The sequence below is a fragment of the Pseudomonas sp. LPB0260 genome (assembly GCF_013388395.1).
In genome coordinates, this window is record NZ_CP058247.1 from 6047595 (window position 1) to 6157405 (window position 109811).

Consider the following 109811-nt stretch of genomic DNA (forward strand, 5'->3'; position numbering starts at 1 on the left):
AGCATTGCCGAGGTGGCCATTGCCGCCGGCTTCCGCAACCCCTCGCACTTCTCCCGGCTGTTTCACCAGCGAATCGGGGTCACCCCGTCCGAATACCGGATGAGCCCGCCCGATGGTCGCCTCCTTCCAGAAGACGCATAGCGTTACGCAATCAAAGTAAAGTCAGACTTTAGTCTGAAGCCCATACTTGCACCCGACAGTAGTCGACCGCCTCGCGGGCTTCTGCTGTCGCTCCTGCCTTTCCGGTGTAGAGAGGCGGAGCAACTTTTTGGCTATGTCTGCTGTGGGAGGAAGCGAACCCGAAGGCTGGGGCTTTGCGGAGAGAAGGAGGACACCATGTTCACTCACTGGTTGAAAATCTACTCGGTGCCACTGGCCCTGGGAATCGCCGGCGCAGGGCTGTATGCCGGCGCGGCAAATGCAGGCACCTGCGAACTGGCCGACGCCAATCGGGATACCGGTTGGATGCTGACCTTCGATGACGCTCAGGTGAGCAATTGTGTATTCACCGGCAATGCCGGCACCGGGCGCAACAAGGGCACCCTCGACCTGACCCTCAACATCGCCAGCGCCAAGCCGATCGACATCGGTTTCGTCCAGGAGGTGGCGCCTGCCGAGGACAGCTTCGGCCTGCGCATCACCTGGAACCTGACCGTCAACAACAACTATCAGGTGCTGCGTGGCATTCGCGGACGGGCGTTCGATAACACGGAAAAACTCGACGACGACGAGAACGAGTTTGTCGAGAATGCACACCCAGGCTTCGCCCACTTCCACAACGACGGCACGTTCAACCCCGGACCCTTCGTAGGGGCCGAGGATTGCGACTGCGAGTCGGACCGTGATTTCAAGATCAAGGGCGAAGATCATGGCGTGTTCTCGCTCGGCACCGGTACCGTCACCGGGATCGGCGTGCACCAGATCCAGGAGCAGGGCCGCGTGCGCAGCTTCTCGGTTAGCGTCGAGCCACTGGAAGCCGAGGTGAAATAGCGGGCCACCGGCCAGGCGGCGCGCTCCTCGGCCACCAGGCCATGCCAGGAGGACAAGTGCGCTGGGGCGCATGATCGAATAGTCCCGCAATGCTGCTGGTCACGCAGCTTGCGGGATACTTGTCTGGCCGTCGCGACGGCTTCGCGGGGCTTCAGGCCAGTTTCATCACCAGCATGCCGAACAGGATCAGCCCGCAGGCCAGCAGGCGGATCGCGGGCAGGCTTTCCTTGAGCCACAAGCTGCCGATCAGCAGGGCGAACAGCACGCTGGATTCGCGCAGCGCCGAGACCAGCGCCACCGGCGCCTGGGTCATCGCCCAGATGACGATGCTGTAGGCCGCCAGCGACAGCGCGCCGCCGGCCAGGCCGCCTTTCCAGTGCGGCCCCAGGCGCAGGAACGCCCGCGGCCCACGGGTTGCCGCGACCACCAGGGCCATGACCACGCCACTGACCGTGAACAGCCACATCGAGTAGGACAGGGCGTCCTGGTTGTGGCGCGCGCCGACTGCGTCGGACAGGGTGTAGCCGGCGATGAAGCAGGCGGTCATCAGCGCGCTGAACAGCATGGGCGCATTCAACGCGGCCGCCCGCTGGCTGCCGCGCAGGGCCATCAGCCAGATGCCGGCGACCAGCGTCAGCAAGCCGAGCCACTGCCCGGCCGGCAGGCTGTCGGCCAGCAGGGTGACCGACAGCAGGGCGACGAGCAGCGTCGAGCTGCCGCGGGAGATCGGGTAGACCTGGCCCAGGTCGCCATATTGGTAGGCGCGGGCGAGAAAGCTGTTGTAGCCGATATGCAGCAGGGCGGAGAGGGCGATCCACGGCCAGGCCGCGGCCTGGGGAAAGGCCACGAAGGGCAGGGCGCAGAGGGCCACCGCGCCGGCGGCGATCTGGATCAGGCAGGCGGTGAGAAAACGATCGAGGCCGATCTTGAGCAGGGCGTTCCAGCCGGCATGCAGGGCGGCGGCGGCCATCACGGCGAGAAATACGGAGGTTTCCAAGCGGCTTCTTCCTTGTACCAGTGGCGCCCTGCAACGTGGCAATACTGCCACAGGCGCCGGGTATCGGTCGTCCTTCTGTGTCGGGTCGGAAGGCGCGGAATAGAGCGATGGCTGTGGCGGCCGGGGGCCGTGAGGGCGTGGCTCCATGCTAGGCTTGCGCCGCGGCCTGCCTGTGGCCGGATTTGCGAGCCCCTGCGATGTCTACCTCCCCTGTCAGCGCGCACCTGCAGCGCGGTACCGGCGCCTATCGGCGCGCCACCCTGGCGCTGTTCTGCGCCGGCTTCGCCACCTTCGCCATGCTCTATTGCGTGCAGCCGCTGCTGCCACAACTGGCCGCCGAGTTCTCGGTGTCGGCCGCGGCCAGCAGCCTGGCCCTGTCCCTGGCGACCCTGAGCCTGGCGCTGTGCCTGCTGGTGTCCGGCGCCCTGGCCGAGAGCTGGGGGCGCAAGCCGGTGATGGCCGCCGCCCTGGCCCTGGCCAGCGTGCTGGGGCTCGGCTGTGCCCTGGTCGAAAGCTGGGACTACCTGTTGCTGTTGCGGGCGCTGCTCGGCCTGGCCCTGAGCGGCCTGCCGGCGCTGGCCATGGCCTATGTCGGCGAGGAGTTCGACCCGGCGGCACTGCCCGCGGCGATGGGCCTGTATATCGGCGGCACGGCGCTCGGCGGCCTGCTCGGCCGCCTGCTCGCCGGCGTGCTCAGCGACCTCGGTGGCTGGCACCTGGCCCTCGGCGGCATCGCCGGGCTGGGGCTGCTGGCCCTGGCGCTGTTCCTCTGGCTGCTGCCGCCCTCCCGGCATTTCCAGGCCCAGCCGCTGTCGCTGCGCGGACTGCTCGGCAACTTCGCCAAGCACCTGGGCAACGCCGAGCTGCGCAGCCTGTTCCTGCTCGCCTTCCTGCTGATGGGCGGCTTCGTCGCGCTGTTCAACTACATCGGCTTTCGCCTGGCCCGGGCGCCGTTCAACCTGTCGCCGAGCGCCATCGGCCTGCTGTTCAGCGTCTACCTGCTGGGGATCTTCAGCGCCGGCTGGGCCGGTCGGCTGGTGCCGCGCTTCGGTGCGCGCCGGGTGCTGCAGGGCGGCATCGGCATCATGCTGCTCGGCGTGGCACTGTGCGCCACGCCCTGGCTGGGGGTGGTGGTGAGCGGCCTGGCGCTGTTCACCCTGGGCTTCTTCGCCGCCCATGCGGTGGCCAGCGGCCAGGTCGGCCAACGCGCCCAGGGCGCCAAGGCCCAGGCCTCGGCGCTGTACCTGTGCGCCTACTACCTGGGCTCCAGCCTGGTCGGCTATGTCGGCGGCTACGTCTGGCAGCACGGCGGCTGGCTGCCCCTGCTGGCGGTGCTGACGAGCCTGTTCCTGCTGGCCGCCTGGGGCGCGCGGCGCCTGTGACGGGCCGCGTCGGCGGCTAGTGTTCCTGGGCCCGGTAGGCGCCGGGGGTCAGTCCGGTCCACTTCTTGAACGCGCGGTGAAACGCCGAGGGCTCGGAAAAACCCAGCTGCTCGGCGATCGCCTGGATCGACAGCTCGTCGCGGCCCAGCTGGTAGATCGCCAGGTCGCAGCGCAGCTGGTCCTTCAATTCCTGGAAGCTCGAGCCTTCCTCGCGCAGGTGGCGGCGCAGGGTTGGCGGGCTCAGGTGCAGTTGGCGGGCGATGCCGTCCAGGTCCGGCCAATGCCGGCAGTCGCGGCCGAGCAGGCGGCGGATCTGGCCGGTCAGGCTGTCGCCGCCGTCGGGGCGCGCCAGCAGGTCGGCCGGCGAGCGCTCGAGGAAGTGCTTGAGCGTGCGTTCGTCCTGCAGCAGCGGCATCGTCAGGTAGCGGGCGTGGAACAGCAGGCAGCTGGCGTCGGCGTCGAAGCGCCGGGGGCCGGGGAACAGCAAGGCATATTCGCCGGCGTGGGCCGGTGCGGCATAGGCGAAACGGCTCTGCTCCAGGCGGATGCGCTGGCCGATCAGCCAGCTGCCGAGGCGGTGCCAGATCACCAGCAGGCTCTCCAGCAGGAAATGGTCCGGGTCCCACAGGCTGGCGTCGTCCACGCTCAGGCGCGCCCAGTCGCCCTCGCGCTCGAGGCGGATGCGCGGCGCCTCGGGGAACAGCCCGTAGAACAGCGCGCCGCGGCTCAGGGCCTTGTCCAGGGTGCGGCAGTGGATGATCGCGTGGCACATCATGGCGAAGGTGCCGCGCCTGCTGCGCAGGCGCGCCAGGCCCAGGTACTCGTCGTCGAGTCGCTCCCAGAGCAGCTGCATCAAGCGGGCGAACTGCTCGGGAGCGATGCGCGCGCGCGGCTCGTCGAGCAGTGCCGGCTGGATGCCCGCCTGGCGCAGCAGCGCGGCGCCGTCCAGGCCCTGGCGCACGCCACCGCGCAGGGCGGCGCGGACGAAGTGGCTGGCGATGGTGCGTTCGCGCATGGGCAGGCTCCTGTTCAGGCCGCCGATGGTAGGCAGGCTGACCGCGGCAGGACAAGCCGGGCGAGCGAATGGGTCAATCGAGGCCGAGCGCCTGGGTCATTGAGCCGCCTGCCGGCGTTGCCTACTCTGCAGGGCTACTGGCCCGGGATATGGGCGCGTTCGCGCCGGCCCGGCCCCTGCACTGTCGCCACCGGCACCGCCCAGTCCGGCCGCTGATCCGAGGAGCTGAAATGAACGGCCCGCTGTCCTCCCTGAAAATTCTCGATTTCTCCACCCTGCTGCCGGGGCCGTTCGCCACCCTGTTGCTCGCCGACATGGGCGCCGAGGTGTTGCGCGTCGAGTCGCCCAGCCGCATGGACCTGGTGCGTGTGCTGCCGCCCCACGATGGCGGCGTCTCGGCCAGCCACGCCTATATCAATCGCAACAAGCGCAGCATTGCCCTGGACCTCAAGCGCGCCGAGGCGGTGGACATGGTCAAGCAGCTGGTGGGCGAGTACGACATCGTCCTCGAGCAGTTCCGCCCCGGGGTGATGGACAAGCTGGGGGTCGGCTATGCGGCGCTCAAGGCGATCAACCCGCGGCTGATCTACGTGTCGATCACCGGCTATGGCCAGACCGGGCCCTACAAGGACCGAGCCGGCCACGACATCAACTACCTGGCCCTGGCCGGCCTCGCCAGCTATAGCGGCCGGCGCGACAGCGGTCCGCTGCCCCTGGGCGTGCAACTGGCGGATATCGCCGGCGGCTCGTTGCACGGGGTGATGGGCCTGCTGGCGGCGGTGATCCAGCGCCAGGTCACGGGGCAGGGGCAGCAGGTCGACGTGAGCATGACCGACTGCGCCTTCAGCCTGCACGGCATGGCCGGGGCCGGCTACCTGGCCGCCGGCGTCGAGCCGCAGATGGAAAGCCAGGTGCTCAATGGCGGCAGCTTCTACGATTACTACCGCACCCGCGATGGGCGCTGGCTGTCGGTCGGCAGCCTGGAACCGCAGTTCATGCAGCGATTCTGCGCGGTCATCGGCCGCCCCGAACTGGCCGGGCGTGGGCTGTCGGCCGATCCCGCCGAGCAGCGAGCGCTCAAGCGCGAGATCGAAGCCGAGATCGCCAGGCGTGACTTCGCCGAATGGAACCGGCTGTTCGCTGCCGAGGATGCCTGCGTCGAGCCGATGCTGAACCTCTCCGAGGCCGTCGAGCATCCCCAGCTCAAGGCCCGTCAGCTGATCACCGAGGTGCCGCGCGACGATGCGCCGGCGCAGAAGCAGATCGCCTGCCCGATCAAGTTCTCCGGCGGACTGCCCGCACCGCGGCACATCGGCGCCGCGCTCGGCGCGCACACCGATCAGGTGCTGAGCGAACTGGGCTATGCGCCGGAACGGATCGCCGAACTCAGGGCCAGCAAGGTCATCGCCTGAGGTTTTTGCGAGCGAAGCCGCCACGGCGCGCGCACGCCGAACGGCTCCTCCAGCTGGCCGCCACGGGCCGAAAGTGGCCGCTGCGGCCCTGCACTATACTTTTGCAGGCGCTGCCCCCGGCAGTGCCGACGCGGGCTTGCGCCGTTGGGGGATAGGCCGAGATTGATTGCAGGCCGCTGTTGCTCAGTGCGGCCCGGGCCTTGCCCGGTGCCAACGCAGACAGGATGAAAAGACAATGGCAATTGCAATTATCTTGATTCTAATCGTCGTCGCGTCGGTGCTGTTCCACCTGCTCAGCCCCTGGCACCTGACCCCCGCGGTGTCCAACTGGGGGTCGATAGACACCACGCTGCTGATCACCCTGGTAATCACCGGAATCTTCTTTGTCGCCGTGACCCTGTTCATGGCGGTGGCGCTCATCCGCTTCCGTCATCGCGAGGGCCGGCGGGCGGCCTATGAACCGGAAAACAAGAAGCTCGAGTGGTGGCTGATCGGCGTCACCAGCGTCGGCATCGTCGGCATGCTGACCCCGGGGCTGGTGGTTTACGACGACTTCGTCAGGGTGCCCGAGGAGGCTCATGAGCTGGAGGTGGTCGCCCAGCAGTGGCAGTGGGCATTTCGTTTTCCCGGTGCCGACGGCCAGCTGGGCAAGTCGGACGTCAAGCATATCGACGCCGGCAACCCCCTCGGGATCGACCCCGGCGACCCGGCCGGGCAGGACGATGTACTGGTCAAGAGCAACGAAGTGCGCCTGCCTCTCGGCCGCCCGGTCAAGGTGCTGCTGCGTTCCAAGGACGTGCTGCACAATTTCTATATCCCGCAGATTCGCAGCAAGATGGACATGGTTCCGGGCATGGTCTCCTACTTCTGGTTCACCCCGACCCAGACCGGCAAGTACGAGGTGCTCTGCGCCGAATACTGTGGCGTTGGCCACTACAACATGCGCGGCTTCCTGCGCGTCGAGCCACCGGCGGCGTTCGAGCAATGGCTCGCCGCCCAGCCGACCTTCGCCCAGTCCCTGGCTACGGCGGCCAGGCCGGGCCGGGACGACCTGCTGGAGCAGGGCCGTATCCTCGCCCAGAGCCATGGTTGCCTGGCCTGCCACAGCCTGGATGGCAGCGCCAGCCTCGGGCCAGGCTGGCTGGGGCTGTATGGCAAGACCGAGACCCTGGCCGACGGCAGCAGCGTCGTCGTCGATGAGGCCTATTTGAAGGAGTCGATCATCGACCCCAAGGCCAGGATGGTGCAGGGCTATCCGCCGGTGATGGTCGCCTATGCGTTTGCCAAGGACGAACTGGACGCCCTGGTCGCGTTGATCAAGTCGCTGAGCGGTGTGCCGGCCGCCGAACCCACGGGGGACGATGGCGCGGCAGGGGGTACGGTCCGCCACGGGCGCCAGGTGGCCGAGTCCCTCGGCTGCCTGGCGTGCCACAGCCTCGACGGCAGCCCAAGCGTCGGGCCGGGCTGGCAGGGGCTGTATGGCAAGACCGAGACCCTGGCCGACGGCACCCAGGTGCGGGTCGATGAGGCCTACCTAAAAGAGTCTATCCTTAACCCCAACAGCCAGGTCGTCAGAGGCTACGCGCCGATGATGCCGGCCTATGCCCCGAGCGACGAGGAGTTGCAGGCGCTGATCGCCCTGATCGGCTCCCTGACGGACAGCGATGCTGATGCCGGCAAGGTGGAGTCGGGAGAGTAGCCCCGGGCGCTCCCCCCGAACTTCACAGGAGGGTGATTCGATGGCCTATGCGGAGCAAGCCGAGACAGCGCTGCTTCACGAGCCGAAAAGCTTCCTGACCCGCTACATCTGGAGCCAGGACCACAAGGTCATCGCCATTCAATATGCGCTGACGGCGATCTTCGTCGGCCTCATCGCCCTGGTGCTGTCCGGCCTGATGCGCATGCAGATCGGCTTCCCCGGCAGCCTCGAATTCATGGACGCCAGCGCCTATTACCAGGCCATGACCATGCACGGCATGATCATGGTCATCTATCTGCTCACCGCGCTGTTTCTCGGCGGTTTCGGCAACTACCTGATCCCGCTGATGGTCGGCGCCCGGGACATGGTATTCCCCTACGTCAACATGCTCAGCTACTGGTTCTACCTGCTCTCGGTGATCGTCCTGCTGGCCAGTTTCTTCGTCCCGGGCGGCCCCAGCGGCGCCGGCTGGACCCTCTATCCGCCCCAGGCCATCACCGCGGGTTCGCCGGGCACCGAGTGGGGTATCGTGCTGATGCTGGTGTCCCTGGCGATCTTCATCGTCGCCGCCACCATGGGTGGCCTCAACTACGTGACCACGGTGCTGCAGGCGCGCACCCACGGCATGACCCTGATGCGCATGCCGCTGTCGGTGTGGGGCATCTTCATGGCCTCGATCCTCGCCTTGCTGGCGTTCCCGGCCCTGTTCGTCAGCGCGGTGATGATGCTGTTCGACAAGTTGCTGGGCACCAGCTTCTTCATGCCGGCGATTGTCTCCCTGGGCCAGGCGCTGGATCACCAGGGCGGCAGCCCGATCCTGTTCCAGCACCTGTTCTGGTTCTTCGGCCACCCGGAGGTGTACATCGTCGCGCTGCCGGCCTTCGGCCTGGTTTCCGACCTGATCAGCACCCATGCGCGCAAGAACATCTTCGGCTACCGCATGATGGTCTGGGCCATCGTGGCGATCGGCGTGCTCAGTTTCGTGGTCTGGGCGCACCACATGTACGTCAGCGGCATGAACCCCTACTTCGGCTTCTTCTTCGCCACCACCACCCTGATCATCGCCGTGCCCACCGCGCTGAAGGTCTACAACTGGGTACTGACCCTGTGGCGTGGCGACATTCACCTGACCGTGCCCATGCTGTTCGCCCTGGCGTTCATCGTCACCTTCGTGGTCGGTGGCCTGACCGGCTTGTTCCTTGGCAACGTGATCGTCGACATCCCCCTGTCGGACACCTATTTCGTGGTCGCCCACTTCCACATGGTCATGGGGGTCGCGCCCATCCTGGTGGTGTTCGGCGCCATCTATCACTGGTACCCGAAAATCACCGGGCGCCTGCTCGAGGACCGCCTGGGCAAGCTGCATTTCTGGATCACCTTCCTCGGCACCTATGCCATCTACTTCCCCATGCACTACCTGGGCTTCCTGGGCATGCCGCGGCGCTACTACGCCTACGAGAACTACGAGTTCATTCCGCAATCGGCCCAGGACCTCAATGCCTTCATCACGGTGGCCGCGCTGACCGTCGGCGTGGCCCAGCTGTTGTTCCTGTTCAACCTGGCCTGGAGCCTGTTCAAGGGCAAGCCGGCCGGGGCCAACCCCTGGGGCGCCACCAGCCTGGAGTGGCTGACCCCGGACACGCCGCCGCGACACGGCAACTGGGGCGCCAGGCTGCCGGTGGTGCACCGCTGGGCCTATGACTACAGCATGCCGGGCGTCGAGCAGGACTTCGTGCCGCAGACGGTGTCGGATGAGGAACTCAAGCAGTGGTGCCAGCGTGACGGCGCCGACCGGCAGGAGGGCGCCAGGCCATGAGCGGGCTGCTGTTGCGCGACGCGACCGGAGGCGACCCGGGCGGCAGCTGGGGCCACGTGCCGCGCCAGTTGCCGGGCGTCGACGAGGCCCGGGCACGCACGGCCCGGGTCGGCCTGCGCCTGTTCCTGGCGGTGGTCAGCTCGCTGTTCCTGTTGTTCCTGATCGCCTTTATCGTCCGTTCGCAAGTGCCCGACTGGCAGCCCCTGACCGAGCCGCTGGCGCCCTTGGCCCAGCCCTGGCAGCTGTGGCTGAACTCGGCCTTTCTGCTCGCCGCCAGCATCGCCTTGCAATGGGCGCGGGTGGCGATCAGGCGCGGGCAACCGGCGGCGACGAGCCTGGGTTTCGGGCTGGGCGGGCTATTCGCCCTGGCCTTCCTGATTGGCCAACTGTGGGTCTGGCAGCAGTTCGCCGCCTGGGGCTATGGCGTGGCGGGCAACCCGGCCAACAGCTTCTTCTTCCTGCTGACCGGACTGCATGGCCTGCACCTGCTGGGCGGGCTGGTCGCCTGGGGGCGAACCCTGGGCAAAATGCTGCGCCGAGCGCCGGCCAGGCAGCTGCAGAGCAGTGTGGAGTTGTGCGCCATCTATTGGCACTACCTGCTGGGCCTCTGGCTGCTGCTGTTCGCCCTGCTGACCAGCACGCCGGCAACCTATCAAGCCATCGCTGCGTTCTGCGGTTTGAGGTGATGCCATGGCCATCCAGTCGCACCCGTCAGGTGAACCCCGTGGATCAACGCTGAAGCCCGCCGAGGGTTCGGCGCCGGGTTGGCCGGGTATCGTCGATGACTGGGCCTCGGACAAGGATGCGTTCAAGCAGGTGTCCTGGGGCAAGGCGATGATGTGGATCTTCCTGCTCAGCGATACCTTCGTGTTCACCTGCTTCCTCACCGGCTACATGTCGGTGCGCATCAGTGCCACCGAGCCCTGGCCGCACGCCAGCGAGGTGTTCGCCCTGACCATAGCCGGTGCCGAGATCCCGCTGATCCTGATCGCCATCATGACCTTCGTTCTGATCACCAGCAGCGGCACCATGGCCATGGCGGTGAACTTCGCCTACCGGCGCGACCGCGCCAAGACCGCCGCGCTGATGCTGGTCACCGCGGCCCTCGGGCTGACCTTCGTCGGTATGCAGGCCTTCGAGTGGAGCAAGCTGATCAGCGAGGGCGTCAGACCCTGGGGCAACCCCATGGGCGCCGCACAGTTCGGCGCAAGTTTCTTCATGATCACCGGTTTTCACGGTCTGCACGTGTCGATCGGGGTGATCTACCTCAGCATCGTGGCGCTGAAGGTGCTGCGCGGAGACTACGAGCGCTCCGGCAACTACCAGATCGTCGAGATCGCCGGGCTCTACTGGCACTTCGTCGACCTGGTGTGGGTGTTTATCTTTGCATTCTTCTATCTATGGTGACCTTCTAGAGGAGCCCGGGCGATGGCACATGCACAGGGCCAGCAACATCCGATCGGCCTGTATTTGAAGATATGGGGGCTGCTGTTCGTCCTCAGTACGCTGTCCTACCTGGTCGACTACTTCCATTTCGTCGGCTACCTGCGCTGGTCGCTGATCATCATCTTCATGCTGCTCAAGGCGGGACTGATCGTGGCGATCTTCATGCACATGGCCTGGGAGCGGCTGGCGATGGTCTACGCCATATTGGTGCCGCCGCTGTGCCTGCTGGTGCTGGTCGGGCTGATGGCCGCCGAGGCGGACTACATCTTTCTGAGTCGGGAATTGTTCTTCGGCCACTGACGCGCCTCCAAGGTGACCGCGTGGGTCACCCAGGGAAGGCTGGCGGCGGGCAGGCTAGATGGTGCGCTTGAACTGGTGCCACTTCTGCTGCCAGGCGACTATCCAGTGTGGCGAAGCGGCGCCGGTGCCGGCATCGACCAAGGACGGATGATGCTGGATGACGCGATCCAGAATCGACTCCTGCTCCGGCTCGACATCGACGAAGAACACGTGTTTGCCTTCCTTGAGCTTCTGCCGGAAGCCGCGGAAGTGGGCGTTCGGCACCTGGATGCCGAAGAAGCCGCCTTCCCAGGTGCAGAAGCCGAACAGCACGATGGCCAGGAAGATGAAGGGAACCCAGCCGGCCGCGGACTCGGTCCAGCCCAGCAGGTAGGCACCGCCGAGTACCACGGCGGCCAGCACCGCACCGATCGCCGCGCCGATTTCACCGGAGTGCACCACGTCCTGCTTCATGAAGGAGGGCACCTCGTGCAGCTGGTGATGCTCCACGTCGGCGTCCTTCTCGCTGAGTACATGGATCTGTTCGGTACTGATGCCGCTGGCTTCCAGCTCGTTTTCAACGGTTTCAAGATCGTCGAGATCGTCACTGATGTAATAGTGTCGATTCATGACACACCTCCCATCTAGTGTTTGCCCCAGATCCCCGCCATCTAGAAGCCGATAGGTGAAAAATCGCAGTGGGTGCTCGCCGCCGTGGAACCGGTTGCGCATCTGCTGCAGTCGACCAAAAGTATAGCACCGCAGACTCGGCGCCCCTGCCGCCCCCAGCCGCCGGGGCAGGCCCGGCCATCGTCGCCCCTGCTTGTGGCTCTCGGGCCGGAAATTGCGCGGTTGCGGCTGGTCGTGGTTGCCGGCTGCGCAGTTGGCTGGACCGGACCGATCTGCCACGGCGAGGCGGCCAGGGGCCGCTAAACTTGCCTGAGGTGCAAATCTTTGGAGGTCAGCCAATTCATGCCAGCCAAGTTCAGCGCCATGCGCGCCGATATCGCCACCCTGTCTGTGGACGCCATAGTCAATGCCGCGAACAGCGCCTTGGCTGGAGGAGGCGGCGTCGACGGTGCCATTCACCGTGCCGCCGGACCGGAGTTGTCGCAGGCCTGCCGGCAGCTGGGGGGCTGTCCGACCGGAGAAGCCAGGCTTACCCCGGGCTTCAATCTGCCGGCCAGGTACGTCATCCACACCGTCGGCCCGGTCTGGAACGGCGGCGAGCGGGGCGAACCGGAACTGCTGGCGGCCTGCTACCGCAACTCGCTGGCGCTGGCGGCCAGCCATGAGGTGCGCAGAATCGCCTTTCCCAGCATCGGTACGGGGGTCTACGGCTATCCGGTCGACCTGGCGGCGCGTACCGCCGTCGACACGGTGCGGGAGACGGTGCGGGAGCTCCCCTCGATCGAGGAAGTGATCTTCTGCTGCTTTTCGGCCGGCGACCTGCAGGTCTACCGGCGCCTGCTCGGCTAGCCTGTCGCTCGGCTTCAGGAGTCGGGCACGAGCCGCGGATTCACTCCAGGCGTCGCTCGCCGGTGAAGCTCAGGGTGGCCTTGCAGCGCCGGCAGTAGTAGCGACGCCCCTTGGCGACCAGGCTGTGGCGCTGCGAGGAAAACGGGAACTCGCCCTGGGGGCAGCTGCAGCGGTAGATGAAGCGACTGACCCGGCTGCGCTGCACTTCGTAGCTGTGGCAGCGATTCGGTGGCAGTTGGTAAACGCCGCGCATGATCAGCTGCCACTCCTCGCCATGGGCTCTGATAGTGGCGCCGAACAGCTGGTGGGCGATCAGGTGGGCCACTTCATGGGCCACGGTCTGGCGCAGGAAGTCCTCCTGATTCTCACGGTACAGCTGCGGATTGAAACGCAGCTTGTTCTCCGTCAGGTGGGCGACGCCGGCCTTCTGCCCGCGCAGCTTGAAACTCACCTCGGGGCGCCTGAAGGAACGCTTGAAGAAGTTTTCGGCCTGCAGGTAGCAGTCCTCGACGCGGGCATGGAGACGTTCGGGCATGGTGGTGGTTTCTCGACTGTGCCGGGCGATTATGCCCAAGCATGGCGCTTGCGGCAGCCCGGAAACGACGAAACCACCCGCAGGTGGTTTCGTCTTGTTGCCGTGATCAGCCCTTAGCTGGTGTACACCGGGCCCACGCCGAAGCCCCAGAGAATCACCGAGCAGGCGATCATCGCCACCAGCACCACCAGCCCCACCGCCAGTACCGAGCTGGAGAACATGAACCCCTCGTCCTTGGGGATGTTCATGAAGGTCGGTATGCCCACGTAGAGCAGGTAGACGGTGTAGCAGATGGCGACCGTACCCACGGTCATGGCCAGCCACAGGTGCGGGTAGAGTGCCGCCAGACCGCCGACGAACAGCGGAGTGGCGGTGTACGCGGCGAATACCACGCACTGCGTCAGGCTCGGACTGGCGTCGTAGGTCCGTGCCATCCAGTGGATGAAGGCGCCCATCACCGCGACGCCGGCGAGCATTGCCAGGTAAGACATGATGGTCATTTGCAACGCGCTGGCTTCGGTCAGCATCACCGGGGCTCGGTCGCCGATCGACCAGCCGACCTGGGTGGTGCCGATATACGCGGAGATCGCGGGGATCGCTGCGAGAACCAGGATGTGGGTGAGATACATGTGGCTGATGGTTTCTTCCTCGCCACGGATTTCTTGCCATTCTTGGTCAGGATGGGTGAAGAGCCCCCAAACATGGTGGATCATGCCAAACACCTCCTCTTGTTATAGCGATCGCCCCCCAGCGGAGCGCCCGGCGCGCGTGATCAGCGCCACCGGGTGCCAGGCCGAACCTATGCGACCGTATGTCGCAGTATAGGCAAGGGCTGGGGACCGCGAGAGGGGAGGGGTTAGAGCAAATTGATCTCTACGGATCAGTTGTAATAGCGCTCGAGAATTTCCATCGCCTTGTTGATCGACTGCAGTCGCTCTGTGTTGCCGCCGCGGTCGGGGTGGTGAATGCTCACCAGCTGGCGGTAGCGGTGCTTGATGGTGGCGAGGTTGAGCGGCTGCTGATGGTCGTGCAGCTCGAACAGCTCCAGCGCCGCCTGCTTCTCTTCGCCACCCTGCATGCGTGTCCAGAAGCTGGTCAGCAGCTTCTCCACGTCATCCGCGTCGGTATTGCGCAGGTTGTCCAGGTCCAGATAGTAGTCGCGCAGCGGGTCGTGCTCGGCGAGCCCGGCGCCGCCGGCGCGGTAGGGTTGCAGCTGGATGCACAGCGGGTTGATTTCCAGGTGGCCGCGGCGCTCGTCCCACAGGCGCTCACGCAGCTGGTAGAGGGCGTTGAACACCAGGAAATGGGTGCGAAACAGGATCAGGTTGTCGAGCAGCGGAAGGTTGGGGATGTGGGTCGAGTGGCCGCCTTTCAATTGCTGGATCAGCTCATATTCGCTGAGACCGGCAGGCGCGTCCTGCAGAAGTAGCAGGATCTGATCGACCAGTTCGAGGTCGGGATCGAGTTCATCATTCATGATTTCAGCCTAACACTTCGCCGCAAATGGGGTGGGGCGCACCGTGGTTTCTGCGTAAAATGTCGCGTTCTAGCACTTCTTTCCGGACTCCAGCGCACCATGGGCACCCTCTCGGTCAACCAGAACAAACTGCAAAAGCGCCTGCGTCGTCAGGCCGGCGAAGCCATTGCCGATTTCAACATGATAGAAGATGGCGACAAGGTCATGGTTTGCCTGTCCGGCGGCAAGGACAGCTACACCATGCTCGACGTGCTGCTGTACCTGCAGAAGGTCGCGCCGATCAAGTTCGAGATCGTCGCGGTGAACATGGACCAGAAGCAGCCAGGCTTCCCCGAGCACGTGCTGCCGGCCTACCTGGAGTCCATCGGCGTGCCCTACCACATCGTCGAGAAGGACACCTACTCGGTGGTCAAGGAAAAGATCCCGGAGGGCAAGACCACCTGCTCGCTGTGCTCGCGCCTGCGCCGCGGCACCCTGTACACCTTCGCCGACGAGATCGGCGCGACCAAGATGGCCCTGGGACATCATCGCGACGATATCCTCGAGACCTTCTTCCTCAACATGTTCTACGGCGGCACCCTCAAGGCCATGCCGCCGAAGCTGCGCGCCGACGACGGGCGCAACGTGGTGATCCGCCCGCTGGCCTACTGCAACGAGGCCGACATCGAGGCCTACGCCAAGCTCAAGGAGTTCCCGATCATCCCCTGCAACCTCTGCGGCTCCCAGGAGAACCTGCAGCGCAAGGTGGTCAAGGAGATGCTCCAGGAGTGGGAGCGCAAGACCCCGGGCCGCACCGAGATCATGTTCCGCGCCCTGCAGAACGTGGTGCCCTCGCAGCTGGCCGACCGCAACCTGTTCGACTTCGTCAACCTGAAGATCGACGACGCCGCCACGCCGCGCTTTCTCGACGTGATGAACCTCTGAGCCGGCAAGGACAGCCCATGCGCGACTATCAATGGCTCAACGAGTACTGCCTGAACCGCTTCGGCTCGGCCGCTGCCCTGGAGGCCATGCTGCCGCAGCCGGCCAGCGCCGAGGCGCTGCGTGGGCTGAGTGACGACCGCTACCTGTCACTGATCAGCCTGCGGATCTTTCGCGCCGGTCTCAAGCACAGCCTGGTGGACGCCAAGTGGGCGGCCTTCGAGGAGGTGTTCTTCGGCTTCGACCCGGAAAAGGTCGTGCTGATGGGCGGCGAGCGCCTGGAGAACCTGATGCAGGACGCGCGGCTGATTCGCCACCTGGGCAAGCTCAAGAGCGTGCCGCGCAACGCCCAGTTCGTCCTCGATGTGCGGCGGGAGAAGGGCAGCTTCGGCGCCTTGATCGCCGACTGGCCGGTGACCGACATCGTCGGCCTGTGGAAGTACCTGGCCAAGCACGGCAGCCAGTTGGGCGGGTTGTCGGCGCCGCGCTTCCTGCGCATGGTCGGCAAGGATACCTTCATCCCCACCAACGACATGGTCGCCGCCCTCAAGGCCCAGCAGATCATCGACAAGGCGCCGACCAGCCTCAAGGACCTGGCCGCGGTGCAGGCGGCGTTCAACCACTGGCACGCGCAGAGCGGCCGGCCGCTGAGCCAGCTGTCGGTGATGCTGGCGCACACGGTCAACCACTGAGGCCGGAGGCGGCGATGCAGCAGCAGATCGAGCGTGTCGCCCTGGCCATCGCCCGGGCCGAGCGCATCCTAGTCATCACCGGTGCCGGCCTTTCCGCCGACTCGGGGCTGCCGACCTATCGCGGCCTCGGTGGCCTGTACAACGGCCACACGGCCGAGGGCCTGCCGATCGAGGCGGCGTTGTCGGGGCCGATGCTGCGGCGCGATCCGGCGTTGTGCTGGAAATACCTGGCGGAACTGGCCAGGGCCTGCCTCGGCGCCCGGGCCAATGCCGGCCACTTGGCCATCGCCGAGCTGCAGCGGCTCAAGCCGCAGTGCTGGTTGCTGACCCAGAATATCGACGGCTACCACCGCGCAGCCGGCAGCCCGTCCGAGCGGCTGATCGAGATCCACGGCGAGCTGGCCCCGTTGTTCTGCCAGTCCTGCGGGGCGGAAGATGCCGGGCTTGCCGAGCATCTGGCGCGGCCGTTGCCGCCGCATTGCCGGCAGTGCGGCGGCATCCTGCGCCCGCCCGTGGTGCTGTTCGAGGAAATGCTGCCCGAGGCCGCCATCGACAGCCTCTACCGCGAAATGGGCAAGGGCTTCGACCTGGTGTTGAGCGTCGGCACCAGCGCCAGCTTCCCCTATATAGTCGAGCCGGTGCTGCGCACCCGCCAGGCCGGCGGCCTGACCGTGGAGATCAACCCGAGCCGCACCGACCTGAGCGATGAGGTCGATATCCACCTGCAAGGGCGCGCCTTAGATGTCCTGCCAGAACTACTGAGTCACATTTCTGCCCATGGAAATTGCAAATAGGGCAGGTTGAAGGCATAGTCGCGTCCTTCTCAGAATTCCCGACACGGCTGTGCCCATGCTCAAACGCTTCGCACCCCTCGTGCCTCTCGCACTCGTCCTGGCCCTCGCGGGCTGCGCCGCCCAGGCGCCGCAGACGCAGTCCAGCGTATTCGGTCCGCTCAGCAAGTCGTCGATGTTCGTCTCCCGCGCGCCCCATGCCGAGCCGACCGAGGAAGAACTCGCCGAGCTGACCGACGACCAGCCCTACGAAATGCCCCAGCTGGCCGACAGCATCCTGTCCCATGGCCTGTCGCTGGTCGGCACCCGTTATCGCTTCGGCGGCAGCTCGGTGAAGTCCGGCTTCGATTGCAGTGGCTTCATCGGCTACCTGTTCCGCGAAGAGGCCGGCCTGCAACTGCCGCGCTCCACCCGCGAGATGATCAATATCGACGCGCCGCTGGTCGAGCGCGATGAGCTGGAGCCGGGCGATCTGGTGTTCTTCAGCACCAACGGTCGCGGCCGCGTCAGCCACGCCGGCATCTACCTGGGCGACGACCAGTTTATCCATTCGGCCAGTCGCCGCAGCGGCGGCGTACGGGTCGACAGCCTGGACGACCGCTACTGGAAACGCAGCTTCATCGAGGCCAAGCGCGTGCTGGCCATGGCGCCCAGCGAGTCGCTCGAGCGCCATCCCTGAGTCTTGGGCGCCGCCGCAAAGGTTGCGCGCCTTGGCTCGAGCCGGCAGAGTAGGGCGCATCCAGGCTCAGGATCGCCTCGCTCATGTCCGCTACGCCCCGTGTCGCCTTGTTGCTTCTCGTCGCGCTGCTCAGCGCCTGCGCCGGCCGCCCGGCCGCCCCACCAACCTCGATTCAGCTTCCCGCCGGTAGCCCGCATGGCAGCTCCGAGGACGTGCTGTTCCGCGCCTTGGGCCTGGTCGGTACACCCTATCGCTACGGCGGCAACACCCCCGAGGGCGGCTTCGACTGCAGCGGCCTGATCGGCTATGTCTATCGCGACGCCGCCGGCATCCAGTTGCCCCGTTCGACCCGTGAGCTCAAGGCACTGCGCGCTCCGACCATCGGCAGCCGCAAGGCCCTGCAAAGTGGCGACCTGGTGTTCTTCGCCACCAGTGGCGGCAGTCAGGTCAGCCATGCCGGCATCTACGTCGGCAACGGGCGTTTCGTCCACGCACCCTCCAGTGGCGGCACCGTGCGCCTGGACAGCCTGAGCAACAGCTACTGGCAGCGCACCTATCTGGACGCCAAGCGCGTGTTCAGCGCCGAACTGGCGCGCAACCCCTGACTCTCAGGCAGGCCAGCCCATGACCAATCGCACCCTCAACCTCGACGACGCACTGTATCGCTACCTGCTCGACGTCTCCCTGCGCGAGACGTCGCTGCTCAAGCGCCTGCGCGAGGAGACCGCGCAGCTGGACAACGCGCGCTGGCAGATCGCCCCGGAGCAGGGCCAGTTCATGGCGCTGCTGGTCAAGCTCACGGGCGCCAGGCGGATCATCGAGATCGGCACCTTCACCGGCTACAGTGCCATCTGCATGGCCCAGGCCATGCCCGAGGACGGCCGGCTGATCTGTTGCGACATACCCGGCGACTACAACGCCATGGCCCGGCGCTACTGGGACGAGGCGGGCCTGGCCGGGCGCATCGAGCTGCGCCTGGCGCCGGCCCTGGAGACCCTGGCGGCGATGGCCGGCGAGGAGCAGGACGGGCAGTTCGACCTGATCTTCATCGACGCCGACAAGGCCAACTACCCGGCCTACTTCGAGCATGCCCTGCGCCTGCTGCGCCCCGGTGGCCTGGTGCTGTTCGACAACACCCTGTGGAGCGGTCGGGTGCTCGAGGCCGCGCCGGACAGCGCCGATACTCGCGCCATCCAGGCCCTCAACCAGGCCCTGCGCGACGATGCGCGCATCGACCTGTCGCTGCTGCCCCTGGGCGACGGCCTGACCCTGTGTCGCAAGCGCTGAGCCTGGGGTCGCCGCCGTCCCATGGCCGAACCGATTCGCCTGCCGCCCCAGCCCGAAGGCTGCGAGCTCTGCGCCCGCCAGGCGCCCTTGACCCGTCACCACCTGATCCCCAAATCCCTGCACGACAAGCCCTACGTGCAGAAGCGCTACGCCAGGAACGAGCGGATCTCCGCCACCCTGTGGGTCTGCCGCGCCTGCCATAACCAGATTCACCGGCTGTTCAGCGAGAAGGAACTGGCGCTGCACTACAACAGTCGCGAGGCCCTGCTGAGCGACGAACGCCTGCGCACCTTCGTCGCCTGGCTGGCCGCCAAGCCGGCGGGCTTCATGCCGCGTCACTGAGCCATTGGCGCCCCGTCGAGGGCGGGCTAGATTGAATACTGCACGGGCCGATAGCTCAGCTGGGAGAGCGCCGCGTTCGCAATGCGGAGGTCGGGAGTTCGATCCTCCTTCGGTCCACCATCTCGCCTGCTTGCAGCGATCACTCGCCAGGAAGTGAAACGCTCGAACAGGTTCCCGGGAGGCTGTCGCCGCCCGGCGAACCCTTCGCTTCAGCCCGCTTGCCTGTCCCTTTTGATTGACGCCCCCGCCTCAGGTCTCTACCCTGCGCGCCTTGCTTCAGGTGCCCCCGACGCTGTGCGTCCGAAGGGTGAAACAGGGAAGTCGGTGCGTTAGGCCTGTTCGGGCCAACCATTCCGACGCTGCCCCCGCAACGGTAGACGAGTCAAACCAGCGCTGTTCAACCACTGTGCCTCGGCATGGGAAGGTGCGCTGGCGGGTGATCCGCAAGTCGGATCGCCGCTCGTGAGCCCGGAGACCGGCCTGTAGCAGTCCACGGCATCGCGGAGGGCGTTGTCGGGCGGGTGGACTGCGCCTGATTGCCGTTCGCCCGTCCCTTGCGCTCCCCATGCCTTTCCCAGCCTAAGTCGCCCGGGTGGGTGCGACGGAGCATAGATCGAGCATGAGCAAGTCCCTTCTGACGCCGGCAGCGCTGCTGGCGTGCAGCATCAGCAGCATTTCCTTGGCGCAAGCCGCCCAACCGACGCGATTGAGCGATCAACTGGTGACCGCCAGCCGCACGGCGCAGACCGCCGAGCAGAGCCTGGCGGCGGTGACCGTATTCGACCGCGCGCAGATCGAGCAGAGCCAGGCGACCTCGGTGCCCGAGCTGCTCAAGCGCGTACCGGGCGTGTCCTTCGCCAACAACGGCGGGCCGGGCAAGAACACCTCGCTGTTCATGCGCGGCAGCGAATCCGACCATGTGCTGGTGCTGATCGACGGCATCAAGGTCGGTTCGGTAACGGCCGGCGGCGCGGCCCTGCAGGACCTGCCGCTGGAGCTGATCGAGCGCATCGAGGTGGTGCGCGGGCCGCGTTCCAGCCTGTACGGCTCCGAAGCCATAGGCGGGGTGATCCAGATCTTCACCCGCAAGGGCGGCAGCGGCGCTGCCAAGCCATTTTTCTCCGCGGGCTACGGCACCCACGACAGCTACAGCGGCAGCGCCGGGGTTGCCGGCGGCGCCGGCGCCGGCTGGTACAGCCTGGGCGTCAGCGGCATCGATACCGACGGCATCAACGTCAAGCCGATCGGCGCCAGCGGCTACGAAGACGATGCCGACGGCTACCGTAACCTGTCCGCCACGCTCAGCGCCGGCTATCGCTTCGACAATGGCCTGGAGCTGGACGCCAACCTGCTGCGGGCCGAGTCGCACAACGACTACGACCAGGTCAATCGCAAGCGCACCTCGGGCTTTCACGCCCATGCCGATGGCGAGTCGAACGTCTTCGGCACCCGCGCGCGCTTCGCCCCGCTGGAGCCCTGGCAGGTGACCCTGCAGGTCGGGCGCAGCGAAGACAAGTCCGACGCCTTTCTCGACGGCCGTTTCAGTTCGCGTTTCGACAGCCGCCGCGACAGCGCCAGCTGGCAGAACGACCTGGCCCTGGCGAGCGGCCATACCCTGACCCTGGGCGCCGACCATCAGCACGACGAGGTCAACGGCAGCACCGCCTACGCCGAGGACTCGCGGGACAACAAGGGCGCCTTCGCCCAGTACCTGGGCGAGGTCGGCCGGCACGACTGGCAGCTGTCGCTGCGCCGCGACGACAACCAGCAGTTCGGCCGCCACGACACCGGCAACCTCGGTTACGGCTACGCCCTGAGCGACGCGCTGCGGGCGACTGTCAGCTATGGCACGGCGTTCAAGGCGCCGACCTTCAACGAGCTTTACTACCCCGGCTATGGCAACCCGCAGCTGCAGGCGGAAACCTCCCGGAGCCTGGAGGTCGGCCTGGCCGGCGGGCATGGCTGGGGCCATTGGTCGCTCAACGCCTTCCGCACGGTGATCGACGACCTGATCGCCTACGACTCGAGCATCAGGGCGCCGGCCAACGTCGACCAGGCGCGCATCCGCGGCGTCGAGCTGGTGCTCGGCAGCCGGTTGCTGGGCTGGGAGTGGAACGCCAACTACACCCTGCTGGAGCCGGAGAACCGCTCGGGCGGGGCCAATGACGGCAACGAACTGGCGCGCCGCGCCAAGCAGCTGTTCAACCTGGACCTGGATCGTCGCCTCGGCGCCTTCAGCCTCGGCGCCAGCCTGCACGCCGAAGGCCAGCGCTTCGACGACCTGGCCAACAACAAGCCGCTGTCCGGCTTCGCCACCCTCGACCTGCGCGGCGAATACCGCATCGCCCCCGAATGGCGCCTGCAGGCCCGCGTCGCCAACCTGCTGGATGCCGACTACGAGACCGCCGAGGGCTTCAACCAGCCCGGCCAGGCGGTCTACCTGACGGTGCGTTATCAGGCGCTTTGAGCGATGCCCCGTGCGCATGGCGCACCCTACGTGTTTAACCTGGAGATGACTGGATGAACCCGACCCCCCGCGTGCAACTGCTGATAGGCCTCGCCCTGGTGGCGCTGCTGGCCATGACCCGTGGCCAGCACTTCGCCACGCTCAACCTGCCCAGCGCCTCCTGGGCGGTGTTCTTTCTCGCCGGCGTGCTGCTGACCCCGCGCTGGGTGTTCCCGGCGCTGTTCATCGAGGCTTCCCTGCTCGACTTCGCCGCGATCCAGTGGGCCGGGGTGAGCGACTGGTGCATGTCGCCGGCCTACTGGCTGCTCGTGCCGGCCTACGGCTCGCTGTGGCTGGCCGGTCGCCTGTATGCCGGTTGGCACCGCGACAGCCTGGGGAGCCTGGTGCTGCTGGCGGCGACTGTGACGCTCGGCGCCCTGGCCGCCTACCTGTGTTCCGGCGGCGGTTTCCTCTATTTCTCCGGGCGCTACCCGGAGCCGAGCCTGGCCCTGCTGGCCGAGCGCATCGCCCAGTACTACCCGCGCTACCTGGCCAGCCTGGCGCTCTATGTCGGTGTGGCGGCGCTGCTGTATGTCGGCATCCGCGCGGCCCGCGACCTGCGCCTGCCAAGCGAGGTGAAGTGATGAGCGAATCGATCGAGCGGGACGCGCGGCACAAGGCGCGCATGGCGCGCAAGAAGGCGCTGATCGACGAGAAGATCGCCCAGGCCCAGGACGAATACGGCTTGCTGCTGGTGCACAGCGGCAACGGCAAGGGCAAGAGCAGCTCGGCCTTCGGCATGGTCGCCCGGGCCCTGGGGCACGGCATCAGGGTCGGCGTGGTGCAGTTCATCAAGGGCGCCGCCAGCACCGGCGAGGAGAGCTTCTTCCGCCGCTTCCCCGAGGAAGTCAGCTACCACGTGATGGGCGAGGGCTTCACTTGGGAGACCCAGGACCGCCAGCGCGACATCGAGAAGGCCCGGCAGGCCTGGGCGGTCGCCCGGCAACTGCTGAACGACCCGGCCATCGGCCTGGTGGTGCTGGATGAGCTGAATATCGCCCTGAAGTACGGCTACCTGGAGCTGGAGCCAGTGCTCGCCGATATCGAGGCGCGGCCGCTGCTGCAGCATGTGGTGGTGACCGGCCGGGGCGCCTTGCCGGGGATGATCGAGGCGGCGGACACGGTCACCGAGATGAGCCTGGTCAAGCACGCTTTCAAGGCTGGCGTGAAGGCGCAGAAAGGCGTGGAATTCTGATGCGCGCGCTCAAGGCATGCAAAGACCGCAGTTGCGTAGGGTGGATGACGCCGTTTTCATCCACCGCTGTCGTTGGTGGATGGGTAAAACGCCATCCACCCTACGATGGTGAAGGGAGGCCGCGATGAGCGCTAGGAGCTGCCCGGCCCTGTTGGTCGCCGCCCCGGCCTCGGGGCAGGGCAAGACCACGGTCACCGCCGCCCTGGGGCGATTGCACAGTCGCCAGGGCAAGCGAGTGCGGGTGTTCAAGTGCGGGCCGGACTTTCTCGACCCGATGATCCTCGCCCGCGCCAGCGGACTGCCGGTGTACCAGCTGGACCTGTGGATGGTCGGCGAGGCCGAGAGCCGGCGCCTGCTGTGGCAGGCGGCCGGGGAGGCCGACCTGATCCTCATCGAGGGGGTGATGGGCCTGTTCGATGGCAGCCCGTCGGCGGCCGACCTGGCGCGGCGCTTCGGTGTGCCGGTGATGGCGGTGATCGACGGCTCGGCCATGGCCCAGACCTTCGGCGCCCTGGCCCATGGCCTGGCCAGCTTCCAGCCCGATTTGCCGTTCTCCGGGGTGCTCGGCAACCGGGTCGGCAGCGCGCGGCATGGCGAGATGCTGCGCGACGCCTTGCCCGCAGCGATCCGCTGGTACGGCGCCCTGCCGCGCAGCGCCGAGATCGAGCTGCCCAGCCGCCATCTGGGGCTGGTCCAGGCCGAAGAGCTGGCCGACCTGGATGCGCGCCTGGATGCCGCGGCCGACGCCCTGGCGGCCAGCGCCGATGTGGCCCTGCCGCCGCCGGTGGCCTTCGCCGCCCCCGTGCCGCGCCCGCTCGAGCCGTTGCTGGCCGGGGTGCGCATCGGCGTGGCCCGGGACAGCGCCTTCGCCTTTCTCTACCAGGCCAACCTGGACCTGCTGCGTGAGCTGGGCGCCGAGCTGCACTTCTTCTCGCCGTTGGCCGACAGCCAGCTGCCGGCGGTCGACAGCCTGTACCTGCCGGGCGGCTATCCCGAACTGCACCTGGCCGAGTTGCAGGGCAATCAGGCCATGGCCGAGGCGATTCGGAGCCACCACGCCGCCGGCAAGCCGATCCATGCGGAATGCGGCGGCATGCTCTACCTGCTCGAACGGCTGACCGACAAGCAGGGCGTCAGCGGGCGGATGCTCGGCCTGCTGCCGGGCGAGGCGACCCTGCAGCCACGGCTGACCGCCCTGGCCCTGCAGGAGGTCGAGATGCCCGGCGGGCACCTGCGCGGCCACACCTACCACCACTCGGCGCTCAGCTGCGAGCTGGCGCCGTTGGCCCGTGGCGAGTGTCCGAACTACAGGCGCACCGCCGAGGCGGTCTACCGTCTGGGCCGGCTGACGGCCTCCTACATCCATTTCTACCTGCCCTCCGACCCCTTGGCCGCGGCGGAGCTGTTCCGACCATGAACCCACAGACCTTTAGCCCCGCCGAGCGCGCGGCGGTCTATCGTGCCATCGCCGAGCGCCGCGACATGCGCCACTTTTCCGGCGGGCGGGTCGAACCGGAGCTGCTGGCCCGGCTGCTGGAGGCGGCGCACCAGGCGCCCAGCGTCGGCCTGATGCAGCCCTGGCGCTTTATCCGCATCACCCGTCCCGAGCTGCGTGAGTCGATCCAGGCCCTGGTGGAGGCCGAGCGCCTGCGCACCGCCGCGGCCCTGGGCGAGCGTGGCGACGACTTCATGCGGCTCAAGGTCGAGGGCATTGGCGACTGCGCCGAGTTGCTGGTGGTGGCGCTGATGGAGGGCCGCGAGGCCCATGTGTTCGGCCGGCGCACCTTGCCGGAGATGGACCTGGCCTCCCTGGCCTGCGCCATTCAGAATCTCTGGCTGGCCGCCCGCGCCGAGGGCCTGGGCATGGGCTGGGTGTCGTTGTTCGAGCCCGCTGCCCTGGCCGAACTGCTGGCCATGCCGCCGGGCAGCAAGCCCATGGCGGTGCTCTGCCTGGGGCCGGTGACGAGCTTCTACGCGGAGCCGATGCTGGCCCAGCAGGGCTGGGCGCGGCCGCGGCCGCTGGGCGAACTGCTGTATCAGGACCAATGGGGACAATCATGAAAGGCCCGCAACGCATCGTCTGCCTGTCCACCGAGACCTGCGAGACCCTCTACCTGCTCGGCGAGCAGGCGCGCATCGTCGGCATCTCCGGCTTCACCGTGCGCCCGCCCCAGGCGCGCAAGGAAAAGCCCAAGGTCAGCGGCTTCAGCAGCGCGCGGATCGACAAGATCCTCGCGGTGCAACCCGACCTGGTGCTCGGCTACTGCGACCTGCAGGCAGACATCGCCGCCGACCTGGCCCGTCAGGGCCTGGAGGTGCACCTGTTCAACCAGCGCGATATCGCCGGCACCTACCGGATGATCGAGACCCTCGGCGCCCTGGTGCATGCCAACGCGCGGGCCGAAGCGCTGATCGCCGAGCTGCAGGCCGGGCTGGAGGCGATCCGCGCCAGCGCCGCACGCCTGCCACGGCGGCCGCGGGTGTATTTCGAGGAATGGAACGAGCCATTGATCAGCGGCATCGGCTGGGTCAGCGAACTGATCGAGCTGGCCGGCGGCGAGGATTGCTTCGCCGAGCTGGCTGGCTGCCACAGCGCCAGGCAGCGGATCATCGCCGACCCGCTGGAGGTGGTGCGCCGTGCCCCGGAGCTGATCATCGGCTCCTGGTGCGGCAAGCGCTTCCGCCCGCAGCAGGTCGCCGCCCGGCCAGGCTGGCAGGCGATTCCGGCGGTGCGGCATAACCAGCTGCACGAGATCAAGTCGCCGGACATCCTCCAGGCCGGCCCGGCGGCGCTGAGCGATGGCGTGCGCCAGTTGCACGCGCTGATTCGTGCCTGCGTGGAGGCCGGCGCATGAGCCTGCTGCTCGCCACCCTGGCCGGCGTCGCCATGGATATGGCGCTGGGTGAGCCGAAGCGCTGGCACCCGCTGGTGGCGTTCGGCCGCCTGGCCGAGTGCATCGAACAGCGGCTCAACGCCGCCGGGCGCGGCTGGCGCAGCCACGGGGTCAGCGCCTGGTGCCTGGCGGTGCTGCCGCTGACCCTGTTGGTCGCGCTGCTGGCCCAGATGCCGCTAGTCGGCTGGGCCGTGGAAATCCTCGCCCTGTACCTCGCCCTGGGGATGCGCAGCCTGGGCGAGCACGCACTGCCGGTGGCCCTGGCCCTGCGCCTGGGCGACCTGCCCCTGGCCCGCGAGCGGGTCGGCCAGATGGTCAGCCGCAACACCGCGGCTCTGGATGCCAGGGGCGTGGCCCGCGCCGGCACCGAGTCGGTGCTGGAGAACGGCTCGGATGCGGTGTTCGCCGCGCTGTTCTGGTTCCTCGTCGGCGGCGCTCCGGGCGTCGTGCTCTATCGCCTGAGCAATACCCTGGACGCCATGTGGGGCTACCGCACGGCGCGCTTCGAGCGCTTCGGCTGGGCCGCGGCGAAGGTCGACGATTGGCTCAACTACCTGCCGGCGCGGCTGGTGGCGCTGACCTATGCGCTGCTCGGGCGCACCGGCATGGCCCTGCAATGCTGGTGGCGCCAGGCGCCGCAGTGGGACAGTCCCAACGCCGGCCCGGTGATGGCTGCCGGCGCCGGCGCCCTGGGCATCGGCCTGGGCGGCGCGGCGCAGTATCACGGCGAGCTGCATGAGCGCCCGGTGCTGGGCGAGGGCCCGCCGCCGCGGGCGCGGGATATCGAGCGGGCGCTGAACCTGGTGCATGGCGGGGTGCTGCTGTGGTTGGCCCTGTTGCTGCTGTGGGGGCTGTTCGGTGCTTGAGCATGGCGGCCGGCTGCGCGCGGCGGCGCAGCGTCATGGCATCGCCCTGGGCGACTGGCTGGACCTGTCCACCGGCATCGCCCCCTATGGCTGGTCGATCCCGCCTTTGCCGCTGCAGGCCTGGGCCCGCCTGCCCGAGCCGGACGACGGCCTGCAGGCGGCGGCCCGCGATTATTACGCGGCGCCAGCCGTGCTGCCGGTGGCCGGTTCCCAGGCGGCGATCCAGGCCTTGCCGCGGTTGCGCGGGCGATCCAGGGTGGGCGTCGTCGCGCCGGCCTATGCCGAGCACGCGGCAGCCTGGCGCCGCGAAGGTCATCAGCTGCTGGAGCTTGGGGGCGCACAGGTCGACGACCAGTTGGCGCAGTTGGACGTACTGCTGCTGATCAACCCCAACAACCCCAGCGGCCAGCGCTTCGCCCCCGAGCAGCTGCTGGCCTGGCATGCGCGCCTGGCCGCGCGCGGTGGCTGGTTGGTGGTGGACGAGGCCTTTATCGACTGCACGCCGCAGTTCAGCCTGGCTGGCCACAGCCAGCTGCCCGGGCTGATCGTGCTGCGTTCGTTCGGCAAGTTCTTCGGTCTGGCCGGTATCCGCCTGGGCTTCGTCCTGGCCGAACAGCGCCTGCTGGAGCGTCTCGACGAACTGCTCGGGCCCTGGACCGTCAGCGGCCCGACGCGGGCGCTGGCCACGCTGCTGCTGCGGGATCGACCCGGCCAGCAGGCGCAGCGCCGGCGCCTGCTGGCCGGTGGCGAGCGGCTGGGCGCCTTGCTTGGCGCCCACGGCCTGCCACCCAGCGGCGGCTGTGCGCTGTTCCACTGGTGCATCGAGGCCCGCGCGGCGCAACTGCACGAATTTCTTGCCCGCCAGGGCATTCTCACCCGCCTGTTCACTAGCCCTCCGAGCCTGCGCTTCGGCCTGCCGGCGGGCGAAGCGGGCTGGGCCCGGTTGGAGCGGGCATTACAGGCATTCAAGGAGCATTCGGCATGACCACATTGATGGTGCAGGGCACCACCTCCGATGCCGGCAAGAGCACCCTGGTGACCGCGCTGTGCCGCTGGCTCAGGCGCCAGGGCGTGGCGGTGGTGCCGTTCAAGCCGCAGAACATGGCGCTCAACAGCGCGGTGACCGTTGATGGCGGCGAGATCGGCCGCGCCCAGGCGGTGCAGGCCCAGGCCGCCGGCCTGGCGCCGCACAGTGACATGAACCCGGTGCTGCTCAAGCCCAACAGCGACACCGGCGCCCAGGTGATCATCCACGGCCGAGTCATCAGCAGCATGGAGGCCGCCGCCTACCACGACTACAAGCAGGTGGCGATGGACGCGGTGCTGGCCTCCCACGGGCGCCTGTGTGCCGCCTATTCGGTGGTGATGGTGGAGGGCGCCGGCTCGCCGGCCGAGATCAATCTGCGCGCCGGTGATATCGCCAACATGGGCTTTGCCGAGGCGGTGGACTGCCCGGTGATTCTGATCGCCGATATCGACAAGGGCGGGGTGTTCGCCCACCTGGTCGGCACCCTCGACTTGCTCAGCCCGTCGGAACAGGCACGTATCCAGGGTTTCGTGATCAACCGTTTTCGCGGCGACATCGCCCTGTTGCAGCCGGGCCTGGACTGGCTGGAGCGGCGCACTGGCAAACCGGTACTCGGCGTGCTGCCGTACCTGATGGATTTCCACCTGGAGGCCGAGGACGCCATCGACACCCGCCAGAGCGCCAAGGCCGGCGAGTCGATCAGGGTGGTGGTGCCGGTGCTGCCGCGCATCAGCAACCACACCGACTTCGACCCGCTGCGCCTGCACCCGCAGGTCGAGCTGTGCTTTGTCGGTCCGGGCCAGGCGATTCCGCCGGCCGACCTGATCGTCCTGCCCGGCTCCAAGAGCGTGCGCGCCGACCTGGCGTTCCTCCGCGAGCAGGGCTGGGAGACGGCCATTCATAAGCACCTGCGTTACGGCGGCAAGCTGCTGGGCATCTGCGGTGGCCTGCAGATGCTCGGCCGCTTCATCGACGACCCCCATGGCCTGGAAGGGGCACCCGGCAGCAGCCAGGGATTCGGCCTGCTCGACTTCGCCACGGTGCTGGAGGCCGAGAAGCAGCTGCGCAACGTGCAGGGGCGCCTGCGTCTGGAGGACGCGGCCGTGACCGGCTACGAGATCCATGCCGGGGTCAGCACGGGGACCGGGCTGAACGGCGCGGTGCGGCTGGACGACGGCCGTTGCGATGGCGCGCTGAGCGCCGACGGCCAGGTGATGGGCACCTATCTGCACGGCCTGTTCGAGTCCGTCCCGGCCTGTGGCGCGCTGCTGCGCTGGGCCGGCCTGCGCGAGGTGCAGGCGGTGGATTACCAGGCCCTGCGCGAACGCGATATCGAGCGCCTGGCCGATCTGGTCGAGGCCCATCTGGATACCGCCAGGTTGCGCGAGCTGTGCGGCCTGTAGGCGTGGGGTGCGCCAGGCGCACCAAAGGGCATATGAATGGTGCGCACGGCGCACCCTACGGAGCCGGTAGGGTGGATGTCGCCTTTTACATCCACCAAGGCAGCGGCCAACGGTGGAGCGCGGTCCACCCTGGGCGGGCGTAGGGTGCGCCAGGCGCACCGAAGGACACATGAATGGTGCGCGCGGCGCACCCTACGGAGAGGCCATGCATGAACTGATCCTCGGAGGCGCCCGGTCAGGCAAGAGCCGCCTGGCCGAGAAGCTGGCCGCCGACAGCGGCTTGCCGGTGACCTATATCGCCACTGGCCAGGCGCTGGACGGCGAGATGAGTGCGCGCATTCGCCAGCACCGCGAGCGGCGTCCGCCGCACTGGGCGCTGGTCGAAGAGCCCGTCGAACTGGCGCGGGTGCTGGGCGAGCAGGCGGACACGGGCCGCTGCCTGTTGGTTGACTGCCTGACCCTGTGGCTGAGCAACCTGCTGATGCTGGACGATGCGGCGCGACTGAGTGCCGAGCGCGACGCCCTGCTCGCGTGCCTGGGCGAATTGCCGGGGCGCATCATCCTGGTCAGCAACGAGACCGGGCTGGGCGTGGTGCCCTTGGGCGAGCTGAGCCGCCGCTATGTCGACGAGGCCGGCTGGCTGCACCAGGCCCTGGCCGAGCGCTGCCAGCGGGTGACCTTCACCGTGGCCGGCTTGCCGATGATCCTCAAGGGGCAGATGCCATGAGTCGCCAATGGTGGCAGGCCGAATGCCGGCCCGTGGATGCACGGGCGCGGGAGGCGGCCGAGGCCCGCCAGCGGCAGCTGACCAAGCCGGCCGGCGCCCTCGGCCAGCTGGAGCGCGTGGCGATCCGGCTCGCCGGCCTGCAGGGCCGCCCGCGACCGTGCATCGAGCGGGTGTTCATCGGCCTCTTCGCCGGCGACCACGGTGTGGTCGAGGAGGGCGTCTCGGCCTACCCGCAGGCCGTCACCGGACAGATGCTGGCCAACTTCGTCGGCGGCGGCGCGGCGATCAGCGTGCTGGCCCGGCAGTTGCGCGCGACCCTGGAGGTGCTCGACCTGGGCACCGTCACGCCTCGGGCCGACCTGCCTGGGGTGCGCCAGCTGCGCCTCGGCCCTGGCACGCGCAACTTTCTCCAGGGCCCGGCGATGAGCGCCGAGCAGACGTTGCTGGCCCTGCAGGCCGGGCGCGACAGCCTGCTGCGCGCCGAGCAGCTAGGCGTCGAGCTGTTTATCGGTGGCGAGATGGGCATCGGCAACACCACAGCCGCCACGGCACTGGCCTGCTGCCTGCTGGACTGTCCGGCTGCCGAACTGGTCGGCCCGGGCACCGGCCTGGATGGCGACGGCGTGGCGCACAAGGCGCGGGTGATCGAGGCGGCCCTGGCCCTGCACGGCCCGGCGCTGCGCGGTCCTTTCGAGGCCCTGCAACGCCTCGGCGGCTTCGAGATCGCCGCCCTGATCGGCGCCTATCTGGCCTGCGCCCAGCAGGGCGTGCCGGCGCTGGTCGACGGCTTTATCTGCAGCGTCGCGGCGCTGCTGGCGGTGCGCCTGAATCCCGCTTGCCGCGACTGGCTGCTGTTCGCCCACTGTGGCGCCGAACCCGGCCATCGCCGGGTGTTGGATGCCTTGGCGGCCGAGCCGTTGCTGCAGCTGGGCCTGCGCCTGGGCGAGGGCAGTGGCGCGGCCCTGGCCGTGCCACTGTTGCAACTGGCCTGTCGGCTGCACGACGAGATGGCCACCTTCGCCGAGGCGGCGGTGGCGGAGCGGCCGGCATGAGCCTGCGGCTGGAGTTGCTGCGCCATGGCGAGACCGAGCGGGGCGGTGGGCTGCGTGGCAGCCTGGACGACGCGCTGACGGCCGCGGGCTGGGCGCAGCTGCGTGCCGCCGTGGTGGACGCCGGGCCCTGGGATCGCCTGATCAGCTCGCCGCTGCAGCGTTGCGCCCGTTTCGCCGAGGAGCTGGCGGCGCAGCGTGGGCTGCCCCTGAGTCTTGAGCCCGATCTGCAGGAGCTGCACTTCGGCGCCTGGGAGGGGCGCAGCAGCGCAGAACTGATGGCGTCCGACGCCGAGGCCCTGGGTCGCTTCTGGGCCGATCCCTATGCCTTCACCCCACCGGCCGGCGAACCGCTGGTGGATTTCGAGGCGCGGGTACTGGCCGCCCTGCGGCGCTTGCATGGCCGGTACGCCGGCGAGCGCCTGCTGCTGGTGACCCATGGCGGGGTCATGCGCCTGCTGCTGGCCAGGGCCCGCGGTCTGCCGCGCGCCGGCCTGCTGCAGGTGAACGTGGGCCATGCCCAGCGCTCTCGCCTGGAGCGCCGGCTGGATGGCCAGTTGCGGGAGCTGCCATGAGTCCGCTGCTGATCGCCCTGCAGTTCCTCACCCGTCTGCCCGTGAGGCTGGCGGCCATGCCGACACCGGCCGAGGTCGGGCGCTCGCTGCCCTGCTATCCCCTGGTCGGCCTGTTGATCGGCGGGCTGTTGCTCCTGGCGCACGCGGGCCTCGGCGGGACCTCGGCGCTGCTGCAGGCGGCCCTGTTGCTGGCGCTCTGGGTCGGCCTGAGCGGCGCGCTGCACCTCGACGGCCTGGCCGACAGCGCCGACGCCTGGGTCGGTGGCCTGGGCGACCGCGAGCGCACCCTGGCGATCATGCAGGACCCGCGCAGCGGGCCGCTGGCGGTGGTGGTGCTGGTGCTGGTGCTGCTGCTCAAGTTCGCCGCCCTGGTGACGCTGCTCGAGGCCGGGCAGGGCGGCTTGCTGGTGCTGGCGCCCTGGCTGGGGCGGGGACTGTTGCCGCTGCTGTGGCTGAGCACGCCCTACGTGCGCGCCGGCGGCCTGGGGCAGGCCCTGGCCGAGCATCTGCCGCGCCGCGCGCTGCCCTGGGTGCTGGCGCTGCACGGGGCCGCGGTGCTGCTGCTCGGCTGGCCGGCGCTGCTGGCCCTGCTGGTGGCCGCCGCGCTGTTCCTCGGCCTGCGCCGGGCCATGCTGCGACGCCTGGGCGGTACCACCGGGGATACCGCCGGTGCCCTGGTGGAGCTGGTCGAATGTGGCGTGCTGGTGGCGCTGGCACTGCACCTCCAGCCCTGAGGGCAATCTGTAGCGGCGCATTGGCGGGCAGCTGTAGCTGCCGCGATGCGGGCTGGGGGTATATACCTGTCGCCAACCTGCCGCACCCTTGGCCCTGCGTTCCGTCGCGCCTTGCCAGTCGCGGCGTGAGCGAGGCCTACGACGATGCGCGTATAGCCATCGACCTGAATGTCACCCAGTATTCGTGGTTCAGGCAGCGCGGCGAGCAGCGCCGATGGTGCTGCTCGCCGGCTGATGCCGGCTCGACCGATATTTTCTCGATAACCCGGGTCACGGCTCGGCAAGGACTGTATTTATGACTTCGGTATGGCGCACGAGTGGTTGGGTTCTTCTGGGCGCGTCCCTGATCCTCGCTCTGTCACTCGGCATCCGCCACGGCTTCGGCCTGTTCCTTGCGCCGATGAGCGCCGAATTCGGCTGGGGCCGCGAGGTGTTCGCCTTCGCCATCGCCCTGCAGAACCTGATCTGGGGCCTGACCCAGCCGTTCACCGGCGCCCTGGCCGATCGCTTCGGCGCCCAGCGCACCATCGTCGTCAGTGGCGTGCTCTACGCCCTGGGCCTGGTGCTGATGGGCCTGTCCGATTCGGCCTGGTCGCTGTCGCTGAGTGCCGGCCTGCTGATCGGCATCGGCCTGTCCGGCACCTCCTTCTCGGTGCTGCTCGGCGTGGTCGGCCGCGCCGTGCCGGCCGAGAAGCGCAGCATGGCCATGGGTATCGCCGCGGCGGCGGGCTCCTTCGGTCAGTTCGCCATGCTGCCCGGCAGCCTCGGCCTGATCAGCTGGCTGGGCTGGTCGGCGGCGCTGCTCGCCCTGGGCCTGCTGGTGGCCTTGATCGTGCCGTTGGCAGCGATGATCAAGGACAACCCGCTGCCGAGCGCCGGCCACGAGCAGACCCTGGCCGAGGCCTTGCGCGAAGCCGCCGGCCATTCCGGCTTCTGGCTGCTGTCTTTGGGCTTCTTCGTCTGCGGTTTCCAGGTGGTGTTCATCGGCGTGCACCTGCCGGCCTACCTGGTCGACCAGCATCTGCCGGCGCTGGTCGGCACCACGGTGCTGGCCCTGGTCGGCCTGTTCAACGTGTTCGGCACCTATATCGCCGGCTGGCTGGGTGGGCGCATGTCCAAGCCGCGCCTGCTCAGCGCCCTGTACCTGGCCCGCGCGGTGGTCATCGCCGCCTTCGTCATGGCGCCGCTGACGGTGTGGAGCGCCTATGCCTTCGGCATCGCCATGGGCCTGCTGTGGCTGTCCACCGTGCCGTTGACCAATGGCACGGTGGCGACCCTGTTCGGCGTGCGCAACCTGTCGATGCTTGGCGGCATCGTCTTTCTCTTCCACCAGCTCGGCGCCTTCCTCGGCGGTTGGCTGGGCGGCTACCTGTACGACCAGACCGGCAGCTACGAGCTGGTCTGGCAGATCGCGATTGCCCTGAGCCTGATGGCCGCGGTATTGAACTGGCCGGTGCGCGAGCAACCGGTGGCGCGCCTGCAGGGCGCCGGAGCCGGGGCGTGAGCAGCCGGCACTGGCTGAGCGCCGGCCTGGCCCTGGCCGGGGCCGGCCTGCTGGCCCTGGCCTGGTGGGGCTGGCAGCAGGGCGGCCTGGCATTCCTGCAGTTGGGCCTGGGCGCCTGCTAGGGCGATAGCCGGTTGGCCGGGCCTGTCACGCGGCACGTGCAGTTCGTCACATTGGCGGCGTGCTCACCCGTTTGGGCGATTAGACCCGCTTTCCCGCCTTCTTAAACTCTTGCCACGCCGGACGCAGTCCCCCGGCGTGCCCACAAGAAAAATAAAGGAGGCACCCATGCGTCGCGCATTCACTGCAACCCTGGCCGCACTGGCCCTGGCCGGAGCCGTCGAGGCCCAGGCCAACTACACCCAGACCAAGTACCCGATCGTGCTGGTGCACGGTGTCACCGGTTTCGACACCATCGGCGGCCTGATCAACTACTTCCATACCATTCCCTGGAACCTCGAGCGCGATGGTGCCAAGGTCTACGTCGCCAGTGTCGCGGCGCTCAACGACAGCGAACAGCGCGGCGCCGAACTGGCCCGGCAGATCGTCCCATGGGCCACCGCCAACGGCGGCAAGGTCAACCTGATGGGCCACAGCCAGGGTTCGCCGACCTCCCGCGTGGCCGCCTCGCTGCGTCCCGACCTGGTGGCGTCGGTGACCTCGATCAACGGCGTCAACAAGGGCTCCAAGGTCGCCGACGTGATCCGTGGGGTGATCCCGGCCAACGGTCTCATCGAAGGCGGTGCCAATGCCATCGCCGTGGCCCTGGGCTCGGTGATCAACCTGCTGTCCGGCAGCAGCAATCCGCAGAACGGCGTGGCCGCGCTCGGTACCCTGACCACTCCGGGCACCGCCGCCCTCAACGGCCGCCACCCCTGGGGCGTGAACAACGCCAGCTACTGCGCCAAGTCGACCGAAGTGCACAACGTGCGCGGCAACAACATCCGTTACTTCTCCTGGACCGGCAACACCAGCTACACCAACGTCCTCGACGTGGTCGACCCGTTCCTGGCCATCACCGGCCTGGTGTTCGGCAGCGAGAAGAACGACGGCCTGGTCGGCGTCTGCTCCACCTACCTGGGCCAGGTGCTTGGTGACAGCTACAACATGAACCACGTCGATGCGATCAACCACCTGTTCGGTATTCGCGGCTGGACGGAGCCGGTGTCGCTGTACCGCCAGCACGCCAACCGCCTGAAGAACAAGGGCATCTGATTCAGCAAAGCTTCGCGGGCGGCCGCGGCCGCCCGCCACCCGGAGTTCGCATGCCGCTGCCTGTGCGCTACATCGCCCCGCTGTTCTTCCTGATCGTCGCGCTGGCCGGCCTTGTGCTCTATTGGCAATGGCCGGTTGCGCCGCCCGCGCCCCAGATCGAGGTGGCCGTCGAGCGGCAAACGCCGGCGCTCAGTCCGGTTGCGCCGCAGGCGTTGCCCGGCGTCGCCCGCCAGCAGCCGCTGCAACAGCCGCCACTGGTGCCGAGCATGGCCGACACCGAGGTCGACGGTGAACTCAAGACCGATCGCGCCGGCAACCTGCTGCTCGGGCTGGGCGTGCGCGATTACTTCGATTATTTCCTCAGTGCCGTCGATCAGGTCGGCCTGGATCGCTCGGTGGAGGCGTTGCTGGCCGATGCCACGGGGCGTCTGCAGGAGCCGGCGCTCGGTCAGTTGATCGGCCTGCTGGGTGACTACCTGGATTACAAGCGCGCCAGCCTGGCGCTGATGCAGCAGCCACTGAGCGCCCAGCAGCAGAGCCAGCCGCAGGCGCAGCTGGCGACCCTGCAACAGGCGTTCGACAACCTGGCCCAACTGCGCCGTGCCCACTTCTCCGCTGCGGCGGTGGAGGCGCTGTTCGGCGCCGAAGAAGCCTACGCCCACTACACCCTGGACAACCTGGCGCTGCTGGCGCGCGAAGACCTGAGTGAACAGGCCAAGGCCGAGGCCCAGGCGCGCTTGCGCGACCAGTTGCCGGCGGCCCTGCGGGCCAGCGAGGAGCGCCAGCAGCGGGCCCTGGCTCAGCAGCAGGAGAGCGACCGGCTATGGCGCGAGGGGGCTAGTGAGGAACAGGTGCGCCAGGCGCTTGCCATGGCCTATGATCCGCCCACGGTCGAGCGTGTGCTCGCCGAACAACGCGACGAGCGCGCCTGGCAGAAGCGCTATGGGGCTTACCGCCAGGAGCTGGCCGGCCTGCAGGGCGACGGCCTGAGTGCGGCGGACCAGCAGCGCGAGCAGCAGCGCCTGCGTCAGCGCTTGTTCAGCTCAGAAGAATTGCACCGGGTGGACACCTATGACGCGATTGCCGCCAAACAGCAGGACGGCGCCAGCCCCCAGCCGTGATTCCGTGCCGGCAGGCCGCGGGCGCTGCCGATGAACCTGCCGGAGGAGGAACGCCTGCTGCTCGCGCAGCAGCGCCGCGGCCATAACCGCTTGCGTTTCGTCGCGGCGCTGGAGCAGGGCTTCGTCGAGCATCGGGTGCAGCGCATCAGGCGCCGCCTCTGGCTGATCGGCGGCGTCGCGATCGGCTTCCAGCTGGTCTATGTCGGCCTGGACCTGGCCCTGCTGCCGCCAGTCGTGAGTCTGTCGATATTGCCGTTGCGCCTGCTGGGCATCGCCGGCGTCCTGCTGGCTTGCCTCTACTGCCGCCGTCCCCAGAGTTCGCTGTTCGGCACCCAATTCGCCTACACCGGCGCCTACGCGCTGAATGCCGCCTGTGTGGTGGCGCTGATCTACCTGAGCGAGGCCCTGGGGCAGTCCATGCCCTATGACGGCCTGTTCCTGATCCTGCTGTTCGGCTATGTGCTGCTCGGTGTGTCGTGTCGCGCGATCAGCCTGGCGGCCTGGGGATTCTGCCTGTTGTACCTGCTGCTCGGGGTGCTGCTCACCGATGCGGGATCGCAGCTGGCCTTCCAGGGACTGTTTCTCGGATGCGCCAACCTGATCGGCAGTGGCGGCGCCTATCTGCAGGAGCATGGCCAGCGCAGCGCCTGGCTGAACATGCGCCTGCTCGACCTGGCGCGCCAGCGCGCGGTCGCCGACGATGGGCGCAAGCTGCGCCTGCTCGCCGCTGCCAGCCATGACCTGCGTCAGCCCCTCAACGCCATGGGCCTGTATGCCCAGCACCTGCTCGAGCAGAGTCACGAGCCGGGCATTCGCCAGGTCAGTGGGCGTCTGGCAACCTCGGTGGAACAGCTCAGCCGTCTGCTGCAGTCACTGCTGGACTACAGTCGCCTGACCCTGCCGGGGGGCGTGCCGGTCAAGCCGGAAGTCTTCCCCCTGCGCCCGCTGCTCGAGCGCCTGAGTGGCGAGACGCGGGATGAGGCCAGGGATCAAGGGGTGGACCTGCAACTGCGTTGCGCCGACCTCTGGGTGCGCAGCGACCCGCTGCTGCTCGAGCGGGTGCTGCGCAATCTGCTGGTCAACGCCCTGCGCCACGCCCGGGCGCGGCTGGTGACGGTCGCCGCGCGCGAGGAAGACGGCGCCGTGCTGCTGGAGGTGGCCGACGATGGCCGCGGCCTGTCCCGGGAGGAGCAGGCCCAGGTGTTCGAGGAGTTTCGCCAACTGGATAACCCGGGGCGTAATGCCGAGCAGGGCCTGGGGCTGGGCCTGGCGATCGTCCAGCAGCTGGCCACGCTGCTGGAGCACCCGCTGGAGCTGCACTCGAGTCCGGGGCAGGGTGCGCGCTTCAGCTTGCGCGTGCCGCTGGCTGTGGCGGGTGAGGCGCCGGCGCCGGCGCCTGTCACCCAGGCGATGCAGGGGCGCGTTCTGCTGCTGGAGGACAACGGCCCGGGCCGCCAGGCCCTGGCCGGGCTGCTGCAGCGCTGGGGGTGCGAGGTATGGGCCTGTGCCGGGCTGGCGGAGGCGCTCGGCTGTGTCGGCGAAGCCCAGCCCCAGCTGCTGATCAGTGATTACCGTCTGGCCGCCGAGGAAGATGGCTTGCGGGCCATCGAGCGGGTGCGCGAGGCAGCCGGGCGGATGCTGCCGGCCTTGCTGATCAGCGCCGACATCAGTCCCGAGTTGCAGGAACGCTGCATTCCCGCGCACGTCACCCTGCTCGGCAAACCCCTGCTGCCGGCGCGGCTGCGCCAGGCCCTGGCGGTATTGCTGCCGGGCGCCTCGGCAAGCCAGGCGCAGCGCACAGCCAGCACGGAAAGCTAGCGCCTACGGCGTGCCGAGCGCTTGGGCGAGGCTCAGAGCCAGCCGCGCTGGCGCGCCGCACTGACACAGGCGGTACGGGTGTGCACCTCGAGTTCCTGGAACAGCGCCTTCAGGTGGGTCTTGACCGTGTCCTCGGCGACCCCCAGCTGGCGGCTGATGGCCTTGTTCGGCAGGCCGTCGGCCAGCAGCAGGAGAATCTCCTGCTGGCGGGGGGTGAGCTGGGGCTTGTCGGCGGCCGGGGCGGGAAGTGTCTCGCCGAGCAGTACGCGGGTCACCGCCTGGCGCAAGTCGTCGCCGTCGGCGCTTTTCGGAATGAAGCCGAGGGCCCCGGCGGCCAGGGCGGCCTGGGCATCCAGGCTGGAATCGCTGGCGCTGAGGATCGCCACCGGGGTCATGCGCCCCTGCTGCTGCCAGCGTTGCAGCAGTTCCAGCCCAGGCAGGTCGGGCAGGCGCAGGTCCAGCAGGATCAGGTCGAAATCCTGCCGTTTCAGGCAGTCCTCCGCCTCGGCGGCATTGTACGCGGCCTGCACCCGCAGATCGGCGCACAGCGGGGCGAGGGCCAGGCTCAGGCCGTCGAGAAATATTCGGTGATCGTCCACCAGCAACAGGTTCAACTGGTCTGGCAAGGCAGTGCAAAGTGTGGTCATGGCTGTCCCACGCGGCTTTTCTTGTAGTTGTCGACGCTGCGCGAGTGTACCGCAATCGCGCGAGCGGAATCGCTGCGTGAGGTCGCGGTTGTGGACGAGTGGGCTCAGGCGACCTGGCTGAGGTTGCCGACGCAGCGTTGCCAGGCCGCGATGAATGCGCCGGGCTGGCCGTGGGGATGAAACACCCGCCGCCAGATCAGCGCCAGGCCAAGCAGGTCGTTGGCCGCCGGCAGCACGATGTCTTCCGCCTCGATCAGCAGCCAGGCGATGGCGGTGGCGTAGCGCAGGTTGACGGTCAGCTCCAGGTGCGGGGCGGCGAGAAAGGCATGCTGGCTGGCCAGCCCGCGGACCTGGCTGGCCAGATCCGGATCGCGGGCCAGGTGCAGGTCCCACAGGCGTTGGTGGCGCTGTTCGGCGATGCGGTACAGGCCATGCCCGCGGCGGTCGTCGAGGGCGCTGCCAAGCCCGGACTGGCTGGCCGCGGCGCCGAGCAGAAGGGCTTCGGCGGCAGGGGAGTGGCGGCCCAGGTAGATCAGGGTGGGGCGAATGACGTGCTGGCACAACTCGCAGGCGGCGATACCCATAGAGCCCTCGCGGAAGGTGGCCGGTGGGGCCAGGGCGCATGGCAGCTTCTGTTTGTTCTGATAAAGGCCCCACCGGGAGCGGGGTTAGCCGCTCATGTTCAAGTCTAGTGCGACCTTTGAGCTGTAAAGGGCTGTTTTTAAATTGTTTTCAGCTTTCGCTCATTGCCTATATTCCACATCGTGCTTAGTGGGGCGCGGATGGCGGTAGAGATTGCCTAGCCAGCTCGCCTCGATCTCCGCGCACCCGTCCCGGCTCAGTCGCCGCTCGCAACGGGCCGCGCCGGGTCGGTGATCCATTCGCTCCAGGAGCCGGCATACAGCGGTGCCAGCGGGTAGCCGGCGAGACACAGGGCGAACAGGTTGTGGCAGGCAGTGACGCCGGAGCCGCAGTAGGCGACCAGTCCGCTGGTCGGGCGCGCGCCCAGATGGCTGGCGAAGCGCTGGCGCAGTTGCTCGGCCGCGAGGAAATGGCCATCGCTGTCCAGGTTGTCGGTGAAGGCCGCGCACTGGGCGCCGGGAATATGCCCGGCAACCGGGTCCAGCGGTTCCACCTCGCCGCGAAAGCGCGGCAGCGCGCGGGCGTCGAGCAGGGTCAGTTCGGGGCTGCCCAAACGCTGCTGCAACTGCGCGGCGCCGATCAGCAGGCGCGCATCCGGCTCCCCGTGGAAATTGCCGCGGGGACGGCTCGGCTGTTCCTGGCTCAGGGCCTGGCCGGCGGTCCTCCAGGCCTTGAGCCCACCGTCGAGCAGGTATACGCCCTCACGCTTGCCCAGCCAGGCCAGCAGCCACCAGGCGCGGGCGGCGAACGCGCCGGGGCCGTCGTCATACAGCACCACCTCGTCGTCCTGGTTCAGGCCCCACTGGCGCAGGCGCTCGACCAGGGCGTCCGGCGCCGGCAGTGGGTGTCGCCCGGTTATCCCTTTCTGCACGGGGCCGGAGAGGTCCTGCTCGAGGTCGGCGAAGCGGGCGCCGGGAATATGTCCGCCGGCGTAGCTGCGCTGGCCGTAGCCCGGGTCGTCGAGGGCGAAGCGGCAGTCGAGTATCAGCAGGTCGGCCTGATCGAGGCGAGCGGCCAGGGCCGCGGGGGTGATCAGCTGGGCGAGGGGCATGATGGGCGTCCTGTGTCCAAAGGGGGGGCAAGCGCATCATAAACCCAGCCCGCAGCAGGGGTGCAACGCCTGGGCTAGGCTGGCTGTGACCAGGCGCTGCCGCCGTGGCGCGGTCGATGAGGAAGGGTGAATGCCTAAGGTGAATGCGCTCAGGCGCGCTGCCTGTTGTTCCGGAGGTCAGCATGGTTGAGGCCATCTCTGTCGCGCAATTGCAGGCCCTGATGGCGTCGGCCAAACCGCCACTGCTCTGCGATGTGCGCCGCCAGCCGGCGTTCCTGGCCAGCCCCGTGGTGATTCCAGATGCCGTGCGCCGCTTGCCCGAGACCGTTGCCACCTGGGGCGCGCAGCTTGGCGAGGTGGAGGAGGAGGTGGTGTATTGCGTGCACGGTCACGAGGTCAGTCAGGGCGTCGCTGCGCAGCTCGCCGAACGGGGCGTGCGCTGCCGCTATCTGTTCGGTGGCCTCGAGCAGTGGCTGGCCGAGGGTGGCCCGACCTTGGCGCCGACCGCTTGAGCCCGGCGGCCGGGCCTTGGTTGAGTTGCTGTTGAGCATGGCAGAGGTGTGTGTGCAGCAGTTGCTGACGGTGGTGCTATTCACTCTGATCGCGGGCATGGCGATGCCGTTCGGTGCGGCCCTGGCCAGTGTCGAGCGGATCAGCCCCGGCTGGCTGGAAGAGGAATTTCGCCACAGCGTGATCGCCTTCGGCGGCGGTGCCTTGCTGGCGGCGGTGGCCCTGGTGCTGGTGCCCGAGGCGATCGACGACCTCAGCCCTGTCCCCGTCGTGCTGTATTTCGCTGCCGGCGGGGCGGCGTTCATGGCGGTGGACATCCTCCTGTACCGCATGCAGACCTCGGCCAGCCAGCTGGCGGCCATGCTCGCCGACTTCGTTCCCGAATCCCTGGCCCTGGGTGCGGCTTTTGCCATCGGCGGCGAGGGGGCGGTGCTGCTGGCGCTGCTCATCGGCCTGCAGAACCTGCCGGAAGGCTTCAACGCCTACCGCGAGCTGAAGGATTCGACCCGCTACAGCCGCGCCAGGATCATTCTGCTGTTCGCCGCCATGGCGTTGCTCGGCCCGGTGGCCGGGGTGTGCGGCTATCTGTGGCTGGCCGACAGTCCGGCGCTGGTCGGCGCCATCATGCTGTTCGCCGCCGGCGGCATCCTCTACTCGGTGTTTCAGGACATCGCCCCCCAGGCCAGGCTGGACAAGCACTGGGCCCCGTCCCTGGGCGCCTTGCTGGGTTTCGTACTGGGTATCGTCGGGCACATGCTGGCTGTGGCCTGAGCCGGGCTGCTGTATCGTGCCGCCTTCTTTCACTGCACAGGTCGGTCGATCGACATGAAACGCTTCGTACTGCTGGACACGGCTCAGATTCCCGATGGCGCCGGCGCGCTGTGTCTGTTCGAGTACGGCGAGGACTTCGTGATCAAGATCGCCGGCGGCGATGGTGGCCAGCTGATGAACACGCGCATGCACGGCTCGGAAGACGCCCTGGCGGCGATTCCCTGCAAGAAGGTGGCCGGCCGCCCGCAGGTGCGGGCGCTGATCGGCGGCCTGGGCATGGGCTTTACCCTGGCTTCGGCGCTGCAGCACCTGGGGGCGGATGCCGAGGTGACGGTGGCCGAACTGGTGCCCGGCGTGGTGGAGTGGAACCGCGGGGCGCTGGGCGCCAAGTCGGGTTACCCGCTGCTGGACCCGCGCACCCGGGTGGTCCAGGAGGATGTCGCCAAGCTGCTCAAGGCGTCCACCCAGGCCTTCGATGCGATCATGCTGGATGTCGACAACGGCCCCGAGGGGCTGACCCAGAAGGGCAATGGCTGGCTGTATTCGGCCGAGGGCCTGCGCCAGTGCCACCAGGCGCTGCGCCCCAAGGGCATGCTGGCGGTGTGGTCGGCCAGCGTCGACCGCGCCTTCGCCGACAAGGTGCGCCGCAGCGGCTTCAAGGTCGAGGAAGTGCAGGTCTACGCCCACGGCAACCGTGGTACCCGGCATACCATCTGGATCGCCGAAAAACTCAAGTAAGGCGCTTGCCGCCGATCAGCGCCCGCCGCGGGTCAAGCGCAGGCGGGTTTTTTCGTTGACGCGAGTCAGTGGATCCTCAGTCTGCCGAGGCGGTCGTTGTCCAGGCTGCCGAGGTACAGGTAGTCGCCCACCGGCTTGGCCGAGGTGACCATGCGCAGGTGGCTGCCGCTGCTGTCGTGCAGGCTGCGGACGATCTCGCCCTGCTCGTTGACGGCGATGACCAGGCCGTAGGGGATCGCCTTGGGCCACAGGGCGCGCGGCAGTTTGGCCAGCTGCGCCTTGAGCCAGGGGTGGCGATGGAGAAAGTCGGCATCGGCCTTGCGCGGGGTCGGCATCGCGACCCAGAAGGTGCCGGCGCCATCGCCCTGCAGGTTGTCCGGCAGGCCCGGCAGGTTGTCGATGAAGGTATCCGCGGTACCGGCCTGCTCGCCCTTGAGCCAGTAGCGGGTGATGCGGTAGCAGTAGGTTTCGTTGACCAGGACGAAGTCCTCGTCGGCCGACAGCGCCACCCCGTTGGCGAAGTACAAGTCCTTGAGCAGCACGCGGGTCTCGCCGCTGGCGCGGTCATGGCTGAGCAGGCGGCCGTGGGGACGGGCCTCGAGCAGGTCGAGCAGGTAGTCGGGCTGCTCGAAGCGCGACGAGGCATCGCTGAAGTAGATGGTGCCGTCGGCGGCGATGTCCAGGTCATCGGTGAAACGCAAGGGCACGCCGTCTGCCTCGCTGGCGAGCACCTCGATCCGTCCCTGCGGGTCGATGGACAGCAGGCCCTTGTAGGCATCGGCGACGATCAGGTTGCCGGCGGCGTCGAAGTCGATGCCCAGCGGCCGCCCCTGGGTATCGGAGAAGGTCTCGATCCCTCCATCGGCATCGATGCGCACGATGCGACCGTCGTGCAGGCCGCTGTAGACCCGGCCCTGGGCGTCCACTGCGCTGTCTTCCGGCCCCTGCAGTTGCCCCTTGCCGAGCAGTTCGGCCTTCATCAGGGTGTCGTTGGGCTCCAGTACGCCGGTCATGGCGGGGGCGGGTGGCGCCTGCCAGGCCAGGGGCTCGATGGGGCTGGGGGTGATGGCCAGGTAGAGGGCGCTCGCGGCTAGTGCCAGCGCGAGCAGGCCAAGCAGTTTCTTCATTGTGGTCATTCCTTGTACAGAAGTCGGGCGGATGGCGCGTGGCCGTCAGATTACACAGGTCGCGCGGGACGCGCCCCTTTGCCGGTATCGATGCCCGGCGAAGGGCGAGGGCGATATATACTGCGCGGTATTCTTGACGGGAGTGCCGCGTGGCTATCGATATTCACTGGATTCTTGACGACGCCAGCCTGGCTAAGCATTGCGCCGACTGGCGCCGTCTGCCCTATGTGGCCCTGGACACCGAGTTCATGCGGGTCGACACCTTCTACCCGATCGCCGGCCTGCTGCAGGTCAGTGAAGGCGAGCGCGCCTACCTGATCGACCCCCTGCAGATCGGCGACTGGACGGCCTTCGCCGCCTTGCTGGAAGACCCGGCGGTGGTCAAGGTGCTGCACGCCTGCAGCGAGGACCTGGAGGTCTTCCTGCGCCTGAGCGGCAGCCTGCCGACGCCGCTGTTCGACACCCAGTTGGCCGCCGGCTACCTCAACCTGGGTTTCTCCATGGGCTATTCGCGCCTGGTCCAGGCGGTGCTCAACATCGAGCTGCCCAAGGGCGAGACGCGCTCCGACTGGTTGCAGCGGCCACTGTCGGCGACCCAGGTCAGCTACGCCGCCGAGGATGTGCTGCACCTGGCCGAGGTCTACGACGCCCAGCAGAAGCTGTTGTCGAGCGAGAAGAACGCCTGGGTTCTGGAGGACGGTGCCGAGCTGGTGGCCAACCTGTGTCGCGAAGTCGACCCGCAGGAGGCCTACCGCGAAGCCAAGCTGGCCTGGAAACTGTCGCGCCAGCAACTGGCCGTGCTGCGCGCGCTGTGCGCCTGGCGCGAGCACGAGGCGCGGGCACGCAACCAGCCGCGCAACCGCATCATCCGCGAGCATTCGCTGTGGCCGCTGGCGCGCAGCCAGCCGGACAACCTGGTGGCCCTGGCGCGGATCGACGATATGCACCCCAAGACCGTGCGCCAGGATGGCGAGACCCTGCTGCAGCTGATCAAGGACGCCGCCGCCACGCCGCCGGCCGACTGGCCCGAGGCGCTGCCCGAGCCGCTGCCGGTGGAAGCCTCGGCCCTGCTGAAGAAGCTGCGCGCCATCGGCCAGCGCCAGGCCGAGCGCCTGGACATCGCGCCGGAGCTGATGCTGCGCAAGAAAACCCTGGAAGCCCTGCTGAAAAGCGGCTACCCCGATGGACCCTACCAGCTGCCGGACGCCCTGCGCGGCTGGCGCCGTGAATTGATGGGCCAGGCCCTACTCGCCTGCCTGGCCGCCGAAGGAGACCCCGCGTGAAACGCATCTGCTCGATCTACAAAAGTCCGCGCAAGAACGAGATGTACCTCTACGTGCTCAAGAGCGATGCGCTCAAACGCGTGCCGGAGAACCTGCTGGCCGCCTTCGGCCCGCCCATCCACACCTTCGACATGGTCCTGAGCCCCGAGCGCCAGCTGGCCCGCGAGGACATCCACAAGGTGCTCGACAACCTCGAGCAGCAGGGCTTTCACCTGCAGATGCCGCCGCCGGAAGAGGAATATATCGAGCACCTGCCGGATGAGCTGCTGCGTCGCAACGATCCGGTCTGATCACGCCCTGCCAAGGACACGCCATGCACCTGCTGATCGCCGAAACCGACCATGCCACCTATGCCGAACTGCTGCACCGGGCGGCGCCGGAGCTGCAGCTGCATGCCAGCGCCGATCCCGCCGAGCTGAGCCAGCTGGCCGCCGGTTGCCCGCTGTGGCTGGGCCAGCCGGACCTGCTCGCCGCGCTGCTGGCGCAGGGGCACAAGCCGCAGTGGCTGCAGTCCACCTGGGCCGGCATCACCCCCTTGCTGGCGCCGCAGTTGCCGCGCGACTACCGCCTCAGCCGCGCGGTGGGTATCTTCGGCCAGGTGATGGCCGAGTATGTGCTGGGCCACCTGCTGGCCCACGAGCGCCAGCTGTTCGCGCGCCTGGCCGCACAGGTCGAGCAGCGCTGGGACATCGGTTCGCCGCGCAGCCTGGTCGGGCGCCGGGTGCTGATCGTCGGCTGTGGCGATATCGGCCAGAGCGTGGCGCAGTTCCTCGCGCCGTTCGGCGTCGAACTGCTCGGTGTGGCCAGTCAGGCGCGGGTGCAGAAACCCTTCGTCGAGGTGACGGGCATTGACCAGCTGCCGCGCCTAGCGGCCACGGCCGATTATCTGGTCAATCTGTTGCCGGACACGCCGGCCACCCGCGATGTCTATGACGCTGCGCTGCTGGCCCGGCTCAAGCCCAGTGCGCTGCTGATCAACGCCGGGCGCGGGGTGGCGGTGGTCGATGCCGACCTGGTCGCGGCCCTGGAACAGGGGCAGTTGGCCGGCGCGGTGATCGACGTCTGCCGCCAGGAACCGCTGCCTGCCGGTCACCCGTTCTGGACCGCGCCGCACCTGCTGCTTACCGGTCACACGTCGGCACCGACCGAGCCGCACCTGATGGCTCAGTTGTTCCTCGACAACCTGACGCGCTTTCGCACCGGTCATGAACTGCGTGGCCAGGTGGATTTCGTGCGCGGCTACTAGCCGGCGCCGTTCGGCGATGCGCCCTTGGCCGGGCGCCGGCGCCACGCTAGACTGCCGGCCCTTTCGCCTGTCCCCGTACCGCTCGTTATGGCCGCCAAAGTCGAACCCTTCTGGAAACGCAAGACCCTCGCCCAGCTTGACCAGGACGAGTGGGAGTCGCTGTGCGACGGCTGCGGCCTGTGCTGCCTGCAGAAGCTCGAGGACGAGGACGACGGCAGCGTCTACTACACGCGCATTGCCTGCAAGCTGCTCGACCTGGACACCTGTCGCTGCACCGACTACGCCAACCGCGCACGCTTCGTCCCCGACTGCATCCAGCTCACCCCGGCCCAGGCCGATCAGTTCCAGTGGCTGCCGCCGACCTGCGCCTATCGCCTGGTCAGCGAGGGCAAGGACCTGCCGCTCTGGCATCACCTGGTCTGCGGCGATCCTGAAGCGGTGCATGTCGAACGCATCTCCCAGGCCGGGCGAATGCTCAGCGAGAACAAGGTGGCCGAGGACGACTGGGAAGAGCACCTGATCTTCCGCGCCGGCTAGGCACCGTTGCAGCCCCGCCGGCTTTGTGCAAGCGTAGCCGGCAGCGCCCGGGAACCGGCCCGGCGCCGTGATCCGCATCTTTGTTGCCAAGGAAATGCCCAGCATGCCGATTCGCCTTAGCTTGTTGTTCGCCATCTTGTTGATGCTCAGTACCCCGCTGTGGGCGGCCGTGAAGGTCGACCTGGATTATCGGGTGCGCTTTCTGCCGGAGTCCGATCAGGCCGAGGTCAGCCTGACCCTGGAGAAGGGCGAGCGGGTCCTGGGCCTGGATTTCGACCTGGGTGAGGAGGGCATGTACAGCGATTTCAGCGCCGATGGCCAGTGGACCCAGGACAGTCCCGGGCGCGGCCTGTGGCAGCCGGCCGAGGGCCGGGCCACGCTGAGCTACCGGGTGCGCGTCAATCATCTGCGCAACGACAAGCACTACGATGCGCGCATGACCGAAGACTGGGCGCTGTTGCGCGGCGACGACCTAGTGCCCAGCGCCAGGCTGCGCCAGGAGGACAAGACCGAGCTGGTCGCGCGCCTGCAGTTCGACCTGCCCAAGGGCTGGCGCGGCGTCGAAACCGGCTGGCCGCGCATCGGCAAGAACAAGTTCCGCATCGACAACCCGCTGCGCAAGTTCGACCGACCGACCGGCTGGATAGTCGCTGGCAAGATCGGCACGCGCCGGGTGCGGCTCGGTGATACCGAGGTGACCGTGGCGGCGCCGGTCGGCGAAGGCATGCGGCGGATGGATATCCTCACCCTGCTGACCTTCGTCTGGCCACAGATGCAGGAGGTCTTCCCGCGCGATCCGGCCAAGCTGCTGATCGTCGGTGCCGGCGACCCGATGTGGCGCGGTGGCCTGTCGGCGACCAACTCCTACTACATGCACACGGATCGTCCGTTGGTCAGCGAGAACGGCACCAGTTCCCTGGTGCACGAACTGGTGCACGTGTTCAGCCGCATCAGCCAGCGCGACCGCAGCGACTGGGTCGTCGAGGGCCTGGCCGAGTACTACGCCATCGAGCTGATGCGCCGCGCCGGCGGCTTGAACGAGGAGCGCTACCAGAAGATTCGCCAGCAGCTGAACAAGTGGAGCAAGCCGGTCAAGAGCCTGCGCGGCAACCGCTCCACGGGGCCGGTGACGGCGCGGGCGGTGCTGCTGCTGCAGGAGCTGGATCGCGAGATCCGCCAGGCCACCAAGGGCAATCACCCGCGTTCGCTGGATGACGTGACCCGTGGCCTGATGCGCTTGAACAAGGTCAGCACCCGGGATCTGGTGGAGATCAGCGAAAGCGTCATGGGCAAGCCGTCCAAGGTGCTGGACACCCGTCTGCTGCGTTGATCATCCAGGGCTTGAGCGCCCTGACGGAGAAGGACCATGCTCGGCATCGAACATTTCGGCCTGTTTCTCGCCGCGACCCTGGCGCTGAACCTGACGCCCGGACCGGACATGCTGTACATCGCCTCGCGCGCCAGTGCCCAGGGCACGCCGGCCGGGCTGGTATCGAGCCTGGGCATAGGCGCCGGCTGCCTGGTGCACGCCCTGGCGGCCGCCTTCGGCCTGTCGGCGTTGCTGATGATGTCGGCGCTGGCCTTCAGCCTAGTGAAGTGGGCCGGGGTGCTCTACCTGATCTGGCTGGGCGTGCAGCTGATCCGCGCAGGCTGGCGCGAGGCGCAGCAGCAGACGCTGGTGCCGGCGCGCTTGTCTCAGGTGTTCTGGCAGGGTGTGCTGGTGAACGTGTTCAACCCCAAGGTGGCGCTGTTCTTTCTGGCCTTCCTGCCGCAGTTCGCCCAACCGGACTCGCCACACTTCGTCTGGCAGATGCTCATGCTCGGGGTGATCTTCAGTCTCTGCGGCACCCTGGTGAACGCCGCGGTCGCCGCGCTGTGCGGCCATTTCGGCGCTCGCCTGGGCGACCGGCCCTCCTGGCGCCGCTGGCAGCAGAGCGCTGCCGGCGTGCTGATCATGGCTATGGGCATCGGCCTGGCGCTGACCGAGCGGCGCGGCTAGGCCGGCCTAGAACAGCGGCCCGGACTTGGTGTTGTTGCCCTTGGCGAGGCGGTCGTAGAGCACCACGTTGACCGTCGCCGCGAGGTTCATGCAGCCCTGGGTCGGGATGTACACCACGTCTTCGCACCAGCTGCGGATCTGCTTGTCCAGCGAGCCGTCCTCCGGGCCGAAGATGTAGATGGCCCGATCCGGGTGGGTGTATTCCGGCAAGGGCCGGGCGCCCTCGACCAGTTCCACGGCGACCGGGGTACAGCCCAGGGGGATGATCTTCTGCAGGTCGTCGATGGCGATCAGCGGGATATCCAGGTGCACCTGCTTGGTGTCGGTGACGAAGTCGCGGGCGCGCTCGTAGCGCTTGCCGGTGTAGAACACCGAACTGACGCCGTAGCAGCCGGCGGCGCGCATCACCGCACCGACGTTCTCCGGCGACTTGGGATTGAACAGGCCGATGCAGCTGTATCTCTTGTTCGCCACGAAACGGGCCCCCTGAGCAAAGGGCGCCAGTATACGGGGCGCGCTCCGGACTGGCTTATTCTTTGTTCTTCAGCAGCGCGGCCAGGTCGGCGAAGGCCTTGTGGGTCACCTTGGGGCCCTGGGGCGTGGACGTGGAGCCCTCGCTGAAATACTGCTGGTCGGTGTACCGGGAATGCTCGTTGTCGTGGCAGTACAGGCACAGCAGCTCCCAGTTGGAGCCGTCCTGGGGGTTGTTGTCGTGGTTGTGGTCGCGGTGGTGCACCGTCAGCTCGCTCAGGCGCTTGCCGGCGAACTCGCGGCCGCAGCGTCCGCAGACGTGGGGGTACATCTTCAGGGCCTTCTGCCGGTAGCCTTCTTCGCGGCTGCGCTGGGCCTCGGCGAGGATGCGGTCGAGCTTGGCGGTGGGCGAGGGCGATTTGTCGGTGCTCATGGTCGGTTCCGTCGTGCGATTCGGGGCGTGTCTGCAGTGTAATCCTGCCGGCAGTCGGCGAGAACCGCCGGGCGGGCACTAATCGAGCGGGGTGCGGCCCAACGGGGGAGTCCCGCGAGAAAGGAGGGCGGCGATGCCGTTGTGGGTTTTGGCTCTGTCCTGCCTGGGTGCGTTCTGGGTCGCCGCGCTGCCGGCGCAGGAGGCCCGATGGCCGGCCTCATATGAGCGCGCGGCGGGCTCGCCGGGCACCGCCACCCCGCAACCCTTCGTCCTGCCTCGCTCCGCCGGGCTTCCCGGCACGGCACCGCAGCATCTGCCGCTGCTCAACGACGGTACGGGCAATCGGGGCGGAGCGCTCAATCCGCGGCCAGACGGGCCGCTGCCGGCCGACGGCAGGCTGCCGCTGCTGGAGCGGCAACCGCAGCGCCAGCGCTGAGATTGATCAGACCTGTTTCTCGATCAGCTGGCCATCGACCATGCGCAGGCGCTTGGACATGGCCACGGCGATCGAGCGGATGATCTTGGCGGCCGACTTGGGGGCTTCCTGCAGCATCTTCTCCAGGGAGTCCTTGGCCAGCACCAGCAGGGTGCAGTCGGTGACCGCCACGCAACTGGCCGAGCGTCTTTCGCCATCGAGCACGGCCATCTCGCCGAAGGCGCGACCCTTGCGCAGCTTGGCGATCTCGACGATCTCGCCGCTGGAGTTGGTCTTGCGCACCGAAACCGCGCCGAAATGAATGATGCACATGAAGGTGCCGGCATCGCCCTCGTCGCAGATGACCGCGTCCGGGTCGAACTTGCTGATGTTGAAATAGCCCGCCGCGTTGAGCAGTTCGGCCGGCAGCAGGTTGTGGAACATGCCGCAGTCGAGCAGCATGTCGCGGATTTCATCGATCAGGTAGGAACTGTCGGGCATGGGAACTCTACGGCTGTCCGGCAAGAAATGGGTGGTTCACAGGTGACGTTAGCTGGCCGAGGCGGGCTTGCCAACGGCCGCCCGCCGGAAGCTGTGACCGCGCGCTCAGTTAGCCCGGGTTCGCGGCCAGCACCTTGAGCAGGAAAGCATACTCCAGGGCCACGTCGCGCAGCGCCTGGTAACGCCCGCTCATGCCGCCATGGCCTGCGTCGAGGTCGGTTTTGAGCAGCAGCAGCCGCTCGTCGGTCTTGTGCGCGCGCAACTTGGCCACCCACTTGGCCGCCTCCCAGTACTGCACGCGGCTGTCGTTGTAGCCGGCCACCGCGAGTATCGCCGGGTAGGCCTGGGCCTTGACGTTCTCGTAGGGGGCGTAGCCCTTGATCCGCTCGAATACCTGCGGTTCGTGGGGATCGCCCCATTCGTCGTACTCGGTGACGGTCAGGGGCAGATCGGGGTTCTGCATGGTGTTGAGCACATCGACGAACGGCACCTCGGCGATGGCTGCGGCGAACAGTTCCGGGCGCAGGTTGAGCACCGCGCCGATCAGCAGGCCGCCGGCGCTGCCACCGCTGATGGCCAGGCGCTCGGCGCTGGTATAGCCGGCGTCGATCAGGTGCTCGGCGCAGGCGATGAAGTCGTCGAAGCTGTTGTGCTTGTGTTCCAGCTTGCCGGCCCGGTACCAGGCCTCGCCCAGTTCGCCGCCGCCGCGCACATGGGCGATGGCGAAGACGAAACCGCGCTCCAGCAGGCTCAGGCGGGCATGGGAGAACCAGGGGTCGAGGCTCTCGCCATAGGCGCCATAGCCATAGAGATAGAGCGGGGCGGGCTGCCCGGCCTGGAGTACCTCGCGGCGCGCCACCAGGCTGATGGGCACCTGGGTGCCGTCCGCGGCGCGGGCCCACAGGCGCTGGCTGACATAGGCATCGGCATCGAACGGGCCTTCCACCGGGGTTTCCTTGAGCACCTGCTGCGTGCCGTCGGCCAGGCTCAGCTGACGGATCTGCGCCGGGCGGTTCAGCGCCTCGTAGCGCAGGCGGATGACCGGGCTGTGGAACTCCAGCGAGTCCTGCACGTACAGGCTGTAGGCCGCGTCCGGCAGCTGGACCCGGTAGGCGGCCTGCCCCAGGGGCTGCACCTCGATGATCGGCAGGCCGGCCTCGCGCAGGCTGAGGACCAGGGCGTGCTGGTTCAGGCTGAGACCTTCGAGCATCACCCGCTCGTCGTGGGCGCGCAGCAGGTGCCAGTGCGCGCGGGTCGGCGCCTGTTCGTTGGCGAAAAACAGGGCGAAGTTGATGCCGCTCTGGTTGCTGCGAATCAGCCAGCACCAGCGGCCGTCGTGCTTGCCGTGGTCGACGTAGTATTCGTGGCCGTCCTCGCGCGGCGCCAGGCAACGGAAGGCCTCTTCCGGGGTGTCGGCATCCAGCACCCAGGCCTCGCTGGTGGTCTTGCTGCCCAGGGCCAGCACCAGCTGGCGTTCCGAGCTGGTGCGGTAGCAGTGCAGGAAGAAGCGTCCATCGTCTTCTTGGAACACCAGCGTGGCGGCGTCGTCGCCGAGGCGGTGGCGATACAGCTTGTGCGGCCGGTGGGTGTCGTCCAGCTCGCCGAAGAACAGGGTCTGGCTGTCGTTGGCCCAGGTCATGCTGCCGTCGCAGTCGGCGAACGGCAGCTCGCGGATGCTGCCGTCGGCCAGCTCCTTGACGAACAGCCGGTAGGTCTCGTCGCCGCTGGTGTCCAGGCTGTAGGCCAGGCGCTGGTGGTCCGGGCTGATGCTGAACGCGCCGAGGGACAGGTAGCCGCCGTTCGCCAGGGCGTTGGGGTCGAGCAGCAGCTGCTCGGCGTGCTCATCGACCTGCAGCGAGTCATCGCTGGGCCGTGGGCAGCGATAGTGGCGCGGGTACTCGTCGCCGGCGGTGGTGCGCTGGTAGTAGAGGTAGGGCCCCCAGGGCGACGGCAGCGACAGGTCGGTCTCGCGGATACGCCCCTTGATCTCCTCGAACAGGGTCTCGCGCAGCTCGCTCTGCTCGGCCAGCTGCGCCTCCAGGTAGGCGTTCTCGGCCTTGAGATGCTCGAGTACCTCGGCGGCATCTCGCTGTTCCAGCCAGCGGTACGGGTCGGCGCCGGGTTCTGTGCGGGCGATGGGGGCGTGCGGCATGCGGCAACTCCGAAATCAGGTGCGGCCGACGGTGGGGGCGCCGGGCCGTTGAAAAGCCGCTATCATAAGCGCCCCTTTGCAAGCCCCGCCACGTCAGGGACCCGCCGCGTTATGATCGAAAGCGACTATCTACTTGCCTGGAGCGCCTATGCCGTCGCGGCGCTCGGCTGCCTGCTGGTCTGGTTCCGCCTGACCCGCTGGATGTGGCGCTATGTGCGCGAGCCGCTGCGCCTGCTGGTCGCGGTGCTGCTGCTGACCCCGACCGTAGTCGACCCGGCCAAGGAACTGCTCGCCCCGGCGGTCGCCGTCGCCGCCCTGGATCTGCTGTTCAAGGTGGGCAACAACGCCTTGCGGGCGGCGGCGGACCTGGCCATGTACGGCCTGATCGCCTTCGCCCTGTACCTGCTGTTCGTGGCCGTTCGCTGGCCGATCGAGCGCTGGTGGAAGCGCCGGGGCGGGCCGGTGCGCGAAGAGCGCGAGGCGGATGCGCCGACCTTGCGCGAGCTGATGGAGCAAGGCGCCGCTGAGCCGGGCGCCAGCCATCGTGACTCCCGTGGCGAGCGTCGCCTGCGCATCGAGCCGCGGCTCTGAGTTTTCCGGCCGGCAGGCCGATCTTCGAACCCCGACCTGTCTGGCCCGCTGGCCAGCGCTTGCAGGCGTGGCGGCGGGCCTTCAGCATAGGCTCAGCTGCGTCAGGAGAGCCTATGGACCCCATGTTCCGTGCGAACGCCAATGATCCAGTGCCGGCGCACCGCGTCGCCTGTGCCTGCCTCCGGTCGGCGCGGCGACGCCTTGCGCTGAGCGGAGGACGCTAGCCATGTGCGAGCTGCTCGGCATGAGCGCCAATGTGCCCACCGATATCGTCTTCAGCTTTACCGGGCTGATGCAGCGCGGCGGCCGCACCGGCCCCCATCGCGATGGCTGGGGCATCGGCTTCTACGAGGGGCGCGGCCTGCGCCTGTTCCAGGACCCGCGGGCCAGCAGCGAGTCGGAGGTGGCGCAACTGGTACAGCGCTATCCGATCAAGAGCGAAGTGGTGATCGGTCACATTCGCCAGGCCAACGTCGGCCGCGTCTGCCTGGCCAACACCCATCCCTTCGTGCGCGAGATGTGGGGGCGCAACTGGTGTTTCGCCCATAACGGCCAGCTGGCCGATTTCCGCCCGCCGGCGGGTTTCTACCAAGCCATCGGCGACACCGACAGCGAGGCGGCGTTCTGCGACCTGCTCAACCGCCTGCGCCTGGCGTTCCCCGAACCGCCACCTTTCGAGCAGCTGCTGCCAAGCCTGATCGAGGCCTGCGCGGCGTATCGCCAGTTGGGCGTGTTCAACTGCCTGCTCAGCGACGGCGACTGGTTGTTCAGCTTCTGCTCGACCAAGCTGGCGCATATCACCCGGCGCGCGCCGTTCGGCCCGGCGCAGTTGAAGGATGCCGACCTGCGGGTGGATTTTCAGGCGGAAACCACGCCCAACGACGTGGTAACCGTACTGGTCACCGAGCCGCTCACCGATAACGAGAACTGGAGCCGCTACCAGCCAGGCGAATGGCGCCTGTGGCGTGGCGGCGAATGCCTGGCTCAGGGCAACGCCTGAGCCGGGGACAAGGAACATTGGGGAAGGTAATGCTGAGGAGCTATCTGCGTCTGGCGCTGTTCACGCTGGGGTTGTTGGTCGGGGTCCAGGTGCCCGGCTTTGTCGATGACTACGGCAAGCGGGTCGAGGCGCACCGCCTGGAGTCGGAGCAGAGTTTGAAGGGCTTCCGGGAAACCGCCCGACGTTTCTTCAAGGCGGACCTGCAGGCCCTGGTGGCCCACTACCGGGTGAGCGACGACCCGGTGATGCGCAGCGATGCGCAGAGCGTCGGCAATCTGGTCGAGCGGGCACGCTGGCTCGCCGAGGAGTGGCAGGCCATGCAGGGCCCCTGGTACGGCCAGCTGTGGCACCTGGCCACGGCGGCGGACAACGAACTGCTGGAGGAGACGTTCCAGGCCTATCGCTATCAGGTGCTGCTGGCGCCCGAGGCCATCGCCTGGGGGATCGCCTGTGCCCTGTTGTTCGCCTGGTCGATCGAGGGGTTGCTGCTGATGCTCGCCTGGGTGTTCGTCGCCGGCCAGGACCGTCGCGCGCGCGAGCGCCACTGGCGCTGAGCCGCGCGCCTGTGCGGCTCAGTAGTTGAGGGTCAGCTGCGGGCCGAGGTAGTCGTTGGCCTGACGGATGTCGTCGTCACCGAGCAGGCCCACGGCCGCGGCGAGTTGCAGGCGTGAGACCAGGTAGCGCAACTTGGCTTCCAGCAGGTCGCGGCGGGCGATGAACACCTGCTCTTCGGCGTTGAGGATGTCGACGTTGGTGCTGGAGCCGGCCAGGAAGCCCTTCTTCGCCGAATCCTGGGCCCGCTTGCTGGAGGCGACCGCCTGTTCCAGCGCCCTGATACGCGCCGGGCCGCTCTGCACGCCACGGAATTCACGGGTGGTGGCGGAGAACACTTCCTCGCGGGTGGCGTTGAGGTCTTCCCCGGCCTGTTCGCGGCTGGCGGTGGCCTGACGAACCCGCGCGCTCACCGCACCGCCTGAGTACAGCGGCAGGTTGAACTCCAGGCCGACCGAGGCGTAACGATTCTGCTGGTCGATGGTGGTGACGGAGTCGCTTTCGCTGTCGGTATAGCCCAGCACGAAATCGAGGGTCGGCCAGTGTCCGCCGCTGGCGCGGTTGACTTCCTCTTCCGCGACCCGGTGGTTGTAGTGACGGGCGCGCAGCGCCGGGTTGTTCGCCCGCGCCTTGCTCAGCCAGTCCTGCAGGTTGTCCGGGTGCAGACCGGGGGTAGGAAAGTCGCTGCGCAGGGTGGCGACCTGCTGCGGCATTTCGCCGAGCATCTCCTGCAGCAGGCGCAGGGCGATCGCCAGGTTGTCCTGGGCCTCGATCTGTTCGGCCAGGGCCAGGTCGCGCCGCGCGGTGGCCTGGTCGACATCGGTGATGGTGCCATCGCCCAGGTCGAAACGCCGCTTGGCGGCGGCCACCTGCTGTTCCAGGGCCTTGAGCTTGGCGTCGGCCAGTTCGATGGTTTCGCGGGTCAGCAGTACATCGAAGTAACGGCTGGCCAGGCGTACCGCGATGTTCTGGGTCTTGGCGTCGAACACCGCCTCGCTGTACCCGGCGCGTTGCTTGCCCTGGCGGTACTCGGCCATCTTCTGCCGATCGAACAGCGGCTGGCGCAGTTGCACGCCCAGGTTCTGCGAGTCGTAATCCAGGTCGTTGTCGGTCGAGTTGCCGAACTCCTGACTGCCGCTGACCTTGCTCCTGCTGGCGCTGGCGCTGATCTGCGGCAGCAGGCCGGCGCGGCCCAGGGCGCGATTCTCCAGCCCGGCATCGCGCTCGTGAGCCGCCGAGCGGTAGACCGGCCCCTGCAGGCGCAGGGTGTTCCAGGCTTCCTGCAGGTCCAGCGCGAGCGCGGGCAGGCTGGTCGCCGTGGCCAGACAGACGAAGGCTAAGCGGATCACCATGTCACTGTTCCTTGAAGGCACTGTCGATCCGGTCAAGCATAGGCTTCATCAGGTAACTCATCAGGTTTCGTTCGCCGGTTTTTATCGTCACGGTGGCCGGCATGCCAGGGCGGATGCGGTTGCTGCCGAGCCTATCCATGCCTTCCGGGGTGACCTCGACCTGCGCCAGGTAGTAGGGCTGCTTGTTGGCTTCATCGACCAGGCGGTCGGCGGAAATGGTCAGCACCCGGCCCGGAATATTCGGCGTCTGGGCATGGTTGAAGGCCGGAAAGGTGATGTCCACCAGCAGGCCCGGGACCATCTTGTCGATGGCCTGTACCGGCACCATGGCGTCGACCTGCAGCGGCTCATTGGCCGGTACCACGTCCATGATGGTCGAGCCAGGCTGGATCACCCCGCCGATGGTCGAGACGTTGAGGCCGAGGACCACACCGTCGATCGGCGAGCGGATCACGGTGTTGGTGACCTCGTAGTCCAGCGAACGCAGGCGGTCGGCCAGGGCCGAGGCTTCCTTCTGCGCGTCGGTCAGCTGCGATTGCACCTCCTTCTGGAAGTTCTGCTCGAGCTGGAGGATGCGCAGCTTGAGCTCGGCGATCTGGTTGCGGGCACGGCCGATCTCGGCGATGTTCTGCGCCAGCGAGGCGTTCAGTTCGGCGGCTTCGCGCTCCAGTTCGAGCATCCGGTTGCGGGTCACATAGCCTTCGGCCGCCAGGCTGCGCACGCCGTCGAGTTCCTGGCGCAGGAATTTGATCTGCGCGTAGCGCGAGCCCTGCACCTGGCGCAACCCCTTGAGCTGCTCCTCGGCGCCGCGAATGTTTTCCTCGAGGATACCGGCCTCGCCGGTCAGGGCGGCGCGGCGGGTGGTGAACAGGCGCTGCTGCAGGGCGATCGAGGCGTTCAGGCGCGGGTCGCCGGCGAAGCGTTCGAGCAGCGCCGGATCGAAGGTCACCTCGGGCATGCCGTCGCGTTCGGCTTGCAGGCGGTTTTCTACGGACTTCAACACGATGTACTGGCCGCTGACCACGCCCTGTTCGGCGATGGCGCGGGTGGTGTCCAATTCGACCAGGACCTGGCCGCGTTCGACCATCTGCCCCTCGCGTACCGCGATGGTCTTGATCGAGCCGCCATCCAGATGCTGGATGGTCTTGCGGTTGTCGGTGACATTGACCGTGGCGTTCGCCACCACCCCCGCGTCCAGCGGAGCGAGGACGGCCCAGAGGACGAAACCGCCGAAACCGGCGAGCACCAGCGCCAGGCCCCAGCGACTGGGGCGCTGGTCATTGACGTCGACGGCTTCCTGGCTGTTCTCAGGCATGAGGTTCTTGCGTTCGAACTCGAGATTCGACATGACGCATCACTCCTTGGTCTTGACCGACGCCAGGGTCGCGCCGCCCATGCTGGTGGGCATGACGGCGGCCTGGCGCAGGGCGTTGAACACTTCGTCACGGCTGCCGAACATATGCACCGTGCCTTCGCGCAGCACGAGGATCTTGTCGACTATGTTCAGCACCGTCGGCCGATGGGAGATCAGCACCAGGGTCTTGCCACGTTGCTTGAGGTCGGCGAGGGCCTTCACCAGAGCGGCTTCGCCGACGTCGTCGAGGCTGGCGTTGGGTTCGTCGAGGACGATCAGCGAGGGGTCGCCGTAGAGCGCACGGGCCAGGCCGATGCGCTGCTTCTGGCCGCCGGACAGCGAGTTGCCGTCGGCGCTCAGGGGCGTGTCGTAGCCTTGCGGCAGGCGCAGGATCATCTCGTGCACGCCGGCCTGCTGGGCCGCCAGGATCACCGCGTCGCCATCGATCTCGCCGAAGCGGGAAATGTTTTCGGCGACAGTGCCCTCGAACAGCTCGACGTCCTGGGGCAGATAGCCCAGCCAGGGCCCCAGTTCTTCCTTGTCCCACTGGAAGACGTCCGCCCCGTCCAGGCGCACCTTGCCGGCGTGTGCCGGCCAGACACCGACCAGCAGGCGTGCCAGGGTGGACTTGCCCGAGGCCGAGGGACCGATGATGCCCAGAGCTTCTCCCGGTGCAACGTTGAGGCTGATGTTGCGCAGAATGGTCAGGGGCGTGCCGGGGGCGTTGGCGAATGCGCCTTCCACACTGACCTGACCGGCCGGCTTGGGCAGCGGCATGGAGGGCTTGCGCGCCGGGAAGTCGGCCAGCAGGCCGGACAACCGTCCCCAGGACGCGCGGCTGGCGAGCAGCTGCTTCCAGGTGGAAATCGCCAGTTCGACCGGGGCCAGGGCGCGTCCGGCGAGGATCGAGCAGGCGATCATCATCCCGGGGGTGATCTTGCCTTCGATCGCCAGCAAGGCACCGGTGCCGAGAATCAGCGATTGCAGGGTCACGCGCAGGAAGCGCGTGGTGCCGTTGATATAGGCCGCACGGTCGGAGGCCAGGGTCTGCTTCTCGAGAATCTGCTGATGGTTGCCGAACCAGCGCTCGCGGATGGCCGGAAACATGCCCATGGCCTGGATGACCTCGGCATTGCGCAGGTTGTTGTTGGCGTAGGTGCCGGAGGCCACCGAGGCCTGGTTGGCTTCGGCCAGCGGCTTGCGGGTGCTGACTTCGGTCAGGTAGGCCAGGCAGATCAGCAGCACCGAACCGATCAGCGTGATCAGGCCGAGCAGCGGGTGCACCAGGTAGATGACGAACAGGTAGATCGGCGTCCAGGGCGAGTCGAAGAAGGCGAACAGGCCGTTGCCGGTGAGGAACTGGCGAACCTGGGCCATGTCCTGCAGCGCCTGGGCCGGGTTGCCGCCGGCGCGATTCAGGTTGCGCTCGAAGGCGGCGGTGAACACGCGCTTGTTGAGCATCATGTCCAGGCGGTTGCCGACCCTGATCAGCACGGTGGAACGGACCATCTCCAGCAGGCCCATCAGCACATAGAGGCCGACGACCAGCAGGGTCAGCATCAACAGGGTGGTGACGTTGCTGCTGACCAGTGCCCGGTCGTACACCTGCAACATGTAGACCGCTGGGGTCAACATCAGCAGGTTGATCACGCCGCTGAAACAGGCCAGGGAAATGAAGGTCCGGCGCAAGCGAAATAGCACTTCCGCCAACTCGGAGCGGGGGGACTGCGGCATGCCCATGACGTTCCTCCAATACTGCTGCTGGCTGATCGCTCAGCTGTGGCTGGTGCCCGTTTACCGCCCGTCCCTGGCGGTGAAATTCCTGTGCAAAACCATCCTCGCCACACGCAAAAGGGGCCCTTGCCATCTAGGTATAGGTACGGGGCCGGGCTTCACGCAAGGCGCGAGTTGGCCTTCATGTGTTCGCGCTATGCGTAATAATTCTCTTTTGAAGCAGGGACTTATGATTTTTAAGGGTTTTCTAGGCGACAGCGGTGGTTTATTGACATCGGCAAATCGTGAGACTTAAGTCCGAGCCGGCCAACTGGCTAAGTCGTGACAGAGTGCGGCGTGCCGGCCAGGTGCATCACGCGACAGGGGGCGGGGGGCAGAAGACAGGGATGAAACCTGGAGGGGAGGGGCGGCGCCAGGGCTGAACCAGAAGCCGCCGCGAACCGGCAGAAAGGCGCTCGCGACCTTGTCGGGCGTCGACCCGGGCTCCGGCGCGGGCGCGCCGGGTCGCCGGGGGCAATGTTACTTGGACAGGAACCTCATGCCGTCTTCCAGGCCCTGCAGGGTCAGGGGGTACATCTGGTCTTCGACCAGCTCGCGGATCAGGCTGGTGGAGGCGGTGTAGCCCCAGCTGTCCTTGGGGTAGGGGTTGATCCAGATGAGTTTCTTGTACTTCTCCATGAAACGCTTGATCCACACGTAGCCCGGCTCCTCGTTCCAGTGCTCGACGCTGCCGCCGGCCTGGGTGATCTCGTAGGGCGCCATGGCCGCGTCGCCGACGAACACCACCTTGTAGTCGGCGCCGTACTTGTGCAGCAGGTCATGGGTGGAGAAGCGCTCGGAGGTGCGGCGCAGGTTGTTCTTCCACACCGACTCGTACACGCAGTTGTGGAAGTAGTAGTACTCCAGGTGCTTGAACTCGGTCTTGCAGGCGCTGAACAGCTCCTCGCAGACCTTGACGTGGGCGTCCATCGAGCCGCCGATGTCGAACAGGATCAGCAGCTTGACCGCGTTACGCCGCTCCGGGCGCATCTGGATGTTGAGCAGCCCGCCGTCCTTGGCCGTGTGGTCGATGGTGCCGTCCAGGTCCAGCTCGTCCTGGGCGCCCTGGCGGGCGAACTTGCGCAGGCGGCGCAGGGCGACCTTGATGTTGCGCGTGCCCAGCTCGACCTGGTCGTCGAGGTTCTTGTACTCGCGCTGGTCCCACACCTTGACCGCGCGGCCCTGGCGCTTGCCGGCATCGCCGACGCGGATGCCCTCGGGGTTGAAGCCGCCGGAGCCGAACGGGCTGGTGCCACCGGTGCCGATCCACTTGTTGCCGCCGGCGTGGCGTTCCTTCTGCTCCTCCAGGCGCTTCTTGAATTCCTCGATCAGCTTGTCCAGGCCGCCCAAGGATTCGATCCTGGCGCGCTCCTCGTCGGTCAGCGAACGCTCGAACTCCTTGCGTAGCCACTCGTCGGGGATCAAGGCCTCGATGTGCTGGTTGAGGTTCTCCAGGCCCTTGAAGTAGGCGCCGAAGGCCCGGTCGAACTTGTCGAAGTGGCGCTCGTCCTTGACCAGGATGGCCCGGGCGAGGAAGTAGAACTCGTCCATGTCGGCGAACACCACGTTGTGCTGCAACGCGTTGATCAGGTCGAGCAGCTCGCGCACCGACACCGGCACCTTGGCCGCGCGCATTTCGTTGAACAGGTTAAGCAGCATGCAGGCGATCTCCCGATTACCCGTAGGGTGGATAACGCTCTTTTTATCCACCGTGCCCTTGGGGTGGTGGAAAACGCTTCGCGGTTTTCCACCCTACGGCAATGTAGCCGGCTGATTTATCGAGACGCGCGGCGGCTCATGAAGGCCAGGCGCTCGAGCAGCTGCACGTCCTGCTCGTTCTTCACCAGGGCGCCGGCCAGGGGCGGGATGGCCTTGGTCGGGTCGCGTTCGCGCAGCACCGCCTCGCCGATGTTGTCGGCCATCAGCAGCTTGAGCCAGTCCACCAGCTCGCTGGTCGAGGGCTTCTTCTTCAGGCCCGGCACCTTGCGCACGTCGAAGAACACATCCAGTGCCTCGGCCACCAGGTCCTTCTTGATGGTCGGGTAGTGCACGTCGACGATCTTCTGCAGGGTGTCGCGGTCGGGGAAGGCGATGTAGTGGAAGAAGCAGCGGCGCAGGAAGGCGTCCGGCAGTTCCTTCTCGTTGTTCGAGGTGATGATGATGATCGGCCGCTGCTTGGCCTTGATGGTCTCGTTGGTCTCGTAGACGTAGAACTCCATCTTGTCGAGTTCCTGCAGCAGGTCGTTGGGGAACTCGATGTCGGCCTTGTCGATCTCGTCGATCAGCAGGATCACCCGCTCCTCGGACTCGAAGGCCTCCCACAGCTTGCCCTTCTTGATGTAGTTGCGCACGTCGTGGACCTTGTCCGAGTCCAGCTGCGAGTCGCGCAGGCGGCTGACCGCGTCGTACTCGTAGAGGCCCTGGTGGGCCTTGGTGGTGGACTTGATGTGCCAGGTGATCAGGCGGGCAGAGAAGGACTCGGCCAGTTGCTCGGCGAGCATGGTCTTGCCGGTGCCCGGTTCGCCCTTGACCAACAGTGGACGCTGCAGGGTGATGGCGGCATTGACCGCGAGCTTGAGGTCGTCGGTGGCGACATACGACTGAGTGCCTTCGAACTTCATCGGAATATCCTCGAACGGTAACGGCCCGGGCAGTACCCGCGGGTTCAGTAATTGAAAGGGCGACTATAACGCGCGGGCCGGGCGACTGTGAACGCGGACGCGCCATTCAGTCACTGAATGGCGGGTCACGCCCGGGCTGTCCGGCGTGCCGCTCGTCGGTCGGCGCGGCCGCAGCGGTTCCGGCGGGCCTGAGCGCAATGCTGGACGCTCGGCCGTGTGCGTCTTAGGCTGGCAGCCCTTTCCACGGAACATGCACAAGGAGCCCGCCATGAGTCGCATCTTTGCCGACAACGCCCAAGCCATAGGCAACACCCCGCTGGTGATGATCAATCGCCTGGGGCCGGCCGGGGTGACCATCCTGGCCAAGATCGAGGGACGCAACCCGGCCTATTCGGTCAAGTGCCGGATCGGCGCCAGCATGGTCTGGGATGCGGAGGAGCGCGGGGTGCTCAAGCCCGGCATGACCCTGGTCGAGCCGACTTCCGGCAATACCGGCATCGGTCTGGCGTTCGTCGCCGCCGCGCGCGGCTACAAGCTGCTGCTGACCATGCCGGCGTCGATGAGCCTGGAGCGGCGCAAGGTGCTCAAGGCGCTGGGCGCCGAGCTGGTGCTGACCGAGCCGGCCAAGGGCATGAAGGGCGCCATCGAGAAGGCCGCGGAGATCGCCGCCTCCGACCCTGCCCGCTATTTCATGCCGCAGCAGTTCGAGAACCCGGCCAACCCGGCGATCCACGAGAAGACCACCGGCCCGGAGATCTGGAACGACACCGACGGCGCCATCGACGTGCTGGTTTCCGGCGTCGGCACCGGCGGCACCATCACCGGCGTGTCGCGTTATATCAAGCGGACCCAGGGCAAGCCGATCATCTCGGTGGCGGTCGAGCCGGTGAGCTCGCCGGTGATCAGCCAGACGGTGGCCGGTGAAGAGGTCAAGCCCAGCCCGCACAAGATCCAGGGTATCGGCGCCGGCTTCGTGCCGAAGAACCTGGACCTGGAAATGGTCGACCGTATCGAGCAGGTCAATGACGAGGAAGCCAAGGCCATGGCCCTGCGCCTGATGCGTGAGGAGGGGATTCTGGCCGGCATATCCTGCGGGGCGGCCATGGCCGTGGCCGTGCGTATCGCCGAGGAACCGTCGATGCAGGGCAAGACCCTGGTGGTGATACTGCCGGATTCCGGTGAGCGCTACCTGTCGAGCATGCTGTTCAGCGACCTGTTCAGCGAGCAGGAACTGGTGCAGTAAGGATCGGCTGGGGACAAATGGCCGCGCCGCTTGCGCGGCGGGTCGAAAGGATGGAAGAGAGGCTCGGCGCAGGCGCGAATGCGTCCTTCACCCATGCCCGGGCCTGCCGCGCTACTCGAGCAGGGTCTCGCTGGAGAGGCCGTTGCGTTCGAGGATGCGGCGCAGGCGCCTGAGGGCCTCGGCCTGGATCTGCCGTACCCGTTCGCGGGTCAGTCCGATGGACTGGCCCATTTCTTCCAGGGTGCAGCCCTCGTCGCCGCGCAGGCCGAAGCGGCGGATCACCACCTCGCATTGGCGCTCGGTGAGCTGCGACAGCCATTCCTTGATGCACTGCGCCATTTCGCTGTCCTGCAGCAGATCGCAGGGATCGTTCGGCAGGTCGCCGGTTACCGTGTCGAGCAGGCTGCGGTTGTCGGATTCCTCGCCGAAGCTGCTGTCCAGCGAGGTCACCCTGACGTTCAGGTCGCGCAGGCGCTCCACCTCGCCGACGTCTTTCTCCAGCAAGGCGGCGATCTCCTCGCTCGAGGGGTCGTGGTCGAGCTTGCGGGTCAGTTCGCGAGCGGCGGTCAGGTAGCTGTTGAGCTTCTTCACCACATGGATGGGCAGGCGGATGGTCCGGGTCTGGTTCATCAGCGCCCGTTCCACGGTTTCGCGAATCCACCAGGTGCCGTAGGTGGAGAAGCGATAGCCGAGCTCGGGGTCGAACTTGTCCACGGCGCGGATCAGGCCGAGATTGCCTTCTTCGACCAGGTCCAGCAGCGACAGGCCACGGTTCAGGTAGCCGCGGGCGATCTTCACCACCAGGCGCAGATTGCTTTCGATCATGCGCTTGCGCGCCAGCGGGTCGCCCTGGACGGTCAGGCGAGCGAAATGCAGCTCTTCCTCGCGGCTCAGCAGTGGCGAGAAGCCGATCTCGTTCAGGTACATGCGAGTGGCATCCAGCGCCTGGCTGTAGTCCGTGGACTTGTGCGTCTTCGTGGTGCTGGCGGGTGTGGGCGTGACCTTCGCAGGCGCCTCTGTGGCCTTCTTGTTCGGCTCCGGCGCAACGGACTGGGCAACCTTCAGGACCTGTTGAATAGCGGACTCAACAGTCTGGTCAACTTCTTGGCGCTTGTCGGAGTCTGGATTGGTTCTGAATGCGTAAGTCATAGTCACAACTCAAAAAGTCCTATGAGGCTTACAGGATTGATTGGTTCTTCGTGAAGCCAAAGATGCATAGGTCCGGCTAAATCGGGCCACTATGGTCCTAACTTCCTTTGCGACTATGGTCTGAAACTTGCCCGGCCCTCGTCCTTTGACGCGCGCGCGAAAAAAGGACGCACGGTCTGTGGTTATTCCTGGCTTTACTACAATGAAGTGAGTTTCGAGCGCTTGGTCAAGGCGTTCGCGCCGCTTGGGCGCTTGTAGTAGGGGAGGGACCGGGCATGGGTGGCAGGATAAGGATCGGCATAGTCGACGATCACCCTCTGCTGAGGCAGGGGGTGGCCGCTGCGCTGAAACGCATCGCCGACTTCGAGGTGGTCGAACAAGGGGGGTCGGCCGAAGAGGCTGAGCGGATTGCGACGAAGTACAAGCCGGACGTGATGCTGATGGATGTGCACATGCCGGGCGACAGTTTTGCCGCGGTGCGCGCCATCGTGTCCGGCAACTCCGCGACCAGGGTGTTGATGCTGACGGTGTCCGAGTCCGAGGAAGACGCCTACGCAGCACTGGAGGCGGGCGCCAAGGGCTATGTGCTCAAGGGCGTGAGCGGGCCGGAGCTGGCGCAGGCGATCAGGAGCGTGGCGATGGGGCAGACGTTCATCACGCCGGGCTTTGCCAGCAAGTTGATCAGCAACCTGCAGAAGCAGAACGGTGATGAGAAGTCGGTCAATGAGCTTACCCATCGCGAGGAGCAGATCATCCGTGAGGTGGCCAACGGGCTGACCAACCGGGAGGTCGCCGACAAGCTGTCGCTCAGCGAGAAGACCGTCAAGCACTACATGACCAGCATCATGCAGAAGCTGCAGGTGCGTAACCGGGTGGAGGCGGTCACCGCGGTGTTGGAGTATTGGAAGAACCGCCAGGCCTCCCGGATCAGAAGCCAGTTCGCGGCGCACCGGGAAGTGGAGACCGCCGCCAACGGGGATAGCGACTGAGCGCTGCGTCAAAGACTGAACCGGGCGCTCACCGTGGTGCCGTCGTCCGGATTGGACTCGATGTGAAACTGCCCGCCCAGTGACTCCACCCGGTAGCGCATGCCGGCCAGCCCCAGGCGGGCCCTCTGCTGATGGTTCGCCGCCGCCAGATGCTCGGTATCGAAGCCATCGCCATCATCGCTGACCTTGATTTCCAGTACGCCCTGGTCGAAGGAGGCACTGACTTCCTGCCCCCTGCCGTCGGCATGCCGGTAGGCGTTGTTCAGCGCCTCCTGGATGAAGCGGTAGATACAGGTCTTGTGCGCCAGCGGCACCTTCTCCGGCAGGCTGCCGCAGCTGAGCCGGACGTGGGTTTCGGTACGCAGCTCATGGCGCTTCACCACCAGTTCCAGCTCCTGGCGCAGGGGCATGCCGTTGATTTCCGGCAGGGCCAGGCCGCGGGAAATGTCGCGAATCTCGCCCAGCGCATCCTTGGCCGCGTGCCTCAGCGACTCCAGCGCTTCGAGGTCGAAGTCACCGCCATTTTCCTTGTAGCGTTCCTGCAGTACGGACAGTTCGTCGAGGCGAACCAGGATCAGGGTCAGCAGCTGCGCCGGGCCATCATGCAGGTCGGCGCCGAGACGACGCAGGATCAGCTCGTTGACCCGGGAGAAGGACTGGTTGGCGCTGGTGATCTTGCGCTGCAGGTTGATGTTCTGGTTGTTCAGCCGCGCCTGTTCCTGCATCTGCCGGCTGAGGGCCAGCTGCTGCTGCAGGATGATGCGTTCGCCGCGGCGGACGATGGCAAACAGCAGCAGGAGCATGGACAGGGTCGCGGTGCCGACGATGATCCACACCTCCTGGCGGATCGTGGCGATCTCGTGCTGCAGCATCTCGGCCTTTTCGTAGAACTCGCCGACGGCGAGGATCCGGTCCGTGCCGAATTCACGCAGCGGCGCATAGATCTCATAGAGCGGGATGCCCAGGCTGCGCTCGTAGGCGTTCTCCTCCTCCTTGAGGGCGCCCCACTCGGTTACCGTCTCGCCTTTCAGCGCCTTGGCGATTTCGGCGGTCGGAAAGGACTTGCCCACCAGATCCTTGTTGGTCGCATAGATCACCCGGCCCTCCGGGCTCCAGATCTTCACCGAGACCACGTGCACATTGAGGGTCGGGCTGGTCATCAACCGGTCGATGGCCGAGGCGGATTTGACCGACAGGCGCTCGGCGCTGCTCAGCTCCTGGACATAGGGTTCGAGGAAGGTGGTCATGTACAGGGCGCCGGCATTCGCCGCGGCCTGCACGGCCGAGCGTTCGATGGTCTTGCTGACCAGGTTGCCGACGAAGGCCATGGTCAGGCCGAGGATGACCGCGGCGGCGATGACGAACTGGGTCGAGCGGCTCAGCCGATACAACGCCATCGTCGTCCGGCGCCACCAGCTAGGGTGCGGATGGGGCATAGCCTCTTCGTTCGAGCCCGGCAGACGAAGGTTGGGACTCTGACTGGGCTCGTGGACATCGGCCTTTGTGCTCATCCGGGCTGCTCCTGGCGCTCACCTTTGCTCGACACGGTGAGTGCATGCGGTTAGTTGCTCCGTCGGGGGAGTTCGAGGCAGTCCAGCAGTTGGCAGCCGGCCTCATCGAGGAGGCCGTCTGTATTACCGAGCGTCTCGCCAGCGCCCTATTACTCGCCTAACCCTCAAGTCTAGTCCAGATGCAGGCGTCGACCGCTGTCGAAGCGCCAACTGACGGACGGCGCTGGCTCATCGCCACGGCTGAGTCGGTACGCGCGGGAGAACGCTGGCGGCTATTCCCGCGTCAGGTCGCAGCCTTCGGCTGCACGGCCGGTGCAGTAGGGCGCACCACCAGCCAGAGCGCCACGGCGATCAGCGCGCCGCCATACAGATAGGCGGTGGACAGTGGCTCGTCGAGCAGCAACGCGCCCCACAACACGCCGAAGGGTGGAATCAGGAAGGTGGTGGTGGAGGCCTTGATCGGGCCGATATCGGCCAGCAGGCGGAAGTACAGCACGTAGGCGAAGGCCGTGCACAGCAGGCCCAGGCCGGCCAGCGACAGCCAGACCTGCGGGCCGCCCCAGCTGGCCGGCGGCTGCAGCACCAGCGCGCCGGCGAACCAGGGCAGCAGGAACAGGCTGGCACCGCACAGGCTGCTGAACGCGGTCAGGCGGTTGTCCAGGCCGCCGCGTTCGGCGATCCAGCGCCGCGCGAGGAAGCCGGCGAAACCGTAGCAGGCGGTGGCGACCAGGCAGGCGCCGGCGCCCAGCAGCAGCTCCAGGTCGAAGTCGACCGGCCCGGTGCGGGTCAGCACCGCCACGCCGAACAGCCCGAGCGCCACGCCGGCGGCCTTGCTTGCGGTCAGCTCCTCGGCGAAGAACAGCATGCCGATCAGCACACCCATCATCGGCGTGGTGGCGTTGAGGATCGCCGAATAGCCGGCCGGCAGCACCAGGGCCGCCAGGCAATACATGGCCGACGGCAAGCCGGCGTTGATCACCCCGAGCACTAGGCACTGCCTGAGCTTGCCGCGAAAGTCCCAGCGCACCCGCATCAGCAGCAGGATCGCCAGCAGGCCGAGGGCGCCGAGGCTGGCGCGAAAGAAGGCGGTCGGCATGCTGCCGAGCACCGGGGCGATGATCCGCATGAACAGGAAGCTGGCGCCCCAGATGGCGGCGAGCAACAGCAGGCGGAGCAGGTCGGCGAGGCGCATGGCGTCGGCTCTCGTGGGTGGGAGCCGGCCAGCTTACGCCGCCAGGGCGCAGGCGCAATCCACAACTGGCTTTCAAATTGCCGGCACAGTTGCCAGCCGTTCGTCCGGCGCGGGCCGGTGATTCCGCGCGCGACGCGCGCCACAAGGCTTTCCCGGGTGGCGGCCACTGGCTAAGCTCGGCATTCCAATCCGCTACTTCCCGCAGAGGACTGTCCCATGGCGCAGCAATGGCCGGCCGCCGATATCGCCCGTCGGATTCTCGATGGCTTCGACGACTATCGCGAGCACTTCCGCCAGATCACCCAGGGCGCCCGTGAGCGCTTCGAGCAGGCGCTCTGGCAGGAAGCGCAGCAGGCCTCCGCCGCGCGTATCAACCTGTACGAGGAAAAGGTCGACGAGGTGGTGCAGGGCCTGCGCGAGCGCTTCGGCGAGGCGTTGGTCGAGGTCTGCCAGTGGCCGCTGGTGAAGAGCGCCTATATCGCCCTGATCGACCTGCGTTTCGACGATGAGCTGGCGGAAACCTGGTTCAATTCGATCTTCTGCGGCCTGTTCAGCCACGATCAGATCAGCGATGGCTGCATGTTCATCCATACCACCCGGCCGTCGCTGCACAGCCGCCAGCGCGCCGCGCAGACCCGCAGTTACCGGCCCGACGGCGGCTTGTCGGGCATGCTCGAGGCGATCTTCCAGGACTATCGCTTCAGCGTGGCCTTCGAGGACCTGCCGCGCGACCTCAAGCGCCTGGAAGGGCAGCTGCGTGACAGCCTGCCGGACTGGGTGTGCAAGGACCCGGAGCTGTGCATCGAGCTGTTTTCCTCGGTGCTCTATCGCAACAAGGGCGCCTACCTGGTCGGGCGCATCTATACCCGCGACGAGCAGTGGCCGCTGGTGATCCCGCTGCTGCACCGCGAGGGGCAGGGCATCCAGATCGATGCGCTGATCACCGACGAGGCCGAGGTGTCGATCATCTTCTCCTTCACCCGCTCCTACTTCATGGTGCGGGTGGATATTCCGGCGGAGTTCATCGGCTTCCTGCGGCGCATCCTGCCGGGCAAGCACATCGCCGAGCTGTACACCTCGATCGGCTTCTACAAGCACGGCAAGTCGGAGTTCTACCGCGCGCTGATCAACCACCTGGCGAGCACCGACGACCAGTTCATCATGGCCCCCGGGGTGCGCGGCATGGTCATGAGCGTGTTCACCCTGCCGGGCTTCAACACCGTGTTCAAGATCATCAAGGACCGCTTCTCGCCGGTGAAGAGCGTCGACCGCTCCACGGTGATCCAGAAGTACCGCCTGGTGAAGAGCGTCGACCGGGTCGGGCGCATGGCCGATACCCAGGAGTTCGCCGACTTCCGCTTCCCCAAGGCCAAGTTCGCCCCCGAATGCCTGGCCGAACTGCTGGAGGTGGCGCCGTCCACCGTGGTGCTGGAGGGCGACACCGTGCTGGTGCGCCACTGCTGGACCGAGCGGCGCATGACCCCGCTCAATCTCTATGTGGAGAATGCCAGTGAGGCCCAGGTGCGCGAGGCGCTGTACGACTACGGCCTGGCGATCAAGCAGCTGGCGGCGGCGAACATCTTCCCCGGCGATATGCTGCTGAAGAACTTCGGCGTCACCCGCCATGGTCGCGTGGTGTTCTACGACTACGACGAGATCTGCTTCCTCACTGAGGTGAATTTCCGCCACATCCCGCCGCCGCGCTATCCGGAGGACGAGATGGCCTCCGAGCCCTGGTATTCGGTGGCGCCCATGGACGTGTTTCCCGAGGAGTTCCCGCCCTTCCTGTTCGCCGACATCAAGCAACGCCGGCTGTTCAGCCAGTTGCACGGCGATCTGTACGACGCCGACTACTGGAAGGGGCTGCAGGAGGCGATCCGCGCCGGCAAGGTGATCGACGTCTTCCCTTACCGGCGATCGCCCGATCCGGTCGATGGTGCTCGCTGAACGCTCCCGCGACAAACGGCGCACCCGGGCTACAGGCCTTGTCTGCCGGGCCTCGCGGCGCCCTGTTGCGGTATAGCGGGCGCCTGCCGGTCAGGCCGCTGGGGGCTCAGGCGGGGGCATGGGGCGGCAATGGCGGCGCGGCTCATCTACGCTGAAATCAGGTGCGAGTCGCGCCTTGTCGTAACCCTTGGCAGGAGGAAGTTCTATGATCGCCAAGTTGCTGAATGCCCTCGAGGACCTGTTGATCGCCTGGGGCCTGCTCGAGCGGCCACAGCCTGTACCGGTCCCCAGCAATCCACCGCGGCGCCCACAGGCGCCCCGCAAGCGGCGCCAGTAAGGCCCGACAGGGCTGGCGGTCGAAGTTGCCTGGGTAGCGGGGGAGCAAGGGCGGGTCAAGGCCCTGAACCTCAGGCAAGCGCCGGGTGGTCCTTGAACCACTGCTCGATCAGTTCGCCCATGCGCGCGCCGGAAAAGCTCGGAAAATGTCCGCCATGGACGCTGCGCACCGGCAGGTCGCGCAGGCGCCGCAGGCTTTGTGCGTAATCCTGCAGGTTGGAGTGGTAGGCGTTCTCCACCAGCGGACCATCGTAGAGGATGTCGCCGCTAAACAGCGTCTGCGTCTTCGCTTCCCACAGGCTGATGCCGCCCGGTGAGTGACCGGGCGTGTGCAGCACCTGCAGGGCCCGGTCACCCAGATCCAGCACATCGCCTTCCTCGATCAAACGCGTGGCCGGCGCCGCCTTGACCCGGTATTGCGCGTAGCACAGCGGGCAGTCCGGGTGCGCCTCGAACATGGCGTTGCCGACGCAGGCAGCTGCTAGGGTGTTGGCGCCGGTCGGCGCGGCGAGGATGTCCGCCTCGGCGGGGTGCACCAGGCGCTCGGGGAATTCATGGTGACCGGCGATATGGTCGAAATGGGTATGGCTGGCCACCGCCAATAAAGGTTTTTCCGTCAGCCAGGGCAGCTGCTCGCGCAGGCTGACCAGGCCGGAGCCGGTGTCGATCAGCAGATCGCGCTCGCGGCCCCGCACATGCCACAGGTTGCAGCGGTAGAAGGGGCGGATATAGGGCTCATGGATCAGGCTGACGCCATCGTGGCGGGGATGCACTTCGAACCAGCGGTCGCGGCTGACGATCTTCATCTCGGTTGGCCTTTTCGCCTGGCGTAGCTTGAGTCTAGGCGAGCCGCAGCATGTCCCCCGAGGCCCGGATGCAATCCGGGCCAGCTTCCTGCTCGCTCAGGGATGAAAGGGCGGCGCCTCGGCGATCTCGATCAGCAGGGGGCGATCATCCGGCGCCTCGCGCAGCAGTTGCTGCAGGTGCGCGTGGTCGCGAGCCCGTTCGGCGGCGCAGCCGAAGCCGCGGGCCAGGGCGAGGAAGTCCGGGGTGTAGATGTCCACGCCCAGCGGGGTGATGTCGCGCTTTTCCATGTAGCGCTTGATCTCGCCGTAGCCGCTGTTGTTCCACAGCAGCACGATCACCCCGACCCGGGCTTCCACCGCGCTGGCCAGCTCGGGCAGGGTGAATTGCAGGCCGCCGTCGCCGATCAGGCAGATCACCGGGCGCTGCGGCTCGGCCAGCTTGGCGCCGATGGCCGCCGGCAGGCCGTAGCCGAGGGTGCCGTAGCCGGTGGAGGAGTTGAACCAGCGCCGTGCGCCGTCCAGCTCGACCAGGTGGTTGCCGCTGTACACCGTCTGGGTCGAGTCGCCGACGAAGCGCGACTGGGGCAGGGCCTGCAGCACGCTGTCGAATAGCTGGCGGTAGTGCGCCCAGCCGCTGAAGTCCTCGGCCAGTTGCGCCTGCACGGCCGCGGTGCGCCGGGCGCCGGGGCTGTCCGGGTCAACCGGATGGGCCGGCAGCTCGGCCAGCAGCTGCTGCATGGCCAGGCGGGCGTCGCCCTGGATCGCCAGGCCCGGGGCGTGGTTGCGCTGCAGCTGCTGGGCGTCGATGTCGATGCGGACCAGCTCGCCAGCGAGCTTGAAGTTGCCGTCGAACACCACGTCGTAATCGGTTTCGCCCAGTTCGGTGCCGATGGCCAGGACCACGTCGGCCTCCAGGGCCAGCTGGCGCACCGGCACCAGCGACTGGTTGCTGCCCAGCAGCAGCGGATGGCCGGGCGGCAGCAGGCCCTTGGCGTTGATGGTCAGGGCGGTCGGCGCGTCCAGGGCCACGGCCAGGGCGCGGGCCTCGGCTTGGGCATCGGTGCAGCCGCCGCCGAGCAGCAGCAGCGGGCGCTGGGCGTTTTCCAGCAGGGCCGCCGCTTCGCGGATCAGCGCGCGGTTGGGCGAGGGGCGCTGGATGCTCGGTTTGGGCGCCAGGCGCATGGACGAGGCATCGGCGGTGATGATGTCCAGCGGCAGCTCGATATGCACCGGCCGTGGTCGCTCGCCCTCGAATACGGCGAAGGCGCGGGCCAGCACGCCGGGCAGCTCCTCGACGCTCATCAGGGTGTGGCTGAAGGCGCTGACCCCGGCCACCAGTGCGCGCTGGTTCGGCAGCTCGTGCAGGTAGCCCTTGCCCAGGCCGAGGCGCTCGCGCTCGTTGACGCTGGAGATCACCAGCATCGGGATGGAGTCGGCATAGGCCTGGGCCATGGCGGTGAGGATATTGGTCATCCCCGGGCCGGTGATGATGAAACACACCCCGGGCTTGCCGCTCACGCGCGCGTAGCCGTCGGCCATGAAGCCGGCGCCCTGCTCGTGGCGCGGGGTGATGTGGCGGATGCCGCTGTGCGGCAGGCCGCGGTACAGCTCGACGGTATGCACGCCGGGGATACCGAACACGGTGTCGACGCCCCAGGCTTCGAGTTGCTTGACGAGAAATTCGCCGCAGGTGGTCATGGGCTTTCCTTCAATTCATACAGCGAAGCCCTCTCCCGCGCGGGGAGAGGGCAGGGCGTCAGCCGACTATCCAGTGCGCCATCAGGGCGATGATCGGCAGGGTGATCAGGGTGCGGATGATGAAGATCACGAACAGTTCCAGCAGGTTCAGCGGCAGCTTGGCCTTGATGATCAGCACGCCGACCTCCGACATGTAGATCAACTGGGTCAGCGACACGCAGGCCACCACGAAGCGGGTCAGCTCGCTCTCGATGCCCTTGCCCAGTACCGCCGGCAGGAACATGTCGGCGAAGCCTACCAGCATGGCCGGCGCCGCCTTGGCCGCTTCCGGCAGCTGCAGCAGCTCCAGCAACGGCACGATGGGGGCGGACAGCCAGTTGAAGATCGGCGTGTATTCGGCGATCGCCAGGGACAGGGTGCCGATGGCCATCACCAGGGGCAGCAGGCCCAGCCAGATGTCCACCACGTTGTGCACGCCGACCTTGACCATCTGCGCCGGCGACGGGTTGCTGTTGGCGCGCTTGACCGCCTGGGTGATGCCCCAGCGCAGCAGCGAGGTGCCGGTGGGGACGTCTTCCTTGATCTGCTTGCCGACGCCCGGGAGGTACACGTCCTTCTTCCACGACAGTGGCGGGATGCGCGGGGTGATGATCGCCGCGGCCAGGCCGGCCACCACCACGGTCAGGTAGAAGGGCACGAACAGGTGATCGAGCTTCATGAAGCTGGTGATCAGCAGGCTGAAGGCGATCGAGGCGATGGAGAAGTTGGTGGCGATCACCGCCGCTTCCCGGGCGCTGTAGAAGCCTTTCTGATACTGCTGGGCGGTGATCAGCACGCCGACGGTACCCGAGCCCAGCCAACTGGCGATGGCGTCGATGGCCGAGCGACCGGGCAGGCCGAACACCTTGCGGAAGACGTTGCGCACCAGGGTGCCGCAGAACTCCATCAGGCCGTAGTCGGTGAGCAGCGGCAGGATCAGACCGGCGACCAGGAAGAAGGTGATCAGCACCGGCGCCAGGTCTTTCAGCACCACACCGCCGGTGTAGGCACTCCAGATCCATTCCGGGCCGAATTCCCAGAAGGTCATGGCGGCGAACAGCGCGCCGACGACCCGCAGCGCCAGCCAGAACGGATGCAGGTTGAACAGCTCGTTGAGCGCGTGGCGCTCGGTGATCCAGCGCGGCTTGAACAGGCTGGCGAACAGGCCGATCACGGCCGAGAAGCCCAGCAGGGCGACGGCGATGGCCGGCAGCGAAGCGGCGAAGGCTGTCTTCAGTGTATCGGCCATGACCCCCAGGCCGATGGTGACCTTGCCGTCGTAGACGATGGGGGTGAGGAACAGCAGCACGCCGAGCAGCGAGGGGATCAGGAAGATCAGCAGCTGACGCATTGTGAAGCCGTGGGCGGTGGGTTGCGGCGCATCGCCGGCGATCAGGGTTTCTTCGTTATTCATCGCAGCACCTTAATTGTTGTTGTGCAGTGCCTGGGCGCCGCTCGGCGCCCAGTGTCGGATAAAAGGCCCGGTCGGTCAGCGCCGCTGCACGCCGGGCAACACGCAGAGCATTTCGTACAGCAGGTTGGCGCCCAGCAACGAGGTGTTGCCGGTGGTGTCGTAGGGCGGGGAAACCTCCACCAGGTCGCCGCCGACCAGGTCCAGGCCCTGGCAGCCACGGATGATTTCCATCGCCTGGATGGTGGTCAGGCCGCCGATTTCCGGAGTGCCGGTGCCCGGCGCCCAGGCCGGATCGATGCCGTCGATGTCGAAGGACAGGTACACCGGGCCGCCGTCGACCTTGGCGCGCACCTCCTCCATCAGCGGGGCCAGCGACTGGTGCCAGCACTCTTCGGCCTGGACCACGCGGAAGCCCTGCTTGCGGCTCCAGTTGAAGTCCTCGGCGGTGTAGCCCTGGGCGCGCAGGCCGATCTGCACCACGCGCTGGCAATCGAGCAGGTCTTCCTCCACGGCGCGGCGGAAGGTGGTGCCGTGGGCGATCTTCTCGCCGAACATGTGGTCGTTGACGTCGGCGTGGGCGTCGATGTGTACCAGGCCGACCTTGCCGTGCTTCTTCTTGATCGCCCGCAGGATCGGCAGGGTGATGGTGTGGTCGCCGCCCAGGGTCAGGGGAATGATGCCGTGCTCGAGGATCTCGTCGTAGGCCTGCTCGATGATGCGGATGGCCTCGGCCATGTTGAAGGTGTTGATCGCCACGTCGCCGATGTCGGCGATGTTCAGCGAATCGAAGGGCGCGGCGCCGGTGGCCATGTTGTAGGGGCGGATCATCACCGACTGGGCACGGATCTCGCGCGGGCCGAAACGGGTGCCCGAGCGCAGCGAGGTACCGATGTCCAGGGGCACGCCGACGAAGGCGACGTCCAGCTGGCGCTTGTCCGCGGCGCTCTGGATATGCGGCAGGCGCATCATGGTGGCGATGCCGCCGAAACGGGGCATTTCGTTGCCGCCCAGGGGCTGGTGCAGGGTCTTGTCCATGGGAGGGCCTCAGGATCGTTGGGGGTGTCAGGAAGCGTTGGCCTGGATTCTTGGCCAGCGTGGCGACGGGAAAAATCGCTGAGGACAAAAACTTAGTTGTGAGATTTCTAAACTAAAGGCCGCCTCTGTAGGATGGGCCGAGCGCAGCGATCCCATGCCGGCAACGCGATGGATCACCGTGCTGCGTTGCTGTCCAATCCGACGAATCGCTGCGCGCGGCGCACCCTACGGTGGTGTAGGGTGCGCCGCGCGCACCATTGATGAATGCCCGAGCCGACGAGCACGCCATGAACAGCCCTCTGCCCGATCTCAAACTGTTGCGCATCTTCGTCGCCGTGGTGCGCCACCAGGGCTTCGCCGCCGCGCAACAGGAACTGAACCTGTCGACCTCGGCCATCAGTACCTATATGAGCCAGTTGGAGGCGCACCTGGGCATCACGCTGTGCCATCGCGGTCGCGGTGGCTTCAGCCTGACCAGCAAGGGCGAGCTGTTCTACCAGGAAACCCTGCGCCTGTTCGGCGAGCTGGAAGGCTTCGAGCGCTACGCTGCCGCGCTCAAGGGCGAGCTGCGCGGTACCCTCAACCTCGGCGTGCTGGACACCACCGTCAGCGACCCGGCGCTGCCGCTGGCCGAAGTGATCGGTGCCTACAGCCAGGAACACCCGGCCGTGCACCTGCACCTGTCGGTGATGAGTCCCTACGAGCTGCAGCTGGCGGTGCTGGAGAATCGCCTGGACCTGGCCATCAGTGCCTGCCCGTCGCGGATGAACGGCCTGCTCTACCAGCCGCTGTACCGCGAGCAGCACTGGCTGTATTGCAGCGAGCGGCATTCCCTGTTTGGCGAGCGGCGCATCCCGGCGGAGCTGGTCGCCCAGCAACGCATGGTCGGCCGTGGCTACTGGAGCCAGTCGGAGCTGGCGCGACACGGCTTCAAGCACAGTGCGGCGACCGTCGAGTCGATGGAGGCGCAGCTGATCCTGATCCTCTCCGGTGCCTATATCGGCTACCTGCCCGAGCACTACGCGCAGCCCTGGGTCGAGCAGGGGCGCCTGCGGGTGTTGCTGCCGTCGACCTTCGGCTACCAGGCGCCGTTTTCCCTGATCCTGCGTCGCGGGCGCTCCCGCGAGGCGCTGATCCAGGCCTTCCGTGACTTGCTCAAGGCCCAGCTGATTAGCCAATAGGCGCCGCCCCAAGCCTGCAGATTGCGCCGCTTCCCGGCCGGATGGACTTGCCGAGTTGCTTCGCAATCTGCAACGCAGATCGGCAAGTTGGCCGGTTCGGCATGCCTCGAATTCCCAGGTTGTTTATATAAGTAATTGAATTGTATAAATAAAATAAGTTGGCACGGCCCTTGAAAGAGCTCAGGTCAAGTGGGAACGGGTTCTCGCTTGATGAAGACACAACGTTCTGACCTTTGAGGTGTGCACCATGAAAACAATGAAAAAAGCGCTCGCTAACAAGAAGCAAGGCGGTTTCGTGATGACCAGCGAACTGGTGCTGATCACCACGACCATGGTCATCGGTCTGGTGGCCGGGATGGTCACTATGCGCGATGCGATCACCGCCGAGATGGAGGATGTCGCCGAGGCGATCGGCCAGCTCGATCAGTCCTACGAGTTCAACGGCATCACCAACTTCGAGGAGACCGCGGCGGTATCCGGCTCGGTGTTCGGTGACAACGTCGATACGGCCGCCGGCGACGGTGATGTCTTCACCTTCGTTGCGGCGGCGCCGATCGAAGGCGGCGGAGTAATCGTCAATTCCAACGGCGGGCAATCCGCGCAAGCGGTCGGCACCGTCTCCGCGCCTTGACGCGACCGGTTGACGCCAGCGCAGGCCCGGCCACTCGTGCCGGGTTCGCGCCAGCGTTCGGCGAGTCCAGACCTCGATGAGCAAGGGGGCAGCGCATGAAACGTAAATATTCCGGAAGCACCACGGCGGCCATGGCCATGTTCCTGGTCTCGGGGGTATTGGTCAGCGTGCTCGGCGCGCGCCAGGTCGAGCGGCACAACACCCAGGAAGTCTGGGGTATCAACGGCAACTGGCCGGTCGGCACCCAGCTTCGTGCCGAACTGCTGCGCAAGGTGCGGATCGACAAGGGCCAGCCGGGGATCGAGGACCCGCGCCTGCTGATCGGCAAGCGCTTGGCCAAGGACAAGCAGGATGGCCAGGCCATCCGTCCCTCGGAGCTGCATCAGCCGGAAAGATCCTGGCTGGCCCAGCAGATACCCGAGAGCAAGGTGCTCTATACCTTCACCCCGCGCAAAGGCTCGATACCCCACACGCAGCTGCGCAATGGCGATCGCTTCGATGTGCTGGTCACCGGGCGCAACGGCGTGCGCACGGTGGCCCGCGATGCACGGCTGATCGGTGCCCTGGCGCAAAGGACGTCGAGCCCCGGCGTGTCGACCGGGCTGAGCGCCTTGGCCCTGCCTGCGCTGGCGCAGGACAAGCCGGCGGTCGGCACGCCGCTGGTGATTGCCGTCGGGCCCGAGGAGGTCTATCCCCTGGCCAGCATCAGTCCGCGGGAGAAGGTCACCATCGTCCTGCACAGTGCCGGCGATGCCGACCCGGATCGCCAGCGTATCGAGCCGCAGCCCACCCATCGTCAGGTCGAACTGCTGTCCGGCCTCAAGCGGCGCAGGGTAACCGTAGAGTTGTGAGCTCCACGACTGCCCGCGGGGCAGTCATCTGGCCCGGCTGCGGCGACGTCCGCTGCCGGTGCTCGGCGTCTTGCCGGCCCGTGCTGCGGGTCCGGCCTCCAGTGGCTATTTCGCGGTTCTGACCCGCCAGCCCTTCGGCGCGAGCCGGATCGTCCCTCGTACCCTTCCTATCCCCCTCCCGCCGTTCTCCAATCGGGGCCGGCAGTTTCAATGCGCGAGCCACAGCTGCCAGGCCCGTCCCGGTCAGTAGCGGCCGACCGGTACTCCTCATTCCCCGCAACCGCCCGATCGTCGCCCTGGCGGCGTCGTTGTGCTGCCGCGCGCCGCGACCTGGCCCTTTGCCAAAGCATTCCGGTATTGCTTTGCATTTTGCGAATACACCGAAGCCATTTGCTTATGGATTTGATTCGGCTGAGTTTTAAGTTCTGTAAGTAATTGAAATAGATAGTAAAAAACAGAATTTAAAGGACTTGGTACGGGCTGTGCTTCAACCCCTCTGAGGCCGTCGCGTTTGCCCTCTTTGCAGTAGTCCAGGGCGTCGACGGGTAGGGCAGGCGATATCGACATCGCCGAGCCGTCACCAAACAGAGAGGTCCTGCAATGAGAACCGCCAGTCTGCTATTAGGCGTCTTCCTCGCCGGGTGTGCCGGGCAGGAACCGGCATCGCCGATGTCCGAGCACATGCATGGGTCGGCACGGCTCGGCCATGCCCCGGCGACCCTGGGCGCCTATGCCCATGACCGCGACCCACGGCAACTGGGGCAGCCCCGGCACTGGCCCTACAACCGCCCGCTGGACCGAGCCGCCATGGCGTTGCGTACCTGTACCGGGGGCACCGGCCACTATCAGTTGATCGCCCGGCTCAGCCCCTTCGACCACGATATCGGCGAGTTGCCCGCTGCCGAGCAGGGCGAGCTGGCGCTTCTCGCGCAGTCGCTTCTGGGTCAGCCCATGATCCCCAGCGTGCTGGTGGCCGGGCACACCGACTCCGCGGGGAGTGAGCGCTACAACCAGCAACTGTCCGAGCGCCGCGCGCGTGCCGTGGCCAACGTCCTGGCGCGACACGGCCTGCCCAGGGCGCACCTGCAGGTGGTGGGCTTCGGTGAGAACGCGCCCATGCACCCGCTGCTGGTCAGCGACGTGGCGCCCCTGAACCGGCGGGTGGAGCTGTTCACCTACCTGCCGCTCGAATCCACCGGCGCGCACGCCGCGCCTTGCCTGCAGGCCGTGCGGCCTGTCGCGGCGCAGCCGATGGCCGTGCCCACTACCGCCGAGGTGACGAAATGAAAAGCACGCGAAGCTGTTTGCTGTTGGCTTGCGCCACGGCACTGATCGGCCTGGTCATGCCCACGCCGGCCCAGGCCGGCCTGACTTTCGTCGAGGATGCCAGCGGGCGTCGCTCCGCCTCGTTCCGCGACCTGATCCAGTGGACCCACTCGCGCCTGCTGTTCGACAAGGAGCTCAAGCGCGTGGCGATCGGCCAGGAGAAGACCCTGGAGGTCGAGATCCTCGGCGGTCGTGAACTGCTGGTGCTGGCCAAGAGTGTCGGACGCACCACGCTGATCGTGTGGTATGCCGATGGCACCAGCGAAACCTACCTGTTCAGCGTCACCGAGGACCTGTCGGTGCTGCGCAGTGCCCTGCGCGACATCCATTCGGGCATCCGCCTGGAACCGGCGCCGGATCGCCCGGCCCTGGTGCTGCGTGGCAAGGTGCCGACGGTCGAGTACAAGATCGCCGCGGAAGCGGCCGCCCGCCACTACCTGGGGGTGCGCCAGCAGAGCGGTGCCGCGGCGACGGCGCCAGACCCGGCGCAGAACCTCTCCGATGCCCTGCAGATGGTGGTGGCCGCGCAGGACACCAGCCGGGCCGGCCGCAACGCTTTCCGCCTCGGTGCGCAAAGCCTCAATGCCGACAGCCGGGTGGCGGTGATCAACCTGATCCAGGTGCAGACCCTGCCCAAGAGCATGGAGGTGAAGATCCGCGATGCCATCGCCAGCCTCGGCGGCGGTGACGTGCGCATCCGCCGGGTGATGCAGGGCGATATCGCCAACGACTTCGCCGACACCCTGATCCTCGAAGGCGAGGTGCGCGACCAGGTGACGCTGACGCGGATACTCAACGTGGCCTCGCGCCTGTTCCTCGGCGATCAGGGGCTCGCCGGCGGGCTGTCGCAGGTATCGGTGGTCACCGACGAGTCCGGCGGCCTGCTCGACCAGCGTGGCTCGACCAAGGCGGCCGCCTCGCTGGTCAGTGGCCTGGACGGCGGCGCCGGCATCCACGACAACGACCTGCGGGCCAACGTCGGCCGGGCCAAGCTGCTGTCGCTGGCCAACGGCCGCCTGCTGTCGATGATCGAGGTGCGCGACCTGCCGCAGGTGCGGGTCTCGGTGCAGATCCATGAGGTCAACCGCAATCGTCTGCACAGCTGGCGTCCGGACCTGAGCCTGGTCACCCAGGGCTACAACAGCGAGGGCCTGTTCGGCCTCGGCGGCCTGGGCCAGATCCAGCCGGACAGCTCCACCGTGGAGAATGCCCTGCAGATCATCGGCGGTTCGCTGACCAACAACCTGCAGATCGGCAGCAGCCGCCTGGCCTTCGACCTGCTGTTCTCGCTGATGGAACAGGAAGGCATCGCCAAGACCCTGTCGCGACCGACGCTGATGGTGCTGGCCGGCGAGTCGGCGGTGTTCAGCGTCGGCGGCGAGGTGCCGGTGCCCACGGCATTCGCCCCGACCGGGCTGAAGAGCGGCGATGAAGTCGGCAACAACACCCCGGGGGTGTTCAGCGGCACCAGCTTCAAGTCCTTCGGCGTGCAGCTGAAGGTGCGCGCCATGGTCGACGAGAACGACCGCATCACCCTGGACGTCAATCCGACCGTGTCGGCGCCCGACACCCTGCTGACCCGGCAGATATCCGGCAGCACCGGCAGCAACCTCAACAGCACGGCCTTCAATACCCGCAGCATCAGCACCACCACCCGCCTGCGGGACGGCCAGCCGCTGATCCTCGGCGGCCTGGTCTCCAGCGAACAGTCGACCCAGGAGGACTTCACCCCCGGGATCAACGAGATTCCGCTGCTCGGGCGCCTGGCCGAGTCCTCCAGCGACAGCGGCCAGGACCGCGAACTGATCATCGTGGTGACCCCCACCCTGGTCCGCGAAACCCAGAGCGACGTGCACCTGTGGGCATTTCCTTCCCCCCTCGACCTGGCGCAGCGGGCCTTGCAGCCCGCCCTGCCGCGGGCTCGCCAAGAGGAGCAATAAGATGAATATCCAACTCGCATTGCCTATCGCCTTCGCCCTGGTCGTGCTCGGCGGCTGCGGCTCTCTCGGCCAGCAGCGCACCGAGGCGAACGAAGACCCGCATGTCCAGGTCGATCGGGTCCTGGCCCATTACCGCGCCACCCTGGCCAGCGGCGTGGCGTGCCAGAGCGCCACCCAGGGGTGGAGCGAGCCGGTCGACTGCGAAGGCCTGTTGCGCGAAACCATGCAGCTGTACGCGAATTTTCCGCACAACGAACGGGTGATCATGCTGGCGGCCCTGATGGCCTATCAGTCCGGACGCGCGCCCCAGGCCGCCTACCTGCTGGACCAGCTGCTGGGCGGCCACAAGCCGCGCCCCGAGGCCGCCGTGTTGCGCAGCCGGATCGCTCTGGAGGAGGGCAACCTGGCCCTGGCGCGGACCCTGCTCAAGCAGCAGATCCGCCTCAACCCGCGGCATCCGCAGCTGTACGAGACCCTGGCGGCGGTGCAGTACCTCGACCGCCAGTACGCCGGCGCCCTGCACAGCCTGAGCATGTCCGAGCGGGTCGGCGCGCCTGGCTGGCGGGCGGCCTATCACCGCGGGCTGATCTACGAGCAGCAGAATCGACGCGACGCGGCCTGCCAGCAGTACCGCCTGGCAGCCGCCGGCAATCCGCAGTTCCTGGCCCCGGAGAGCCGCCTGGTCAGCCTGTCTGGCGGCGCCGCCTGCGGCTCGCCGTCCGCGACGCTGGGAGGCTAGCGCCATGGAGATCAACGACCGCGAAGTGGCGGATGTCGATCTGCGCCGTCTGCGCCAACTGCTCCATCAGCGCCTGATCGACTCGCTGGAGATGGGCGAGAACGAGATGTTCGCCGACAGCGCTGCCCTGCGTGGGAGGATCGATGGCCTGATCGAGCGCCTGGAGAGCGACCTCGGCAAGCCCATCGAGGCGAGCCGTCGCCTGGTGCTGGGCGAGGAGGTGTTGCAGGAGGTGCTCGGGCTGGGGCCGCTGGCGCCGCTGATGATCGACCCCGGGGTCTCCGACATCCTGATCAACGGCCCGCACGAGGTCTGGGTCGACCGCCGCGGCCAGCTCAGCAGGACCGCCCTGGAGTTCGACAACGAGGGCCATTTGCGGCGCTTTCTCGATCGTCTGGTCGCCGCCCAGGGCAAGCACCTGGACAGCAACTGCCCGGCGGTGGACGCGCGGCTGCCCGACGGCAGTCGCCTGCACGCGATGATTCCGCCGCTCTGCGCCAAGGGGCCGGTGGTGTCGATCCGCCGCTTTATCGAGGCCCAGGACGGCGCCGAGGCGCTGGTCGACAACGCCATGCTCAGCCAGCCGATGCTCGAGCTGCTGGGGCTGGCGGTCGATGCCGGGCTGAACATCCTGATCGCCGGTGGCGCCGCCGCGGGCAAGACCACCCTGCTCAACGGCATCTCGCAGTTCATCCCGGCCGGCGAGCGGGTGATCACCATCGAGGAGTCGGCCGAGCTGCAGCTGCGCCATCCCCATGTGGTGACCCTGGAGGCGCGCCAGGGCAACAGCGAGGGGCGCGGCCAGGTGGACCTGCGCATGTTGTTGCGCAATGCCCTGCGCATGCGTGCCGACCGTATCATCGTCGGCGAGGTGCGCGGCCACGAGGTGTTCGAGATGCTCCAGGCGATGACCGTGGGGCACGACGGCAGCCTCTCCACCGTGCACGCCAACAGCCCCAGCGATGCCCTCAAGCGCCTGGAGTCGCTGGCGTTGCTGGCCGATGTCGGCCTGCCGCGTGAAGCGATCCGCGAGATTATCGGCTCGGCCGTGCAGCTGATCGTCCAGGTGGCGCGCTTTCGCGATGGCAGCCGCTGCGTCACCAGCATCGGCGAGGTACTCAGTGACCAGGGCCGTCTGCGGGTCCGTGAAGTCTTTCGCTTCCAGCCTGCGCCGCTGGTGGCGCAGGGCGACGCGGAGCCCGGGGCGGCCTTGAATCGCCGCGGGTGTCACTTGCCGGGCGCGCAGCCGCCGATTTTCTTGGCGTCCCTGGGCCAGCGCGGCTATGCCGTGCCGGCCAGCCTGATGGCGCTGTACCCGGCGACGGGCGAGGAGGTCGGGCATGGCTGAGATCTTTCTCTGGCTGCTGGCCGGGGGCGGCCTGCTGCTCTCCGCGGGCATGCTGCTGCGGCGCCTGGCCGGAGCCGCGCCAGCCCGGGAGCTGGCGCTGCTGACGCCGCCGAACGAGGGCTTCGCCGGCCTGCAGGTCAAGCTGCGGGTTCTCAATATCCAGCTGCGGCCGCTGCTGTTCATCGCCGGCCTGCTGCTGAGCAGCGTGGCGGTGTGGGTCATCTTCCTCAGCCTGTTTCCCGCGCAACTGGGTTTGTCGGTGGTCGCCGGCCTGGCCTTTCTGCCGGTCAGCCTGCTGCTGATGAATGATCTGGTGGCCTGGCGCTCACGGCTGTTCGAGACGGCTCTGGTCGATGTGGTGGACCTCATGCATGCCGCGGCAGCAGGCGGCACGCCACCCCTGCCGGCGCTGCAGGTGGCCGCCGAGGCCTCCCAGGGCTTCGTGCGCAAGGCGCTGGAAGACATCGTGCGGCGCATCCGCCTCGGCGCCTCGGTCGATGAAGCCTGCAAGCCGCTGCTGAGCCTGTACGCCAGCGAGGGGGTCAGGCTGTTCGCCAACACGCTGTCCTCGCGCTGGCACGCCGGCGGCGACTTCGAGGGGTTGCTGCGGGCTTTGGGCAGCATCCTGCGCGAGCGCAGCTTCTACCGCCAGCGTCTTCAGGGACAGCTCTCGGGCGCCCGCTATGGGCTGCTGTTTGCAGCGTTCTTTCCCTACATCCTGATTCCCTTCTTCATGTGGAAGGAGCCCGGCTGGCTGCTGCCGCTCACCGAGCACCCCCGGGGACCGGCACTGGTGCTGGGGGCGTTGCTGTGCCAGATCCTCGGTTTCCTGTGGATGCGACGAATTCTGAGGAGTGACGAATGATGAGCGGACTCTGGTTCGATGCGGCCCTGCTGGTCGCCCTGATGCTCTGCCTGGGGCTGGTATTCGTACTCCAGCGTCAGGAGCTGAGCCTGACCGAGGAGGCTCTGCTGCGCGATCCCGGGCGCCAGCCGGGGCGTCTGGCGCGCTGGCTGTTTCCGGCGCGGCTGATTCGCCAGGCCGGGATCATGCCCGGTCGGCTGCGGCTGCTGTACTGGCCATGCAAGTTGGCGCTGGCGGTGCTGCTGCCCCTGGCCCTGCTGGAGTGGCACGGTCCCTGGAGCCATTGGCCGGTCCTGCTCGTGGCGGCCATCGTCGGCTGTTTCGCCTTCGACCTGTGGCTGTACCGCCGCCGCCAGCGCCGGCGCGTGCGTATCCAGCAGACCCTGAGCTTCTTCGTCGACCTGCTGTGCGCCTACCTGTCTTCCGGCTCTGCCTTGGCCCAGGCCTTCGAGCATGCGGCGCGCTTCGGTTTCAAGGCCGATCACCCGTTGGCCCGCGAGGCGATGCTGGTGTGCGCCGAGCTGAATGCCGGGCAGTCGCTGCGCAAGGCCCTGCAGGGCATGGGCCAGCGCACCGGGGTGCAGGAGCTGCGCCGCCTGTCCGCGGTGTTCGAGGTGGGTGCCCAGGTCGGCGCGCCGATCCTGCAGACCCTGGAGAAGCAGTCGCAGATTCTGCTGGAAAAGCAGCGCGCGCGGGCCGCCCAGGTGCTCAACCGGAAAAGCATGGAGATGCTCTTTCCGCTGGGCCTGGTGTGCCTGCCGATGTTCCTGGTGCTGGTGATATTTCCGGCCGGCGTGCAGCTGTACGACACCGTGCAGATTCTCAAGCACCTGCTGTGAGTGGCATGCGGCCGAATCCGACAACTGCAGAGGAGAACGATCATGCAGAGCCCAAGCGCTGCGCCCCATCGGCAAGACGCCGGCATGGCCCGTGGGCCGCGCAAGACCCAGGGCGGCTTCGTCATCACCGTCGAGCTGCTGTTGCTGATCACCATCCTGGTGCTGGGCACCCTGGTCGGCATCGTGGCGATTCGCGATGCCCTGGTTAAACGCTATGTCAGCCAGCAAGCGCAGAAGGCGATCGTGGTCGATGCCCAGGGCAAGGTGCTGGGCGAGGCTGCCGATTTCGACGAACACGATGCGCCCCGCCTGTTCTATATCGACCGCAGCCAGGCGAACAACTTCCGCACCCTGGTCGGCATCCGCGACGATCGCTTCACCAGTCGCGAGCCGCTCTACTATGCCGGCAACAGCTGCGAGGGCGATCCCTGTATCAAGACCGTCAGCGACGAGCTGAGCGACAACAACGGTGTCGACGCTGTGTCCGGCTCGGGCAGCGTCAGCTATTTCAACGCCCTGCAGGGGCAGCCCAACTATGCGGTAGGCCAGGGTGCCAGCGGTTTGCCCGGAGCGCTGTTCCGCGAGACGGCGCAGAGCTGCCCGATCGCCGCCGCCGACATCGGCTCGCGCTGGATCTCGCAGAAGGTGGTGTCGGGCAAGCCCTGCGAGGCGTTCAGCCTGGGCGACAGCAGCACCGAGCCGGCCTACAGCGCCTGCCTGGTCTCGGCTTTGCAGCCCTGCGACTGCCCGGCCGGGTACGAGGACGAGGGCGATGTACTGGCCAACTACCTGCCGGCGATCAACAGTCTCCTGGACACCACCCTGGTCACCCTCAACTCGGCGCTGTTGCTGAGCGGCCAGCAGCTCGATCCCATCGAGGTCGGCACCCTGTGCTGCCCCCAGGCGATGTCGCTGCAGGAGTCCGATCTGGTCGATGCGGCGGTGTACGCGGCGATCACCCAGGTGCTGGACACGGCCAGTCTCGACAAGAAACTCAGGAAGACCCTGGATCAGCTGCTGGCGCCGTTGCAGACTGAGATCCTCTGCGAATCCTTCGTCCAGCTGAAGGCCACCGAGCCGGTCGCCGATCCCAGGGACCCGACCCGCAACGCCCTCGAGGCCTTCACCGCACCCTTCCGGGTGAATCTGCCGAGCGTTGCCGGCGACAGCGCCTGGCGCAGCGTAGCGCCGACCGGGGAGGGCACCTTCGCCCCCTGAGTCCGGCCGCCACCAGCGTGCGCGCCCAGCTCTGGGCGCGCATTGTCGTGTTCGACCGCTGGGTTCTGCCGGTGCCGCCCGTCTGTTCCTCGGTGTCCATTCAAGCCGGTAATCCCATCCCTTCCGCCGTTCGTGGCGGCTGTCTTGCCGAGTGCCGCAGCGGCCGGCGGCTCGCCGCGTCGAGCCATCGGCGCCGGCTTTCGCGGGCCCGGCTGCTGCATCGACATTCGCGCTCCGCTGCGCGTCGGGACTCGCCTTACCCTCGCCGGCCGATGGGCCGGAATCGTCGCGGCTGGCGCTTGGCCGTCGATGCGGACACCGCTTCCGGGCGCGATCAGCTTCTGCTGCCGGCCTTGGGGGCGTAGCGTCGGCGCGAATCTAGCCAGCTGGCGGCGCAATGGCGAAGGCGTCGCAGGGCGGGGCGGGAGTGAGCGTCGGGCGTTCGGGTACGGTCGGGGCAGGGGGAGGGCGAGCAGGGCTTGGAATGGCCGGCGCCGCAGAAGGCGCGAAGCGGAAGGGCAGCGCCAGGGGCATGGCCGGATGCAATGCGGGCGCCCGACGGCCCCGGTGGATGCCGCCGGAGGGTTACACGAGCGGCTGCGGCTCGAGGAACTGCTGCTCGATAGCGCTGGCGCTCATCGGCCGGCCGGTCAGGTAGCCCTGGATCAGCTGGCAGTTGCGGGCCCGCAGGTAGCGCAACTGGGCTTCGGTCTCGACGCCTTCGGCCACCAGCGTCAGGTCGAGGGAGTGACCCAGGGCGATGATGGCATCGACGATGCTGTGTGCCTGGGTATCATCGCTGATGTCCATGACGAAGGCCCGGTCGATCTTCAGGATGTCGATGGGGAAGGTCTTGAGCATGCTCAGGGACGAGTAGCCCGTGCCGAAGTCGTCGATCGCGATGCGCACCCCCCGCGCGCGGATGCGCTCCAGGGTCGCGAGCACGTGCTGCTGTTCGACCAGCACGCTCTCGGTGATCTCCAGCTCGATCGCGTTGGGCGAGACCTGCATGCGCTCCAGCAGGCGAAAGAGTCGCTGCTCGATATTGCGTTGATTGAACTGGTGCGCCGATACGTTCACGGCGATGGGCGCAATGGCGTGATCGCTGGCCTGCCAGAGGCGGCTCTGCAAGCAGGCCTTTTCCAGTATCAGCTCGCCCAGGGGCAGGATCAGCCCGGTTTCCTCGGCCAGCGGGATGAACTCGGCGGGGGATATGCTGCCGAGCTCCGGGTCGTTCCAGCGGGCCAGTGCCTCCACGCCCTTGAGCGTGCCGCTCGCCGCGCACACCTTGGGCTGATAAACCAGCTCCAGCTCGCCATGGCTGATGGCCCTGCGCAGGGCCGCTTCCAGATACAGGGCCCGTTCGCTCTGCTGCTCGAATTCCGGGGTGTACAGCACGGTTTCCGGGCTGCGCTGGCGGCTGGCCTTGTGCGCGGCCAGCCCACTCATCTTGAACAGCTGCTCGATGTTGCCTTGACCGGCGGTCTGGATGGCGGCACCGGAGTACACCGGCAGGCAGAACTCGTAGGTGTCGACCTGGATCGGTTGCTCGAACGAGGCGTTGATCCGGCGTATCAGGTGCTTGAGTTGCAGGTGCTCGGCGGAGTCCCTGAGCAGGACGTGAAACTCGGCATCGCTGGTGCGGGCAATGAACGGCAGGCTCTTGGGCCGGTGTTCCTCGTACTGCTGATTGGCGTCCAGCGCGGCGAGCAGTTTGTCGGCCGTCACCTTCATGAGCTTGTCGGCCAGCTTGGCGCCGACATTGTTTCTGATGCTCGAATAGCTGTCGAAGCGCAGCTGCAGCACACACAGGCTGTTATCCAGGGTCGCGTCGAGGTGGCGTTGGGCGACCTGCAGGAAGCAGGCCTGGTTGGGCAGGCCGGTCAGGCCGTCGATCAGCGACAGCCGTTCGATGTGGCGTTGCTGGCGGGCCTGGTTGGTGGTGTCGCGCAGCATGCAGATAACCTCGTCAGGGCCGCAGGCCACCAGGCGCACTTCGAACACGTTGTCGTCCATGCCGCCGAGCTGCAACGGCAGGGCGTCGCCCTGCAGCGCCTGTTGCAAGGCCTGGGCAGGGTCGAACTGGGCGATGCCGGCGAATACCTGATGAATCGGATCGCCGATGCACAGGCGGGCCTTGAGCAGCGCCGGCATGCGCTCGGGGACCTTCGCCGCCTGCAGCAGGCCCTCGGCGTCGAAGCGCAGTATGCAGTCCGGAATGGCATGCAGCAGGGCGGCCTGGCTGGCACGCTCCTGCTCCAGTGCCGCGTGGTTGCGCTGCGCCTGGACGATGTGGCGCAGGCGCTTGGCCAGTACCTTGGCGCTCAACGGCTTGGTCACATAGTCGGTGGCGCCGACCTCGGATGCCCGGTTGATCGAGTCCAGGTCCTCCATGCCGGTGAGCATCACCACCGGCGTCTGTGCCCGCCCTGGCAACTGCTTGAATTTTTCGCAGGCGGTGAAGCCATCCATGCCGGGCATGCGCACGTCCATCAGGACGATGTCGAAGTTCCGCTCCCGGGCCAGCGCCAGGGCCTGGCCGCCGTCGCCGGCTTCGCTGATCTCGAGCCCCTCGTGGGTCAGGGACAGCTGCATGTGCATGCGGATCAGTTCGTCGTCGTCGACGACCAGGACCGACAGGCGCTCCTCGGCTTGCGACTCGAGTGGCGCTGCAAGTTCGTTTGATTCGTCCATGATCGTCTCCCGTGGTTGGGTCTATTGCCCAGGTAGTCAGCCAGAAGCATGCCAAGTCATCGATTCACCCAGGATAGGCGGCCGTTCCTGCCGTCAGGCGCGGCCGAGTCGCTGGGCTGAGGCTGGCTCAATTGCAAAATGGCTCCGAAGTGCTGGGTTTCTTTGCAAAATGCGAAGCGTCATGCGAAAAAACCTTGGCCCAAGCACTCAAATCGCCCCGGTGACGCCTGATTTCCAATCTGGTCCCTATATTGCTTTCTCCTATTCGCAAGACAGCGTTCCTTGCGTAATGACAGTGCTGGATGACGCATTGAGCCCTGCAGCCGCTGTGCAAGAGGACCGGCCATAGATGCCGGTCCGGCAGCGCTAAACCGTTCCCCCATGGAGGCAGAGGTCATGACGCTTTTGAAACTAATGGACGAGGCGATCCTCACTCGCCTGGCCGCAGAAACGTCCGATGCCATGCTCGAGCGCATGATCGGCATGTTTGTCAGCGAGGCGCAACGGCGCATGGACGCCATCAACGCGAACCTGGCCAGCATGGATTGTCACGGCGTCGAGGACCAGGCCCATGCCCTCAAGAGCAATGCGGCCACTTTCGGCGCCGCGCAGCTGTCGGCGCTGGCGCGGGAGATCGAGTCGGCCTGCAAGCGCATGGACGGGGAGTTGGTCATGCAGCTCATGCCGCAGATCAACGATATAGTGCGTGACACTCTGGCGGCCTATCGCCAGCGCTTCAACATTCCCCAGCCGGTGTAGTGGAGAGCACAGATGCGCGAGCGTGTAGGAAACACCTCAATCCTGCTGGTGGAGGACAGCCTGCCGCTGGCCACCCTCTATCACGAGTACCTGAGCGCGCAGGGCCATCAGGTGGTGCATGCGGCCGACGGCGAGCAGGCATTGCAGGCGCTGGGCAGCCAGCGCTTCCATTTGGTCCTGCTGGACCTCAGCCTGCCGGACATGCATGGCTTTGAGGTGCTGCGTTTCGTCAACGAGCAGCGCATCGATGTGTCGGTGGTGGTGGTGACGGCCAACGATTCGGCCGAGGTGGCCATGGATGCGGTGCACCTGGGGGCGGTGGATTTTCTGACCAAGCCGATCGACGCCAGCCGCCTGCTGGTGACGGTCAACAATGTGCTCAAGCAGCATCACCTGGCGGACCTGCTCGACAGCTATCAGCAGCGCTACGAGCGCGACAGCTTCGAGGGTTTGGTGGGCGCCTCACCGGTGATGCAGGGCGTCTACCGGGTGATCGAGAACGCCGCGTCGAGCCGCGCCAGTATCTTCATCACCGGCGAGAGCGGTACCGGCAAGGAACTCTGTGCCGAGGCCATCCACCGGCGCAGTGATCGCAGCGGCAAGCCGCTGATCACCATCAACTGCGCGGCCATTCCGCGGGACCTGATGGAGAGCGAGATATTCGGCCATATGAAGGGCGCGTTCACCGGCGCCCATGCCGAGCGAGACGGCGCGGCGACGCTGGCCGACGGCGGTACGCTGTTTCTGGACGAACTGTGTGAAATGGACCTCGAACTGCAGAGCAAGCTGCTGCGCTTCATTCAGTCCGGCACCTTCCAGAAGGTCGGCTCCAGCGTCAGCCAGCAGGTCGATATCCGCTTCGTCTGCGCCACCAACCGCGACCCGTTGGACGAGGTGCGCGCCGGGCGCTTTCGCGAGGATCTGTACTATCGCCTGCACGTCATCCCGCTGCGCCTGCCGCCTCTGCGCGAGCGCGGCAATGACTGTCTGCTGATCGCGCGCAAGCTGCTGCGCGACATCTGCGAGCGTGAGGGCAAGGCCTTCGCCGGCTTCTCCCGGGAGCTGGAGGCGATCATGCAGGCCTACCCGTGGCCGGGCAATGTGCGCGAACTGGAAAACGTCATCATGAACATGGTGGTGCTGGGCGAGGGCACGGAGCTGACCGCCGCCATGCTCCCCGAGTCGCTCGATACCCGCCTGCAGGTTGGCGCCGTGAAGGCCTCGGGCGTCGCGCCGGAGCCCGCCGGCCCGGCAGCCACCGGCGCGTTCGACCGCCGGAGAGCGGACGACGAGATCCGCCCGCTGTGGCTGGAGGAAAAGCGCATTATCGAGCGCGCCATCGACATCTGCGGCGGCAACCTGCCCAAGGCCGCAGCCCTGCTGGAAGTCAGCGCCTCGACCTTGTATCGCAAGCGTCAGGCCTGGGAGAAGTCGGCGACCGAGCCAGTGCCCGGCTAGGTTCCTGGCAAAGTGCATTGCAAATTGCAAAGCACTTTGCGATGCCGTGGGGCTTGGTGAGGGCCGGAGGGCCCTTGGGTTTGAACCGGCCGGCTTTCTCCGCTAGTCGGGCATCCTTATAAATCTTTTACATTTCAATGGCTTGAGCTTGCAGCGAGTCTCTCGGCGAGGTCCTGTGGGCGCTTTCCGCAGCTCAGCGGCCGGGCGCGGGGCGCAGATTGCAAGCTGGCCTGCATCTTGCGATGTCTCTTCCAGGAATCAGGAGACCTGTCCCATGACCCAGAATGGCAACCCTGCGGCAAACAGTTCGCCAGCGCTTGGCCCCAGTCACCGCTGGTGGCAGAAATGGGTGGCGGCCGCCTTGCTGGCGGCCCTGTTTGCAGGCAGCGCGCTGGTCGCTCTGCGCACCCACTATCAGGACGACTTCCTGGCCAGTCATCTGGCCCAGGAGCAGGTGGTCCTGCAGGAGCTGTCGATCGTCCGCGCGCAACTCGAGTCCTACCTCAATGGCGACCTCTATCAGGTCAAAGGCCTGATCGGCCTGCCGATCGCCAACCAGCGGGTCAACGAGAAGCAGTTCGCGCGTATCGCCGCAGAATTGGCCGGCAATGATCAGCAGATCATGAGCCTGCAGTTGGCGCCGAACGGCATCGTCACCCATGTCTGGCCCTATGAGCAGAACAAGGGCGCGATTGGCCACGATCTGCTGGCCGACCCGCAGCGCCGCGTCGCCGCGAACCGGGCGATCGAGAGCCGTCAGCTCTGGGTGGCCGGGCCGGTCGAATTGATCCAGGGCGGCGTCGCGATCATTGGCCGTTATCCGATCTTCGTCGACGACACCGAGTCGGCAGGGGAGCGCTTCTGGGGGTTTGCCACCGTGCTGATCGACTGGAGCTCGGTGGTGGCGCGGGCCCGGCAGGCAGTCGGCGCCACCAGTGGAATCGAGATCGCCATTCGCGGCAAGGACGGCCTCGGTGCCGCCGGCGAGCAGCTCTATGGCCAGCCGGAAGTATTCACCGACTCGCCGATCACCATGGACGTGGTCCTGCCCGGCGGTGTCTGGCAGTTGGCCGGTGTGCCGGCGCAGGGCTGGATCACCTTCGCCGATCACAAGGTGGAACAACGCTTGCTGCTGCACGTGGTAGTGATTTTGCTGGCGCTCGGCTTCTACGCCCTGCTGCGCCTGCCGGTGCGCCTGCGGCGCATGGTCGAGGAGGCCACCTTCAACCTGCGCCAGAGCGAGAACCGCCTGGTCGATGCCATCGAAGCGATCCCCGATGCCTTCGCCATCTTCGATGCGAGTGATCGACTGGTGCTGTGCAACGCCAATTTCCGCCGTGTCTACCAGCGCAGCGAGGCCGCCATCGAGCCCGGCGCCACCGCGAGCAGCCTGATCGAGTACGGCATCGCCCACGGCCAGTACGCCGCCGGCGAGGGCGACCAGGCCTTGTCCGAGCTGCTCAGGTCCAAGCTGGAGCTGCATGGCAAGGCCGAATCCCACTACGAGGAACACCTGAGCGACGGCCGGGTGCTGCGGGTCATCCAGCGGCGCATGCGCGATGGCGGCCTGGCGGGCATCCGGGTCGACATCAGCGATCTCAAGCGCAAGGAACACGAGCTCGTTGAAGCCAAGCGCCAGGCCGACGCCTCCAATGAGGCGAAGAACACCTTCCTGGCCACCGTCAGCCACGAGTTGCGCACCCCCTTGAATGTGGTGATCGGTGTACTGACGGCCTTGCAGTCATCCACCAGGCTGGGGGAGGTGGAGCAGGAGCGGGTCAAGGTCGCCAATCGATCCGGCAAGCACCTGCTGGCCCTGGTCAACGAGATTCTCGACCTGTCCCGCGTCGAGTCGGGCAAGCTGGAGCTGCAGCACAGTGCCTTCGATTTCGCCGGGCTGATCAACCCGGCGCTGGACTTCGCCCGCAGCGGCTGCGAGCAGAAGGACCTGCAGTTCCTCTACGAGGAAGGGCCCGGGGTGCCGCGACATTGCCGGGGTGACAGCGTGCGGGTGCGCCAGGTGCTGTTCAACCTGCTGTCCAATGCCATCAAGTTCACGCCATCCGGCACCGTGCGCTTGACGGTCGAAGCCAGTGCGCCGACGGACGGGCGAACGGCCCTGACGTTCTGCGTGGACGACTCCGGGCCGGGGGTCGCCGAAAGCATGAAGCCCCTGCTGTACAAGGCCTTCGCCCAGGGTGACGCCTCTCTGGTGCGCCAGCATGGCGGCGCCGGGCTTGGCCTCGCCCTGTCGAAGCGCCTGGCACGGTTGATGGGGGGCGACATCGAGGCCGGCGATTCCCCCCTGGGTGGGGCGCGATTCACCCTGAGCCTGACCCTGGAGTGTGTTTCCGGCGAGAGCGGCGCCATGGCGGAACAGCGCCTGAGCCGGGAGCCTGTGAGCCACAGCCCGCGACGCGTGCTGACGGTGGACGATTCGCCGACCAATCAGCTGGTCATCGAATGCCTGCTGGACGGCACGGGGTATGAGTTGCACTGCGCCGATGGCGGTGCACAGGCCATAGAGCGGGTCCAGGAGCAGGCCTTCGACCTGATCCTGATGGATATTTCGATGCCCGAGATGGATGGCGTCGAGGCGACCCGGCGGATTCGCGAGCTGCTGGGTGAGGCTTGTCCGGTGGTGGTGGCGGTGACGGCGCACTCCATGGCCGGCGACCGGGAGTACTACCTGACTCGGGGCATGGATGGCTTCATCACCAAGCCGATCGACAAGCAGGAGCTGATCCGCACCATCGAGGCGGCAGGCGCCTGAGGGCGTCGCGGCGGATCGCCGTCGGGATTCCTGATGGCCCCGTCCGCCGCGGCGGAGGGCGGCCAGTGGGGGCGGCCTTGTGGCACACTGCGCGGCCAAGGAGATACCGATGCCACGCCCCCATTGCCCCCGCTGCAGCCGTCCGCTCGAGCGCTGCCTATGCGCCCTGATTCCTCGGCTCGACAGCCGCACCCGCGTGCTGATTCTGCAGCACCCCAGCGAGGTCCGACATGCCTTGAGCACCGCGCGCCTGGCGGCGTTGGGCCTGAGCAATGCCGAGTTGCGGGTGGGCGAGGTGTTCGACGACCTGCCGGCGCTGCTGGGGCAGGCGGGTTATCGGCCGTGTCTGCTGTTCCCGGGGGAGGCCGCCGCGCCCCTGGCACAGTTCGCCGCGGCGGCGCAGGGGCTGCCGCTGCTGCTGGTGGTGCCGGATGGCACCTGGCGCAAGGCGCGCAAGCTGCTGCACCTCAATCCGCCGCTGGCGGCGCTGCCCAGGGTGACCCTGCCGGCGGGCCTGCATTCGCGCTATCGCCTGCGCAAGGCACCGATGCCGGGCGCGCTGTCCACCATCGAGGCGATAGTCGAGGCGCTGGACATCCTCGAGGCGCCGGCCCGCTTCGACGCGCTGCTCAAGCCATTCGAGGCGCTGATCGAGGGGCAGATCGCCGCCATGGGTGAGGAGACCTTCAGGCGCAATCATCTGCGCGACTGAGCTACCGCCCGCCGCGAGATGACTCGCCATCTGCGTACCTTCTAAGCGGCCCGCTCAGTCCGATTGTCCGGACATCTCCGTCAGCGTGGCCGTATCCGTTCGACCAGCAGGCTGCCGTCGTTGCGCAGGCGCCCGCGCACCTGCACGTAATCCCCTGGCTTGGGCGAGTGCTGCAGCCGGGTTGCCGCATTGACCCTGAGTACCAGGTCATCGAGGCGCCAGTCAGCCCGCAGTGTGCCGTGCAAACGTACCCTGGCGCCGCTGGGCATGGGCGCAGGCTTGCCCTCGGCGTCGCGGGCGCCCTGGTTGATCCAGTCGACGATCAGGGCGATGTCCTGTGCATCGAGGTAGGGCGGGCCGTCGTACGGCATGCGGGGGCGCGCCTGGCCGCGGATTCGCCGCACCAGTTCGCTGGCCTCGGCCGCGCCCGGCACCACGCGGGCGCGTTCGTCGTGGGCCAGCGTCTCCGCGTAGGAGGTCAGCCGATAGCCTTCGGGGGCCGGGCCCATCAGTCCTTGTGCGGCGTGGCACTTGGCGCAGCGGCCGATGAGAATCGCCTGCACCTGGCGGTAGTCCACTGTGCTCTTGGGCTCGGGCGCAGGTGAGCTGGTCGCCTCGGTTGCAGCCTGCGATGGGGAGGCGCCGAGCAGCGACAGCAGCAGGCCGAGCGCGAGCAGGCTGGCAGGTTGCTTGGGCATGGCTGGCGGCCTCGCGACGGCATTGGCGATACCTTGAAGACTAGCGGCAATGGCTACAAGGCCGGGGCGCGGGGCCGGTGCTATTCCGCGCCAGCCTGTGCGCTGCCCGCTTGCCGCGGTGGCTTGCGGCGCAGTAGCGGGAAGGCGACCAGGGCAAGCCGCAGCCAGCGCCGCCAGTTGCCGCGCCGCACCCCCAGGGTCGCCAGCAGCAGGGCGCCGCCGGCCACCCAGAGCGGCGCGTTGCTATCGCGCAATTCTTCGCGCCAGTGCTGGCTGAAGTATCGCGCCTGGCGCACCGGTTGCAGCAGTACCAGGGTTTCGTGGCGCAGCTCCTGGCGATGCATTTCCAGGCGCAGGCGCAGCATGGCCTTGCGCAGTTCGCTGCGCGAGGCCTTGGCAGGCAGTTCGGTCAGGCTCATGGCAGCAATTGCTCGCGGTCGCGGGCCAGCTCTTCGAGGCTGGCGCTGAAGGGCGCAGGGGCCGTGCGCAGGCGGTGCAGCAGAGCGAACAGGCAGGCCAGCAGGCCGACGCCGTAGAAGGCGCACAGGGCGATGATCACAGTCAGGCGGTGGCTGTCCCAGAAACCGATCACCAGCGCGGCCGACAGGCCGATCAGCAGCAGCAAGCCGAACACCAGGCCCAGGCCCGTCAGCACCAGCAACTGCAGGCTGAGGCTGCGTTGTTCTTTGAGTTCTTCGCCGAACAGCGCCAGGTGGCCATGCAGCAAACCGAGCAGGGCGCCGCCAAAGCGCCGCGGCGAGGGACCGCGGCCGGGCGCGGAAGGTGACGCATCGTCCATCTCGTCTCTCATCAGCGACGGGAAATCAGCATGCCCAGCAGCAGGCCGATGGCGGCGGCTATGCCCAGCGTCTGCCAGGGGTGGGTCTGCACATAGCCTTCGGTCGCCTCGACGGCCGCCTTGCCGCGTTCACGCAGGGAGTCTTCGGCATCGTTCAGGGTGCTGCGGGCACGCCCCAGGCTGGTGCGGATCTGTTCGCGCAGCTCCTCGGCCTGCTCGCCGGCCAGACTGGCGGAGTGTTGCAGCAGTTTTTCCGTGTCGCGAACCAAGGCCTGGAACTCGTCGAGCAGCTCGTCTTGGCTGGATGAATTGGCACTCTTGCGGGGCATGGGTCTCTCCTTGGACGGGTGAGTGTAAGGGCTTCGAGTCCCCAGGCGGGGCCAGGATCCCCCGGATAGGGCAGGCGTAATACCTGGTACTGCGGTTTCAATTGCTGGTACAGCCTTTGCAAAGTCTTGGTGCGCGCCCTCTGCCGGTTGCTCCCTTATGGAGCCTTCAAGGACTTGGCCTGGATGCCGGGGTGCATGGGTAAATTATTAATAAATAAAGAATTAGTACCTTGACTGGGTTCGTCCGCGCGCCATTTTGGCGCCGTTCGATATCGCTGAGGCTGGATTTGGTTGGCAGTCGTGCTCCTCGATGGTGCGCCATGCGTCGGGTCTGGTCCAGTTTGGTGCTTTTTCCCTGACTTCGGAGTGTCCTTCGCTGATGGAAGACATCAATAGCGCCGTAGAAACCCTGATTCACGGCTCAAATACCCTGTTCATCCTGCTCGGCGCGGTGATGGTGCTGGCCATGCATGCCGGCTTCGCCTTCCTCGAAGTGGGTACCGTGCGGCAGAAGAACCAGGTCAACGCCTTGTCGAAGATCATCTCCGACTTCGCGGTCTCGGCCCTGGCCTATTTCTTTATCGGCTACTGGGTCGCCTACGGGGTGACCTTCCTCGAGCCGGCCAGTGTGCTGACCCAGGAGAACGGCTATGCCCTGGTCAAGTTCTTCTTCCTGCTGACCTTTGCCGCGGCGATTCCGGCGATCATCTCCGGTGGTATCGCCGAGCGCGCCAAGTTCGGTCCGCAACTGTGCGCCACCGTATTGATCGTAGCCTTCGTTTATCCATTCTTCGAGGGCATGATCTGGAACGGCAACTACGGCGTGCAGGCCTGGCTGGAGGGCACTTTCGGCGCAAGCTTCCATGACTTCGCCGGCTCGGTGGTGGTGCATGCCGTGGGTGGCTGGCTGGCCTTCGGCGCGGTGCTGCTGCTGGGGCGCCGCGACGGACGCTATCGGGACGGGCGGCTGGTGGCGTTCGCGCCGTCCAACATTCCATTCCTGGCCCTCGGCTCGTGGATCCTGATCATCGGCTGGTTCGGCTTCAACGTGATGAGCGCGCAGACCCTGGGCAGCGTCAGCGGCCTGGTGGCGGTCAACACCCTGATGGCGATGGTCGGCGGCACCGTGGCCGCGCTGCTGGTCGGCCGCAACGACCCGGGCTTCCTGCACAACGGCCCGTTGGCCGGCCTGGTGGCGGTGTGCGCCGGCTCCGACCTGATGCACCCAGTCGGCGCCCTGGTGACCGGCGCGATTGCTGGTGCGCTGTTCGTCTGGGCGTTCACCGCGACCCAGGTGAAGTGGAAGGTCGACGACGTACTCGGCGTCTGGCCCTTGCACGGCCTGTGCGGCGCCTGGGGCGGCATTGCCTGCGGCATCTTCGGTCAGCAAGCGCTGGGCGGCCTGGGCGGCGTGAGCCTGGCCAGCCAGCTGATCGGCACGGCGCTGGGCGTACTGGTGGCGCTGATTGGTGGCTTCCTGGTCTATGGCGTGCTCAAGGCTCTGCTGGGCATTCGCCTGACTCAGGAGGAGGAGTACTACGGCGCCGACCTCTCGATACACAAGATCGGTGCCGTCAGCCAGGACTGATCGATCTTCCCTGCAGCCCAAAAGCCCGGCACAACGTCCGGGCTTTTTTGTGCCGCATCGCGCTCGGGCAGGATGCAACTGCCCGAGCGACGCGGCTCAGCGCCGGCGTTTGAGGGCGGCGGAAGCGGGCGCTGTCTCGGTTGCCAGGTATTGACCGGCGCAAGCCCAGGCTGGGGCGAGCGCAAGGGCAGCGACGTGCGCGGCCTGATGCTAGACTGCTTTTCTTGTGATTTTTGGACGCCAACGCATGCTTCCTGAATGCCAACTGTTCGGTACCCTTGGTTGCCATCTGTGCGAAGTGGCCGAGGCGCTGCTGATGCCGTTCGTCGAACACGGCTTGCTGGTGGAGCTGGTGGATATCGCCGATCAGGAGGAGTGGGTCGAGCAGTACGGTTTGCGAATACCGGTACTGCGCCGTTGCGATACCGGTGCCGAGCTTGATTGGCCGTTCGATGGCGAGCAGGTCGTGGCGTTTCTGCGTTGACGGCCAGCCACTGATGAACGCCCGTGAGCGAGGCGCCCGAGAGGAATAAGGCACCGGGCTGGTAACCCAGGCCGGCCTGTAGATAGTTGTTAAAGGGGGAAAGATTCACTGATGAGTGAGGTGATGGGGGACGCGTTTTCGCTGCTGTTGTTCCGCCTGCACAGCGGCCGGCTGCTGGGGATCAACCTGCTGAAGGTCAATGAGATCGTCGAGTGCCCGGCGCTGACCAAACTGCCTAATCGTCATCCTCATGTGCTCGGGATTGCGACACTGCGTGGCGCGGCGCTGAACGTCATCGACCTGGCGCGAGCGATAGGCGAGGTGGGGCATGGCGACAGTCGGGACGGCTGCTTGATCGTCACCGAGCTCAGTCGCTCCCGCCAGGGACTGTATGTGCAGCGTGTCGAGCGCATCGTCCAGTGCTCGACTCGCGATGTGCGCCCGCCGCCAGCAGGTACTGGGGCTAAAGCCTTCATCACTGGAGTAACCCAGATCGATGGGGCCATCGTGCAGATTCTCGATGTCGAAAAGGTGCTGCATGAGCTCGCTCCCGCGATGCCGGGAGAGCTCGATGATCAGCAGTTGTCCGATGCCGACCGCCGGTTGCTGGCAGGCCGTCGCGTGTTGGTGGTGGATGACTCCCAGGTCGCCTTGCAACAGACCTTGGTTACTCTGCGCAAGCTCGATCTCGACTGCCAGGCGGTACGCAGTGCCGCTGCGGCCATGGACCTGTTGCTGACTCAGCAGCATGCCGGGGAGCCGATAGAAGTGCTGGTTTCCGATATCGAAATGCCGGAGATGGATGGCTATAGCCTGGTGCGGGAAATTCGCCGGAACGCGATCATTGGCCAGACCTATGTGCTGCTGCACACCTCGCTGGACAGCACCATGAACACCGAGAAAGCACGCGCGGTCGGTGCCAATGATGTGCTCACCAAGTTCTCCGCTGTCGATTTGAGCAAAGCGCTGTTGCGCGCCTTCCAGCAGCTGGCCTGACTGTTCGGGCCGAATCAGCTCTACCTAGGGGTATCAGCCGGCGGCTGGTGCCCTTTGGCGCCTCCGTACTCACATCAAGCCTCAGGTTCGAACTCTTCCGGACAAGGGCGGCGGGATGAGCAGGGTGCAGAAACAAGAAAGCCCGCACAGGGCGGGCTTCTTGGGGTGTTTCGTAGACAGCTTGAGACTGCTAGAAACTGGGATTTGGTCGGAGAGACAGGATTCGAACCTGCGACCTTCTCGTCCCGAACGAGACGCGCTACCAAGCTGCGCTACACTCCGATAGGGCGAAATTGTACTGAAAAACATTTGCTGCACAAGGGGTTAGGCTAAATTTTTTTGCCTGACGAGACGAAAGGATCGGTGCTTTTGTCCCGTCAGGCGTCGGCCCGGGACCAGTCGGCCGAGCGCAGCGACTGCTCAGAGCTCGTGGATGGTGCTGACCTGGTCCTTGTTCACTTTGGCGCGCGTGCCGTCGAGTTGCTCGAATTCGTAGAAGCCCGATGCCGCATCGTAGTGTGGCTGGTCCCGAGTCTGCAGTTCGCGGCCATCGTTCAGGGTGATCACCGAGGGCGAGGTGCATCCGGCCAGCGTTGCCAGGCCCAGGGCCAGTAGGATTGCCGGGAAGGTCCGTCGACTCATGGGTGTGCTCCTTGATGAAATGGCTACCCAGCCTCAGACGAAAGAATGCCGCCAAGGTTCCTTGCTGCAGGATCGTCGGCGCGATCAGCCGACACTGTGCACGAGCATGTCCGGGGTATTGAGGTTGGCCAGGCGCGGGTCCTCAAGTGGGCAGTCGACCGCTACTGGGGCGTATTCTCGCAGCCAGCGCTGGGGACTGCGCTCGCCGGCCTGCCAGGCCTGCTCCAGCGAGGCGCTCAGGCGGGTCGGGATCAGGCAGAACAGCGGTTCCCAGTAATCCCCCTGGCGGACGATCACCGGATGCTCGCCGGCCCTGCTCAGCAGGGCCTCGAGCAGGGCCCGGTCGAGGCGCGGGGCGTCGCAGGGCAGAACCAGTAGATGCGCATGCCGGGCCACCTTGAGGCCGGCGCGAATGCCGGCCAGGGGGCCCTGAAAGTCCTGCTGCTCGTCCTGCACCAGCTGATCCGCGAACTGGGCGTAGTGCTCGGCGTTGCGGTTGCAGGAGATGATCAGGTCGTCGGTCAGCGGTCTAACCAGGTCGTGCAGCCAGGCGATCAGCGGGCGACCCTGCCACTCGAGCAGGCCCTTGTCGCGCCCGCCCATGCGATGTCCACGGCCCCCGGCGAGCAGCAGCACGGAACAGGGCGGCAGGGCAGTAACGGCGGGCATGGCGAAGCCTCCTGGGACGGGCCTGTGATATAACTTCCGGCATTATCCCCGATAACTGGAAACCTGCCATGAATCACAAGGCCGAGGCGGTATTCGTGCCGCTGAATATCGCCGTGCTGACCGTCAGCGACACGCGCAATCTGGACACCGATACCTCCGGTCAACTGTTCGTCGACCGCCTGCAGGAGGCCGGCCATCGGCTGGCCGCGCGCCAGTTGCTGAAGGACGATCTGTACAAGATCCGCGCCCAGGTCGCCACCTGGATCGCCGCCGACGACGTGCAGGTGGTGCTGATCACCGGTGGTACCGGCTTCACCGGCCGCGACAGCACCCCGGAGGCGGTCAGCTGCCTGTTGGACAAGCAGGTGGATGGCTTCGGCGAGCTGTTCCGGCAGATTTCCGTGGCCGACATCGGCACCTCCACGGTGCAGTCCCGCGCCCTGGCCGGCATGGCCAACGGCACCCTGGTGTGCTGCCTGCCGGGCTCGACCAATGCCTGCCGCACCGCCTGGGACGGCATCCTCGCCGAGCAGCTGGATGCGCGCCATCGCCCCTGCAACTTCGTCGCTCACCTGAAGCAGGCGGATGCCTGCGAGAGCCGTGGATGATGGCCAGCGAAAAGCCCGGCCTGTTGCCGGTCGAGGAAGCACTGGCCAAGTTGATGGCGTTGGCCGAGGCGGCGCCGATCACTGAAGTCGAGCGCGTCGCCCTGGCCGAGGCGGATGGCCGGGTGCTGGCCGCGCCGCTGATCGCCGGATTGGACCTGCCGCCCTGGGCCAACAGCGCCATGGACGGATACGCCCTGCGTCTGGCCGACTGGAACGGCGAGCCGCTGCCGGTCAGTCAGCGTATTCAGGCCGGCAATGCGCCGGGGCCGCTGCAGCCGGGCAGCTGTGCGCGCATCTTCACCGGCGCGCCGCTCCCGGCCGGCGCCGATACCGTGGAGATGCAGGAGAATGTCGAGGTCGAAGGCGATGGCCGGGTGCGCTTTCGTGAGCCGCTGAGGCTCGCTCAGAACGTCCGTCCGCAGGGTCAGGAGACCCGGGTCGGTGACCACGTGCTGCCGGCTGGCACGCGCCTGGGGCCGATCGAGCTGGGCCTGGCGGCCTCCCTCGGCGTGGCCGAGCTGGAAGTGCGGCGGCGCCCGCGGGTGGCGGTTGTCTCCACCGGCGACGAGTTGGTCGAGCCGGGTTTGCCGCTGGGGCCGGGGCAGATCTACAACAGCAATCGCCGGCTGTTGATCGCCTGGCTGCAACGCCTGGGCTGTGCGGTGGTGGATGGCGGCATCCTCGCCGATGACCTGCAGCAGACCCGCGATGCCCTGGCCGCGCTGAGCGCCGTCGACCTGATCCTGTCCACCGGCGGGGTGTCGGTGGGCGAAGCGGATTTCCTCGGCGTGGCCCTGCGCGAGGAGGGCGAACTGACCCTGTGGAAACTGGCGATCAAGCCGGGCAAGCCGCTCACCTTCGGGCGCTTTCGCGGCGCCCCGGTGCTTGGCCTGCCGGGTAATCCGGCGTCCACCCTGGTCACTTTCGGTCTGTTGGCGCGTCCCTATCTGTTGCGCCGTCTCGGCGTGCGGCGGGTCGAGCCGCTGGGCTTCGCCATGCCGGCCGGTTTCACCTGGAGCAAGCCGGGCAAGCGCCGCGAGTACCTGCGCGCACGCCTGGAAGGCGGCCGGGTGGTGCCTTATCCGAACCAGAGCTCGGGGGTGCTGCGCAGCGCCGCCTGGGCCGAAGGCATCGCCGAAGTGCTGGAAGGGACCACGCTGGCCGAGGGCGACAGCCTGCGCTTCATTCCGCTGAGCGAGATTCTCGGCTAGCCCGGGGGCTAGGTGCCCGCGCGCCGGCTTTCGCGGAATTCCCCTGGCGTCTGCCCGGTCCAGCTCTTGAAGCTGCGATGGAAGGAGCGTGACTCGGTGAAGCCCAGGTAGCTGGCGATGTCCTGGATCGCCAGGTCGCTGCGCAGCAGGTAGTGCTCGGCCAGCTCCTGGCGCAGCTGGTCGAGTATCTGCTGGTAGCTGGTGCCGGCCAGTTGCAGATGGCGCTGCAGGGTACGGACCGTCATGTGGAACTTCTCCGCCACCCGCTCCTTGCGCGGCAGGCCGTCCTTGAGCAGCAGGCGCAGGGCACTCTTGACCCGCTGCGGCAGCGGTTCGTCATCGTCCAGCCCGGCCATCAGGGTCAGCGCGTGTTCCTCCAGGGTGCGCAGCAGGTTGGCGTCAGCCTGGCGCAGGGGCACATCGAGGTACTGTCGCGGCACCACCAGCGCGTTGCAGGGTTGGGCAAAGCGCACCGGGCAGCCGAACAGCGCCTGGTATTCGGCCAGGGGGGCGGCGGCCGGCAGGGCATGCTCGAACCAGACCTCGTGCGGCGAGTGATCGGCATCGGCGATCCAGCGTGCGTACAACAGCCAGGAGGCCAGCACGTTCTCCACCATGTGCCGGCGGATCTCCGGGCTCTGGTGGCGACACCTCCAGATCAGGCGCACGTGATCCTGCGCCGCCTCGAGGCGACTCACGCCCATGTCACCCACCAGCTTCTCGTAGGGCACGATGCGGCCCATGGCTTCGCCGAGGGTGGCGCAGTTCATGGCGATATAGCCGAGCACGCTCCAGGAACCGGGTTGCACGAAGCGCGCCGAGCGCAGGCCGAACAGTGGGTCGCCCGACAGTTGCAGCAGCTGTGCCAGCAAGCGTTCATGGGTTTCTCCCGGCAGGCGCTTGCCGGTATCGCGCAGCTGCTCGGCGCACAGGCCCACCGCCGCCAGCGCCGGTTCGGTGTCCAGCTCGAGGTGTTCGGCATAGCGCAGGTACTTGAGCAGGGCGGGGACCGAGGTGTAGCCGAGGTTTTCCATGGCGCTTGTGCTTCCGACTGTCTCGATTGGCGATAGGTACTGTCCCGATTCGACAGTGACCCCGGGCGGCGGCTGGCTAGTATAGGCAGCCAACCATACTGATCGGAACATCCACGGGAGAGGCGCATGCGACGTTGGAACGGCTGGGGCGAGGAAACGACCGAGGTGGAGCTGCCGGCCCATGGCCAGGACTTTCTTGGCGAGCTGGTGGGGCCGGGTCAGAGGCTCGCCGATGCCAGCCTCGAGCAGGTGCTGGCCCAGGTGCCGGCCAGCCGCCTGCCGGCGCATCCGCTTATCAGCCTGGACCCCGAGGAGCGCCTGCGCCACGCCCGTGGCCAGAGCCTGCCGGACTGGCTGGCGATGCGTTCCGGCGCGTTCGGCGTGTTCCCCGATGGCGTCGCCTACCCGGAAAGCGCCGAGCAGATCCGCGAGCTGTTGGCCTGGGCCCGCCAGCAGGATGCGCTGCTGATTCCCTATGGCGGCGGCACCTCGGTGGCCGGTCATATCAACCCGCAGGCCAGCACCAGGCCCGTGCTGACCCTGTCGCTGGAGCGCATGAACCGCCTGCTGGAAATAGACGAGGAAAGCCTGATCGCCACCTTCGGCCCCGGCGCCAACGGCCCCCAGGTCGAGAGTCAGTTGCGCGCCCGCGGCTACACCCTCGGTCACTTTCCCCAATCCTGGGAGTTGTCGACCCTCGGCGGCTGGGTGGCCAGCCGGTCCAGCGGCCAGCAGTCGCTGCGCTACGGGCGCATCGAGCAATTGTTCGCCGGCGGTCGCCTCGAGACCTTCGCCGGCACCCTGGAGATTCCCTGTTTTCCCGCCTCGGCCGCCGGCCCCGACCTGCGGGAGATGGTCATGGGCTCGGAGGGGCGTTTTGGCATCATCTCCGAGGTCAAGGTGCGCATCAGTCGCCTGGCCGAGCAGGAGCAGTTCTACGCGGTGTTCATGCCCGACTGGCCGCGGGCCCTGGCCGCCATCCGCACCCTGACCCAGGCGCGCGTGCCGCTGTCGATGTTGCGCCTGTCCAACGCCATCGAGACCCGCACCCAACTGGCCCTGGCCGGCCATCCGCGGCAGATCGCCTGGCTGGAGAAGTACCTGGCCCTGCGCGGTGCCGGCGAGGGCAAGTGCATGCTGACCTTTGGCGTGACCGGCAGTCGCGCGCAGAACGCCGCCTCGTTGAAGCAGGCGAAGAAGCTGTTGAAGGGCTTCGGCGGGGTCTTCACCGGCACCCTGCTGGGCAGGAAGTGGGCGCAGAACCGCTTCCGCTTCCCCTACCTGCGCCACGGCCTGTGGGGCGCAGGCTACGCGGTGGACACCCTGGAAACCGCCACCGACTGGAGCAACGTCGACAACCTGCTGAACAAGGTCGAAGCCAGCCTGCGCGACGGCCTGGCCGAGGAGGGCGAGCGGGTGCACGTATTCACCCACCTGTCCCACGTCTACGGCGAGGGCTCGAGCATCTATACCACCTATGTGTTCCGCCCCGGCGCCAGCTACGAGCAGGCCATCGGCCGCTGGCAGCGACTCAAGCAGGCCGCCAGCCAGACCATCGCCGAGAACCGCGGCACCATCAGCCACCAGCATGGTGTCGGCCGCGACCACGCCCCCTACCTGGCCGCCGAGAAGGGCGAACTGGGCATGGCGGCGCTGCAGGCGCTGTCCGCCCACTTCGACCCGGAGCGCCGCCTGGCGCCTGGCGTGCTGCTCGAGGAATGACCATGCCCGCCTGGAATGCGGACTGGCGCGAGCGCGCGTTGCCCGAGTTGGCGGCTCGTGACTGGGACCTGATCGTGGTCGGCGGCGGCATCTGCGGCGCCGGCATCCTCCATGAGGCGGCGCGGCGCGGCTGGACGTGCCTGCTGCTGGAGCAGCGCGACTTCGCCTGGGGCACTTCCAGCCGCTCGTCGAAGATGGTCCACGGCGGCCTGCGCTACATCGCCAAGGGCCAGCTCGCGTTGACCCGCGATTCGGTGCGCGAGCGTCAGCGCCTGCTGCGCGAGGCGCCCGGGCTGGTCGAACCACTGAGTTTCCTGATGGCCCATTATCGCGGCGAGTTCCCGGGCCCCAAGCTGTTTGGCGGGCTGCTGGCGCTTTACGACGCTATGGCCGGCAAGCGCAACCACCTGTATTACCCGTTGCAGCAATTGCGTTTCCTGGCGCCGGGCCTCAAGGAAGCGGGTCTGCTCGGTGGCACGCGTTTCTTCGATGCGGTGACCGACGATGCCCGCCTGGTCATGCGCGTGCTCGGTGAGGCGCGCGGCGAAGGCGGTGAGGCGCTCAATGGCGTGCGGGTGGTCGAGTTGCTGCGCGAGCAGGGGCGGGTGGTCGGCCTGCGTGCCGAGGACCGGGAAACCGGCCGGCGCTTCGACTTTCATGGCCGCGCCGTGGCGCTGGCCACCGGCGCCTGGGCCGAGCGCCTGCGCAGTCCGCGCGGGCAGGAGCACGTGCGCCCGCTGCGCGGCAGTCACCTGCTGCTGCCCGCCTGGCGTTTGCCGGTGGCCCATGCCTTCAGCTTCATGCACGCCGCGGATCGCCGGCCGGTGTTCGTCTTCCCCTGGGAGGGCGCCACCGTGGTCGGTACCACCGACCTGGACCATCGCCAGTCGCTGGATCAGGAGGCGCGGATCAGTGGCGAGGAACTGGACTACCTGCTGGCCGCCTGCGCCCAGCAGTTTCCCGCGGCGCGGATCACCGGCGCCGATGTGTTGTCCACCTGGGCCGGGGTGCGGCCGGTGGTCGGCGACGGCGAGTCCGGCCGCAGGCCCTCCGAGGAGACGCGCGAACATGTGCTCTGGGTCGAGCCCGGCTGCGTGACCCTGGCCGGCGGCAAGCTCACCACCTTCCGCCTGCTGGCCCTGGAGGTGCTGCGCGCCTGTGCCGACTTCGTCGGCCGGCCCCTGGTGGAAGACGATGGCGCGTTGTTCGGGCCCTGCGTCGCGCCGGCGCTGGCGCAGTTGAGTCCGGCGCTGCAGAGACGCCTGAGTGGCCGCTACGGTCGCGAGCTGCCGGGCTTGCAGGAGGTGCTGGCGGAAGTCGGCTGCGAGTGCCTGCCGGGTACCCAGACCCTCTGGGCCGAGCTGGCCTGGGCGGCGCAAGGCGAGCTGGTACTGCATCTCGACGATCTGCTGCTGCGCCGCACGCGCATCGGGCTGTTGCTGCCGGGCGGCGCCGGCGCGCAGCTGCCGCGTATCCGCCAGCTGTGCCAGGCGCGTCTGGGCTGGGATGACGCCCGCTGGGGGCAGGAGGAATGCGACTACCTGGCACTCTGGCGTGCCTGTTATAGCCTGCCGGAGCCGGTTGCGGCGCCGGCTCCGATCATCAACCCATAACCTGGGGACTGCACCTTGAGCGAGCAAAGCTACCTGCTGGCCATCGATAACGGCACCCAGAGCGTGCGCGCCCTGTTGTTCGACCTGCAGGGCAACCTGGTCGGCAAGGGCAAGGTGGAACTGCAGGCCTACTATTCCAGGGAGCCGGGCTGGGCCGAGCAGGACCCGGAATACTACTGGGCCAGTCTGGGGGAAGCCTGCCAGCGTCTGTGGCAGCAGGTGGACATCGACCGCAGTCGGATCAGGGGCGTGTCGCTGACCACCCAGCGCGGCACCCTGATCAATGTCGACGAGGCCGGGCAGCCGCTGCGCCCGGCCATCCTCTGGCTCGACCAGCGCCGCGCCGAGGTGCGGGGCAGGATCAAGGGGCTCTGGGGCTGGTTGCTCAAGCTGGCTCGGGCCGAGGACGCGGTGGCGCACTTTCGCGCCCAGGCCGAGGTCAACTGGATCGCCCAGCAGCAGCCAGAGATCTGGGCCAGGACCCACAAGGTACTGCTGCTGTCCGGTTTTCTCAGCCACCGGCTCTGCGGTCGTTTCGTCGATTCGCTGGCCTGCTGCGTCGCCTACCTGCCGTTCGACTACAAGCGCCTGCGCTGGGCCGCGCCCGGTGACTGGAAGTGGCAGGCGATGCCGGTGCGCCGCGAGCAGTTGCCGGAGCTCTACGAACCGGGCCAGCAGTTGGGCCACATCAGCGCCGAAGCCAGCCGCCATACCGGGATTCCCGAGGGCTTGCCGCTGATCGCCGCCGGCGCCGACAAGGCCTGCGAGGTCCTCGGTGCCGGCGGGGTCGAGCCGCATATCGCCTGCCTGTCCTATGGCACCACCGCGACCATCAACACCACGCGGCGCGAGTACCTGGAAACCACGCCGCTAATTCCGCCCTATCCCTCGGCGATTCCCGGCCACTTCAACACCGAGGTGATGATCTACCGCGGCTTCTGGATGGTCAGCTGGTTCAAGCGGGAGTTCGGCCTGCATGAACTGCAGCGGGCCGGGGCGGCGGGCGTGGAGCCCGAGGTGCTGTTCGACGAGCTGGTCAACTCGGTGCCGCCCGGCTCCATGGGGCTGATGCTGCAGCCCTACTGGTCGCCGGGCATACGCGAGCCGGGGCTGGAGGCCAAGGGCTCGATCATCGGCTTCGGCGATGTGCACACCCGGGCGCACCTCTATCGCGCCATCCTCGAGGGGCTGGCCTACGCCCTGCGCCAGGGCAAGGAGCGGATCGAAAGACGCTCGGGCAGCAAGATCACCCGCCTGCGTGTGTCCGGGGGCGGCTCGCAGAGCGATGCGGCGATGCAGCTGACGGCCGATATCTTCGGGTTGCCGGCCGAGCGGCCGCACACCTACGAGACCTCCGGGCTGGGCGCGGCCATCGATTGCGCGGTGGGGCTCGGCCTGTATCCCGACTTTCCCACGGCGATCCAGGCGATGACCCGGGTGGGGCGGGTTTTCCAGCCCGACCCGTCGGCTCGTCGTCTCTATGAGCGCCTTTATCGGGAGGTTTATCTGCAGATGTACAAGCAGCTCAGGCCGTTGTACCTTCGCATTCGTGCCATCACCGGTTACCCGGCCTAGTCGCGCAGGCTTCTCGCGCCGGCGCCGCGGGCCAGCAGAGTCCTGCCGGCTGTCGCCCATTTTTCCTGCAATACACGGAAGTGTGCCGCCGGGCAAACCCAGGTTTGACCGGCGCGAACCGGCGTGGCGAACCGGCGCTGCTCGGCTAAGGTAGTAGGGGGCGCGATGCGCTAGCCAGCGTTGCGGCAAAGCAATACGCTAAGAGCACCCGCAACAATAATAAGATGATCGAAAGGAAGGCCCGCTTGAAAGTACTGATTGTCGACGACTCGGCCATGTCGAGAAAACTGGTGATGAAGGCATTGCCTGACGAGTTGAAGGCGGAGGTGACCCAGGCCGCCAACGGCCAGGAGGCGCTGGACGCCTACCATGCCGGGCACGCCGAGGTGATCTTCCTCGACCTGACGATGCCGGTCATGGATGGTTTTAGTACCCTCGAACTGCTCAAGCGCGAGGACGCCAACGCGGTGGTCATCGTCATCAGCGCGGATATCCAGCCGCAGGCCCAGCAGCGTGTGCGCGAGCTCGGCGCGGCGGCCTTCGTCAAGAAACCGATCACGCCTGAAGCCATGCAGGTGGCGCTGCGCCAGATAGGGTTAATCTAGATGAGCAGTCGATTGACAGGTCTGAGCGAAGATCAGCGCGATGCCTTGCAGGAGCTGATGAACGTGGCGATGGGGCAGGGCGCCGACCGCCTGGCGCGCCTGACCGAGACCTTCGTCACCTTGTCCGTACCGCGGATCCATCCGGTCGGCGTGGCCAATTCGGCACTGCTGGAGCAGCTGATGCTCGCCAGTCAGCCGGTGATCATTACCCGTCAATCCTTTCTCGGCCGCCTGCGCGGCGAAGTGATTGTGTGTTTCGGCGAGAATGGCGCCGACCAGCTCGCCGGTCTGATGGGCTATGAAGGGGCCGAGAAGGGCGGCATTCAGGACGAACTGGTGCTGGACGTCACCAATATCCTCACTGGCGCCTGTATCAACGGACTGGCGCAACAGGTGGAGATGAAGGTCAGCTATGGCTCGCCTTCGCTGTTTTCCCGCGGGCGCTCGCTGCAGGAGGTCCTGGGCAGCCAGGAGTTTCAGGATCACCAGGCGCTGGTGCTGGAGATTCACTTCGAGGTCGCAACTCACAGCTTCTATTGCGATTTGCTGGTATGCATCACCGAGGACACGGTAGACACCGTCATCGAGCTGATCGACCGACTGCTCAGTGACATCTGACGCTATCCGGGGAAGGATTTGAGATGACGGTCGTGACCGAGGGCTTGGTGCACGCGGATCTGCGCGCAGTGCTGCAGAATATCAACCTCGGCGTGCTATTGCTCGACGCTGATTGCCGGGTGGTGTTCTGGAACGATTTCATGGTGCTGAACAGCGGCCAGGATAGCGCCGATGTGGTCGGCCAGTTGCTGTTCGACGTCTGTCCCGAATTGCCGCGGCTGTGGTTGCAGAAGAAGGTCGACGCCGTATTCGCCTTGCAGAACCTGGCATTCACCTCCTGGCAGCAGC

Annotated in this window: 111 protein-coding genes, 2 tRNA genes and 1 riboswitch (2 of these 114 cut by a window edge); of the genes, 78 read left to right on the top strand and 35 right to left on the bottom strand. The window is 67.1% G+C overall.

Annotated elements, in window-relative coordinates; genetic code table 11:
* On the top strand, positions 1–141 hold the 3' portion of the coding sequence (locus LPB260_RS27210; protein WP_208708995.1) for an AraC family transcriptional regulator. Its footprint begins 660 nt before the window's first position; 141 of the gene's 801 nt are visible here — the last part of the coding sequence; the start codon falls outside the window, past its left edge; it ends in the stop codon at positions 139–141.
* 195 nt (positions 142–336) lie between these two features.
* Complete coding sequence (locus tag LPB260_RS27215) at positions 337–990, top strand: hypothetical protein (RefSeq protein ID WP_208708996.1); 654 nt, start codon at positions 337–339, stop codon at positions 988–990.
* 151 nt (positions 991–1141) lie between these two features.
* On the opposite strand, the gene LPB260_RS27220 is transcribed toward LPB260_RS27215, so the two are convergent.
* The gene (locus LPB260_RS27220; RefSeq protein ID WP_208708997.1) at positions 1142–1987 is read right to left on the bottom strand and encodes an EamA family transporter; all 846 of its coding nucleotides are present in this window, start codon (positions 1985–1987) and stop codon (positions 1142–1144) included.
* A 197-nt stretch (positions 1988–2184) separates the two neighbouring features.
* Here LPB260_RS27220 and LPB260_RS27225 point away from each other — a divergent pair, with 197 nt between their 5' ends.
* A complete protein-coding gene (locus tag LPB260_RS27225) occupies positions 2185–3369 on the top strand; it encodes an MFS transporter (RefSeq protein ID WP_208708998.1) in 1185 nt (394 codons plus the stop codon).
* A 16-nt stretch (positions 3370–3385) separates the two neighbouring features.
* Here LPB260_RS27225 and LPB260_RS27230 read toward each other — a convergent pair whose 3' ends face one another.
* Complete coding sequence (locus tag LPB260_RS27230; RefSeq protein ID WP_208708999.1) at positions 3386–4384, bottom strand: AraC family transcriptional regulator; 999 nt, start codon at positions 4382–4384, stop codon at positions 3386–3388.
* A 230-nt stretch (positions 4385–4614) separates the two neighbouring features.
* On the opposite strand from LPB260_RS27230, the gene LPB260_RS27235 reads away from it, so the two are divergent.
* The 6 genes from LPB260_RS27235 to LPB260_RS27260 all read left to right on the top strand — a co-directional run bounded on the left by LPB260_RS27235 (position 4615) and on the right by LPB260_RS27260 (position 11057).
* Positions 4615–5796, top strand: a complete 1182-nt coding sequence (locus LPB260_RS27235; RefSeq protein WP_208709000.1) for a CaiB/BaiF CoA-transferase family protein — start codon at positions 4615–4617, stop codon at positions 5794–5796.
* A 235-nt stretch (positions 5797–6031) separates the two neighbouring features.
* Positions 6032–7495: a c-type cytochrome gene (locus LPB260_RS27240; protein WP_208709001.1), complete on the top strand. Its 1464-nt coding sequence runs from the start codon at positions 6032–6034 to the stop codon at positions 7493–7495.
* Positions 7496–7535: 40 nt separating this feature from the next.
* Positions 7536–9311 carry a cytochrome c oxidase subunit I gene (ctaD, locus tag LPB260_RS27245; protein ID WP_208709002.1) on the top strand — a complete coding sequence of 592 codons (1776 nt, stop codon included), beginning with the start codon at positions 7536–7538 and terminating at the stop codon, positions 9309–9311.
* Positions 9308–9997, top strand: a complete 690-nt coding sequence (locus LPB260_RS27250; protein WP_208709003.1) for a cytochrome c oxidase subunit 3 — start codon at positions 9308–9310, stop codon at positions 9995–9997. The genes ctaD and LPB260_RS27250 overlap by 4 nt, the downstream gene beginning before the upstream one ends.
* 4 nt (positions 9998–10001) lie before the next feature.
* Positions 10002–10718 carry a heme-copper oxidase subunit III family protein gene (locus LPB260_RS27255; RefSeq protein ID WP_208709004.1) on the top strand — a complete coding sequence of 239 codons (717 nt, stop codon included), beginning with the start codon at positions 10002–10004 and terminating at the stop codon, positions 10716–10718.
* A gap of 21 nt (positions 10719–10739) precedes the next feature.
* Positions 10740–11057 carry a cytochrome C oxidase subunit IV family protein gene (locus LPB260_RS27260; protein WP_208709006.1) on the top strand — a complete coding sequence of 106 codons (318 nt, stop codon included), beginning with the start codon at positions 10740–10742 and terminating at the stop codon, positions 11055–11057.
* 54 nt (positions 11058–11111) lie between these two features.
* Here the strand turns inward: LPB260_RS27260 and LPB260_RS27265 are convergent, their stop codons facing one another.
* Positions 11112–11666, bottom strand: coding sequence for a magnesium transporter (locus LPB260_RS27265; RefSeq protein ID WP_208709008.1), 555 nt, complete (start codon positions 11664–11666; stop codon positions 11112–11114).
* 342 nt (positions 11667–12008) lie between these two features.
* Between LPB260_RS27265 and LPB260_RS27270 the strand changes: the two genes are divergently transcribed.
* The gene (locus LPB260_RS27270) at positions 12009–12515 is read left to right on the top strand and encodes an O-acetyl-ADP-ribose deacetylase (protein WP_208709010.1); all 507 of its coding nucleotides are present in this window, start codon (positions 12009–12011) and stop codon (positions 12513–12515) included.
* A gap of 40 nt (positions 12516–12555) precedes the next feature.
* On the opposite strand, the gene LPB260_RS27275 is transcribed toward LPB260_RS27270, so the two are convergent.
* The 3 genes from LPB260_RS27275 to LPB260_RS27285 form a co-directional block, all read right to left on the bottom strand.
* On the bottom strand, positions 12556–13089 hold the full coding sequence (locus LPB260_RS27275) for a SprT family zinc-dependent metalloprotease (protein WP_256625614.1): 534 nt from the start codon (positions 13087–13089) through the stop codon (positions 12556–12558).
* 74 nt (positions 13090–13163) lie between these two features.
* Entirely contained in the window at positions 13164–13763 is a 600-nt protein-coding gene (locus LPB260_RS27280; RefSeq protein WP_208709014.1) for a Yip1 family protein, read from the bottom strand.
* Between the two features lie 167 nt (positions 13764–13930).
* Positions 13931–14527 (bottom strand): DNA-J related domain-containing protein, encoded by a 597-nt coding sequence (locus tag LPB260_RS27285; protein WP_208709016.1) that lies wholly within the window; start codon positions 14525–14527, stop codon positions 13931–13933.
* Between the two features lie 99 nt (positions 14528–14626).
* Here LPB260_RS27285 and ttcA point away from each other — a divergent pair, with 99 nt between their 5' ends.
* The 26 genes from ttcA (at position 14627) to LPB260_RS27410 (ending at position 37873) form a co-directional block, all read left to right on the top strand.
* A complete protein-coding gene (gene ttcA, locus LPB260_RS27290) occupies positions 14627–15451 on the top strand; it encodes a tRNA 2-thiocytidine(32) synthetase TtcA (protein ID WP_208709019.1) in 825 nt (274 codons plus the stop codon).
* A gap of 17 nt (positions 15452–15468) precedes the next feature.
* Entirely contained in the window at positions 15469–16140 is a 672-nt protein-coding gene (locus tag LPB260_RS27295; RefSeq protein ID WP_208709021.1) for a DNA-3-methyladenine glycosylase I, read from the top strand.
* A gap of 14 nt (positions 16141–16154) precedes the next feature.
* A complete protein-coding gene (locus LPB260_RS27300) occupies positions 16155–16934 on the top strand; it encodes an NAD-dependent deacylase (RefSeq protein WP_208709023.1) in 780 nt (259 codons plus the stop codon).
* A gap of 55 nt (positions 16935–16989) precedes the next feature.
* Positions 16990–17610 (top strand): C40 family peptidase, encoded by a 621-nt coding sequence (locus tag LPB260_RS27305; RefSeq protein WP_208709025.1) that lies wholly within the window; start codon positions 16990–16992, stop codon positions 17608–17610.
* A gap of 83 nt (positions 17611–17693) precedes the next feature.
* The gene (locus LPB260_RS27310; protein WP_208709027.1) at positions 17694–18215 is read left to right on the top strand and encodes a C40 family peptidase; all 522 of its coding nucleotides are present in this window, start codon (positions 17694–17696) and stop codon (positions 18213–18215) included.
* A gap of 19 nt (positions 18216–18234) precedes the next feature.
* Positions 18235–18897, top strand: a complete 663-nt coding sequence (locus tag LPB260_RS27315) for an O-methyltransferase (RefSeq protein WP_208709029.1) — start codon at positions 18235–18237, stop codon at positions 18895–18897.
* Positions 18898–18918: 21 nt separating this feature from the next.
* Positions 18919–19239 (top strand): hypothetical protein, encoded by a 321-nt coding sequence (locus LPB260_RS27320; RefSeq protein WP_208709031.1) that lies wholly within the window; start codon positions 18919–18921, stop codon positions 19237–19239.
* A 44-nt stretch (positions 19240–19283) separates the two neighbouring features.
* Positions 19284–19359 (top strand) — tRNA-Ala (locus tag LPB260_RS27325).
* Between the two features lie 141 nt (positions 19360–19500).
* Positions 19501–19738, top strand: a riboswitch (cobalamin riboswitch).
* Positions 19739–19858: 120 nt separating this feature from the next.
* Positions 19859–21706, top strand: a complete 1848-nt coding sequence (gene btuB, locus LPB260_RS27330; RefSeq protein ID WP_208709033.1) for a TonB-dependent vitamin B12 receptor — start codon at positions 19859–19861, stop codon at positions 21704–21706.
* Between the two features lie 53 nt (positions 21707–21759).
* Complete coding sequence (locus LPB260_RS27335) at positions 21760–22329, top strand: hypothetical protein (RefSeq protein WP_208709035.1); 570 nt, start codon at positions 21760–21762, stop codon at positions 22327–22329.
* Positions 22329–22940 (top strand): cob(I)yrinic acid a,c-diamide adenosyltransferase, encoded by a 612-nt coding sequence (cobO, locus tag LPB260_RS27340; protein WP_208709037.1) that lies wholly within the window; start codon positions 22329–22331, stop codon positions 22938–22940. The genes LPB260_RS27335 and cobO overlap by 1 nt, the downstream gene beginning before the upstream one ends.
* A gap of 124 nt (positions 22941–23064) precedes the next feature.
* Entirely contained in the window at positions 23065–24357 is a 1293-nt protein-coding gene (locus tag LPB260_RS27345) for a cobyrinate a,c-diamide synthase (protein WP_208709039.1), read from the top strand.
* On the top strand, positions 24354–25001 hold the full coding sequence (bluB, locus tag LPB260_RS27350; protein WP_208709041.1) for a 5,6-dimethylbenzimidazole synthase: 648 nt from the start codon (positions 24354–24356) through the stop codon (positions 24999–25001). The genes LPB260_RS27345 and bluB overlap by 4 nt, the downstream gene beginning before the upstream one ends.
* A complete protein-coding gene (locus tag LPB260_RS27355) occupies positions 24998–25795 on the top strand; it encodes a cobalamin-binding protein (protein WP_371926141.1) in 798 nt (265 codons plus the stop codon). Before bluB ends, LPB260_RS27355 begins: the two co-directional genes overlap by 4 nt.
* Positions 25792–26700, top strand: a complete 909-nt coding sequence (gene cbiB, locus LPB260_RS27360; RefSeq protein ID WP_208709043.1) for an adenosylcobinamide-phosphate synthase CbiB — start codon at positions 25792–25794, stop codon at positions 26698–26700. Before LPB260_RS27355 ends, cbiB begins: the two co-directional genes overlap by 4 nt.
* Complete coding sequence (gene cobD, locus LPB260_RS27365; protein ID WP_208709045.1) at positions 26693–27685, top strand: threonine-phosphate decarboxylase CobD; 993 nt, start codon at positions 26693–26695, stop codon at positions 27683–27685. Before cbiB ends, cobD begins: the two co-directional genes overlap by 8 nt.
* The gene (locus LPB260_RS27370) at positions 27682–29130 is read left to right on the top strand and encodes a cobyric acid synthase (protein WP_208709047.1); all 1449 of its coding nucleotides are present in this window, start codon (positions 27682–27684) and stop codon (positions 29128–29130) included. Before cobD ends, LPB260_RS27370 begins: the two co-directional genes overlap by 4 nt.
* Positions 29131–29335: 205 nt before the next feature.
* Positions 29336–29857: a bifunctional adenosylcobinamide kinase/adenosylcobinamide-phosphate guanylyltransferase gene (cobU, locus tag LPB260_RS27375; RefSeq protein ID WP_208709049.1), complete on the top strand. Its 522-nt coding sequence runs from the start codon at positions 29336–29338 to the stop codon at positions 29855–29857.
* Positions 29854–30909 (top strand): nicotinate-nucleotide--dimethylbenzimidazole phosphoribosyltransferase, encoded by a 1056-nt coding sequence (gene cobT, locus LPB260_RS27380; protein ID WP_208709051.1) that lies wholly within the window; start codon positions 29854–29856, stop codon positions 30907–30909. The genes cobU and cobT overlap by 4 nt, the downstream gene beginning before the upstream one ends.
* Positions 30906–31481 (top strand): alpha-ribazole phosphatase family protein, encoded by a 576-nt coding sequence (gene cobC, locus LPB260_RS27385; protein WP_208709054.1) that lies wholly within the window; start codon positions 30906–30908, stop codon positions 31479–31481. The genes cobT and cobC overlap by 4 nt, the downstream gene beginning before the upstream one ends.
* Positions 31478–32215, top strand: coding sequence for an adenosylcobinamide-GDP ribazoletransferase (locus LPB260_RS27390; protein ID WP_208709057.1), 738 nt, complete (start codon positions 31478–31480; stop codon positions 32213–32215). Before cobC ends, LPB260_RS27390 begins: the two co-directional genes overlap by 4 nt.
* Before the next feature lie 295 nt (positions 32216–32510).
* Positions 32511–33719, top strand: coding sequence for an MFS transporter (locus LPB260_RS27395; RefSeq protein ID WP_208709059.1), 1209 nt, complete (start codon positions 32511–32513; stop codon positions 33717–33719).
* A complete protein-coding gene (locus LPB260_RS29165) occupies positions 33716–33841 on the top strand; it encodes a hypothetical protein (RefSeq protein ID WP_256625664.1) in 126 nt (41 codons plus the stop codon). The genes LPB260_RS27395 and LPB260_RS29165 overlap by 4 nt, the downstream gene beginning before the upstream one ends.
* A 166-nt stretch (positions 33842–34007) precedes the next feature.
* On the top strand, positions 34008–34934 hold the full coding sequence (locus LPB260_RS27400; RefSeq protein WP_208709061.1) for a triacylglycerol lipase: 927 nt from the start codon (positions 34008–34010) through the stop codon (positions 34932–34934).
* A gap of 50 nt (positions 34935–34984) precedes the next feature.
* Positions 34985–36055 carry a lipase secretion chaperone gene (locus LPB260_RS27405; protein WP_208709063.1) on the top strand — a complete coding sequence of 357 codons (1071 nt, stop codon included), beginning with the start codon at positions 34985–34987 and terminating at the stop codon, positions 36053–36055.
* Between the two features lie 30 nt (positions 36056–36085).
* The gene (locus LPB260_RS27410; protein WP_208709065.1) at positions 36086–37873 is read left to right on the top strand and encodes a hybrid sensor histidine kinase/response regulator; all 1788 of its coding nucleotides are present in this window, start codon (positions 36086–36088) and stop codon (positions 37871–37873) included.
* A 32-nt stretch (positions 37874–37905) separates the two neighbouring features.
* Here the strand turns inward: LPB260_RS27410 and LPB260_RS27415 are convergent, their stop codons facing one another.
* The 3 genes from LPB260_RS27415 to LPB260_RS27425 form a co-directional block, all read right to left on the bottom strand.
* A complete protein-coding gene (locus LPB260_RS27415; RefSeq protein WP_208709067.1) occupies positions 37906–38520 on the bottom strand; it encodes a response regulator transcription factor in 615 nt (204 codons plus the stop codon).
* Between the two features lie 104 nt (positions 38521–38624).
* A complete protein-coding gene (locus LPB260_RS27420; protein WP_208709069.1) occupies positions 38625–39104 on the bottom strand; it encodes a hypothetical protein in 480 nt (159 codons plus the stop codon).
* A 254-nt stretch (positions 39105–39358) separates the two neighbouring features.
* Complete coding sequence (locus tag LPB260_RS27425) at positions 39359–40213, bottom strand: sulfurtransferase (RefSeq protein ID WP_208709071.1); 855 nt, start codon at positions 40211–40213, stop codon at positions 39359–39361.
* Between the two features lie 182 nt (positions 40214–40395).
* On the opposite strand from LPB260_RS27425, the gene LPB260_RS27430 reads away from it, so the two are divergent.
* The 3 genes from LPB260_RS27430 to LPB260_RS27440 are packed head-to-tail and all read left to right on the top strand — an operon-like array spanning position 40396 to position 42232.
* Entirely contained in the window at positions 40396–40725 is a 330-nt protein-coding gene (locus tag LPB260_RS27430; RefSeq protein WP_208709073.1) for a rhodanese-like domain-containing protein, read from the top strand.
* Positions 40726–40762: 37 nt separating this feature from the next.
* Complete coding sequence (locus LPB260_RS27435) at positions 40763–41494, top strand: ZIP family metal transporter (RefSeq protein ID WP_208709075.1); 732 nt, start codon at positions 40763–40765, stop codon at positions 41492–41494.
* A gap of 54 nt (positions 41495–41548) precedes the next feature.
* A complete protein-coding gene (locus LPB260_RS27440) occupies positions 41549–42232 on the top strand; it encodes a spermidine synthase (RefSeq protein ID WP_208709077.1) in 684 nt (227 codons plus the stop codon).
* Between the two features lie 65 nt (positions 42233–42297).
* On the opposite strand, the gene LPB260_RS27445 is transcribed toward LPB260_RS27440, so the two are convergent.
* Positions 42298–43359 (bottom strand): SMP-30/gluconolactonase/LRE family protein, encoded by a 1062-nt coding sequence (locus LPB260_RS27445; RefSeq protein ID WP_208709079.1) that lies wholly within the window; start codon positions 43357–43359, stop codon positions 42298–42300.
* Positions 43360–43508: 149 nt separating this feature from the next.
* Between LPB260_RS27445 and rnd the strand changes: the two genes are divergently transcribed.
* The 6 genes from rnd (at position 43509) to LPB260_RS27475 (ending at position 48424) form a co-directional block, all read left to right on the top strand.
* Complete coding sequence (gene rnd / locus LPB260_RS27450; RefSeq protein WP_208709081.1) at positions 43509–44642, top strand: ribonuclease D; 1134 nt, start codon at positions 43509–43511, stop codon at positions 44640–44642.
* Positions 44639–44932, top strand: coding sequence for a YcgL domain-containing protein (locus LPB260_RS27455; protein WP_208709083.1), 294 nt, complete (start codon positions 44639–44641; stop codon positions 44930–44932). The genes rnd and LPB260_RS27455 overlap by 4 nt, the downstream gene beginning before the upstream one ends.
* 23 nt (positions 44933–44955) lie before the next feature.
* Entirely contained in the window at positions 44956–45888 is a 933-nt protein-coding gene (locus LPB260_RS27460) for a D-2-hydroxyacid dehydrogenase (RefSeq protein WP_208709085.1), read from the top strand.
* A gap of 87 nt (positions 45889–45975) precedes the next feature.
* A complete protein-coding gene (locus tag LPB260_RS27465; protein WP_208709087.1) occupies positions 45976–46425 on the top strand; it encodes a YcgN family cysteine cluster protein in 450 nt (149 codons plus the stop codon).
* A gap of 103 nt (positions 46426–46528) precedes the next feature.
* Positions 46529–47755 carry a hypothetical protein gene (locus tag LPB260_RS27470; protein ID WP_208709089.1) on the top strand — a complete coding sequence of 409 codons (1227 nt, stop codon included), beginning with the start codon at positions 46529–46531 and terminating at the stop codon, positions 47753–47755.
* 36 nt (positions 47756–47791) lie between these two features.
* The gene (locus LPB260_RS27475; RefSeq protein ID WP_208709091.1) at positions 47792–48424 is read left to right on the top strand and encodes a LysE family translocator; all 633 of its coding nucleotides are present in this window, start codon (positions 47792–47794) and stop codon (positions 48422–48424) included.
* 6 nt (positions 48425–48430) lie between these two features.
* Here the strand turns inward: LPB260_RS27475 and LPB260_RS27480 are convergent, their stop codons facing one another.
* A complete protein-coding gene (locus LPB260_RS27480; protein ID WP_208709093.1) occupies positions 48431–48898 on the bottom strand; it encodes an RNA methyltransferase in 468 nt (155 codons plus the stop codon).
* 55 nt (positions 48899–48953) lie between these two features.
* A complete protein-coding gene (locus LPB260_RS27485; protein WP_208709095.1) occupies positions 48954–49328 on the bottom strand; it encodes a YajD family HNH nuclease in 375 nt (124 codons plus the stop codon).
* Positions 49329–49461: 133 nt separating this feature from the next.
* Here LPB260_RS27485 and LPB260_RS27490 point away from each other — a divergent pair, with 133 nt between their 5' ends.
* Positions 49462–49764, top strand: a complete 303-nt coding sequence (locus tag LPB260_RS27490; RefSeq protein ID WP_208709098.1) for a hypothetical protein — start codon at positions 49462–49464, stop codon at positions 49762–49764.
* Positions 49765–49770: 6 nt separating this feature from the next.
* Here the strand turns inward: LPB260_RS27490 and LPB260_RS27495 are convergent, their stop codons facing one another.
* A complete protein-coding gene (locus LPB260_RS27495; protein WP_208709100.1) occupies positions 49771–50244 on the bottom strand; it encodes a cyclic nucleotide-binding domain-containing protein in 474 nt (157 codons plus the stop codon).
* Between the two features lie 109 nt (positions 50245–50353).
* Positions 50354–52396 carry a S9 family peptidase gene (locus LPB260_RS27500; protein ID WP_208709102.1) on the bottom strand — a complete coding sequence of 681 codons (2043 nt, stop codon included), beginning with the start codon at positions 52394–52396 and terminating at the stop codon, positions 50354–50356.
* 111 nt (positions 52397–52507) lie between these two features.
* Here LPB260_RS27500 and LPB260_RS27505 point away from each other — a divergent pair, with 111 nt between their 5' ends.
* From LPB260_RS27505 to LPB260_RS27515, 3 genes are all read left to right on the top strand, one after another.
* Positions 52508–52987: an MFS transporter gene (locus LPB260_RS27505; RefSeq protein WP_208709104.1), complete on the top strand. Its 480-nt coding sequence runs from the start codon at positions 52508–52510 to the stop codon at positions 52985–52987.
* Positions 52988–53213: 226 nt separating this feature from the next.
* Positions 53214–53987: a class II glutamine amidotransferase gene (locus LPB260_RS27510; RefSeq protein ID WP_208709106.1), complete on the top strand. Its 774-nt coding sequence runs from the start codon at positions 53214–53216 to the stop codon at positions 53985–53987.
* Between the two features lie 29 nt (positions 53988–54016).
* Positions 54017–54541 (top strand): DUF2937 family protein, encoded by a 525-nt coding sequence (locus LPB260_RS27515; RefSeq protein ID WP_208709108.1) that lies wholly within the window; start codon positions 54017–54019, stop codon positions 54539–54541.
* 18 nt (positions 54542–54559) lie between these two features.
* On the opposite strand, the gene LPB260_RS27520 is transcribed toward LPB260_RS27515, so the two are convergent.
* The 5 genes from LPB260_RS27520 to LPB260_RS27540 form a co-directional block, all read right to left on the bottom strand.
* A complete protein-coding gene (locus LPB260_RS27520) occupies positions 54560–55891 on the bottom strand; it encodes a TolC family outer membrane protein (RefSeq protein WP_208709110.1) in 1332 nt (443 codons plus the stop codon).
* 1 nt (position 55892) lies between these two features.
* Complete coding sequence (locus LPB260_RS27525) at positions 55893–57206, bottom strand: HlyD family type I secretion periplasmic adaptor subunit (RefSeq protein ID WP_371926171.1); 1314 nt, start codon at positions 57204–57206, stop codon at positions 55893–55895.
* Between the two features lie 39 nt (positions 57207–57245).
* Positions 57246–58979 carry a type I secretion system permease/ATPase gene (locus LPB260_RS27530; RefSeq protein ID WP_208709114.1) on the bottom strand — a complete coding sequence of 578 codons (1734 nt, stop codon included), beginning with the start codon at positions 58977–58979 and terminating at the stop codon, positions 57246–57248.
* A gap of 519 nt (positions 58980–59498) precedes the next feature.
* Positions 59499–60677 carry a VWA domain-containing protein gene (locus tag LPB260_RS27535; protein WP_208709116.1) on the bottom strand — a complete coding sequence of 393 codons (1179 nt, stop codon included), beginning with the start codon at positions 60675–60677 and terminating at the stop codon, positions 59499–59501.
* A gap of 116 nt (positions 60678–60793) precedes the next feature.
* Positions 60794–61639: a MoxR family ATPase gene (locus tag LPB260_RS27540; protein ID WP_208709118.1), complete on the bottom strand. Its 846-nt coding sequence runs from the start codon at positions 61637–61639 to the stop codon at positions 60794–60796.
* Between the two features lie 268 nt (positions 61640–61907).
* On the opposite strand from LPB260_RS27540, the gene cysK reads away from it, so the two are divergent.
* The gene (gene cysK / locus LPB260_RS27545) at positions 61908–62882 is read left to right on the top strand and encodes a cysteine synthase A (RefSeq protein ID WP_208709120.1); all 975 of its coding nucleotides are present in this window, start codon (positions 61908–61910) and stop codon (positions 62880–62882) included.
* 111 nt (positions 62883–62993) lie between these two features.
* Here cysK and rpoS read toward each other — a convergent pair whose 3' ends face one another.
* Positions 62994–64031 carry an RNA polymerase sigma factor RpoS gene (rpoS, locus tag LPB260_RS27550; RefSeq protein WP_208709122.1) on the bottom strand — a complete coding sequence of 346 codons (1038 nt, stop codon included), beginning with the start codon at positions 64029–64031 and terminating at the stop codon, positions 62994–62996.
* A 275-nt stretch (positions 64032–64306) separates the two neighbouring features.
* Between rpoS and LPB260_RS27555 the strand changes: the two genes are divergently transcribed.
* On the top strand, positions 64307–65020 hold the full coding sequence (locus LPB260_RS27555) for a response regulator transcription factor (RefSeq protein ID WP_208709124.1): 714 nt from the start codon (positions 64307–64309) through the stop codon (positions 65018–65020).
* A gap of 8 nt (positions 65021–65028) precedes the next feature.
* On the opposite strand, the gene LPB260_RS27560 is transcribed toward LPB260_RS27555, so the two are convergent.
* Together LPB260_RS27560 and LPB260_RS27565 are read right to left on the bottom strand one after the other, a co-directional pair.
* Positions 65029–66456, bottom strand: coding sequence for a sensor histidine kinase (locus tag LPB260_RS27560; protein WP_256625615.1), 1428 nt, complete (start codon positions 66454–66456; stop codon positions 65029–65031).
* A 358-nt stretch (positions 66457–66814) separates the two neighbouring features.
* The gene (locus tag LPB260_RS27565) at positions 66815–67723 is read right to left on the bottom strand and encodes a DMT family transporter (protein WP_208709128.1); all 909 of its coding nucleotides are present in this window, start codon (positions 67721–67723) and stop codon (positions 66815–66817) included.
* A gap of 216 nt (positions 67724–67939) precedes the next feature.
* On the opposite strand from LPB260_RS27565, the gene aceK reads away from it, so the two are divergent.
* The gene (aceK, locus tag LPB260_RS27570; RefSeq protein ID WP_208709130.1) at positions 67940–69670 is read left to right on the top strand and encodes a bifunctional isocitrate dehydrogenase kinase/phosphatase; all 1731 of its coding nucleotides are present in this window, start codon (positions 67940–67942) and stop codon (positions 69668–69670) included.
* Between the two features lie 205 nt (positions 69671–69875).
* Positions 69876–70007, top strand: coding sequence for a PA1414 family protein (locus LPB260_RS29170; RefSeq protein WP_256625616.1), 132 nt, complete (start codon positions 69876–69878; stop codon positions 70005–70007).
* A 70-nt stretch (positions 70008–70077) separates the two neighbouring features.
* Here LPB260_RS29170 and LPB260_RS27575 read toward each other — a convergent pair whose 3' ends face one another.
* The 4 genes from LPB260_RS27575 to speB all read right to left on the bottom strand — a co-directional run bounded on the left by LPB260_RS27575 (position 70078) and on the right by speB (position 74998).
* The gene (locus tag LPB260_RS27575; RefSeq protein ID WP_208709132.1) at positions 70078–70812 is read right to left on the bottom strand and encodes an MBL fold metallo-hydrolase; all 735 of its coding nucleotides are present in this window, start codon (positions 70810–70812) and stop codon (positions 70078–70080) included.
* Between the two features lie 96 nt (positions 70813–70908).
* Complete coding sequence (locus LPB260_RS27580; protein WP_208709134.1) at positions 70909–72510, bottom strand: 5-guanidino-2-oxopentanoate decarboxylase; 1602 nt, start codon at positions 72508–72510, stop codon at positions 70909–70911.
* 58 nt (positions 72511–72568) lie between these two features.
* A complete protein-coding gene (locus LPB260_RS27585; RefSeq protein WP_208709136.1) occupies positions 72569–73963 on the bottom strand; it encodes a YjiH family protein in 1395 nt (464 codons plus the stop codon).
* A 75-nt stretch (positions 73964–74038) separates the two neighbouring features.
* A complete protein-coding gene (speB, locus tag LPB260_RS27590) occupies positions 74039–74998 on the bottom strand; it encodes an agmatinase (RefSeq protein ID WP_208709138.1) in 960 nt (319 codons plus the stop codon).
* A gap of 287 nt (positions 74999–75285) precedes the next feature.
* Here speB and LPB260_RS27595 point away from each other — a divergent pair, with 287 nt between their 5' ends.
* The 10 genes from LPB260_RS27595 to LPB260_RS27640 all read left to right on the top strand — a co-directional run bounded on the left by LPB260_RS27595 (position 75286) and on the right by LPB260_RS27640 (position 85936).
* Positions 75286–76179 (top strand): LysR family transcriptional regulator, encoded by an 894-nt coding sequence (locus tag LPB260_RS27595; RefSeq protein ID WP_208709140.1) that lies wholly within the window; start codon positions 75286–75288, stop codon positions 76177–76179.
* 247 nt (positions 76180–76426) lie between these two features.
* A complete protein-coding gene (locus LPB260_RS27600) occupies positions 76427–76810 on the top strand; it encodes a hypothetical protein (protein ID WP_208709142.1) in 384 nt (127 codons plus the stop codon).
* Positions 76811–76905: 95 nt separating this feature from the next.
* Positions 76906–77661 carry a hypothetical protein gene (locus LPB260_RS27605; RefSeq protein WP_208709144.1) on the top strand — a complete coding sequence of 252 codons (756 nt, stop codon included), beginning with the start codon at positions 76906–76908 and terminating at the stop codon, positions 77659–77661.
* Positions 77662–78261: 600 nt separating this feature from the next.
* Positions 78262–78948: an OmpA family protein gene (locus LPB260_RS27610; protein ID WP_208709146.1), complete on the top strand. Its 687-nt coding sequence runs from the start codon at positions 78262–78264 to the stop codon at positions 78946–78948.
* Positions 78945–80927: a pilus assembly protein N-terminal domain-containing protein gene (locus tag LPB260_RS27615; protein WP_218281517.1), complete on the top strand. Its 1983-nt coding sequence runs from the start codon at positions 78945–78947 to the stop codon at positions 80925–80927. Before LPB260_RS27610 ends, LPB260_RS27615 begins: the two co-directional genes overlap by 4 nt.
* Position 80928: 1 nt before the next feature.
* Positions 80929–81666: a M48 family metallopeptidase gene (locus tag LPB260_RS27620; protein WP_208709148.1), complete on the top strand. Its 738-nt coding sequence runs from the start codon at positions 80929–80931 to the stop codon at positions 81664–81666.
* Positions 81667–81670: 4 nt separating this feature from the next.
* Positions 81671–83014 (top strand): CpaF family protein, encoded by a 1344-nt coding sequence (locus LPB260_RS27625; RefSeq protein ID WP_208709150.1) that lies wholly within the window; start codon positions 81671–81673, stop codon positions 83012–83014.
* Positions 83007–83879, top strand: a complete 873-nt coding sequence (locus LPB260_RS27630; RefSeq protein WP_208709153.1) for a type II secretion system F family protein — start codon at positions 83007–83009, stop codon at positions 83877–83879. The genes LPB260_RS27625 and LPB260_RS27630 overlap by 8 nt, the downstream gene beginning before the upstream one ends.
* Positions 83876–84718: a type II secretion system F family protein gene (locus tag LPB260_RS27635; protein WP_208709155.1), complete on the top strand. Its 843-nt coding sequence runs from the start codon at positions 83876–83878 to the stop codon at positions 84716–84718. Before LPB260_RS27630 ends, LPB260_RS27635 begins: the two co-directional genes overlap by 4 nt.
* A 42-nt stretch (positions 84719–84760) precedes the next feature.
* On the top strand, positions 84761–85936 hold the full coding sequence (locus LPB260_RS27640; RefSeq protein ID WP_208709157.1) for a hypothetical protein: 1176 nt from the start codon (positions 84761–84763) through the stop codon (positions 85934–85936).
* A gap of 585 nt (positions 85937–86521) precedes the next feature.
* Here the strand turns inward: LPB260_RS27640 and LPB260_RS27645 are convergent.
* Complete coding sequence (locus LPB260_RS27645; protein ID WP_208709159.1) at positions 86522–88630, bottom strand: bifunctional diguanylate cyclase/phosphodiesterase; 2109 nt, start codon at positions 88628–88630, stop codon at positions 86522–86524.
* A 396-nt stretch (positions 88631–89026) separates the two neighbouring features.
* Here LPB260_RS27645 and LPB260_RS27650 point away from each other — a divergent pair, with 396 nt between their 5' ends.
* The 4 genes from LPB260_RS27650 to LPB260_RS27665 all read left to right on the top strand — a co-directional run bounded on the left by LPB260_RS27650 (position 89027) and on the right by LPB260_RS27665 (position 94332).
* Entirely contained in the window at positions 89027–89389 is a 363-nt protein-coding gene (locus tag LPB260_RS27650) for an Hpt domain-containing protein (protein ID WP_208709162.1), read from the top strand.
* Between the two features lie 12 nt (positions 89390–89401).
* Entirely contained in the window at positions 89402–90847 is a 1446-nt protein-coding gene (locus LPB260_RS27655) for a sigma-54 dependent transcriptional regulator (RefSeq protein WP_208709164.1), read from the top strand.
* A 274-nt stretch (positions 90848–91121) separates the two neighbouring features.
* On the top strand, positions 91122–93620 hold the full coding sequence (locus LPB260_RS27660) for a response regulator (RefSeq protein ID WP_208709166.1): 2499 nt from the start codon (positions 91122–91124) through the stop codon (positions 93618–93620).
* A 109-nt stretch (positions 93621–93729) separates the two neighbouring features.
* On the top strand, positions 93730–94332 hold the full coding sequence (locus tag LPB260_RS27665; protein ID WP_208709168.1) for a tRNA-uridine aminocarboxypropyltransferase: 603 nt from the start codon (positions 93730–93732) through the stop codon (positions 94330–94332).
* Between the two features lie 80 nt (positions 94333–94412).
* On the opposite strand, the gene LPB260_RS27670 is transcribed toward LPB260_RS27665, so the two are convergent.
* The 4 genes from LPB260_RS27670 to LPB260_RS27685 all read right to left on the bottom strand — a co-directional run bounded on the left by LPB260_RS27670 (position 94413) and on the right by LPB260_RS27685 (position 96158).
* Positions 94413–95030 carry a c-type cytochrome domain-containing protein gene (locus LPB260_RS27670; RefSeq protein WP_208709170.1) on the bottom strand — a complete coding sequence of 206 codons (618 nt, stop codon included), beginning with the start codon at positions 95028–95030 and terminating at the stop codon, positions 94413–94415.
* Between the two features lie 80 nt (positions 95031–95110).
* Positions 95111–95449: a hypothetical protein gene (locus tag LPB260_RS27675; RefSeq protein ID WP_208709172.1), complete on the bottom strand. Its 339-nt coding sequence runs from the start codon at positions 95447–95449 to the stop codon at positions 95111–95113.
* Positions 95446–95829 (bottom strand): phage holin family protein, encoded by a 384-nt coding sequence (locus tag LPB260_RS27680; protein WP_208709174.1) that lies wholly within the window; start codon positions 95827–95829, stop codon positions 95446–95448. Before LPB260_RS27680 ends, LPB260_RS27675 begins: the two co-directional genes overlap by 4 nt.
* A gap of 11 nt (positions 95830–95840) precedes the next feature.
* Positions 95841–96158 (bottom strand): YqjD family protein, encoded by a 318-nt coding sequence (locus tag LPB260_RS27685; protein ID WP_208709176.1) that lies wholly within the window; start codon positions 96156–96158, stop codon positions 95841–95843.
* Between the two features lie 379 nt (positions 96159–96537).
* Between LPB260_RS27685 and LPB260_RS27690 the strand changes: the two genes are divergently transcribed.
* From LPB260_RS27690 to LPB260_RS27700, 3 genes are all read left to right on the top strand, one after another.
* On the top strand, positions 96538–97746 hold the full coding sequence (locus LPB260_RS27690; RefSeq protein ID WP_208709178.1) for an ammonium transporter: 1209 nt from the start codon (positions 96538–96540) through the stop codon (positions 97744–97746).
* A 247-nt stretch (positions 97747–97993) separates the two neighbouring features.
* Positions 97994–98230: a glutaredoxin family protein gene (locus LPB260_RS27695; RefSeq protein ID WP_208709180.1), complete on the top strand. Its 237-nt coding sequence runs from the start codon at positions 97994–97996 to the stop codon at positions 98228–98230.
* A gap of 111 nt (positions 98231–98341) precedes the next feature.
* Positions 98342–99226, top strand: coding sequence for a chemotaxis protein CheV (locus LPB260_RS27700; RefSeq protein ID WP_208709182.1), 885 nt, complete (start codon positions 98342–98344; stop codon positions 99224–99226).
* A 205-nt stretch (positions 99227–99431) separates the two neighbouring features.
* On the opposite strand, the gene LPB260_RS27705 is transcribed toward LPB260_RS27700, so the two are convergent.
* From LPB260_RS27705 to mobA, 3 genes are all read right to left on the bottom strand, one after another.
* A tRNA-Pro gene (locus LPB260_RS27705) sits at positions 99432–99508 on the bottom strand.
* 138 nt (positions 99509–99646) lie between these two features.
* Positions 99647–99868 carry a YgdI/YgdR family lipoprotein gene (locus tag LPB260_RS27710; protein ID WP_208709184.1) on the bottom strand — a complete coding sequence of 74 codons (222 nt, stop codon included), beginning with the start codon at positions 99866–99868 and terminating at the stop codon, positions 99647–99649.
* Positions 99869–99952: 84 nt separating this feature from the next.
* Positions 99953–100537, bottom strand: coding sequence for a molybdenum cofactor guanylyltransferase MobA (gene mobA, locus LPB260_RS27715; RefSeq protein WP_208709186.1), 585 nt, complete (start codon positions 100535–100537; stop codon positions 99953–99955).
* Between the two features lie 68 nt (positions 100538–100605).
* On the opposite strand from mobA, the gene moaB reads away from it, so the two are divergent.
* Both moaB and glp read left to right on the top strand, forming a co-directional pair.
* Positions 100606–101145 (top strand): molybdenum cofactor biosynthesis protein B, encoded by a 540-nt coding sequence (gene moaB / locus LPB260_RS27720; protein WP_208709188.1) that lies wholly within the window; start codon positions 100606–100608, stop codon positions 101143–101145.
* Positions 101142–102356 carry a gephyrin-like molybdotransferase Glp gene (gene glp / locus LPB260_RS27725; protein ID WP_208709189.1) on the top strand — a complete coding sequence of 405 codons (1215 nt, stop codon included), beginning with the start codon at positions 101142–101144 and terminating at the stop codon, positions 102354–102356. Before moaB ends, glp begins: the two co-directional genes overlap by 4 nt.
* 8 nt (positions 102357–102364) lie before the next feature.
* Here glp and LPB260_RS27730 read toward each other — a convergent pair whose 3' ends face one another.
* Positions 102365–103390, bottom strand: coding sequence for an AraC family transcriptional regulator (locus tag LPB260_RS27730; protein WP_208709191.1), 1026 nt, complete (start codon positions 103388–103390; stop codon positions 102365–102367).
* Between the two features lie 126 nt (positions 103391–103516).
* On the opposite strand from LPB260_RS27730, the gene LPB260_RS27735 reads away from it, so the two are divergent.
* The 6 genes from LPB260_RS27735 to LPB260_RS27760 all read left to right on the top strand — a co-directional run.
* Positions 103517–105112, top strand: a complete 1596-nt coding sequence (locus LPB260_RS27735) for an FAD-binding oxidoreductase (RefSeq protein WP_208709193.1) — start codon at positions 103517–103519, stop codon at positions 105110–105112.
* A 2-nt stretch (positions 105113–105114) separates the two neighbouring features.
* Positions 105115–106725, top strand: coding sequence for a glycerol-3-phosphate dehydrogenase/oxidase (locus LPB260_RS27740; protein ID WP_208709195.1), 1611 nt, complete (start codon positions 105115–105117; stop codon positions 106723–106725).
* A gap of 15 nt (positions 106726–106740) precedes the next feature.
* Positions 106741–108300 carry an FGGY-family carbohydrate kinase gene (locus LPB260_RS27745; protein WP_208709197.1) on the top strand — a complete coding sequence of 520 codons (1560 nt, stop codon included), beginning with the start codon at positions 106741–106743 and terminating at the stop codon, positions 108298–108300.
* Between the two features lie 245 nt (positions 108301–108545).
* Positions 108546–108905: a response regulator gene (locus LPB260_RS27750; RefSeq protein ID WP_256625620.1), complete on the top strand. Its 360-nt coding sequence runs from the start codon at positions 108546–108548 to the stop codon at positions 108903–108905.
* Positions 108906–109523, top strand: coding sequence for a chemotaxis protein CheC (locus tag LPB260_RS27755; RefSeq protein WP_208709201.1), 618 nt, complete (start codon positions 108906–108908; stop codon positions 109521–109523).
* Positions 109524–109546: 23 nt separating this feature from the next.
* Positions 109547–109811, top strand: the 5' portion of a protein-coding gene (locus LPB260_RS27760) for an ATP-binding protein (RefSeq protein WP_208709203.1). It continues 1067 nt past the right edge of the window; the window shows 265 of its 1332 coding nt (coding positions 1–265); it begins with the start codon at positions 109547–109549; its stop codon lies beyond the right edge, outside the window.

Bases quoted from the DNA above. Each gene is read 5' to 3' on its own strand.
- LPB260_RS27700 (WP_208709182.1), top strand. From the start codon at position 98,342: ATGAGTGAGGTGATGGGGGACGCGTTTTCGCTGCTGTTGTTCCGCCTG.
- LPB260_RS27560 (WP_256625615.1), bottom strand. From the start codon at position 66,456: ATGCCCCATCCGCACCCTAGCTGGTGGCGCCGGACGACGATGGCGTTG.
- LPB260_RS27640 (WP_208709157.1), top strand. From the start codon at position 84,761: ATGCAGAGCCCAAGCGCTGCGCCCCATCGGCAAGACGCCGGCATGGCC.
- LPB260_RS27610 (WP_208709146.1), top strand. From the start codon at position 78,262: ATGAGAACCGCCAGTCTGCTATTAGGCGTCTTCCTCGCCGGGTGTGCC.
- LPB260_RS27520 (WP_208709110.1), bottom strand. From the start codon at position 55,891: ATGGTGATCCGCTTAGCCTTCGTCTGTCTGGCCACGGCGACCAGCCTG.
- LPB260_RS27445 (WP_208709079.1), bottom strand. From the start codon at position 43,359: ATGAAGAAACTGCTTGGCCTGCTCGCGCTGGCACTAGCCGCGAGCGCC.
- LPB260_RS27395 (WP_208709059.1), top strand. From the start codon at position 32,511: ATGACTTCGGTATGGCGCACGAGTGGTTGGGTTCTTCTGGGCGCGTCC.
- LPB260_RS27535 (WP_208709116.1), bottom strand. From the start codon at position 60,677: ATGCTGCTTAACCTGTTCAACGAAATGCGCGCGGCCAAGGTGCCGGTG.
- LPB260_RS27320 (WP_208709031.1), top strand. From the start codon at position 18,919: ATGGCCGAACCGATTCGCCTGCCGCCCCAGCCCGAAGGCTGCGAGCTC.
- LPB260_RS27675 (WP_208709172.1), bottom strand. From the start codon at position 95,449: ATGAGCCTGACCGAACTGCCTGCCAAGGCCTCGCGCAGCGAACTGCGC.
- LPB260_RS27225 (WP_208708998.1), top strand. From the start codon at position 2,185: ATGTCTACCTCCCCTGTCAGCGCGCACCTGCAGCGCGGTACCGGCGCC.
- cysK (WP_208709120.1), top strand. From the start codon at position 61,908: ATGAGTCGCATCTTTGCCGACAACGCCCAAGCCATAGGCAACACCCCG.
- LPB260_RS27695 (WP_208709180.1), top strand. From the start codon at position 97,994: ATGCTTCCTGAATGCCAACTGTTCGGTACCCTTGGTTGCCATCTGTGC.
- LPB260_RS27755 (WP_208709201.1), top strand. From the start codon at position 108,906: ATGAGCAGTCGATTGACAGGTCTGAGCGAAGATCAGCGCGATGCCTTG.
- ttcA (WP_208709019.1), top strand. From the start codon at position 14,627: ATGGGCACCCTCTCGGTCAACCAGAACAAACTGCAAAAGCGCCTGCGT.
- LPB260_RS27310 (WP_208709027.1), top strand. From the start codon at position 17,694: ATGTCCGCTACGCCCCGTGTCGCCTTGTTGCTTCTCGTCGCGCTGCTC.
- LPB260_RS27595 (WP_208709140.1), top strand. From the start codon at position 75,286: ATGAACAGCCCTCTGCCCGATCTCAAACTGTTGCGCATCTTCGTCGCC.
- cbiB (WP_208709043.1), top strand. From the start codon at position 25,792: ATGAGCCTGCTGCTCGCCACCCTGGCCGGCGTCGCCATGGATATGGCG.
- cobC (WP_208709054.1), top strand. From the start codon at position 30,906: ATGAGCCTGCGGCTGGAGTTGCTGCGCCATGGCGAGACCGAGCGGGGC.
- LPB260_RS27580 (WP_208709134.1), bottom strand. From the start codon at position 72,510: ATGACCACCTGCGGCGAATTTCTCGTCAAGCAACTCGAAGCCTGGGGC.
- LPB260_RS27685 (WP_208709176.1), bottom strand. From the start codon at position 96,158: ATGCCCCGCAAGAGTGCCAATTCATCCAGCCAAGACGAGCTGCTCGAC.
- LPB260_RS27435 (WP_208709075.1), top strand. From the start codon at position 40,763: ATGGCAGAGGTGTGTGTGCAGCAGTTGCTGACGGTGGTGCTATTCACT.
- LPB260_RS27510 (WP_208709106.1), top strand. From the start codon at position 53,214: ATGTGCGAGCTGCTCGGCATGAGCGCCAATGTGCCCACCGATATCGTC.
- LPB260_RS27620 (WP_208709148.1), top strand. From the start codon at position 80,929: ATGAATATCCAACTCGCATTGCCTATCGCCTTCGCCCTGGTCGTGCTC.
- LPB260_RS27410 (WP_208709065.1), top strand. From the start codon at position 36,086: ATGAACCTGCCGGAGGAGGAACGCCTGCTGCTCGCGCAGCAGCGCCGC.
- cobO (WP_208709037.1), top strand. From the start codon at position 22,329: ATGAGCGAATCGATCGAGCGGGACGCGCGGCACAAGGCGCGCATGGCG.
- LPB260_RS27530 (WP_208709114.1), bottom strand. From the start codon at position 58,979: ATGCCGCAGTCCCCCCGCTCCGAGTTGGCGGAAGTGCTATTTCGCTTG.
- LPB260_RS27300 (WP_208709023.1), top strand. From the start codon at position 16,155: ATGCAGCAGCAGATCGAGCGTGTCGCCCTGGCCATCGCCCGGGCCGAG.
- LPB260_RS27565 (WP_208709128.1), bottom strand. From the start codon at position 67,723: ATGCGCCTCGCCGACCTGCTCCGCCTGCTGTTGCTCGCCGCCATCTGG.
- LPB260_RS27260 (WP_208709006.1), top strand. From the start codon at position 10,740: ATGGCACATGCACAGGGCCAGCAACATCCGATCGGCCTGTATTTGAAG.
- ctaD (WP_208709002.1), top strand. From the start codon at position 7,536: ATGGCCTATGCGGAGCAAGCCGAGACAGCGCTGCTTCACGAGCCGAAA.
- LPB260_RS27390 (WP_208709057.1), top strand. From the start codon at position 31,478: ATGAGTCCGCTGCTGATCGCCCTGCAGTTCCTCACCCGTCTGCCCGTG.
- LPB260_RS27670 (WP_208709170.1), bottom strand. From the start codon at position 95,030: ATGCCCAAGCAACCTGCCAGCCTGCTCGCGCTCGGCCTGCTGCTGTCG.
- LPB260_RS27505 (WP_208709104.1), top strand. From the start codon at position 52,508: ATGATCGAAAGCGACTATCTACTTGCCTGGAGCGCCTATGCCGTCGCG.
- LPB260_RS27665 (WP_208709168.1), top strand. From the start codon at position 93,730: ATGCCACGCCCCCATTGCCCCCGCTGCAGCCGTCCGCTCGAGCGCTGC.
- LPB260_RS27655 (WP_208709164.1), top strand. From the start codon at position 89,402: ATGCGCGAGCGTGTAGGAAACACCTCAATCCTGCTGGTGGAGGACAGC.
- LPB260_RS27470 (WP_208709089.1), top strand. From the start codon at position 46,529: ATGCCGATTCGCCTTAGCTTGTTGTTCGCCATCTTGTTGATGCTCAGT.
- LPB260_RS27315 (WP_208709029.1), top strand. From the start codon at position 18,235: ATGACCAATCGCACCCTCAACCTCGACGACGCACTGTATCGCTACCTG.
- LPB260_RS27240 (WP_208709001.1), top strand. From the start codon at position 6,032: ATGGCAATTGCAATTATCTTGATTCTAATCGTCGTCGCGTCGGTGCTG.
- LPB260_RS27235 (WP_208709000.1), top strand. From the start codon at position 4,615: ATGAACGGCCCGCTGTCCTCCCTGAAAATTCTCGATTTCTCCACCCTG.
- LPB260_RS27355 (WP_371926141.1), top strand. From the start codon at position 24,998: ATGAAAGGCCCGCAACGCATCGTCTGCCTGTCCACCGAGACCTGCGAG.
- LPB260_RS27475 (WP_208709091.1), top strand. From the start codon at position 47,792: ATGCTCGGCATCGAACATTTCGGCCTGTTTCTCGCCGCGACCCTGGCG.
- LPB260_RS27465 (WP_208709087.1), top strand. From the start codon at position 45,976: ATGGCCGCCAAAGTCGAACCCTTCTGGAAACGCAAGACCCTCGCCCAG.
- LPB260_RS27460 (WP_208709085.1), top strand. From the start codon at position 44,956: ATGCACCTGCTGATCGCCGAAACCGACCATGCCACCTATGCCGAACTG.
- LPB260_RS27490 (WP_208709098.1), top strand. From the start codon at position 49,462: ATGCCGTTGTGGGTTTTGGCTCTGTCCTGCCTGGGTGCGTTCTGGGTC.
- LPB260_RS27250 (WP_208709003.1), top strand. From the start codon at position 9,308: ATGAGCGGGCTGCTGTTGCGCGACGCGACCGGAGGCGACCCGGGCGGC.
- LPB260_RS27425 (WP_208709071.1), bottom strand. From the start codon at position 40,213: ATGCCCCTCGCCCAGCTGATCACCCCCGCGGCCCTGGCCGCTCGCCTC.
- LPB260_RS27495 (WP_208709100.1), bottom strand. From the start codon at position 50,244: ATGCCCGACAGTTCCTACCTGATCGATGAAATCCGCGACATGCTGCTC.
- LPB260_RS27645 (WP_208709159.1), bottom strand. From the start codon at position 88,630: ATGGACGAATCAAACGAACTTGCAGCGCCACTCGAGTCGCAAGCCGAG.
- LPB260_RS27230 (WP_208708999.1), bottom strand. From the start codon at position 4,384: ATGCGCGAACGCACCATCGCCAGCCACTTCGTCCGCGCCGCCCTGCGC.
- mobA (WP_208709186.1), bottom strand. From the start codon at position 100,537: ATGCCCGCCGTTACTGCCCTGCCGCCCTGTTCCGTGCTGCTGCTCGCC.
- LPB260_RS27650 (WP_208709162.1), top strand. From the start codon at position 89,027: ATGACGCTTTTGAAACTAATGGACGAGGCGATCCTCACTCGCCTGGCC.
- LPB260_RS27630 (WP_208709153.1), top strand. From the start codon at position 83,007: ATGGCTGAGATCTTTCTCTGGCTGCTGGCCGGGGGCGGCCTGCTGCTC.
- LPB260_RS27270 (WP_208709010.1), top strand. From the start codon at position 12,009: ATGCCAGCCAAGTTCAGCGCCATGCGCGCCGATATCGCCACCCTGTCT.
- LPB260_RS27430 (WP_208709073.1), top strand. From the start codon at position 40,396: ATGGTTGAGGCCATCTCTGTCGCGCAATTGCAGGCCCTGATGGCGTCG.
- LPB260_RS27370 (WP_208709047.1), top strand. From the start codon at position 27,682: ATGACCACATTGATGGTGCAGGGCACCACCTCCGATGCCGGCAAGAGC.
- LPB260_RS27215 (WP_208708996.1), top strand. From the start codon at position 337: ATGTTCACTCACTGGTTGAAAATCTACTCGGTGCCACTGGCCCTGGGA.
- LPB260_RS27540 (WP_208709118.1), bottom strand. From the start codon at position 61,639: ATGAAGTTCGAAGGCACTCAGTCGTATGTCGCCACCGACGACCTCAAG.
- LPB260_RS29170 (WP_256625616.1), top strand. From the start codon at position 69,876: ATGATCGCCAAGTTGCTGAATGCCCTCGAGGACCTGTTGATCGCCTGG.
- LPB260_RS27295 (WP_208709021.1), top strand. From the start codon at position 15,469: ATGCGCGACTATCAATGGCTCAACGAGTACTGCCTGAACCGCTTCGGC.
- cobT (WP_208709051.1), top strand. From the start codon at position 29,854: ATGAGTCGCCAATGGTGGCAGGCCGAATGCCGGCCCGTGGATGCACGG.
- LPB260_RS27735 (WP_208709193.1), top strand. From the start codon at position 103,517: ATGCGACGTTGGAACGGCTGGGGCGAGGAAACGACCGAGGTGGAGCTG.
- LPB260_RS27485 (WP_208709095.1), bottom strand. From the start codon at position 49,328: ATGAGCACCGACAAATCGCCCTCGCCCACCGCCAAGCTCGACCGCATC.
- LPB260_RS27255 (WP_208709004.1), top strand. From the start codon at position 10,002: ATGGCCATCCAGTCGCACCCGTCAGGTGAACCCCGTGGATCAACGCTG.
- LPB260_RS27305 (WP_208709025.1), top strand. From the start codon at position 16,990: ATGCTCAAACGCTTCGCACCCCTCGTGCCTCTCGCACTCGTCCTGGCC.
- LPB260_RS27740 (WP_208709195.1), top strand. From the start codon at position 105,115: ATGCCCGCCTGGAATGCGGACTGGCGCGAGCGCGCGTTGCCCGAGTTG.
- LPB260_RS27575 (WP_208709132.1), bottom strand. From the start codon at position 70,812: ATGAAGATCGTCAGCCGCGACCGCTGGTTCGAAGTGCATCCCCGCCAC.
- speB (WP_208709138.1), bottom strand. From the start codon at position 74,998: ATGGACAAGACCCTGCACCAGCCCCTGGGCGGCAACGAAATGCCCCGT.
- LPB260_RS27600 (WP_208709142.1), top strand. From the start codon at position 76,427: ATGAAAACAATGAAAAAAGCGCTCGCTAACAAGAAGCAAGGCGGTTTC.
- rpoS (WP_208709122.1), bottom strand. From the start codon at position 64,031: ATGACTTACGCATTCAGAACCAATCCAGACTCCGACAAGCGCCAAGAA.
- bluB (WP_208709041.1), top strand. From the start codon at position 24,354: ATGAACCCACAGACCTTTAGCCCCGCCGAGCGCGCGGCGGTCTATCGT.
- LPB260_RS27635 (WP_208709155.1), top strand. From the start codon at position 83,876: ATGATGAGCGGACTCTGGTTCGATGCGGCCCTGCTGGTCGCCCTGATG.
- LPB260_RS27415 (WP_208709067.1), bottom strand. From the start codon at position 38,520: ATGACCACACTTTGCACTGCCTTGCCAGACCAGTTGAACCTGTTGCTG.
- aceK (WP_208709130.1), top strand. From the start codon at position 67,940: ATGGCGCAGCAATGGCCGGCCGCCGATATCGCCCGTCGGATTCTCGAT.
- LPB260_RS27500 (WP_208709102.1), bottom strand. From the start codon at position 52,396: ATGCCGCACGCCCCCATCGCCCGCACAGAACCCGGCGCCGACCCGTAC.
- LPB260_RS27420 (WP_208709069.1), bottom strand. From the start codon at position 39,104: ATGGGTATCGCCGCCTGCGAGTTGTGCCAGCACGTCATTCGCCCCACC.
- LPB260_RS27335 (WP_208709035.1), top strand. From the start codon at position 21,760: ATGAACCCGACCCCCCGCGTGCAACTGCTGATAGGCCTCGCCCTGGTG.
- LPB260_RS27625 (WP_208709150.1), top strand. From the start codon at position 81,671: ATGGAGATCAACGACCGCGAAGTGGCGGATGTCGATCTGCGCCGTCTG.
- LPB260_RS27615 (WP_218281517.1), top strand. From the start codon at position 78,945: ATGAAAAGCACGCGAAGCTGTTTGCTGTTGGCTTGCGCCACGGCACTG.
- LPB260_RS27660 (WP_208709166.1), top strand. From the start codon at position 91,122: ATGACCCAGAATGGCAACCCTGCGGCAAACAGTTCGCCAGCGCTTGGC.
- LPB260_RS27525 (WP_371926171.1), bottom strand. From the start codon at position 57,206: ATGCCTGAGAACAGCCAGGAAGCCGTCGACGTCAATGACCAGCGCCCC.
- LPB260_RS27280 (WP_208709014.1), bottom strand. From the start codon at position 13,763: ATGATCCACCATGTTTGGGGGCTCTTCACCCATCCTGACCAAGAATGG.
- moaB (WP_208709188.1), top strand. From the start codon at position 100,606: ATGAATCACAAGGCCGAGGCGGTATTCGTGCCGCTGAATATCGCCGTG.
- glp (WP_208709189.1), top strand. From the start codon at position 101,142: ATGATGGCCAGCGAAAAGCCCGGCCTGTTGCCGGTCGAGGAAGCACTG.
- LPB260_RS27585 (WP_208709136.1), bottom strand. From the start codon at position 73,963: ATGAATAACGAAGAAACCCTGATCGCCGGCGATGCGCCGCAACCCACC.
- LPB260_RS27440 (WP_208709077.1), top strand. From the start codon at position 41,549: ATGAAACGCTTCGTACTGCTGGACACGGCTCAGATTCCCGATGGCGCC.
- LPB260_RS27690 (WP_208709178.1), top strand. From the start codon at position 96,538: ATGGAAGACATCAATAGCGCCGTAGAAACCCTGATTCACGGCTCAAAT.
- btuB (WP_208709033.1), top strand. From the start codon at position 19,859: ATGAGCAAGTCCCTTCTGACGCCGGCAGCGCTGCTGGCGTGCAGCATC.
- LPB260_RS27405 (WP_208709063.1), top strand. From the start codon at position 34,985: ATGCCGCTGCCTGTGCGCTACATCGCCCCGCTGTTCTTCCTGATCGTC.
- LPB260_RS27265 (WP_208709008.1), bottom strand. From the start codon at position 11,666: ATGAATCGACACTATTACATCAGTGACGATCTCGACGATCTTGAAACC.
- LPB260_RS27400 (WP_208709061.1), top strand. From the start codon at position 34,008: ATGCGTCGCGCATTCACTGCAACCCTGGCCGCACTGGCCCTGGCCGGA.
- LPB260_RS27710 (WP_208709184.1), bottom strand. From the start codon at position 99,868: ATGAGTCGACGGACCTTCCCGGCAATCCTACTGGCCCTGGGCCTGGCA.
- LPB260_RS27515 (WP_208709108.1), top strand. From the start codon at position 54,017: ATGCTGAGGAGCTATCTGCGTCTGGCGCTGTTCACGCTGGGGTTGTTG.
- LPB260_RS27730 (WP_208709191.1), bottom strand. From the start codon at position 103,390: ATGGAAAACCTCGGCTACACCTCGGTCCCCGCCCTGCTCAAGTACCTG.
- LPB260_RS27345 (WP_208709039.1), top strand. From the start codon at position 23,065: ATGAGCGCTAGGAGCTGCCCGGCCCTGTTGGTCGCCGCCCCGGCCTCG.
- LPB260_RS27680 (WP_208709174.1), bottom strand. From the start codon at position 95,829: ATGGACGATGCGTCACCTTCCGCGCCCGGCCGCGGTCCCTCGCCGCGG.
- LPB260_RS27285 (WP_208709016.1), bottom strand. From the start codon at position 14,527: ATGAATGATGAACTCGATCCCGACCTCGAACTGGTCGATCAGATCCTG.
- LPB260_RS27555 (WP_208709124.1), top strand. From the start codon at position 64,307: ATGGGTGGCAGGATAAGGATCGGCATAGTCGACGATCACCCTCTGCTG.
- LPB260_RS27605 (WP_208709144.1), top strand. From the start codon at position 76,906: ATGAAACGTAAATATTCCGGAAGCACCACGGCGGCCATGGCCATGTTC.
- cobU (WP_208709049.1), top strand. From the start codon at position 29,336: ATGCATGAACTGATCCTCGGAGGCGCCCGGTCAGGCAAGAGCCGCCTG.